A 115,343-nucleotide genomic window follows, 5' to 3' on the forward strand; every position below is an offset into this window, starting at 1 on the left:
TTTATTCATAGTGATGCTAGAAAGTAACCAACATAGACCTACCTTTAGATGATTTTTGAGGCCCGAACATTACTAATATTTTCAAAAGATTGTTACTGCTTGACCCTTGACAACAGTTGATGATATATTTTGTAGCGTGGCGGATTCCAACCAAATTTAGGGTGTTTCGATAAATAATCTTAGGAATAAAAATAAATGATAAAAAGATTTGATCGGGCGGATGTTGAAAAGCTTTCACTAGAGTTTGCTAAAGAAATGATCGATTTTAGCGATGGTGGTAGTAATGCAACGATTGAAGGTCATTTAATCAAGCGTGCTACAAACATGGCTATTGCTTGGCTTGAAGGAGAGGATTTACGTTCGAAAATGTTTGAGCAGCAATGCGCTAACTGGATCGATTTGGCTGAGGTAGATATTTCAAGCCTTAATTTAGAGTCATATAAAAAATATTGGTTTATAGCGCGCGAGCACGGTTCTACTAATCCTCTTGAGTTGATTCATGGTAAATTTATAAAGCCAGTTGAAAGTAAGCTTGTAGATGCCGGAAAATACAATAAATACTATGCCTCGTTTGCTGATATTCAAGATGACAGAGGCACCAATTACATAGCTCAGTATATTATCCCTGCAGAAGATGGGGCGATATTTAATCAAGACTTTGAGCCATTAGCACCCAAAGGTGTAGTGGTTAAAAATAAAAGCTTTTCGTCTACTATACATATACAGCCGAAACACTAATTGAGTTCGAAAAACGGTATTATGATAATTTATCCCTGTTAGGCATCGCTGCCTGACTCAAGTAAATCAGCCTCCGATATACTCGGAGCGGTTCAGTATTTGCAGATACCTGCTAGAATACCTTTAAAATGCTGTATGAAAATACATCGTAAGTTATATAAAGTCAGGATGTAATATATTAAACAATCAAAAGACCCCACAGCGTATAGGCTATGGGGTCTTTTGATTGCTTCTGATAATATTCATTGGTGCGCCCACCACGCAACGACTAACTTAGCATAACCCTTTATAATTAAGGGTTAAGGTTGTTAAGGATTTATTTTTAACAACAAATTTAACAACTTCTTAAGGTCTATTGATTTGCCATCCGATTGAGATTGGCTTTTATATCATGAATGACCTGATTTGATAATTCTTTCTCAATGTTATGATCTTTAATAACAGTCAAAAAGTCCTCAGCAACTGATGCTACCTGATCAATAATAGCTTGTGCCTTGTTTTGCTTAATATCAGCAAGTTTAGCCAACTTTAATAAGTGAGATCGGGTAGGGTATTGAGCTTCACCAGTCACATCCATTTGATGATAACCGTTCATACCTGAGTTATAAACGAGATCATAGACAGGCGACAATGACCACCTGCCAGCCTTGTCCATCATAAAAGAGAAGTTCTTGCTATGATCGTCTTTATTGTTAAAGATGACATTAAATACAGCATGTCTAAAACCCTCTTCTACAGCAACTTGTGATTGGGTCAACATACGCACGCAGCGTAAATACTGCAGATAATCTAATGATGGGATGCGAAAATCAATGTCTAATAAACCTGCCAGCGTATGAGTATGAACGCGTTGATTGCCCATACGGTCAAAACGCTCAACCCCAAAAGCAGCATGTTTTTCACCGATATCAAAATAATGATGCGCAGGCATGTTTAGGCCTGCTTGCTTAGCCATATCAGCATAAATTGACTCTAATAGGCAAACGCTTTTATGCTCAGATTGGGCAGGAAACTTAATCAGCCACGGCGCTGCGGATGGCTGTTCGCTTTTTAAGTCCGTAGTAATAAACTCGGTTGCCTCATCATATAGGACAAGTGCTTTTGGTCTTGCACCTTGTGGTGAGCCGCCGATAACGATGAGCTCAGCCAGTATGTTGCTATCTTGTCCGGATAAAATCGATTGATTGGCAGCGGCCAGTTTGGCTAAAGTAAAATCATTAATATCGATATCAGCGCCTGATAAATCTTGTTGTGGCTCAAAACTAAGTGCTCCCATTGCTGAATTACCAATATAAGCGAGGCGATCTAAAACATTGATTGACGTAGCATGAGACATTGTTTTTCGAAAGAACCTATCCATGAGCAGCATTCCCCAACCATCAGGTAAGCTGTCTGATAATAATCCGCATAGGTAATGGCTCGACGCATGAGTACCATAATAAGGTGCTGATCGTAAGGGCATCTCAATTGGTGATAACTCCAGTCCATCAGTCAGCCACGCCGCATCATAGCCAAAGGTAGGGCGTCGTCCATCCATCGTTAATTTACCGATAAGACGTTTGTCTCCGAATCCTTGGTAGTAAATATTGATAATTGATATCGGTTGATACATTGAGGTGGCTACCTTATATCAGCTTTTATTTGAGGCGCGCAAGCGTGGATTTTGTTTAGCGATAACATCTTCTATATTGGTAGGCACTACATCAAATAATTCAGAAAAGTGATTTACCATGCCAAGAGCCATAGCGAGCCTGATTATATTGTCTAGTGTACCGCCCTGACCAGACTCAATACGAGCAACAGTACTGATGCCAGTACCAGCCTTATCTGCTAAAGCGGCTTGTGTTAAGTTTAATGCCAGTCTCTGCGTTTTTAAGCGTTCACCTAAAATCTGAGAAATTTCACTTGGCGTATAAAAATCAAATCTTATTTTCATAATATAATCATTCATATAAGAGTGTTAAAATACTATTTTAGCACTTAGTCATTCAAATATGAATTCTTGTTTTTATAAAGCTAATAATTAGAAAAAATACTTGCAATAAGTACCTGTTCTTTACATAATCCTTTCACTATAAAAAAAGTGGACTTATATATACAAGTATTTCGAGAACCAATATAGCTGGCCATACTTTAAGCTTTTTAACGGTTAGTATTATCAGCGTTTGTATCAATGCCAATGCGCTTACGCCTGAGTGACCCCTGCCGTCAAACCCCAATATTAACAACATCACCTAAGAAAAGTGGATTTTATACATCAGTCTTCTGCACTATGTAAACAATAGCATTTAGGTGATTTTCGAATCATTAGAGTAAAAGAATTCCATGGTAAGGGATAGGTTAATTATATTTTGGACACCATAATATTGAGGTGTTTATCACCCAACAAGTTATAGTTTAGATTAATATTTGGTCTACTCTAGCATTGAGTAATTCTTTGCTATCGATATTAATTTTAAAGCTATCCCCTAATAAAAATAAACAGTAAATAGAAAATTCGTTAAAATTATAACCCCTAAATTTAATGTCTACGGATTCGACAGCAGAGGTCGGTAACAAGAGGTTGAGCCATCTAGCTTAGTATATTTATAATTACTGTATTGTATTTAACTATGACATCACTACGATTTTGATATTTGAGAATAATTACTCTACAGCTATTTACTTTCCAGTAACCTCTTTCATAAATACTACTTAATACATCTCTGGCCAAAAAATTAATAGTGACAAGCTATGAAACATAATTTTGGGCAATTTTCATATCTATTAATACTCATCTTAAAGCGAACCTCTCTCTTAACAAATATCCTAATATTTTGTGGCATTACTTTTAGTCATGGTTGACAGACTTTATATCATTTTCCAATGGTCTGTGATTTGGAGTAATCTTGACCGTAATCAGAACCATAACAAGGAAGTTTGTATGGCAAAATTACGACCAGTGACTTTTTGGCCCGCATTTGTTTGCTTGGTATTAACCGTCGCTTACACACTCATTGATAAACAAAATTTTATCACGGGCACATCAAGCCTAAACACGATAATCATGACTAACCTTTCTTGGTTATTCAAACCCCAATATTAACAATATCACCTAAGTAAAATGCCAAATTAAAAAAGGTTACCGAGGCTATATTTGGTATAGCATTGGCAACCTTTTTTTATGTTTTTAATATTTAAAAGTAAGTTTATACGTTCATTATAATCAGATTTTCAGTCCCTCGATAGCGAAGTCATCATCACCTAAGCAGTTATGTTCTGGCTAGTACATTGCAGTCGCTGAGAAACAGATCAAAAATACAAATATTTAGTGTAGGAGTAGGTTTTTAATCAACTGTCTGAGTAATCCGATGATGAATAGACCTTAGGTGCAGCCATAGTTTTCCAAGCCTAAATAGTACGTTTTACCGTACCTTGCCTTATATCAAATAAATATGCCTCAACATCACGAATAACAGAAATGCCTGAACCAGCTCATTCAGAACTAGTTATTGGCATACCTATTCCAAGTTTAATTCAAGTGGTAACCCACCCAAACCTAAGACACTAATCTAATAGAATTAAGCTGCGTGAAATAGTTTCTGCATTGGCGTAAAGCCGCCATTGCCCATGTTCGGGCGCTCGTTATTGTAGTGGTACAACCAGTGTTCTGCTTGTTCTCTGACTTGAGCTAAAGTAGTAAACAGCTCTTGGTTTAACCAATCATACCGCATCGTTCTATTATAGCGCTCTACATAAGCATTTTGCTGTGGATGACCAGGCTCAATATATCTGATAGCAATATCTTGCTCTAGTGCCCAGTCTTTGAGTGCATTACTAATGTACTCAGGACCGTTGTCACATCTCACTTGATCAGGCTTGCCTCGATATTCAATCAGCTGATTCAGACCGCGTATCACTCTTTGAGCAGGTAGTGAAAAGTCAATCTCAACGGTTAGCGCATCAGGCATAAAGTCCATGCTTCAGCTTTGATTGATACTATCAGGTACTGCTAGAGGTATGGGTTTGTCACGTTTAATACGGCGCTTGGGCTTGATTCTAAGGTTCAATTCAAGATCGCAGTAGATGCGATACACGACGCGTTTGTGGTTGTAGGGCAACCCCAGAAAGTTATACAGACTTAAAAAGCATAATCCAAAGCCCCAATTCTTATTCTTCTGCGTCAGATCTATTAATAAATCCGCTATTAGCTTGTTTTCATCAGAGGCAACTGACTTATGATAGTAGCAAGTGACGCTGATGTTAAAGATATGGCAAGCCCTGCGTATGCTAATAAAACGCTCTTCAAGGTAGTGACAAGCCATCTCACGGCGCCTTGATGGCGCTACCATTTTTTTGACATGACATTCTGTAATATGTCAGATTTAAGACATTCATCGGCATACATCTTCTTTAGTCGAGCGTTCTCAATTTCAAGCTCTTTAAGACGTGAGATTAAAGAGGCATCCATACCGCCGTATTTAGAACGCCAGTTATAAAAGGTGCTTTGTCCAATATTGTGGTCACGGCATAGCTCAGTGATAGGGACACCTTGCTCTGCTTGCTTTAAGATGTTGACGATTTGGTTGTCGCTAAAGCGGATCTTTTTCATAGGGTTCTTCTGCTGATAGTTTAGCAGTTAATCTCTATTTCTAAGCGTTCTTATTTATCGGGAGGATTGCCGGAGTATGCGCAGTACTGAAGGGATGGCCGAACGGATCGATCAAGGTTTGCAGCGACGCAAACGCTGGATATTGCCTGAACCTGTTTCGCACCTTGGCAGCTTACTGTAGCGAGTCGCACCGGCTCTGTACTTGCATCAGGTGCGTAAACGCTTTAAAGGCGAACTACGATAAATTAATTATTGGATTCGTCTCAGCTTTTATTCTAATATTGTGCCGTTTAAAAAATAATGTTGCTAGCAACGGTATTTTAAACGGTATTTTTTATCACCACCTAGAAATGTCATGACATATTACTCACTATATGAGTGTTTGGTTTTTAGCTTCCTAAGCTAGCCTTAAGGTTTGTTTGTTGTAATAGCAGTAGAGCAGATGATGTAACGTCTAGCCTACTAGCGGTATCTCGCCTAGGTTTGATGTTTAGCAATTATATCGTCAAAAAACAAACGAACTATTAGGGGAGTGATGACCATGAACCAAAACAGTACAACGAATCCGACCCACGAGTCTGATATATTGTTATCAAACATTCCTAAAACTCAGAAAGTACGAGTTTGGGATATTTTGGTCAGAGTGACTCACTGGGCCGTCGCGGCTGGTATCACTGCTAATTTGCTTTTTACCGAAGAAGGCAGTGAGCTGCATCAATATGTCGGTTATACCGTGGTAGGGCTAGTGGTTATCCGTCTACTTTGGGGATTTGTGGGTACACGTTATGCACGCTTTAGTAACTTTTTCCCCACGCCGTCTCGTATTAAACACCACCTATCTGATTTAAGTATCCGCCGTACAGATGAGCAGCATTTGGGTCATAATCCACTGGCTGCTATTATGATGCTGTCGTTATGGGCCGTGATTATAGGATTGGGCATCAGTGGTTATCTGATGGAAGCCAAAATTTTCGGTAGTAAAGATATCCTTGAAGAAATCCATGGAATACTAGCCAATAGTTTATACTTGCTGGTGCCGTTGCATATTATCTCTGCAATTGCCATGAGCTATTGGGAACGGCAAAATCTGATCAAGTCGATGATAACGGGTAATAAAACGGTGACGACGCGTCGCCCACAATAAAAACAAGATAGCAGGATACATAACGTAATAGGACAGTCATGGCACGCATACTATTAATAGAAGACGATAGCAATATTGCTGAAGGCCTCGTTGTTGGGCTAAAGAGCCATGGCATGATGGTTGATTGGTTTAGTGATGCTAGGCAAGGTGAGATGGCACTGCAAGAGGATATGTTTGACGCGGTGCTACTTGATTTGACGTTGCCAAGAGGGGATGGTATGACGGTGCTACAAAATTGGCGATACAAACAGTTAGACACACCAGTGCTGATCATTACCGCTCGTGATGCCATTGCCAATCGCGTGGCGGGACTCAATGCGGGCGCCGATGATTACTTGGTCAAGCCATTTGCACTAGATGAGGTGGTTGCCCGCCTGCAAGCATTGATACGGCGCAGTCAGGGACGTAGCCAGCCTGAGATTCGTTATGGTGACGTCGCTTATTGGCCTCATAATCATCAGGTTTCTTATCAAGGGCAAGTCGTTGAGCTGACCATCAAAGAAGTGGCGATACTAGAGCAAATGCTGACCCATCCCAAACAGATACATAGCCGAGCGAGCTTAGAGGACAAACTCTATGGCTGGCAACAGGATATTGAGAGTAATGCGATTGAAGTACATATTCATCATTTACGCAAAAAGTTGGGCAATGACTTTATTTTAACCAAACGCGGTATCGGCTACTACCTCAATCCAGCACATAACCATTAATATATTTATAGTCAATTTGGCTTTCAACATACGAACAATATATGAGCAACATGTGAGCTTATGAAAAGTATCCAGCAGCGACTGTTCATCTCCTTACTCATTGGTCTGCCCTTGCTATGGCTTGTCACGTCGAGCTTTATTGCTTGGCGGTTGTGGCACGAAATCAATGAAATGAATGACACGCAAATCACCCAAGTGGTTCGTTACTTGATGGGTATCTCGGCTGATGACAGTGACTTAAAAGAGGTAGATTCCAAAGACGGGATTCCAAAAACTGGAGATTCAGAAAATAGTGATCAAGAAGACGATGACGACGATCATCATAAACAGAAGAGCGAACATGCTGCCAAAATATATAATTTAAAAAGTAAAGAGCTGTCAGGGGATCTTGGTGATGCGGAAGATGACTATATGGGCTTTGCTATTTGGGATAAAGAGGGACGACTATTAATGGCTGATGAAAACGGACAGTCGTTTTCTTTCCTGCCAGATCAGCGTGGTTTTATAGAAGAATACAACTCTGCTTATCAGCGTCTGAATCCCTTTAGCAAACGTTGGCGGTTGTTTTATGCGCACGATGACTATCATAGCGATGATATGCACGAAGGGCGTGTGATTGCGATTGGCCAAAATCTTGATTCTCGCCGAGAAATGATTGTTGAAGCGATGTCTGTACAAGTGCTGCCGATGTTAATTGGGCTGCTTTCCTTGATGATCTTGACTATCGGATTGATACGACACGGACTGATGCCATTAAGTCAAATCAGCGCCGAAGTGGAACAGCGCAAGCTGCAAGACGATCATCCGATCACAGCAGACGTCCCACAAGAGATTCAGCCTTTAGTGACCGCTTTAAACGTGTTGTTTGTGAAAGTGGCAGATACTTTGGCACGTGAACAACGCTTTACTGCTGATGCTTCTCATGAGCTGCGTAGTCCACTGGCTGCGCTAAAACTACAAGCAGACTTGTTACAGCAGCAGCTGTTACAGCTGTCGGGTATAGAAAACGACAGTCAACTGTTTTATCACACGCTAAAAATTAGCGATGGTATCGAGCGTGCCACCCATTTGGTCGATCAATTATTGGTTTTAGCCAAAATAGAGCCGCAACAGCAGTTGCCCCCTGAGCAATTAGAACGTCCAGACTGGCTGATGCTCACCGATACTGTGCTGAGTGACGTCAACCGCTTGGCGCGTGAAAAACACATTCAATTAAAACGCACCGTACACTGTGACAATCCTGCCGATATTTTGCCCATTCTTATCAATCCAGTATTATTTAAACTATTAATCCGTAACTTACTAGACAATGCCATTCGCTATTGCCCAGAGGGCTGCCAGATCGAACTGCAGTTGGATACTGATAGTATCAAAGTGGTGGATAATGGCTTGGGCGTAGAACCAGAACAGCTAGCACGCCTGAGCGAACGCTTCTATCGCCCAGCCGGTCAAACTCAAATAGGCAGTGGGCTAGGACTGTCAATCGCCAATCGAATCGCAGATCTGCACAACCTCACCTTAGCATTTGCCAACCACCCTCAACCAGAAACAGGCTTTGTGGTAACGGTAAGAAGTAAAAACGTACTCTCAAAACCATTGTAAAAAAATAAATCATACTGTCTTAAGCTTGAGTTAATATTCGGTGCGTATGCTACTCGTATTCCCTAATAACATTATATGGAGTACAACCTGTGAGCCTACCGCTCTTAAAACCACTATTATTAACTGTCGGTGCGACTTCCTTAGTATTCTTTGGTGGGGTTATTGCCTTAGCCGTGCAGTCTCCCGAACCTGCTAGTACTTTATCAGTAGCTGATCCCATCACTCAAAATGCTGACATCACACCTAACGCATCATCCTCATCGGTGCAGCAGTTACCTCTTGCTGCGCTTAGTCCTGCGCAAGCGACAGCACTGGCAAAACAAGACGCACCCAATGCGATATTGCAGGCCAATCCAGAGCTCATCAACTATAACGGTAAGGTCGCTTATGAAGTGCTATTAGATAATAGCGCCACTTATATTGACGCCAATTTAGGCACGGTTCTAAATCCGGTAGCGACCAATAATTATCGTGTTGAGAATTTTTATGAAGACTACGATGAAGATGATCGAGATGAGCATCATGATGACGACAGGGACGAAAATGAAAAAGTCGGCAAATACCGTGACGAGGATTACAAAAAGAGTGATCATCTAATCGCAACGAGCTACAAACACCATGAGGAGGAAGATGATTATGATGACTAATACACAATCAACGGCCCAAGCAACTCCAAAGAAACCTGCTAATAAGACGAGTAAAAAAGCTGATCCGTTCGCCTTTCTTAAAAGCAGTATCATGATTGCATCGATTGCAGGCACGATGGGTGGATGGTTATTTTTGCTCAATCAAGAGACAGACAGCCCATCTGTGAGCGCCGTCACTGTAAATACTACAGATTCTGGGAGTGGTGAGCTAGCTGCTGCATCAATACCCATTGTTGACATCACACAGCTGAGGCAGGTCAATGAAGCTGCTCCTGTAGAGGCAATAACAGTCGTCGCCCGTACGCGTTCTTCTCAATAACCAGCAAATCAATAAATAAGCAAAGATGAGTAATGATTGAGCTTATACCCTATCGCAAAAAATGGAGTCTTCTGATGAGTAAGAACACGACAAAATTGGCGACTCTGAAACTGGCGGCGATGGGTTGCCACATTCAAATAACGTTAAACATTACCAAGATTGGCACACAGCACTCGCAGGAAATAATAGATCACCAAATTTCTTTGTTAAAAAGTGAAACTCAGCAGCGTTTAGCACGCTGGGAGCATATATTTAGTCGTTTCGATGAAACCAGTGAGCTCATGAGACTTAATAATCATACCGACCAATGGAGGGAGGTAAGTGCAGAGTTGTTTGAGGTCTTAGGTCGCGCCATATATTTTGTTGTAGAAACTCAAGGTCTCATAACCCCAACCTTACTCAAACCGCTCTGGGCTGCTGGTTATAGGCAGTCATTTGAAACCTTGCCAAAAATGTCTACGCCATCTATACCCGTAATTACCTCAAACTCTGGCTCAAATGCCGCCACATACTTACAAGCTCAACCCAATGCTAACAATCCTAATCAGCAAATAGACAGTATTCAGTGTCGCCGATTGGTTGATGGTCAGCATCAGATCTACCTGCCCGCTGGAATAGCACTTGATTTGAATGGTTATGTCAAAGGCTGGTGTGCCATGCAATTAGCTGAGCAGATTAGTCGAAGTCATGACTGGCAACTCCCTTGTTTGGTAGATATGGGCGGTGATATAGCAATCGGTGTCCCAAGAAGCCAAGCCCTAGATAATGCAATAGACAGTCCAATTGTTTGGGGCGTGGCAATTGCTAAACCTTACTGTGCTAATGGCGAGCATATGCAAAACGACCAAGATGTCGCAATTCTTACTTTGAGATCTGGTGCTGTCGCCACTTCTGGGCAAGATTATCGGCGCTGGTGGCATAAAGGTCGCCCGCAGCATCATTTAATTCACCCTCATTATTCCCGTCCGGCTATCAGTGATGTCCTGACAGCAACGGTCATGGCTGCGGATACTGTAACAGCAGAGGTATACGCAAAATATTGTGTGCTCCTCGGCGTTACAGAAGCAATAACATGGCTGAACCAGCATCATATTGCGGCGCTCTTAATTGATACGAATAACAACGTGATATCGTCCATTGCTATTGAGCCAAATTTGAGTGAGCCCAACTTGGTTGCCGTCTAACGACTCACGCTCTATACGCCAGATACCAATATATTAAGTAGATGCATTCATAGGAGTATCGTCATGCATACAGACAATCTTACTCACAGCCAGGCTACTTCTAATACGTCGCTTCTTGTTCAGGTTATGTGGATTGTATTGATTTTGAGTATTGCCATCGGAGTCGGCAGCTACATGCTATTGATGTGGGGAGAGACGGTCTCACAACTACTGACCGCCACAGATAAGCATTTTTGGTATTTATCACGGGCAAGTGGTGTGATTGCTTATGCTTTATTTTGGCTGGCAGTGGTTTTTGGTTTATTACTGAGTACACGCTTAGGAAAGCATTTTAATGCGGCTAGGGTATTTGCCTTGCATCAGTATTTAAGTCTGATGGCGGTAGGCTTTGCCGCTTTTCATGCTGGTATTTTATTGGCGGATAACTATCTAAATCTGCATATATGGCAGATTTTAGTACCTTTTGGTTTCCAGACTGATCGGGTGGGCGTGGCATTGGGACAGATGGGGTTTTGGCTGTTATTTATCTGTGCATTCAGTTTCTATATTAAGAAGTATATTGGTCAATCAGTGTGGCGATGGCTACACTTTTTGACCTTTACAGCTTATATGCTTATTAGCATCCATGTGTTTATGGTGGGATCTGACAGTCGAGCATTACCGTTGCTGTTATTTTATGCAAGTAGTCAGACATTGGTTTTTGTATTGACTAGCTATAGATTATTGATGATGAAACAAGTCAAGTGACTATTTAATTGGCAATTCGATTGACCGTTCAAATGACTATGTATGGAGCGTTATAGTATCAAGCGGTATAAACTGCAGTGATATTATAAGCTACACTAGGATATACCAATCCGTGTCTATACCTTTTAAGGATTTTATGCATCATTATTCTATTCATGACGAAGCACATTTGAGCAATCGCAATCATTGGTTGAGGGCAGCAGTGCTGGGTGCGAATGATGGTTTGATTTCGACAGCCAGTTTATTGGTTGGGGTAGCGGCTGCCAGCCCAAGCAGTCAGACATTGCTGTTGACTGGCATGGCCGCGTTGACCGCAGGTGCGTTGTCGATGGCGGCTGGCGAGTATATTTCTGTCTCATCACAAGCGGATACCGAAAAGGCGGATCTCGATAAAGAGAGACATGAGCTGACGCATAATGCTGAGCGTGAGCTAATAGAGCTCACAAAAATTTATGAAGCGCGGGGACTTGAGCATGATTTGGCACATCAAGTGGCCGTAAGCTTGACTGAGCACAATGCCCTGGAGGCTCATGCTCGTGATGAGATAGGCTTAACGGATCTTAGTGAAGCGAAGCCTATTCATGCATCAGTTGCCTCTGGACTATCATTTATAGCGGGGGCGATACTACCGATCATTGGGATACTACTATTACCAGCGGAAACACTGGTTTGGTCACTGGCCTCTTTGACGATAGTAGGCTTAATGCTACTTGGGATCATCTCTGCTCGTTTGGGCGGTGCGCCTGTTGTTCCTGCTACTACTAGAGTAGTAGTTTGGGGGGTACTAGCTATGGTAGCAACCTCATTGATTGGCCGCTTATTTGGCGTGGCCATTTAACAACATACTCACTCCATGACAACCTAACTGGTTACTGTCCTTTTTTAGCGTATTGTTTGATGGTGGGTAGGTCTTTGACAATGGCATTGCCAACAATGTTGGGAAACAGTCGATTGAGCCATGCAAAAAAACGCTCGGGAAACCCCAAATGCTGATGCGCCTGCTTGGTTGATATAAAGTGAATCAACGCTTTTGCGACGGTCTTAGGCGAGTCCATTTTCACTTTCAATGCCTCATTCATGGCGACGACTGCGTCTTTATTCATGGTGGTCTTGGTGGCTCTAGGCGCAAAATATCGAAACTTCACTGAGGTGTCGGCATACTCGCGGCCTAACGCTTCACTTGCGCCGCGTAAGGCAAACTTGCTAGCGCTATAAGCACTAAAACCTGGGTAGCCAATACTGCCAAAGGTTGAGCCAACACTGATTATTTGGCTCGGACTATGCTGTGCTATCAAGATAGGCAGTAGTCTTTTTATGAGCTGTAGTGGATACGCCACATTGACCAACATCATCTGTTCGATCGTATCATCACTTTGATCCGTGAGTAATGCAAAGTCATTGATACCTGCATTGAGTATGACAGTATCAATGACGTTTCCATGGCCTTGTGTCATTTCACCCAGCCCCTCTAACAGTAGCGATTGCGACGCCTGCGAGCTTAAGTCACATGTATGAGACAGAAGCGGGACATCAGGATAGTCTTTGGTCAACTCATCCACTAAATGCGTCAAGGTTTGATTGTTACGCCCGATCAAGATTACCGGTCGATTATTGGCACATAATTGCCGTGCGATCTCTTGTCCGATACCACCCGTGGCACCAATTAGTATGGTGTATTGCAGGGTAGACTGTATTAGGGCTGATTGACCATTAGGTAGTGTCATGATATCGCATCCTTGTTGAACAATTATTATTAAAGCATGGATTATTGAAGCACGGATTGTAGTGATATGCGCTGTTGCTAATCGTCTGAGTGATTAATGCCATGCTTAATTCCAAGACCCATCGCAATATACAGCTTACGCTCTGCTAAGGGCACGTCAATTTGTCGACGACCATGCATGATGCGTTTGTTGTCTAGTATCACCACATCACCATTTTGCCACGCAATTTCTTGAGTATGCACTTCACAGATTCGAGTCAGCTTGGCTATTAGCTCATCATCAACGCTTTGACTATTCGCTAGGGTGAACTTAGGTTTTTCATAGTTAAATGATGGCCCAAGTAATGTGTTTGCAAAGGCGAACTGCCCGCTTAAGTTGTCCTCTCGGATAGCAGGTACCTGTAACACGTACCGAACGCCGCCATCTGTCTGAGGCTCTACATGATGCGTTAACGTCTTGCTCGTCGTCGCAGCGATAAATTTATCTAAATCATCCAAGCTTATTTGATCAGCGGCATCTGTTCTGCCGGTCGCAGTAGCCACGTAATTTTGCCAAATTGCTTGAGGTAAATAGCGACTGATACGCATCGGCTGACTAAAAGTGGCTTTTAGCTCAGGTGATAGTGCTTGATACACAGCATATCCATCACATATCGTTGTTTGTGAGCCTTTTTTGGCGCTTAACTCACTAAAAAAGGCAATGACATCAGGTGGCATCGGCGTATTGCCATTTTCGATATGTAGTCCAATAGCATGCGCACCTGCGTCCACTTTTTGGGCTTCAGAAGTGATGTTTTGACGGGCAGGATCATAGGTTAAGGTCTGACACAGTTGACTCATCAACTGACTAAACGTGTCCACATCGTAGTGATGACCTCGAAGTAACATCCAACCATGGGTTTTTAAGGCCGTTAAAATATCAGAGGTCTTAGGTAATGATACGCTGGCAGACACTTGAGAGGTTAGTACCTCAGGAGTGTCAATTTCGATAACGTCACTTTTTATCAAATCATTTAGCATAAGAGTGGTTTGCATAATGCTGTCCTATAACGATAAGTGGTAAAAATATATGTAGGCTAACGGCTAGCTTTGATCTATTTAGGTTTGGTCTATTTATGTACTATCTAAACGGTCAACGGCATTTTTCCTACTATGTTTTATTAAAAGCTTAGTAATAGAGTCTGTTGTGCTGCTGGTGAGAGTGTCCGTTATAAGCCGAGTGCTGATTTATAAGTCTCAAGAATTTGTAGTCGTCGCAATTTACCGTTATCGGTTAATAATCCATTGTCAGTGCTGAAAGGTAGCTCGGCTAGATGCCACTGTTTGATACGAGCATAGTCAGGCAAGGTTTGGTTTACGATATTTAGTGCTTGTTTGATAGCAGATTGTAAATCACTGTTATCTGCTGATGTCGCGTTAGGGTTGGCGACTATCACCGCAGATAGATGAGGCTCACCATCTCCGAGTACCGCTACCTGATAAATAATGGGCTGCGTTGAGAGCTGCGCTTCTACCCATTCAGGCGAGATATTGCGGCCAAAACTACTGATGAGCACGTTTTTGCGTCGACCCGTGATGTATAAATAGCCGTCGTCATCTAGATGACCGATATCCCCTGTGGCAATGATGCCATTGTCTTCGTTGCTATTATCATGGTTTAGGTAGCCTTGCATCGCATTGCCTTTGACCATCACCTCGCCACTATCTGCGATGCTGACCGATGCATGAGGCATAGGTTTACCCACACTGCCTGCGCGCTTTGCTTTAGGCGTATTTAGACTGACCACAGAGCCACATTCAGACAAGCCATAGCCCTCATAGACAGGCAAGTTTAAGGTGTTAGCATCTTGTAATAATTTGGGTGAAACTTTGCCGCCGCCTACTGCCATAAATCTTAAGGATGGCAAAGCAATACTAGGCGTACACTCGCCACTAGTGCTTGTGCAAATTTGGGATTTTTCATTAGCTGCCATTTGCTCGCAAATGGCTTTTAGCATTTGTGGTAATAAAATAACACTGGCGATATCATGGGTTCGTACGGTTTTTATCAGCCGCTCGGCATCAAAGGCTTGATTGGATAGCAAACCAAATTGATCAATTTGCCCTGTCACCAAAGTACGGCCCATGTATAGGCTCACGTAGACGCCTGCCACGTTTTCTAACAAAGTGGCAAAAGGCAACACGCTCAAATGACTAAATTTGCTTGTGGTCTCGGTAACTTCTGAAGTGTTAGCAGCGTCATTTTTCAAGGTGTCAGCTAGCGCACCCGATAACGACTCAACAATACGCATCAAAGTATCTTGACCCAAACATACGCCTTTTGGCATACCAGTACTGCCTGAGGTGTAAGTCACTTTGCAAAAATCGTTGGCAGTAGAGGAATTTTGAGAGGTAAGGCTAGGGTCAATGATAGTGTCAGTAAGTTGATAAAAGCTACCTTTGATATGAGTCGCCTGCTCAGACTTAATGGCTTTTGTCTCTGGTGTATCAGCGATCACCCAATGATCCATATTGTCTATGATTGGCATTGTTAAACTAGCTCCAACATATACCGTCTCTATCTGCGCATCTTGTAGTAAGTGCGCAATTTGTGATGCACTAAAGAATAAGGGGATTGGCACAACGACCGCGCCTACGGTACTCAATGCCAAATCGAGTATGATCCAATCTATATCATTATGGGTATATAAAGCGACACGCTTGCCTTGCCATATGTCTAATGTCTCATGGAGCACCGACAACGTGCGTTGAAGCTGGCCATAAGTCAGACTGATCGTTTTGTCATTGTCTATCGTCTGTATCGCCACTTGCATAGGTGACTGACGGGCATGCTCACATATCGCGGTATAAATGGGTTTCATGTTATTCTCACTGTCTTGTAGTGGTGCAGTGTTATTGGTTGATGGTAAGCTAATGAATGAGTATTAAACGGTTATCTTATTTAGCGTCAAACGAGTGGCATAATTCATCTCTAACGTTTCGTTATAGCGATAATGAGGGGCGCATACCCGCTTAGCATCTGCCACATTGATGGCGACCACCAAAGGGTTGTGCTGATAGTAATGGCCCCATGATGATACTTGCTCAGGGTCTTCTAGCGCTTCTGCAGTGGCCTTGGCAATAACATGGCTGCGAATGCCCATATGCGCCAATATATGTCGCACAGCATCGGTGCCAGTACACACTACCCAGTCTGCTTTGGTTTGGTATTCATGAGTCGTAGGATTCAGGGTAGGGGTAGATAAATAAAACACCAAAAATGCTATCATAAGCCGCGCGCTACCAGCACAACCTGATGCTAAATTGCCAATCTCAAAAATGCGCTGACGATTGACTGGCTCGCCTGCTACTCTACTGATCTCATTTTGTATTGGCGTGTTTAAATACTGCTCTAAAAATATCTTATCTTCACAGATAGGTTTTAGACCGATAGCAACGCTCGTGCCTTTAAACGCGGGCAAAGTATCATCGTCAGCGGATAACCAATCGCCATAGGATGGCATATCGGCAAAACCTGAAAACAAAATAGGCATAAAGTAGCTTAATCTAGCGTGATGGATGTACTCATATATTTGTTTGATGAATGCTTGGGCATCTTGATTTTGAGTATATGAAGTAGGCGATGTCGCTATTGGAATTTGAGTGCTGGCGCGTATATATAGGGATGAAGGTATTCCTTGCACCTCCAATATTGACATTGGCTTAACGGCTTCAATATAGAAGGTCGTATTTAGAACATTCTGCAAGGTATGAGTGCTATCAATAGATAATGACATCAGCTGTCTCCAAATGGCTAAAAGCTTTTAGCACGATTAACATCATGGAAGCATGATAAAGGAGCAACCTTAACTGAACCTTAAGGTTGTATCGTTTTTAACAATCAAACCCCGGTATTGACAACCTCACCTAAGAATAATAAAAGCTTGAGAAAGCTATACGTCATATACAGTATGGCTTGAAGAGTTTTTATGGCTTTAGTCTCTCATATAGGTTATGTAATATTGATATATTGGCCACCATAAAAATGATGCCATCGTTACCTAAGATAATTTGTTTTAGCAGCAGATAGCGGCTCTGTTCTCGAACTGATTTTGCGGTATTACTTCGCAGGTGAGCCTGATATAACAATGATATTTTTACCAAAATTCACAGGTCACCATTTTATTTTTAGGATTGTAGATAGCGCCTCGATTTCCCATTTCACCCCAGTACTCCACCTGACGAGTTTGAAAGTTCGACATAATAGTAGATATATTGGCATTGGATGAGAACTTTAAAGTGTTTTGACCACCTGATGATTCAGGTATAAAACTAAATATATATTCTTCTAGAGGTTGACCACGGTAAGTGACGCCTTTATTAAAAATAACTCGATACTCAGTGTATATATCACCGATGTTCATTTTTACCTCTTTTATCGTATTACGATATTCTGACGACCACTGCGCTTTTGGCTTGACGAAATCCTCATAAGGTCTTTGACCCCTAATACTATTTATAAATACTGCATGTTTATCATAAACCTTTTTGTAAGGTGGCTGTTCACCATCACAAGCATCCTCCATCCAGCCAAATACATGAACCATATCACTGCTTGTAGTGCTGCTGAGGCTCTTAGAGAGTTCAGGTGCAGCTATTGTATTAGCAGACAATAAAGACGCAGTTACTAACAATGCCAAAGAGGGTAGGTGAATTAATTTCATAATGACTCCAATAGATAAATGTAGCTGGTTAATGTGTAGCGTAATCAATAAACGATGGCCAAATAACGATTAAGATATTCTATTGATAAACTCATAAGACACGCAGAAAGCAGCGTCTTGCTTAACGTATTTGAAACACTGTAGAACATCAGAAAAGTCAGGATTTATGTTTTCATAGCGACTTTCTATGTCTTTATCAGAGATTTTTTTAAATGTTTTATGATTGAGTCTTACAACCTCGGCTGTCTTCCCATTGAGTAAGACGGTTTCTTTTAAATTTTGGACTTGTCCGCCTTTACCAAAGTCAAACGTCGCATTATCCACGGTACGGTAAATATTGCCGTTAGAGAGTTTGAAACTCAGCTGACTAATGGCATAACTCATACTTCCTCCTACGGCACCCTCGTAAGTACAAGCTTTTACGATGGCTTTATTTTTGATAATAGAATCAACGATGGTACATTTGGTACTACCATTGATATCGGCCATACCTGCAATAGCACTAACAGAGAGTAATGACAACGGAAGCGCCATGAGTATTTTTGAGAATTTCATTGCTATGTCCTTTTATGAGTTTTTAATTTGAGCCGGAATGACTAGTTTTTTTGCTGCTGAGTTCATTATAGCGACTAAAAAAACAGCTATTCTCTAGACCTGATGAACGATCGTTTGTCTAACGAAAGTCTTTTAGCATTACCCTGTTTTTAGTAGGTAGAGCTTTTAGTGGCATTCGGAACCAGATGAGTTCAGAGTCAACGCACAGCAGGATAGTATTGGAAAATCATCAATAAGGGAGGGCGTTATATTTTCAGATCAAACCCCAATATTAATCACATCACCTAAGTAAAGTACTAACTAGAGAAAGGTTGCTAACACTATGCCTAGTATAGTGTTGGCAATCTTTTTTACTTCTATCAAAATCAGTCATACCGTATATGAATCTATGATCTTGATATTCTTATACCCACACTAACGAAGTAGTTGGCATCTGACAAATATCAAGCCAGCCTATAAAGTGATTTTTCTATAGCGTTAAACTTAGTTAAAGATAGAGTGGATTTTGAGTATCAGTCAAGCTAGATAAGTCATTTTATTATACGAATGAAATGACTTATCTAGCTTGATAGTGGCGAATCCATATATCTGATCAGATAATAAAGAGCTACTTCCAATGCTCTTAACTTAAAGGCATCCGGTCAAGTAAGTCACGTCTGGATCTCCAGTCAGGCATGTACGTATCTAGTAACGCTTTAGACCTGTCGTTATTGAAAGTGTAATAACTCATACACGATAATATACTCTAAACAGGGAAGGGGCTTTTTAACTAACTGAAGATTAAGTAATATCCCCCTTTCCTCGATATTGTATCTGCCGAATTTAACTGCGGAGCCTTATCCTTCACAGTCATTGTTCAGTTATCCTCGATTGATGCAGAATTAATTGATAAGTAAATAATAATTGTATATCGTTACGATTCTTCAGGCACTGTGACATTTTTAACCCATTTAGATGATTATCGATTGAATTGAGGACACGGCCTAGTAATCCTTTTCATGTAGCTGTAATCCGTATTCGTACCAACCAATGATATAAAAGTAAAGATATTAAATAGTTCTGACCGAATTACTAACTTATTAACACAAGAAGCTTTATGATCTGACTATGCAAGTATAAAAGCTAGTTGCTCATTAGCAATGGAGTATTGTTTGAACGCCCCACAAATAGCAGTGATTATTGCGACCAAAAACAGACCTAATCTACTAAAACAGCGAGCTATAAACTCAGTATTAAATCAAACCATATCACCGAGCTATATTATTGTTGTAGACGACTCTCCAGAACAAATTCAGTGTCAAAACAGACTGATAGTCGAATCTATTCCATCAACTAATTCCCATATTCAATATTTACTAAACCAGAGAACTGTCGGTGCTAGTGGGGCATGGAATACGGCAATAGAGTATCTGAGCAACAAAGAAAAGCAGGACTTCGGTTCACTATTTCTAGCATTTCTTGACGATGATGATGAATGGCATCCTAACTACTTAGAAAACTGCAAATCGTTAGCAATCAAAAAGCATTGTAATATGGTGGCAGCGGGATTTTACCGTTGTGAAGGTAATGAACAGCAGCCTATTAAATGTATACCTCCCGACTCAATAAATGAAGAACTGTTCTTGTGCGGAAATCCAGGTATTCAAGGCTCTAACCTATTCTTATCACTAGATATTATGTTGATGGCAGGCGGTTTTGATGAGCAACTATCAAGTTGCACTGATCGAGATTTGTGCATACGCCTCTGTGAATTAGACGCAACACGCTACTGCAATATAAAAAAACCACTACTAAATCACTATGCCGATAGTGACCGTCAACGCCTTAGTACACCAAACTCACCAGCCAAGAATAATGGATTGGCAGTTTTCTGGCAGAAATACCATGGACGTATGAGCGCTGATCAAAGTAACGCGTTCCTTGAGCGCGCACAGCGCCTATTTTTCTGGCAACCAGAAACATTACCAAAATCAATACTAAAACAGGAATCTCAAATAGCACTAACTCTTGGCGTTGAATTTGGAAGTCTTTTATTTAACCAATTAAACCAAATTATTGAAAAAATTCATCATTTAGGCCCAAAAAGTCTGGTTAGCTTCAATATCGTTTTGACCACAACTAAAAAATTAGATCAGATTGATTTGCGTGCGTTTATTGAGCGGATGAATCAACTGGGAGTTACTTGCTATAATTTATGCCATCAGCAAACGTGTATTGAAACAGCCACAGCATTTGTTGCCAAAGAAAATATCGGTAATAGCGCATGGGTATTAAAAGATGGTGACTTTCAAAAGCAACGCTCTATTGAAAGCGAGAACGATTTATCAACAATACTGACGTATTTAGGCGCTCATCATTTATGTACTAACCGCTGTAATGGGTTCCTCTTAAAGCCGCATGCGACACTCGCTAATAGAATAAAACAATGTCGCATTGATGCAGCTAATGATCGTATCAGAAGGCTATTTGGTATTCATGAGCTTCTACTACTTGGTATGGGCTCTGAAGCTGTTGTCATGACAGATGGTAAACGTGTTTTTAAATGCATTGACTATTGGAAAATCCACATACCTACTGAGCAAATCAATTTCTTAAAATGGTTTAGTTCACAACGGTACAATCTACCTGGTTTATATACCCTTGACGAAGTTATATTAGATGGAAAAACTTTGGTACTCACTTATCCCTTTGAAAATAGTATCCCTTATCAAGGTGGCAACTGCGAACAAGTGATTGACTTGCTACACAGTTGCAGCAAAGCAGGGATTGTATGTAATAACATGCACCCGAAAAACTTCATAAAAACCCAGAGTGAAGTGAAACTGATTGATTATGGCGCGGATATTCGCCCATGGAATGAATTAGGGTTCGAACACATGGCTCGGAGGGCTTATCTGACTATTCATCATGTGGATCATCCAAATCTCAAGCACTTAATGCGCCAATCTCTGCATACAATAAATTTCCCAGAAATGCAGGGCTATCAAGCATTTCGCCAAAGATTAACTGGTATTGATTGTAACCTTAAACAAGCACAGGAGGCATGGCTGCCACTTGCTTCACTAGAAAAACCATCCAAGCCATTTGCCCTAACTATTGGTGTGATTACCGGTGATGCACATAAATTATTGCCATTATTAAATAGTATTGCTGAACTTGCACAATGTGATTTTTTATCCAGTATAAACTCCATAGTACTATGCAACGGTTGCTCAGATGCTTCTGTGAAAGAAACGCTTTCATTCAGCAAAAGGCCATTGGGTGATATAAAGATAATAAGCGAAACACAACAGATAGAAGATGCTGCAAGCGGCCTATTTGGTTCTGACTTGGCAAAACGACCAAAAGGCCAAGTGGGGATTGCACATGCACGGAGCATGCTGCAAAAATATGTTGGTTTAAAATGCACAATGACTCCAAATAACTATGCTTGGATCCTTGATGACGATATGCGTTTAGATGCCCGAGCCAAACAGTTTCTAGCTTGGCTACCAATGTTTAAGCAAGCAGATGTCGATATAGTGATCGGACAATACGAAGGCTCATCGCCTAATCCTCCATTAAATGGCCTACGTGGCCAATTGGTAGATCTGCTTCATAACTTACGCTGGCTTGATAAACTATCAAACAATATCGAACTGCCTGATCGCACCCATGAAAATACAATGCTTCGAGATAAGTATCCTGATTATTACTATGACTTATCTCGTAAACATACGGCTCATATCGAAGCACCATTTTGGCTTGAACCCGCCTACAAAGGTGAAAGCGTCACTGAAGCTCGCTCTCGATTGATTGCACATGCGCCTTTATTGGTCACGGGCTTCCCGCTCACTCGTGGTATTGTTCCAGCATGTTCAACATCTCCATTAGCTGCAGCAAAAGATACGGTAAACCGTGGAGGCAACACCTTTGTACTAAACGCTAAAGCCTTAATACAAACGCCTAACCTAATTTTTAAGATTAATGGCCGTGAAGCTCGCCGTTCAGACATGGTCTGGGCAATAGTAAATAAACATTACCATGGACTAACTATTAAAAGTGCGCCATTTCCTGTTCAACATACTGGGCGTATACAGCACGAACCAATTTTGAATTTAAGTAAAGTACAGGATGAAATCATGGGATCGGCATTATATGCTGGTCTGCAAGAATTTCTACGAAACAACGAACGACATAACTTAGTCTTTACTGATATTGAGATTAGCCAGGTATGGAAAGCAACCAAATCAGAATGCAACACTCGTCTTTCACGTTTAAGGCTCAGTTTTTACCGAATCAATGGTTTAACGCAAGCTTTATCTAAATATCCAGAACTAAGCGAGTTGTATAAATATTTGACTAGCTCTTTTAACCCAGATATTTTTACTAAATTAGAAACCCAAGTTCAACAAATGAACGAGTGCCATATTTACGAATTTTTAAATCAAATAGTGCCGCAGAGTAACCGCTTTGCAAAAGCACATCAGAAAACCCTTGAGAGAATAGAATAAAATGCCTTTTAAAGATTACTGTGAACTCCCAACACTACACGGCACATTTAGAATGTACGATACTGGCAACGAAATGTTACGAGTAGTCACCTTTGGTGATATCAATAAACTAGAGAGTAACCCAATACTGCGATTACATTCTTCTTGCCTAGCTTCTGAAGTATTTGAAGCAAGGGACTGTGACTGTGCCGACCAATTGCGCGAATCCATGAAAATAATGGCACACAATGGAAGTGGGATCATTTTCCACTTACATCAAGAAGGCCGTGGTCAGGGCCTTTCTAATAAGATTCAAGCAGTATACAAAATGCAGAGTGAAGCTTTAGATGCAGCAGAGTCATTTGAGGCACTGGGTTTAGAACAAGATGTTCGCGACTATGCACCAGCCATAGATGTGCTAAAAGGAATGGAAATAAAACAAGTGCGCTTGGTATCAAACAACCCACGTAAACGACGCGCACTAGAACAAGCAGGAATCGAAGTAGAACTACTTAATACACACCCACAAATACGGCCTGAAAATATAGATTACTTGAAAAGTAAAAACGAAAAATTAGGGCACTGCCTGCCTTTAGGTGTCGAATATGACAATATTAACTCTATTTTATTTTACCATTCAGACCAAACCTGGGGAGAGCTTTCTAACTTTTCAAAACATGCCATATATCTGCATAATAAAATTTGGCCGACAACAGAGCACTTTTACCAAGCACAAAAATTTAGAGACCATACATTGCAAGAGCGCATACGCTGTGCAGCAAGTCCTATGTTGGCTAAACAAATGGCTAAGCAGTTAGAATCACAACACCTACAAACTAACTGGCATAACATTAAGGAAGATATAATGCTGCAAGCACTTACAGCCAAATTTACTCAGAACCCCGAACTTGAAGCGCTATTATTATCAACCCAGCAATATCACATAGCCGAACATACACTCAATGACAGCTATTGGGGCGATGCAGAAGATGGTAGTGGCTTGAATCGGTTAGGTGAACTGTTAATGCAATTGCGTAATCAGCTACAGTTCAAGAAAGAAGCGCAACTATGTGCGGAATAGTCGTACTTCACGGTGATACCGCCGAACAGAATATATCAGCTACTTTAACTCGCCTTTCTCATCGAGGTCCTGATGATCAACACTGTTGGATCAAAGGGAAATTAGCTATTGGGTTTGCACGTTTGGCAATTAATGATGAAAGCATTACAGGACGCCAACCTTACAAATCCAGCTGTATGATAGGAGCTTTTAATGGCGAGATTTACAATGCAGATTTACTTGCAAAACAATATAACCTCCTCCGCAATAGCGACTGCGATACACATGTAATCGCACCACTATTCGCTCAACTGGGTGAGCAGGTACTAAGTGAGTTAGACGGATTTTATTCAGGGGTTATTTATCAGCTGGAGACAAATTCGATTCTATTGTTTCGCGACCATATGGGTAAAAAGCCACTGTTTTATGGTCAAGCCAATAACAACCTATTTGTTGTCAGTGAACTTAAAGCCCTACAAAATATTGACTGGTTCGAGCAAGTGCCCCTTGGTATTAGTCAGTTTGACTTAGCCACGGGTACGCTTACCCAAATAGCACGCCACCAACAGTTAACCAGTACAACATCTAATCTGCTTTCAGCAATGGAACAAGCAGTCATTAAACGCTTACCCAAACAGCCCTTCGGTGTTTTCCTGAGCGGAGGTCTAGATAGTTCGATTATTGCGGCTATAACTTGTCAGCATCGCCAAGACGTAACTTATTTTACTCTGGGAGATTACGATAGTATTGATGTTGCTATGGTTGAAAGGCTTGTTAAACACCTAGGATTAAAACAAGTTATATACATCCCATTACCAAGTGAGCAAAAGTTACCCGCATTGATTGATAAGGTACTTTACGCAACTGAAAGTTACAATCCATCGATCATTAGCAATGGTCTTGCGACCTATTTATTAGCTCAAGCCGCACGCACAAAAGACTTGAATGTAGTACTAACCGGAGAGGGGGCAGATGAGCTATTTGCTGGTTACCATGAGCAACTATCCGAAAAAGAGTGGCAAGTTATTCGTACTAGGCTGATAACCGATATGCACTTTACAGAACTTCGCAGGCTTGATACGTGCAGCATGGCACATAGTATTGAAGCTCGTTGCCCATTTTTAGATCGTACAGTAAAGAGGGTTGCCGATAACCTTGAGCATAAGCAGTTCTATATTCCCGGTTACAACAAAATAGCACTTAGGGACGCCTTTAGGCACTTATTACCTGCCGATATCGCAAACCGGAAAAAGACCTCGTTTGATGTTGGCAGTGGCATCCGAAAGTTGGTAGTGGACCATCTAACCCGTAACGGTAATACAGAAATAGCAGAACTTAAGGAAATATGGAAAGATACATTCACATATGATGTAGACGATCCTTACTTTTTTAGCTATCCAACATTTGATTGTGCTATTGCTAAACGAGGAGGGGCTCATAGATGACAGTGCATTTAGCTCAACAAATACTACTCGATAAATTTATTCAAGAGCCATTCCATAATTTATACCTACTCAACAACGTACACCCTGCAACGATGGCATATGGCGGTACCTGTTCAGACAAAGCTCTAAGCTACTTAGCTGCAACCAAAGCAGTTGGGTTAGATGCATACTTGCACTCTGCTCGCATTGGTGGAAAAGATATCCACCGACTAGTAAGACTGGAAATAAACAACCAGCGCTACTTTGCAGATATTGGCAATGGGTGGCCATCCATTCAACTTATCCCAGCCGCAACCCCCATTTTATATGAGTGTTACGGCATGCGCTTTAGGACTACGATAGAAAACGACGTGATCACAGTCTACCACCGAAAACGTAATGTAGAAAAAAAACAAATGGAAATTGATATTGCCGCAAAGTCTGAAACCGAAATCTATCACAGTATTGAAAACCGCTTTTCTGCCGATATTATCTATCCATTTAGTAGCCAGTTACGTTTCTCGATGGTTGTTGGTAAACGCTTTTTATTTATTCGCGATACCCAATTAGAAATGTACAGCAATAGTGGCTACGAGGAGGTGCTAAACATCAGTATGAGTAATCTGCAAGACGTTATAAAAAAATATTTTGGCTATGATATTAAGCCACTCGAGTCTCAATTTAGCGATACAAACTAATACCAAAATTTGATCTGATATTTTTCATTCCACACGCAATACTATAATCTCCCAAGTTTATGTGTACGGGGTTGACGGCAGGGGTCAAACCCCAATTTTGACAAACTCACCTGAGTAAATTTCCGAACCCAAAAAGGGTGCTACCTATATCTAATCATTATCGATATTTATTCGGCATATCCGAGGCGGTTCAACTATCATTTTAGACATCTATTAAAGCGAACCATTAGAAGGAATGCGTTGTTTTTCTAAAAAAAATTGAGCTTCACTTCACAGTGTTTGATTAGGCTTTATTAACCAACTATGCCTGATTTCAGCATGTTTCTTACAATACGACCGATTTTTTAATTTAAGTATATCTTAGTGTAAGTACTGAAAATCCACTTATCCGTCACCAATCTCATCTACTAAAATAATTAAACCTAGTATCTTGCTATTTACATGTTGCATGCAACGTGCAATAATCAAATCCAATCGAATAAACCATCTTTACAATTATTTGACCAGTTATCACGACGAGATGACTCCTGTTCAATTAACAGGGTTGCGGTATTAATAATATGGTTTTTCATGAAAATAGCGGCGCCTTTAGAGTCGCCATCTATAACTGATTGATGTAACTCGAGGTGATCTTCAAAGGTTTCTATACAACTTCTTGAATGAGGGATTGTAGCAGAGCCAGCAATAAGAACTTGATTACGACAATTGCTAATAACATCAATTGCTTTTCGATTGCCTGCGATTTGTAAAAGAGCTAAATGATAGTCCCGGTCTGATTTTAGTGTTCCAGTAACATCTTCAGACATAGCTTTATTTTTGAAGACCTCGAAAATTTGGTTGAGTTGATTTAAGTCTTCTTTTGTTCTTACTTCGGCAACTCTACTAATTAATGGAACCTCAAGCATCAAACGAATCTGAAATGACTCGATCATTGTTGCAAATGATGTTGGTAAAATCCGAATACCTCTATTTCTTTCTATTCGGACAATACCAATTTTTTCAAGCATTTGAGCCGCTTCTCTAACAGGTGTCCGAGATATACCACCAAGCATTTGACCCAACTCAGTGGCAGAATAAAGTACGTTAAATTGTAACTTATGGTTAATAATAGCATCCTGCAAAATTTCAAATGCTTCCTCAGCTAATGTTTTTGACTTTTTAATTTGTTCCATACTATTTATCTTATCAAGGAGGTTTATATGATTAATAACCATTATGGCATTATTGGAGGTGGAATCAATGGACTCTCTGTTGCTCGGCAATTACTTTTAGACTTCCCAGATTCTAGAGTAACTGTATTCGAAAAAGAAGTAGATGTAGCCCAACATCAATCAAGCCATAACTCCGGTGTTGTACATGCAGGTCTCTATTATGAGCCTAATAGTCTTAAAGCACGCTTATGTCGTAGAGGTGCTGAACTAATCAAACAATATTGTTTAGAGCATAATCTTGCATACGACGAGTGTGGAAAAGTGGTCGTTGCTTTAAACGAAATTGAAGAAAATAGGTTAGAAAGCCTTTATCGGAAATCTATAGCAAATAAAGTACCAAATGTTCAAATGTTGAACACCCAAGAAATTAAAGAAGTAGAACCTAATTGTATTGGTATTAAAGCACTTTATTCTCCTCATACCGCTATTGTAAGTTATGGAGATATTGCTAAAGAAATTGCTAAAGAAATCAAAAAAAAAGGCGGCGAAATTATTTTTGGAAAAAGAGTTGTAAATTTGAGCGAAAAAAATAAAAAGATAACTGTACATTTTTCTGATAATGACCATTATCATGCTGAATTTGATCATGTGATTGCTTGTGCTGGTTTGCAATCTGATCGACTGGCAGCTCAGTCAGGTGATATAGCAACCCCAAAAATAGTTCCATTTTTTGGTCAATATTATGTGATTGATGAAAACTATAAAGAGCATGTTAAAGGTTTGATTTATCCCGTCCCTGATCCTAAATATCCTTTCTTAGGCGTGCATTTTACGAAGAGAATTGATGGGCAAATGACTATTGGGCCAAATGCATTTATCTCTTTAGGTAGGGAGAATTATAGCGGTAAAGATTATAACGTTTCAGATATTTATGATTTCCTAACTTATAGAGGTTTTTGGAAATTCTCATCTAAAAATATGCCTGCAGCAATGCGTGAGTTACGTACGGTATTAAGTCAAGTAAGCTTTATTGAAGAAGCAGCTAAATATGTTCCGTCTTTATCTAGTGTCTCGGTAACCCCTGCTACAAGAGGTATCCGCGCACAAGCAATGGAAACCGATGGTTCTTTAGTAGACGATTTTGTTATTAGAAAACAAGGCCGTATTACACATATTCGTAACGCCCCATCTCCAGGCGCAACATCATCTTTGGCTATTGCTGAATATATTGTAAGAGAAATAATGACAAATTCGTAGATAGAAAAGTTAGTAAGAGATATTTTGATTATTAGAAATTGTAGAAACTATTTAAGGGAGATGTTATCAAGATTTATCATAAGATTACACTAGATAGGGATATAGAAAATGATTAGTAATATTGAAACAATCACAATATTTGAAGGTTTTCCCGCTCGAGCTACTAGGGGGTATCTCGGTTGGAGTAGTGTTCATTTAATAAAAGTAAATAAAAAAGGGACTACTTATAACTATCTTTTTGATACAGGAGGCTACAACGAACGTATCTTTCTTCTAAAGAAGCTAAGTGAATTATCTATTGAACAGGGAGATATTCATGGAATCATCTTGAGTCATCTTCATTTTGATCACGCAGTTAATTGGACATTATTTCCTGAAGCTCAAATCTATGTAAATGAGAAAGAATTTCAAGAAAATACACAGGATCTTGCCATTCCTGATTTCCATCAAAAAGAGCTAAGGAGTTCATCTAAATTAAACTTGGTCTCAGACGGTGCAGATATTGAAGGCATGACTATTATAGGTGCACCTGGACATACTCCTGGGATGATTGCGCTTGATGTAGGTGGCAAAGTTTTTGCGAGTGACGCTATTAAAAATCGATCTGAATTAACTCATGGTCCGCTTGGAGTAGTATGGGACAAGGAAGAAGCCATTAAATCTATACGAAAACTAAGTGGTCTTGCGCATACTCTTTATCCTGGCCATGATGTTCCTCTAGTCAAAAAAAATAATATCTGGGTAGCATCTTATGATGCTAATGAAACCCTTTTATTAGCACCAGATTTACTTGATGTAAGAAGTAACAACACAATTCATTTATCAATTCCTCATTGTTAGTTTTTATAGTAGAAGGGGTATAGAAGTGGGCAAATTCATGGAAGAAAACAAGCTCAAGACAACGGATAAAGAAATAATACAAGATGAAAAAAAAGACAGTATATTTTCTCTGTTCAGGCAACTAGGGCCAGGGATGATGGTTGCAGGAGCTTTTATCGGAACGGGAACTATTACGACAAGCATCGTAGCAGGAACCAACAATGGCTATAACTTATTATGGGCATCAGTCACATTAGCAGTTATTTTAACGATTGTACTCCAAGAGATGGCTGCACGTTTAGCTCTAGCTACTGGCCTCCCATTAGCAACACTTATTAGAGAAAAATTGGGACTATGGGCAAGTTTAATCGCTGTTGTTGCAATAGCTGGTGGGAATTCTATCTATTCGGTAGGAAACTTATCAGGAGTAGGAATTGCCCTTGGTGGTCTAGTTGAAGGGTTCCCAGTTTGGGGATGGATGTTTATCGTTACCTTGTTCTATTGGGCATTGTTAATGATAGGTAAATATTCAGTAATGGAAAAGGCTATCACTATTCTTGTTGCGATTATGAGTGTGACATTTCTAATAAATATGGTGATCGTTCAACCGGATTACTCACAAGTTCTGACCGGACTAATTATTCCTAAATTCGAAATTTCGGACACGATGTTAATTCTTGGCTTAATAGGAACGACGGTGGTTCCGTATAACCTTTACTTGCATTCCTCGGGTGTTGTAGAAAGAGGATGGCATAAAAATCCAGATAAAAACATGAGGCTTATGCGATTTGACACACTTATTCCGATATTCTTAGGTGGGCTAGTGACTATGGCCGTAGGAGTAGTAGCTGCAAAAGTATTAAACCCACTACGAATTTCTGAAGGTCTTGAAATTGTCGGAGCTCAGCAAATGGCTATGGCATTGGAACCTTTACTAGGTAATGCTGCATTCTTTTTGTTTAGTATAGGACTTTTTGCAGCAGCAGTTTCTTCAATGCCGATGGCTGCTCTTTCCGCTGCATATGTTGTAACACAAAGCTTCAAGTTATCTTCTGATATGAAGAGTCCACCCTTTCGCATTGTTTTTACACTAGTTGCATGGGTTCCTTTCATCTTTGCTGCTGGTGTCAAAAATCCTGTTTGGACTATTATTATGGCGCAGTCCGTTAATGGCATGTTATTACCAATCACAGCCATTTTCATATTTTATTTAATTAACAAAAAATCAATTGCTGGAAAATTTAGAAATAAACCAACAACAAATATTCTTGGGATTTTCGCTGTAGGATTCGCTATTTATCTGGGTGTTATGAATATCCTACGTGCTCTTGGCATAGCATAGTTTAAAGTTTTTTTAATAAAAAGGTAATGAATATGGCCACTTACAACCCTCTACTCGAAGGCGCGATTGAAATGCATTGTCATTCCAGTCCCAGCCTATTTCCAAGAAAGCAAAACGATTGGGAACTGCTTGAAGATGCTAAACAAGCAAAAATGCATAGCATTGTCATCAAGTCACATGAATCACAGACTTACGACAGAGCTACTTTATTAAATTTAAAGCAAGAAGACGTTAAGGTTATAGGTGGTTTAGTACTAAACCATTTCAGCGGGGGACTTAACCCATTTACTGTAGATGCTGCTATCCAATCTGGTGCACAAGTTATCTGGATGCCCACGTTTTCATCAAAACAACATCAAAATTATTTTGAAGAAAGGAAAACAAATCTTTTTAAGAATAGTAATATGCTTTCCCAGCAAGGTTATGGCATCGAAATTCTTGATGAGAATGACAAATTAAAGATACATGTGCATGAAATATTAGAATTAATAGCATCTTCGAATGCTATTTTATCAACAGGTCACTTATCTGTTAAAGAAGTATGCATTCTTGTTAGAGAAGCAAAATTACATGGGATAGATAAGATTTTAATTCAGCATGCCGATCTGGGTATTGCTCGTATTCCTTTTGAAGTTCAAAAAGATCTAGTATATCAGGGAGCAATTATTGAAAAATGTTATTTAGCTTGTTCGTCAGATTTTAATAATTTAACAGTAGCAGAAATGGCTGAAAATATTAAGATTCTCGGGGTTGATTCTTGCGTTATGGTCACTGATTATGGGCAAGCACATCATATTCCCATTGTAGAAGCTTTTAGTAATTTTATAGATGAAATATTAGTAAATGGTATAACACACAGTGAAGTTCGAACAATGATTCATACAAACCCATTGCATTTGCTCAGCTAGATAGTGATGTTGTAAAAAATATGCTTAAACTTACGAGTGGTTATTTACTCTAAAGGGAAATGTAATATTACTGTGTTGATTGGATCAAAAAAAATTATTCTTAAAATACTAAAAAAGGAATTTACAAATAAAAGGAATTTATCAATGTGACCCCTGCCGTCAAATCCGTACAGTTAAACTTGGGAGATTTTAGTTACGCCGCTTGACGATAATAGTCAAACCACACCTGTCTTGGCGATTTATAGCCTAAACCCTTTTGAATTCTCGTTTGGTTGTAATATAGCTCGATGTATCTAATGATATCGGTAATAGCGGCAAATCTGGTCTTATAGTCCTGATGATATACCAGCTCATTCTTTAATACACCCCAGAAGCTCTCTATGGGTGCGTTGTCATAACAATTACCTTTGCCACTCATTGAGCCTATAAACTGATGCTGTTTAATAATCTTATGATACGCATGGCTACAAACCCCAATTTTGGCAAACTCACCTGAGTAAATTTTCGAACCCAAAAAGAGTGCTAACAATATGCCGTATATAGCGTTAGCATATTTTTTGCTACTACCTATATCTAATCATTATCGATATTTATTCAGCACACTAATAATGTTAAACCCTCGTTAACAAGGCTATAAGCATCTAAGAAATTACTACTTAATCCATAAAGTAATTTTATTAAAAGCATAATCGTCAGTGAGCTTAGCACTAGCCAGCTGTTTAAAGACTAATAAGCACACAATGTGATAAATACTAAAAGGGCAGCTAATGCGCCGAAGCGACTTAGTGCAAGATCACCATGATTAAACCCGTCAGTATGAATTTATGTCGCAGATTATCGATTACGATAATAAGGATATAGAGAAGCTAAGTCTTTATGCTCGCCATTTGCAACCTATGCTACGTGACAGGCTCGATGATGATGAGGTTTATTTCAGTAATATTATCATGAGTCACTACCGCTTTTCTAAGCTACGTTAACAGGATTTAAAGCTGCAATAAGGTAGTTTCTATCCGCTGAATAATGGTAGCGGTGGAGCGGGCAATGCTAAGGTTAAATGATCTATTCGATACTGAAAATCTGACCGATAGAGACTTAATCAATTACTCGCAAACTATCTGGGATAAAGTCAACGAAAACTAAATCGTCATGAATACAAATAGAGTTAGCGCTTTGAGTGAGAGGGATTGATTATGTCAGATAAAATATCAGTTTTTCAGCCAAAAGTAGATTTGATTATTTATTTGCTAATAAAGTTACTTCTCCACATAGCATGCTCACATACTGCACAAAACCAACTCTCTTTTGCCCGCATATAGGCGATATCAGCAGGTACCTCAATAGGACAGGCGCTCCCACAATATTCACAGCAAACATCATCTAAGCAAGCATAGCATTGGCTTATAGTTTCAAACAATGTTTGCGAGCTAATATTGTATTTCTGACAGAGCATACGCACATAATCTACATAGCTAATTTCATGATTATAGGCCCAATAATCCTCACAGAGCCGTTTGTCCCAAGCATTTTGTGTCATGCTCCATTCAATCCTGATGCCCACAACCTACTCCTTTTTAATGGCAGAATGACTATGATTAGTGTCACATTTCTATAGTGACTATATATATTGAATAAGTCGCCCCCATCATAGTTAGCCAGCTATTGAGCAGCAAGATGAGTCTATGACATAATAAAGCGTTAGTCAGCACAAAATAGTTTTTGACAGGAACTTAGTTATTGCCAACGAGTATTATTTTAACAGAAAAGTAGTCACTGGCAAGTATTTTTTACTTACCAATAAGGATTTTATTGTGATTTCATGTAATCTACCAGTGCTTTTAGCAGAAAGAAGATTGCGAGTTGCAGATTTAGTAAGAATGACAGACATCAGCAAGTCAACGCTTCATAGAATTTATAACGATGAGACAACTCGCATAGAATTCGATACCCTGAGTAAGTTGTGCCAAGTATTAAAAGTCACCCCAGGGGATGTTTTAAAGTATGTTCCCGATGTTAATGAAGAGAACTAAGCTTGATAGGAAGGTCTACTGATATAAGACGTTAACCTCCTCACCCAACTAAAATTGAAATTTTAAAATACTCTTTAGCCTTTATTTGTCATGGGTTAGGGAGTATTTTTTTTGTCTAAAAAATGGTTGTGAATCAGTATTTTAGTTGGATAGGGATAAAAATATAACAGCAATATTAAAGGCTTTACAATTGATAAGTTATAACATATCATAATTAATATAATTCACTATTATAAATAGTAAAATGAATAAAATTCATCTAAAGCCGACTCAGAAGTTTATAACTTTCAGTAAATATAATCTGGTTGTTCATCAAGATGCGCAAAAGGCATTGCTGATATGGCATCAATTTAGGCCAAGAATAGCTAGTATAAATATAGGTGGCTTGGATGATTATTACCGCCCACCGCTACGATTGGTGATTGGTAAAGATTCGACTTATTATTTTTTTAATGAGTTTAGAAGGTTTGATGAAATTCTAATAGACGAGATGAGTTTACGTCAGCCTTGTCTAGTTGCCGCTGAAAGCTTCAGAGATATTAAGCGTTTGGCTTGGAGTGAGGTTGTCGAGCTGGCCTTCTCACGGGGAATTAATCACCCTGATTTTTTAAAAGCATTAAGCTCCAGTGCTCCAAAAAGTATTATTTGCGAACTCATGAATATTGAGCGCCTAACGGTAGATAATTATTGTAGGTTCGCTGGTATCAGCCAAAGTGCTTATGAGTATCAGCAGTGTAAATTAGCCAATGATGAGGTGATGCTGGGGCTACCCAAAAACCTGAGTTGGATGGAAACTTCTTATGGTTCACACTAAATTATTTAATGAAGTAATCGATAGGCGAGTGTTTGATAAGCTTATCCCAATAGATTCACCACATCACATACAAATGTCTCAGCTTGTGATTGATGTGATTAATTTAGTGCCAGATGATGATATTGATTTACTGTCCTCAACATCGGAGTCTAATTTTGCAGACTTTACTGGCATAGACTGCACTGAGGTAATGACACAAACCATTCGGGAAGGTAAAACTGGAGAGTGGGCGGTTACCTATATGCTGATAGTCTTCTATCAGGCCTATGGTGCGATAGACGTTAATAGTAATGCTTGGCGGTTTATGAGCGGCTACTTAAAAGTGATATTTATGATCACAGCACGTCATGACAAGCACTTTGCTAAAATAGATAGGCTTGGTGTGCGTGTTCGTATGGCACTAAGACCTACTGATCCACAACGTAGCATTCTCGACCAGTTAATCAGCATTCACGCCCAGCGCGACAGCTTGTCCTCATGCTTATCTTATATCAGACAATATGAGGCAAGCGTTAAACAGAAAGAGGCAACAGGTAAAACAGCGAACCAATATCTTGGTAGTAAAATAGGTCAAATCAGGCTGGCTTATGAGGTGGTAATTAATAATAAAACCTTTGTTGGCAAAACTTATACTGAGAGTACTAAACGCGTAAAGTCGGCTCAAACCGTCATCAAGACATTAGTGGATACTGACAATGAGCCACTACAAAGTATAGTGTTTGGTACGAAACAATCAAAAAAGCACAGTAACGTGGCAATCGCTGAAAATATTGCTGATGACAACGAAGTACCTTTGCTAGACAATGACTTTAAGCCAGCCACACAAATTGCTAAATCCTCTGAGCTACAGCAATGGCGATTGAAAAATAACCATCAACATGCCCGCCGTAATCAATTTCATTTCCCAACCAATCATCGTCAGCTAAGCATTACCGGATACCAAATGTTATTTGCCACGCTTTGGCAGCGCTTTATGAGTGTTGATAAAGAAAGTGGCATTGGGTATGTCGTCTTACTACTGTCACTATTAAGTGGACTTAGTATCGATAGCATCATTGCTGATTGGCAATGTAGTCACAGTCAACGGCAGTATTTGGTCTATGACCGTGTCCGTAAAGTTAGTAGCATTGCCATCATGATTGATGTGACGACCAATACTCGAAGTCATCTGCTTGCCCACAGACAAAGCTATGGCAGTACCTTTTATCGTGCAATTCCTGAAGCTTTACAGATTATGCTTGAGGATAAAATTACCGTTTCATCCGATACTGTTAAAGATGCTATCTCTTATGCTAAAGATCTGCTTAACCTGCCAACACTGAGTCCGCAATATATTGAAGCAGGCCTGTTTATATTGATCAAAAACGAGCTTAATAAGCCATTATATGCTGACCTGATCACAGGTGTTGATGTACGGCATAGCTCTGCGCTGTATTACCTTAGCACTAAAACGGTAGAGTTAGAGCAAACTTATATAAAAGCGGTAGAGCTGATAACTGAATATTGCAATGATGAGCAAAAAGCACTTTTAATAGATGAGTGTAGCGTACCGATGAACGGGCATAGAAGCCACATTGGTAGTGATATGGCACTAAAGACCACAATGTGCCAGCAGTTCTTTAATCAACTGGCTGTCAGTGCCGAGAGCTTTAATGGCAAGCTAAAGTCCCACATGGATCGCTATATTGCGCAGTTTAATAGCTATAGTATTTGGTTGTGGCATATTGTCATGATCCAAACTGGTATTCGTCCAGTCAAGCACGCACCAGGATTGCTACACCAGTTTGACTTTCAGCGGCGCATGTTATGGGTATCTGACAAAGAAGAGCGTCATGCGCAGTCTGATGGCAGGCTCATTCCTCTTAGCAAGTTTTTGATAACGGCTATTCAAAACTACATTATTTATATTAAGCAATTTGCCGCTATCTATAATTCATTGTGTCCAACAGCACCTTATCCCATCAATGACATCTTGCAATCAGAACAACCCCTTATTCAAATTTACCAAAAAAACCCAAAAGGCTTTGCCAGTATTACGCCAAGCCGCGTCCGATACCAGTTGCAAGACTTTTTTAGTCATCAGGACAATTGGCTGCGTCATCAGCTGAGATCCATGCTTACAGGGCGCGTGCCTGATTATCTGATTTGCGCGCTTTACGGTCACGAGCATGCTGATCAAGAATTTATGCACCCGATGTCATCAAGCTCTATCAATCAGCTGCATACGCTCAGTCCCCATTTAGATGCGATTGCTACAGACCTTCACTTAAAACAAATTGAGGTTCATCTATATGGATAATATGAGTGCTCATAAACTGCGACAGCTTAATAGAGAAGAGGCTAAAAAGAGTATCAAGCGTGATGCTAAAAAATTAATCGAAGAATATATCAATCAAAGTTCTATGCAATTGCCTTGTGAGTTGCAGCATCATTACGAAGCAATTAACCAGTTACTAGAAGAGAAGTTCGATACCGCTCAAAACTTCCAATTGGCGCGGCGCGGGTTATTAGAGTTTGTTCGTGATTATAATAAAGCTCACCAGATATACCTTAAGGAGCCTGTGGTACCGATACTGGCAACTCGTGAGCGCTTGACCATTAACTATGATTGGTTTGTGAATGGACGTGCTGTGGCAGACAGTAGTGCGACAATGATAAAGGTTTGGCAACGAAAACGGCGTTTCTCAGTAAACGACTTGGTTGAAGGGGTGCTGTATTGCAGTATCATGTATGGCGGTATGAACGATATTGAGGTGTTGAAAGCATTGTATGACTGGCTATTTGGTGAACGTCAGATTTATCAAATTAGCATGCCAGCAACTGATGAAAAAAGTAGGGCAGAGTATTTGGCTGTGATATCGCTCAAAGTATGTGATGATAATTATGGCTGCGTGGCTGATGAGAGTAAAAGCTTGCACCGTTTTGTTGATTATGTTCCCGATGATATGAGTCTGTGTTTTTTATATGCTCTAAAGGATAAAGAGTTAAACACTACCAAGATAAAGTCATTTAATACCATAATCAACGATATCTCAAAAACGCTTAAACTTACCAATAAAGATATCGATCGCCCGCAGCACTCACTGCTCATCAAATATGCCAACTACCACTGGCGGCAAATAGAAGGTAGCCTGATTGATGGTGCGCTCACCGTGGTAAAACAAGGTGATCTCAAAACCACGGGGCTGCCGACTGAGAAGCTTATTCATTATAACCGAGAGCCCATTAAGCCAAGTCCTGAGCCACTCGAGTGGTCTGAGCTGTTTAATACCAGTTATCAGACGGCAGGAAAATCACAAGACAAGAGAGATGCTACAGCTTATCCGAGCTTTAGTAAAAATGTGATCAAAGAAGTCCAGGAGGCACTTAAATTAACCAGAAATGACGCTATTTCCACTATCACAATATTAGAAACAGACGCTAGCCAGCCCAATGTACAGCGTCTGCTTGGCTGGACGCTATCGCTGCTAAGTGATAAAAGTATTAGGCTCAATACAGTCAGTAAATATATTGGCTGTATCGGTCGTGATTGGCTGATGCTGACAATAGACGAGGATGTTGATCAGTGGGAAGGCAGTGACTTTGAGGAAGTTTATGAGCAGATTATTCAGAGTAAGGTGAAAGATGGTCGTAAGCTGTCTTTACTGTGCAAGTCTTCAGAGTTTGATGATACGTCTAGTGATATAGATAGTGATAAAAATGTTACTGGTCAACCGCTATCTCATCTTAACCGTTTAAAAGACAGCCAGAAATTCACTTATGGCCGCTTGAAAGCATTTCATGATTATCAATGTATAAACTTTGATGCGCCTTACGTTTATTTTCCATGGGGCAATAATCGACAGGTAGTAAAAGCTGAGATGGTGTCACCACGTGTGTATCATGCGATGAAAGATTATATTCAGTCATCAAATTTAGATTTTGAGCAAAAGCAACTTTGTTTGATTGTTTTAGCACTTGCTTATCGGACTAGTATGCGAATCAACGAAATTATTGGTATTAAGGTTAACGACATTACAGATATAGGTTTTATTAATGGCCAAGTGATTGAAGCGCCAAAAATAATTCTCAAACCCAATCGCTATCGCCGGCTAAAAAGCAGCAGTGCTAAACGGGTAATACCGATAGACAAGATTTTCAAGACTGACGAATTACAACTGTTCGTCGCACTCTATTATCAACAAAAAAGGTTAAAGCGCCGCTATTTATTCTCACAAGGATCAGGCGATCAACCACTACCATCTGTATTTTTCAGTAATATGATGAAAATAATATGGGATAGATTGCTGATTACCCATAATTTCACCTTCCATAGCTTTCGGCATACATCGATTAGCCAACTGGCACTGGTATTAAATGACTCGCCACTTACTCAGGTGATGACAGATTATGATAGAGATCATAGCGAGGCTATCGCTAGCGCCGTGCTTGCTAATAATAAAGAAAAGGAAATGTGGTTTGGGCTGGCTAGCCTTGCTGGACATCTAACGCCAGATACTACGTTTGAGTATTATATCCATACCGCTCATTTGCTGGCTGGGTGGCAGATGAGTAAGGCCAAACTTGTTATGCCTATAACTATATTTGAGATGGTGACAGGTATTGGTTACCAGACGGTGAATAGACAAGATGGCAGAGCATATGATGCCAGTACTAAACAGGTGCATCTTGATAAGTTGCGTGGCTATTTAACCAACAAGATTGCGAGCAAAGATTCTCTATTTTCTTATAACAGCACACCAGCTAACATGGCTTGCCAGCAAAACACACAAAATGATGCAGTAGATACCCAGCTATCTATATTTATTCATCCTAAAGTTTACGATGTCATTGCGCTGTTAGAAGAGCTTCAAAAAATAAGCGTTGATAAAAGAGCAGATCAGTTGGCAGAGGTCGCACTTCGGCATGGTATTTCTGTCAATAAAGCTAGAAAGATTTACGATAAAGCTTGTCAGATTTTTACTGATGATAGGTTATTGCTGAGTGCGCCGAGTGGACATAAAAATCAAGAGGTTCTAGTTAAAGCACTTGATTGTGCGTATCAGATGTCAATTGATACACCTGATGAACTTCAAGATTTTGTGAAAATATTTACTGTTAAACAAAACTTAAACGTATCATCGATTCATTTTGGGATCAAAGAAACGCAGCTTGAGATGCTACAGCAGTTCGTGACAATAGGTTGTCAGTTGATCGATGCCAGTCATTGGCAGATTAGGGCGCATAGTGAGCAGGCAGTGCGTGATGTTAAGAAGAAGCTAGGTTTAGCTGGTGCGATACGCATTGGTGCGCGTGAGAATTTCCATGGTTATGATGTTAGGGTAATACAGAAAAAATGTAGACGGTCTGATAAAAATTTGGCTATGACGGATGATTATTATGCTTCGTCGGGTATGCTGAAATATTTGGGTTATTTGCTGATAATACTCATCTTAGTGAGGTGACAGAGCGACAAGTCATATATTGAAAGGTCTATAAGCTAATTTTTGACCTGTATGATCAAAATACTGTCACGGATAATTATTGCTCTGAATACTATAGGACGTAAGGGTTGTCACGTTGTCACGGTAAAAAAGGTGTAGGGGTATAAGATGACTGAAATGCCTTATTTAATTAGTTATTACAGTTGGTGAACACAACGCGTGCCTTACGCACCTGCTGGCATGTTATGAAAAGCTTGTTTAAATATAAATTAAACAGAAAAGTGAGAGCACAGTAAACATCATGAAAACGAAATTTCGTTTTAGTAGACAAGTAGTTAAAATATCGGCAAATATTTGCTATTATCTACCGATAATTATTCGAGAGCTAGTATTATGACATCTTCATGGTTAGAGGGTTGAAAGTTGAGCTTTGTTTATAATACCAGTACTCTTTTGCATTTCCTTGAAATGTTAAGTCTTCGGTAATGATAGTAGAGTAGGTGGTTTTAGTGTGACACCGTGACAAGCTATATATAGTATAGCGTACAGTAGTTTTATATCCGTGACCTCTTGATGCCTTTTATTGCTTTTAATATGCTGAAAGGCATGTATTTAATAGTATGTCGCAATGTCACGTAGGCAAACCCCAATATCAACCAACCCAGCTGAGAAAATCTGAAAATAGTAAAATCCCACCAAGCCCAGACGGTAAGGCTTGGTGGCTTTCATATACGATAAAGCCTATTGCTCTATTTTTTACAGTGCTTAGCTTTGATAATGTTGCACCTTGAAAAATAATGGTTTTGCCGTCTGACAAGTGAAGGCAACACTATCGAAATATTACTCACTCATAAAAAAACCTGTTTAAAAACTTATTTTCAGTTGAAGCTATTGATCTAACTAACCAGCTTTAATAGCTCATCAAAGCTATCAATGACACCGTATTTTACGGCTTGATCTGCAAGGCCGTTATCCTTGCCAGCCTTTAGGTTTAATGCATCAAAGAACCGTTTGGCACTTTCTATCCGATACTTTTCTTTTTCACGTAAGTCTGCATCGACCATTGAGCCTTTGGTTTCAGCGACAAAATAAATATGCCGCACTTTGCCTTCGTTAAATGCGATTGCCCAGTCAGGATTGTAGTCGCCTACAGGAGTCGGAATTTTAAATCTATCAGGCAACTTAGCATATACGGCTACATCGTCAATTGCGCCTTCTAGCTCTTGAGCAAAGCGTCGTTCGATGCTCGAGTCAGTCGCTACATAGTCAAAGACATGTCGGCTAACTTTTAGCGAGTCACTAGGAACTTTTTGATTCGACACAAAAATCTCACTAAGCGGGTAAGTCTGGTCGATCGTATAGTAGGTCAGCCCTTGGATAACCATTTTGATACGTGCTTCATTAATAAGGCGAGCCACTTCACGTATAAAGGCTTCAGGGTTATTTTTGAACTGCGCAAAAATTGCGTTGTTGATGCCTTTCAAAATAGCCACGATACTACGACGGGTAAGATCCGTCTGTTCACTCAGTGAGCCTATCAAGTCGTATTTCACTTGTGAACGTACAGAGACATTCGTTGATTCAGTTGAGGTAGTAGGGTTGCTAAACGATTGCTTAGCGATCAATTCTTCATGAGAAATGGTATCGCGCTGAGTAGATTGAGCAAGCTTATAGCTGAGCGATTCTACAAAGTTATTATTCCTTTGCTTTGCTGCTGCTTCAACGGATTGAATGCTCTGCGCTATAAGTTTTTCACTATCGATCTTAATCTCAAATACTGCCTTGTGATTAATACGATTCCATAACTCTAAGAATTCTTTTCTCTTAAAATTATTCTCATTGATAGGATTGGGTGTTGTCTTGTTATCATTCTCGGTCATACCTTCAAGGTCTTTGGGATTAAAGATACCGCCGATTAGTTTTACTATTTGATTTGTTAAAGGTACAAGTGCCTCTGGTAGCGGTGCTAAGCTGTCATTATTGACGGCTTCATGATAGCTATCGGTAATATGGTTATCAAAATCTATGTAATCATTTTTGATAAGATAGTGAATGATCATATCAGCTTCACGCTCGCTAACCTCATGCTTGCTGCCGTCATCTAACGTCAGTATCTTATTATTGAAATAGTCCTTGGTTGCTTTGGTAGGTCTGCTAGACAAGGCTGCTGCCAACTCTTTTTGCAAGTTGGTCACAAAGTCGGTATAGCTCTCATTAGTGACTACCGTAAGATTGTTTATTAGGTGAATGTCACTTTTAGACAAGTGATTCGCATCCATGCGCAAACCATCGCTGCGTACTGCCAAGCGCAAGCCTCGTCCTACTTCTTGTCGGCGAGAGATGGTATTCTCAGAATGTTTTAAGGTACAAATGACAAATACGTTAGGATTATCCCAACCTTCTCTTAGGGCAGAATGTGAGAATATGAAGCGAACATTTTTCTTGTGGCGGGTCTCTTCTGAGTCATGTGGCTCAGGAAAGGACAGTAAGCTTTCTTTATCTTTTAAAATAAGATCGTAAGCATCAATATCATCGGTGAGACTAACTTTACCACCCAGTTCTTCGTCATCAAACTTTTTAGTTTTAGGGTCTATCATCTGTTGGCTTTTTTTATCTACTGAAAAGTAGCCATTATGAGTTTGCTTAGTATCAATTCCTTTGAGATAGTCTATATAAGGGTCGTTGTCTAGATTTAGATCTATCAGCTCATTGACAAGCTGATCATACTGTTCAACAAATATTTGCGCATACTCTCCATCAACACGATTGCCTTGTTCATCGTATTGACGGTATTTTGCTACCTCGTCTATAAAGAATAAACTCAGTACCTTTATATCTTGATTAAACAGCACTCGTTCTTTCTCTAAATGAGCGCGAATAGTCTCTCTTATCTGAATAGTCCGCATCAGCTGTTCATCGATTTGACCCAGTGCCTCACCGACATGAATTTTTATACCATTAGTAAAAGTCAAAGACTGATCGCGAGCGTCTATTTCAGCGACGACGTAACGGTCTTTGTACTGTTCAGCTTGCTTAGATAGTGTGTAGAGGTCATCGCCTTTTCTGACACGACGAACACGACGCTTGACGCCTGATTTGGTTTTTTCTTCGATATCAAGCCTAGCCGTAGGGTCGGATGAAGACACTTCTATATCTTGTAGATACAAGTAGCTATGAGCGCCAGACAATCCTTTGACTTCAACACCTTTGACGGTAATCTTTTTGACCAGCTTTTGATTGTAGGCGTCTAGAGCATCTAAACGATAAACAAGATTGTAGTCACGCTTATGGGTGGCTGAATAACGCATGATGAATAAAGGATTAAAATAACTCAGGCTCTCTAACGTGTTCTTAGACTGCATTTTCTGAGGTTCATCCAGAATAAGAATAGGGCGGTTGCGACGTATCACATCGATAGGGCGACGAGAGCCGAAGTCATCCATTTCAGCATAAATTTTACGGGCGGCTTTATTGTTAGCGCCTTGCTTTATAGTGTTAAAGGCTTGAACGTTAATTATCATTGCCCAAACATCTGAACTTGAGCTAAAAGTTTCAAGCTCATGTAATTGGTCAGAGTTATAAATAAACGATCTGGGCTTTTTGCCAAACTTTTCTTGAAAGTGGTTAGCCGTCATCTCAAAAGTTTTTGCTACGCCTTCACGGATAGCAATGCTTGGTACGACGATAATAAACTTTGACCACCCATAACGCTTGTTCAGCTCCATCATAGAGCGAATATAGCAATAGGTTTTACCCGTACCCGTTTCCATCTCAATGTTTAGATTGATAGCACTAGTGGTTAGGTTCTGTCCTTTACCGCCTTTGCTAGAGGTGTCATCCGTGATTAGCTCAGATGACTGTGGCAAGCCTTGGCTTGCCTGCACACCCTTGATGTTTTCTAATACTCTTGAGTGATCGTCAATAGGCGCATTGGCATAACCGATATGTAGCTCATCGAACAATGAGGATTGCCCAGTGCTAGCCAGCTCGTCATTGGTGAATAAGGATAAGTTTTCGCCTTTTGGCTCAGACAGTAGGTTTTTCTTACCTTGGTCTATAGTATATCGCTGCGCAACCTCTTTGGGTTGTCCGATAAAGCAATCTGCAACCGCATTAACCGAGTCAAGCTGGTATTGAAGCTCTTTAAATTTAATTTCCATGTTTTCGCCCCTTAGATGAACTTCACTTGCGTATCAGGTGATAACTGTGCAAAGCGTGCTTTGATATTGGTCTTGTCTTGGTCATGGGCGATCGCTAGCTCGCTTGAGACGAATTTGAGCGGCTCGTCCTTTGATACTTCATCCACCAGGTCAGTCGTTAGCGTATCAAAACACGCGACTAGGCTGTTGATACCGACATAATAGACGGTACTGCCCTGAATCTGTTTGGACTCAATGGGTAAGGATAACGGCACGCCCCAATCGAGCATGACTTGAAATAGCAAGTCTTCACCCGTGCGGTCTTCCTTGATATGCGACTCTAGGTTGTCCAGCTCTGCTTGCGAGTATTCGTCAGGCGTGTAATAGACCTTCTTCATATTGGTCTCATCGATTTTTAGCACGCGAAAGCCAATATCTAAGTCGTTGATACCGTCTTTATCTTGATTATCTGCTAAGATTTTTTGACCGGCTCGGCGTATGCGTTCTTTGGATAATTCGGCGATGGTACTGTAGCCAGCTTTATGAGCTTCCGATTTTTCATCGGTGATTTCAGGTAGCTGTATCATAATAAATTTTCTATTACCACTATCTTGAGCATTCAAATCCATTACTGCATGAGCTGTTGTTGATGAGCCTGCGAAGAAATCTATAATTATATCGTCTTCATTAGTAACCATACTCACTAACTCACTAATTACCTCTTCATCTTTGGGGTAAGGAAATACATTATTACCCATTAGTTGAGTTAGTCTTTTTGAAGCGGCTCTGCCATCTTGGTAAAATACACTGTAAGGAGTTTGTACCTCCTTATCTTTTAAGTACGTTTTTAAGCATGGAACATAATTTTCATCAATACCGAAATGTACGAGTCCATTATCAATCCATTCTTTCATTTTTGCCTGAGAGCTAGTAACCCATCCTCTAGAGGGGATTTTAACTGGTTGCTGAGTTGTTGGATGTAAAACCTCATACTTTGGTCCGCCACCACCAGGCCATGATATATCTGATGCAAAATAGATTCCGTTTTCATCCATATGACTATAGTGTTTGTGATCTTTAGAAGGGTCACCATCCGCTAGATTTTTATACCAATGTTTTAATTCTTCATGTATTCTTTGATAATCATTTCTAAACTCTTTTTTTAATTTGTTTGCTTTTTTATAGATATTATCTAACCCTTTCTTTTTTTGCCTCCAAATTATTTTTTTGTTTTTGAGGTAGCTTAAGCTCTTCACATAGCAAATTATATATTCGTGTGAAACAGAGATATGCTGAGAGTCATTTTTTCGACCGCCTGCCCATACTAAATCAGCAATGAAGTTATTCTGACCAAATGTTTCATCAAGAATCAGCTTTAATTTAGCATGTTCATTCTCATCACAGCTTACAAAAATCACACCGTCTTCTTTTAGTAAGCTTTTAGTAAGTCTTATACGACTATACATCATTGTTAGCCAATCAGAATGAAAACGGCCATTGGTTTCGGAGTTAAGCTCATAGTTATCTATTAGCCGATTACCTTCTTTATCCAATCGCTCTGAGCGCTCTAAAAAGTCTGCGGTATCCTCGCTAAAATCATCCTTATAGATAAAGTCATTGCCCGTGTTATAGGGCGGATCGATATAGATCATTTTGACTTCACCTAAATAGCTCTCTTGCAATAACTTGAGCGCCTCTAAGTTATCACCTTCTATAAATAGATTCTCAGTCGTATCGAAGTTGACACTTTCATGACGTGCTGGGCGTAGCGTTTTAGCGATAGGAGCGTTGGCTTCTAGTATGGCTTGACGCTTACCAGGCCAGTCGAGGCGATAGCGCTCTTGCCCGCCCTCGACCAATGACTGTGACAGCTCTTGCCGTAGTAAATCAAAATCTACCGCCTTTTTTAGCTTGCCGTTTTCATCTTTTGCTTCTGTAATACAATTGGGGAACAGCTCGCTAATTTTTTGTACATTGTCATCGACTAAGTTAGGGCTGTGCATACTGAGCATATCGTCATCATTTTTGTTTGCTGGGGCAGAGTTGGTCATCTAGATATTCCTAAAGCTATTGAGTATGAGTAAAGTATGATGATTATTTATAGGAGTTATTCAGCGATAAGCTGATTGAGCTCATCTCTAAGTTTATGCAAGCGCATATTTAGCTCAACTTTACGGTTAAATTGAGCTTCTTTTTTAACCTTTTTTTGTAGCTTTTCAACCTGCTTTGTTAGGCTCGCTATTTGTTGAACATGCTTAAGCTTCGCTTCTATATCTACCGCTGTATTTATAGAAGCGGAGGCCGTAGGATTTAGCTCTGCTTTTGCAACGATACTCAATTCAGTAGAAGGCGCGTCACCTTCAATGGCTTTTGGCTTAATGTGCTGACTAGGTGGCTTTGGCGTATCAGTAAGCTTATCCGTCACGGCATCATTAATAATACTAGGAAGCAGCTGCTCGATCAGATGGTTATATAAATCAGTCAGATTAAGTATCAACGGTAACGGCTCACGTTGATCGCTGGCGAGCCATTCTGAGCTATAGTATTTATTTAGCACGATTTTTGACTTATCTGCTTGGCTCGCACGCTTATAAGCAGCAATAACTTTGACCCGATCATTATGGACAATCTCAAAGATAACGGGAGTCGGTATAAGCTTATCAATGTATTTGAGGATACTTAAGTCAATGTCAGCAGTGCGAGCGATAATTCTAAATATTTGCACTTCTTGAAACAGAGTATCGGTTTGAATATTTAGCGAGCCAGCAGATAGCTTATATGCCCAAGTGATTTTTGCCACTTCATCGATAAACTTTTGCTTAAGCTTACTATTAGCAGACCCTTGCTCGTAGAGCTTGTTTTTGGGTATGGGTCTATCAACGGCAGCTGATTGAGGGTATTGGTATAAAATCATAATTCGCTAGTAGTGCTTGTATGTTGAATGTTGTTTGAAGTTAGCTCTTCTACCACAATGAAACCAATCAGCTCAAAGTCATTGAGCTCTTTTATGTCGTTTTTTAAAGCGGTGGTCGTCATCCCACTAAACAGACTGTCAATATCTTTATCCGCTTTAACGTTCTTTATCGCTTCAATGGCTAAGTCTAGTAATAAGCTATAGTGGCTCATATCTTGACCGTCAGCGGTGCGTTTATTAAACGTCTTACACACTTCTAATATAGGCTCAGACTGACCACGGCAAGCTTGCCGTGCCAAGCTAAGCAAGTGCTTTGCTTGGGTATAATCTGCTATTATTTTACCATCGTTATCGACATACATCAGATAATAAGGGTAGAGCTGGTTGGTTTTTTCACCATCGGTTTTATTATTTGTGCGTCCATTAACTTGAGCAAGCTCACGTGCTTTTAGGGCAAAAATCACACCTGCCGGCAATCCTGCTCTTTCATTCGCAGGAACGACGGCATGTAGCCCATTAGGCAATCGCTTTAAATTAGGGCTCGCTTCTAAGTAGCTGAGCAAATCCATACGAAAGTCATTAAGGCCTAAGTCAGTAATAGACACGCCAGTATTGGCATCTTCTAAGTCTAATACTTCAGTTTGCATACGTTTTAGCTGCTCATGACGATACGCAATGTCATTTGCCTTAGAACTTAGTACGTTATCATCCCCTGTGCTAGCCATGTCTACGATAATCATGCGGTTTTCGACGCGCTCTCGCAAATTAATATACTCATCTAGACTGATATCAGGCCAGTAGTTCACCAGTTGAATTTGATCATTGGTAGAGCCTATACGATCTATTCGACCAAAACGCTGAATGATACGTACAGGGTTCCAGTGAATATCATAGTTGATAAGATAATCGCAGTCTTGTAAGTTCTGCCCTTCAGAAATACAGTCGGTGGCTATTAAGATATCTATCTCTCTAGTCTCATTAGGAAAGATATCATCTTTCTGTTTAGACTTAGGCGAGAAGAGTGTCAATAAGCCCTGCATATCGTAGCCTTTGCGGCTGCCGACCATGCTCTTAATGGTAGTGTGATTTTCACTGCCCGTAATCTTAGCAGTATGTAAGCTAAAGTCGTGCAATAGCTCTGGTGCTATATGTTCGTATAGATAGTTAGCAGTATCCGCAAAAGCAGTGAATATAAGTACTTTTTGGTTGCCAGGATTTATAGGATTGTTAATCTTATCGATAAGGTGTTTTTTAAGATGCTGGAGCTTATGATCACGCTCTGGTGTAACCGTACTAATAGTACTTATTAATCGTCTAACGACAGCGTAGTCTGCCTCTAAATCTATGTGCCACTTTAATATATCCATGTCATCAAGATGAACTTTGAGCTTACCGCCTACCCAATCATTAGGATTAACCGACTCATCAAGCCCTTCATCATAGGCATCATCATCGTAACCTGTGCCAATATCGATAGATAGCAGGTCATTACTTTTTCGAGCCTGATACTCAGCTATGCTAGATAAGGCCTGCTCTAAACGATTCTTTAAGTTATGCAATGTTGAACGGAACGAATGAACAGAACTTTCTAAACGTTTGAGTAAGTTGACCGTCATCAAGGCTTGTAAACTTTTTTCTCGATCTTGTTGCTTAAAGCGTCCTTTACCTTCAACTTCGGTATCATACAAGTCTTCGTATTTTTCTAAAGCGCTAGGAAATATATACGTGAGCGGTGCATACACAACCATTCTAATTGAGGCCAGCTCCTTGTAAATCTGATTGAATGCAATGCTGTTGTCTTCAGTAATGGCACAGCGATATGAAAGGGGCGTTAGGCGTGTTGGGAATCGTCCAACTTCTTTGGTATCATAAAATTGCTGAATATGCTTACGTGAACGTGCAATAGTGACACTATCTAGAAGTTTGAAAAAGTCAAAATCGAGCATATCCAATATGGCTTTAGTGGTGCGATGCTCCACTGGCAGTTTTGACCAGTTGTTGAAACTTGCCTGAGCATTTCGGAATATATTGTCAATATCTCGCTTAGTATCGAGCTTATCATCTAGGTTCTTACTATCTCCTTCGTATGCTAGCGCCAGCTGATTTTTTAAATCATTAAAGCGGTTATTCACAGGCGTTGCTGAAAGCATCAGCACTTTGGTTTTTACACCTTGTTGTATGACTTGCTCCATCAAACGGTCATAGCGGGTTTTCTTATCTTTGAAGTTATCGCGGTTACGAAAGTTATGCGACTCATCGATAACCACTAAGTCGTAATTGCCCCAATTGATTTTCGCTAAGTCTATCCCTAAAGTCTCACCACTGTTTCTAGATAAGTCAGTGTGAAACAGCACATCGTAATTGAAACGATCTTTAGCAAAAATATTAGTCGTTAAATTAGCATTATAGTTAGTCCAGTTAGCTCCAAGCTTTTTGGGACAAAGCACCAAGACGCTTTTATTGCGCAGCTCGTAGTATTTAACTACGGCAAGTGCAGTGAATGTTTTACCTAAACCTACACTATCCGCTAAGATACAACCGTTATAAGTCTCAAGCTTGTTGATAATGCCGACCGCCGCATCTGTTTGAAAGTTATAGAGCTTTTGCCAGATAAGCGTGTCATGATAGCCTGTCAAATCGTTAGGCATGACATCTTCGTTCAGATCTTCAAGAAACTCTTTAAAAATATTGTACAGTATTAGAAAGTAAATACGCTCAGGATCGTTCTCTTGATAAACCGACTCGATATGACGAACAATCTCGTCGGTAATATCAGTAACTTTTTGCTGATCTTGCCATATTTGATTAAATAAATTCAGGTAGGGTAGCGCATAGTCTGAATCAAACCGATTAACCATGTTTGAGACAGCGTCGCCTTTTTCATAGCCAAGTCCAACAGGGGTAAAGCCTTGGATAGGCATGTAAGTAAATAATGATGCATTGTCTTTAACGCATACAAACTCTTGCATGGGTGAATTGGTAGTATTTGACTTAAAAACAGCTTTTTTACGTATCCATTCGGCACATTCTTTAGCAATAGCTTTCTGAGTCAGTTTGTTCCTGAGGTGAATCTCAAACTCAGTGCCATATAGGCTGTCCTCTCTATTAAACTTAGGAATAATAAACTCACGCTTTTCTTTCTTGAACTTATCAGTGATATCATTAGGCACAAAGGTAGGAGATGTGAATAAAAACTGCATCCCATCGATATTCTTAAGCTCTTGCTTTAACGCCGCATAAGCATAGATAGAGAAAAAAGAGGCGGCTATCTGTAGCTTAGATCCAGCATGCAGGTTTTCCTTTATGTCATCGCCAAATCTGTGGTTCAAATTGTCTATAAGTTTCATGGGTCAGCTTTTAGTTTTTATAAAGTGAATGCCGTATAGCACAGGCACAATTTGTAGCCATTTTAGATGACATCGGTAGGAATCTAAAGAGCTTTAATGAAATAAAGACATGAACCTCAAGTTACTCATACTCAGCTAAGTAAAATACGAATACTAGAACACGCCCTAACTTTAATATAGGGGCTGTAGTAGATAAGGATTAAATATCACACCATTTTCTCAAGGTTTTCAGCTGATTAGATGGTGAGCCATAGTTGAATCTAAACTCGCACTCTTTTAAAAACAAATGGAAGTTCTTCTTATTAATCCCATTATACTTTCTGAGTGTTCGTTTGGACTGATTCCAGAAGTTCTCAATGCCATTGATGTGATTGTTCTTACCGCAAATGAACTCTATAGAGTGATTGACTCTGAAATGTTTAAACTCACTCACATCTAATGCATTGTAACTTCGATAGCTATCCGTATAAACAAAGCTGTCAGGCTTGATTTTACGCTTAATAACAGGCATTAGGGTAGTCTGTTTGGTGTCTGCTACGACAATGGTATAAACCTTACCGTTTCGTTTTAGAATACCAAATACAGCGGTTTTACCAGCTGCCCCGCGACCTCTTTTGCCTTTGCGTACACCGCCAAAGTAACTTTCATCTAATTCGACCTCACCATCAAAAAGCTCATCAGCTTCTAATGAGAGATGGTAATCTATCACAAGTCTTATTTTATGATAAAAAAGTGCAGCAGTATTAGGCTGAATATCAAGCAAATCTGCGGCTGTTCTAGCAGTCACTTCAGCCGTAAAAAACTCTAACAGCCTTCGCTGTGCTTTTTTACTTAGTTTACAACGGGTTATCTTCATAAAAGTAGTCTAGCATAGTGCTTATCTACTACAGCCCCATAATATAAGCTAACTTCGACAAGAACAGACAAAAAAAGGATTAAAACCTGTTTCAAACAGATTTCAATCCTTTGGATGCGCTCTAAAATTAAGAGTAAATATTACGATAGATAACGCGAAAAAGCATCTTGGAAGTCGTTGATATCGTAACCTCTACCTCTGACCTCTTTACCATATGAGTCTAACGCCCTCATACATTTAGATGAAATGCTAAATTCACTTAACCGTTTAGCAATTTGATGTAAAGTAATAGGCTTGCCATGATTTAATGTTGACCAAATCATTTCTGGATCTTTGCATAATCCTGCCAGTAAATGCTTACTCAAAAGTCTGTCGGTCTCATGTAGATTAAAAACGGTTTGAATATCAGCTAATAACTGTTCACTTAAGCTTGGTTCATCACTTTCAATACCAGAAATTTCGATACAAGCATTATGAGCCTTTTCCAGCCAATCATCACCTAATATCATAGCTATTTTTAGTAAAATTTCCCAATTGTCTTGTGCCCGATCGTTGATATAAAGAGGTAAAACAGGCTTAGCTGCTTTGATAACCATCAAATTATCATCTGACCATCTGGCCAGTTTCGATTGGATGGTGTTAGTGATGTCTACAGGTAAGTCACGTACTCGTTTTTTTGTCTCGCTTTTCATTTTACGACGCAGAGTCATAGGTATTGATCGATCTATCAAAGTGCCAGGAATTTTACCAATACCGGAAATCGCTTTAGCTCCAAATACATTGAATGCTAAAGGTTCATTATCATCACCAACACAGCGTATGATGTATGGATTATCACGACTATGCCCCGCATTTAGTATACCTTGCAAGCCCTCACTTTCATTGATAAACGTGTCAACCTCATCGATAAATAGAGTCGGTTTGTAACTCTCAATCGAGCGAAATAATGCTGGTCCTGTAATGTTAGATGTTGGTAACGACCGTTTACTCAAACGGCTCATCAATGTTAATAAAGTACTTTTGCCGCATCTTTTTTCAGGCGCATTGATCCAGGCAATGGGCAAAATATGGCTTGCTGGAATAAGCCATGTCATTAATATCCATAACGTAGCAGCAAATTTAACTGCATCTTTACAGGCGATGTGATCGTCTAGTATCTGACAAATTTGATCAGCTACTGAAGTAATATCTAATACTGGCTCTGAGTATGGCTCAGTATCAATGATCAAGCTTTCTGATGTCTCAGACTCTATTTTATTTCTGACTTTCTTGACTAGCTTATCAAGTGATCGAACTGACATATTGTTGAGAGATTTCGCGGTTTCAGTGCGTTCTAGTTCATATTCCAGTTCTGATAATGTGGCAAGTCTATCAATAGTAGCTTGTGCTAAATCCGAGCTAATTTTTAGATCTGCATGTGGTAAAATAACTGATGATGGCTTGTCAATGTCATCTGAGGTATTTTCTGAGAGCTGGTCATCCTGCAAGATGACCGGCTTTTTTATTGAGTCAGCTGATTGCTTATCGGCTAACTCAGGAAGAGAAATATGATCATTCTTACTCATGACTATGCTTCCTCATTGTTGGATGAAGAAATATGACTATCTAACCAGTCATTAATATCGGACACACGCCAAAGGCTGGCACGTCCGATTTTTATGGGTGCGGGGAATTGTTCATTTTTGATTAAATGGTAGATGTGTTTCGCGGAAAAACCAGTGATACCACGCGAGGCAGGTCTAGCTGTAACGATACGTAGCTGACCTGATTCAGCGATGTGGTTTCGAGCTGGACGCTCGGGCTGATTTGCGAGATCTGACATTCGCAAATATCTATTTTTTAGTTTCATGTTATTACTCCATAGCATTGTGAGTTATAGCTAGTGTTAGCTGGTGCCGTGAAGTAATAGTAGAGCAGTTCACAAGACTGAAAAAGGTCATATGACCGTCATATGACCCTGTTTTTTAATAACTTAGATATTTATTTATGAAAATTAGTTTTTTCTTGTGATACGTCTAATCTCATTTGTATAACTCTATTAAACCAATTATGTACGAAATTTTTATTAACTGGAGACCCTAAGCTCTCCGAACATTTTACAATTTCTGTACATACATTATCTAACGATTCATCGATGTCATAACCAATTTTTTTTATTAAAATATTTAAAAATCTAAGCAACGCAGATCTAGTTCGAGAGTTTATTTCCTCGATGCCTATGAACGCATTATCAGCTATTGACTCTAAGTTAACTTGACTTAGTCTTACCTCGTCATCTAGTTTTTTCACAGCCTTAAGCCACTTGGAAACAAATGTTCTTGTCAAAGTAGTCTTTGAATATTTAACAATATTGGCATTAGTAGTACCTAAAGAAGAAGTAATATTATATTTACCTTTATATAATAAAACATAAAGTAATCTCGTAATTCCCTCCAATGCCTCTTGCTCAAAACTATTATTTAATTCATTATTAACTGGCATTAACTCTTGTTGAGTTGTATATAATACATAACTCCTTAAATTGTCTACATATTTTAAATAGTTATCAATTTCCGATTTTAAAAATCTAAAGTTGAGATAATGAATTGAAGTTATTAACGCATCTTCAGCACTTTCAAAGTCTACTGGTTTGAAGTTGTAAAGATTTACAGCATCTCCTGGTTTAAACTCATTGGCACTTTGAAATAATAAACTACGTACATATATAACATCCAAAATGGGATTATCTCCAATAAAAGCTCTTGTATCATTTCTAGCTAAAAAACCGCCAATATTTTTGAAGTAGAAGTAACCTTTAATTTTTTCACAGTATAAATTACCGATACGCTTAGCAATGTAGCTATCATCGTAGAAATAAGGAGTTATTTGCCCCCGTTCTGAAATGCTTCCTAATAGCTTGTTATGATAAGTTATACCAGTGACAGATTTAATATATTCGACGGTTTGATCAATGGTAAGAAACTCATCTTCAACAGGATCATTGGTCCATGTTTTATTATCAAAATAATCATTATCAACAGCATTAAAAATATTATACTTAGCTATTGGTGCCAAACTAGCCAAATCAGCTTTCCTAAAATTAACCATATGATCTTCATGATTTTCGAGAGGAGTTTCATCTAAGTTAATTTGGTAAAAATTCATCCGCTCGTCTATTTTGAATACGTCTAACGCTTCATTATTATGTGCGTTCAAAAAATAAGTTTTTGCATCGCTAATCGGCGTATCAGTCAAGTCACTGATTAAAATTACTATATTAGCTAATGTTATATAGTTATTACATTCTGCTTCAAACTGCTTAATTAGAATACTCACAGACTTGCACCTTTCATGATACATTACACCTTTTAAAAAAAGTGCAAGGCAGTGGTAGTTTAAAGGTGTATAAAACACTACCGTTCGGGTAATTAATCCTAGCCTTGCAATCGGTTGTGACAGCGATTGACGCTATCAAGTTCGGTTTGCCAGCCCAATGCTGGCGATAATTAATAAAGCAGTGCTGTTAAATGTTGTTAAAGCTGCTCGGCAAGTTTGGCCAAGACCTCAGCCGATACGCCTTGTGCCCGTAAGCTCTTTATCAATATATCTTTATCATGCACTGCTATATCAGTTGCTTGCTTATTCCTGCTATTCATTTCTTTAGTGATTTGATCAGGGGTCAATAAGTCAAAGCTGACCGCCTTGCCAGCTCGTAGATCATCTAAATGATTTGCCCATTGGTTCATCATCATTTGACGTTCTGCTAGATGTGCAGACAAGTCATAGCGCTTTTTGACACTAGACTGCCTAAGATGAGCTAACTGTATTTCTATTACATCTTCACTGAACTGCATTTCATACAATCCCGTGCTGGCAAGCTGTCTAAATCCATGCCCAGTCATCTTAGGGTAGAGGTCGCCTGTATAGCCCATACACCTTAAAGCTTGATTAAACCAAGCCTCACTATAAGGCTTGTTCTTGCTGAAGTTATAAAATACGTAACTCGTTTTTTCTGTTAAAGGTCGCATTCGCTCGATAATTGCCATCGCTTGTGATGATAGCGGAATTATGTGGTCTTGACGCTTTTTCATTTTATGTGCTGGGATACGCCATACATTTTTATAGTAGTCAATTTCTGACCATTCAAAAAATCGTAGTTCTTTCGTTCTAACAAAACATAACGTCATCAGCTGCATACCAGCCATGGTTTGTTCATGAGCATTCGGATGGTCTTTAATATATTTATCGATATTATGTAATAGTTCAGAAAGCTGATGCTGCTCGACCGCTTCCATACGCTTAGGCTTATGAGGTCTTAATGCTTTACTACGACCATAAGCGATATTAATGATGTCGTAGCTTAACGTATTAATAGCATATTCAAAAACTGAGCCAATTAGCTCGACACACTTACTTGAAGTATCGGCTGTCCATTTGCCTTGTTTTTCAAAGTAATTTTGAATTGCTAACCCGGTTTTGATGACGTCCTGTGCAGTGATAGAGGCAATAGGATAGTCACCGATATGCGGTGCAATATGCCTATTTAGATAGTTGTGAAGTTTTTGAATATTCTTAGGTGTAGTGGTAGATTTTTCGTCAATATACCTTTTAGCAATAACTCTAAATAAATCCTTCTGCTCATAGTCATTTTTATCATGATTTTTATGTTCTGTAGGATCAATGCCATCACTGAGCAACGCCTGAGCTTTATCACGTGCTAGCCTCGCTTCTTTTAGCGACACCTCTGGTTTAAAGGTAGAATCAATAGCTTGTTTAGCTGGCTTATAGATACCAATTTGATAAGTTTTTTGCTTAGGTCTAAGGTCTTTATCAGATTTATAGCGATAGGTCATTTGCCAAAATAGTGAGCCATTCGGATGTTGCATAAGGTATAAATTGTTACCATCACCATGGCGTGTGACTTTGGTGGGTGTGGACTGTTTGGCTATTGCTTTCACGCCAGCGTCAGTTAATCGATAGTCTTGTCTTCTTGTCATGGCTTATACCTCAAGGCGTTGAGAGGTTTAACAACAATCTCATCGCATAATTAACAACAAAAAATGATGTTGTTTATCATTTAACAACTCATTTAACAACATTGTAGAGGTGCTAGCAGGTAATGACAAGTAATCAATAAAGACAACTATGTATATGTATAAAGGGTTTAGAGGGATTGAGGTAATGCGAGGTTATGTCTAAATACAATGATTGGTGCGCCCACCAAGACTCGAACTCGGATCGATCGCTTAGGAGGCAACTGCTCTATCCTGTTGAGCTATAGGCGCATTATGGAGTGCTATTGTAAAAAAAAGCCTGTACAAAAGCAATGAAGAAAAGACAAATAGAGACAATTTAAATTTATTCGCTGTTGCTCAGCGCATCAGAGACATCTACTGGGTTGTTGCCTGTTGCTTTTTTTGCCCGTGATGTTGGTTTAAATAAGTCATTTACGCTGTTTTTGTAGCCACTGATGTTTTCATAATCATATTTCTTCAATATGTCTTGCCCTACACTTGAAAGTAAAAAGTTACGAAAGCCGATCGCTGTAGGGTTGTGTGTCAAAATAACACCATCAAGCGCATGCTCGTCTTTTAACGCATAGCTGAAAGAATTTAGGCGACGTGCTTCAGTATTATCCGTTACCGCAATTTTATTTGCTTTCACGCTATCAGAGTTATCTTGAGCGGTACTACCAGTCTTAGCTTTGCGCTGGTTGTGCTTGCCTTGCTCGACGTCGATTTGGGTTTGTAAGGGTGACAGTCGCTCGGCTGACAAGCCATCATCAGCAATAATTATATCGGTATTGTTGATAACAGACGTGCCATTAGTATCGCCCTCTGGCAAAGTCAAAAGCGCTGTCGAAGGTACATAGCTTGCCAATACCTGCACATGCGGATAGCGGGTTTTAAAGCGAGCGATAACCTGGTCTAGTGGGGTTTGCAAACTGTCCTCTACTTGCAAATACAAGGTGCTATCGGTGGTAGTTTTAGCATCGTTTTCAGTTGCCCCAGCCATTGGCTCATTTTCGCTTGCCATAATGGGCAGCGGGTCTATGTTTTTACGATTGCTACTCCACAGCCAAGTAAAGACAGCGATAAGTATAATCAGCAGCAGCAAAAGCAGGCCAGCCAATAGCAGCTTGTAGTCTTTCATATATTATCGTTCTTGTTTTAGTGGATTTAATTAAATCTTCAAATGGCATATAGTGAGTGATTTTCTGCTAAATATAAAGCTATTTATATAACACTTCCTCTACCAAGTCTGCCAGCATATCAGCAAACACATCCTTTGCTTGCAAGTTATCATCTTGTTTGCATACTTTTTTAGTATCGCTATTTTGTACACGGCTCTGCTGTCCAGCGCTCTTGTTATTGACTGAGGGTGACTTGCTGTTTAGCGTTGCAGTAGAGTCAGTTTCGCCATCGTTGATAGCGCCTGTCTCAGTATGCGCTGCTAATGGTGATTCACCTGTTAATAGTCTGTCTTTTAACCATTTAAACCCATGTGCCTCCCACCATGCTTCAAAACGTGGCAACGTGCTACCACGTACCGCCACAGGCAGATCTAGCGTTCTCAATTTCTGCGCAAGTAGAGGATCGCTGATAGCTTGATGAATACTCAGATAAAGTGAGCTACTATCATCCTTATAGGGTCGTCTGTTCTGCCATGATCTGTCATCGATTTTCATACGTGGCAATTGCCACAACTCACCGCGATAATACACGACGTATAAGCGTTGTTTTGGATGGACAAAAATGGCATCAATGGGACGCAATGGCATAATATTAAGTAATCTCGTCAATAGAAAGTGTTATTTATATACAGGTTGTAAAGGTCAATTTAAAAACCGCAATGAAATTATTTCATAATAAATATAAATGATAGTATAAAACGACACTAAATGTCGCAAGCTTATTATAATGTCGGCATCTACACTAGTAAACGATAACCATCAATGGCACACTGATAGCAAATTCGGCATGTCAACGTCATCAATGGATATGTAGAATTTGCTACTATGGTTGTTTTTGTTTATGGCCCTCATGCTAGCAGAAATGCATAACAGTAACGACCATCAAACATGGATTGATGAGTATTGATTTTTGTTTTGTCTGGACGTTTTATAGCGTTTGTGAAATTGGATACAGACATCCCATCTATAAGTTAAACCTTTTTTATCAATCTTAGTATCTCACCCTTATTCCAATCAGATTATTGTCTATGTTCACTATTATTCAGTCGCACCGCACCGAAAACCTTGTTGATCAATTGCTTATACAATATCAGTCCAAGGATCAGCCTGTTTTTGAGCCTTTTATTGTCATTGTGCCCTCAATGGTATTGGGCGATTGGTTGGATAAAACCATTGCCAGTCGCGCTGGTATTAGTACCTTGGTGCGTACTAAGTTCTGGGGTCAGTATCAATGGACGCTCATGCAAGATGTGTTAACCCGCCATAACGCTTTTTTACTAGCGCAAAATCCTGAAGCGCAAACTCTGAATGTGCCAGAAGTGGCGGTGTTGTCACCAACGGTAATGCAATGGCGATTGTTTGGGTATTTGACTTACTACCAAGAGGCGATTGTTAAAGATGAGAAGCATCCGGTTCATCCGTTGCTAGCATCTTTGATTGATGAGCCACAGGCAAGTGCTCAACAAGACAGCTTACAACAGGATAAGGCGCAACAAGATGCCCGTATTTGGCAGCTGGCAAGCGATTTGGCAAGGGTGTTTAACCGCTATTTGACCCATCGTGAAGATTGGCTAGCATTATGGTCGCACAACGAGCCGCTGAATGTGGATGAATTGATAGCAGATAAAGATGCATTGTCACTGCGCTTTGATAAATATGCGCGTGGCACGCCTGAGTGGTTGGTCGAGCATTATGTTGAGTTGGAAGTTGCCCAACGATTCTTGTGGGCGCATTTGTTTGCTGATGTTCATCTACACCGTGTAGCACTGGAGCGTGCGTTCTGGTCGGCCTTAAAAAATAACAAGGCGAATGAGCGTGACCAGTTGCCAACTATACTGCGTATTTTTACCATCCAGCAACTGCCACAGACCGAGCTAGACTTCCTACAGCGCCTGTCGCAATACATGAATATCACGCTATTGCATTACAATCCATCAAAGCTGTTTTGGGCAGATATCGTCGATAAGTCTTGGTTACAGCGTCAGCAGATTATTAATCCTGAGAGTGTGTTTTTGCGTGATTACGGCCACAGCTTGCTGTCGCGTCTGGGGAAGCAGTCGCGTGATGCTTTTGCCATGCTTGCCAACTTGTCGGGTAATGAGCAGTACGACGATGCACTGGTTGAATGGCAAGATAATTTTGATGATACGCTGAGTATTGGTTCTAATCATGGGGTTGCTGCTGAGTATATCGATGATGCTAGTAGCGCTCAAAATAGTCCAAGTTTGTTAAAGCGTTTGCAGAATGATGTGTTAATGCTTGATGAGCAATCGACCCAGCAAGCAACGGCCGCTACAGTCTCGCAAGCGGTAAGTAAGCAACTAGAGCCGAGCTTTGATGAAGCTAAGCCAGCAACGGCTTGGTATGAAGATGAAGCGTTAGAGAATAAGCGCTTTGAGATAGACCGTTTTTGGGCAATCTCTTCGCAAGATAATAGCCTAAGCATTCATTCGTGTCATAGTTTGCAACGCCAGCTTGAAGTGTTGCGTATTATGATTGGTCGTTGGTTGAACGAACCTATCAGACTTGGTGAGAAAAAACGCCATATCTCTGACATTGTTGTGCTGCTACCCGATGTTGAACGTCATCATGCACTAATTGGTTCTATCTTTGTCAATGGTAAAGGTCAGGATGGTTTGACCTTGCCTGCTAAAGTGACTGGTGTTGTTGATGCTGATATTCGCCAGTTATGGGAAGCCATTATCGGTTTTTACAAGCTATTGGGCAGTCATAGCGCCCGTTTTGAAGCAGCTGAAGTCTTGGACTGGCTCATGTTACCGCCTTTATTTGAAAGTTTTGGGCTGACTCATGAACAAATGAGCCGTGGTTGTGACTTATTGGTAGAGGCGGGCTTTATTCGCGGTTTTGACGAGTTGCATCTTAAACAAACTTTGGATAGTAATGACTATGACTATCGCTTTAGCTTTGCACAAGCACTAGATAGATTGACCTTAGGTCTGGTGATGCCAGAGGCCGAGTTAAGTGACTGCTTGTATCCTTTAGATGAGGATGAATGGCCAAGCACTGCGTTGCCAGAAATGACCTTACCGTTACCACAAGTGAGCCTAAATGATGCGTTGATTGTTGAAGCGCTTTGCCGCATTTATACCGGCTTGGTCGCACGTCGTGATGACCATACACAAAAAATGAAAGCAGAAGATTGGCTCGACCAGATTGAGACACAAGTTATCCATCGCTACTTTGGCGATGTGGACCAAACGCGTACCATGCGCGCCATTTACAACGCAATGAATGGCTTTAAGTCAAGTCTGCGAGCCAATCGTCACTATAGGCAGTACGCTAGTGGTGATATCGACAACAGAGAAGTAGAGCAAAGGCTGGCAGGTGTGGAGCAGTTGCCGCTCAAGCTGAGCTTTATGCTAGACAGTATCGAAAACGAGCTTGAGAGTCAGCAGGTCAGTGCGGAGCCAACGGGGGTGATTACCTTTGGTCGATTCGGTGCACTAAGAAACGTGCCTTTTGAGTTGGTAGTTATGCTCAATATGGATCTCTCTGAGTTTCCAGGGCGTGACCGTGATAACCGCTATGATTTGATGAAAGCGACCAATGCTCGCCGCGGTGACAGAGTCAGTGAAGATGATGACAACGGAGCGTTTTTAGATGCGTTGTTATGCGCGCGCAGTGCTTGCTGGATGTTTTACAATGGTCAAAGCTTGACGGACACGCATGAGCATCTGCCCGCCAATCCAGTGAGTGAGCTATTGCAATTCTTGCAAGGTGAGGTGCAATGGCAGGTGAACTCGCTTGAGACATTACCTAAGGATATTGACCCCAACACCGAGAGTCTCAAACGCTATTTGCCTAAATTGATTAAGCAGTGGCTAGTAACTGAGCATCCTGCACTGCCTTTTCATGAGAGTCTGTTTGAGACAGAAATTGAAGGCGCTGATATTTTTGAGCAAGTGTCTCCTGATATTGATGACAATGCTAATGCCAATGCCAACGTTAATATCAATGCCCAGGATTCAAGTCCTGTTGATATGATTGATGAATTGGATGCTCTATTAAATACAGCCATGCGCAAAACCAAACTGGCTCAGAAAAAACAGTTTCCGCCTGCGCCGCTTTGGCAAGCGGTGTTTGATACATTGAAAGGGCGAGTGGCGAGTGAGCAGATGCAACTGGTTGGCTTACCCACAAAAGCACAATATGAGTCAATTGCTCAGGTGCTAGGTCAAGGCTTGGGTCAGCTAGGTCAAGTAGACAATCAAACCTTGTCTACATTGGCTGATATGCTAGCGCTAGATACAGTTGTTGATACTAGCAATGTTAGTAGCATGACAGAGGCGCTCATCCAAGCTTTATCTGATAGCGTATTTAATATTGGAGAGATAGACATTGAAGGGGTATTGGCTTACCAAGTACGCCATCCTGCCAAAGCTTTTTTGCGTACCCAAAAGGTGCATGTGGTACAAGGTGAAGAAGCTCTGTCGCATCAAGAGCCATTATTTTTAGACAGTTTGACTACCTATAAAATCAAAGACCATTTGATCAAGCAGTTGGTCGCTGATAAGACTGAGGCAGATAGCGGTCATATAAAGGCTGAAAGTACCACTCCAATTCTGATGTATCAAAAAATTATGCCTGCTGGTGTCGCTCGCCAGACCACGCTACCCAATCAACAAAAGAAACTGCAACAACAATGCTTGGAGTTCAAAGAACAATTAATTGCTAATGGCTTTGATGAGAGCAGTATTCTCAACGAGAGTGGAGCAGATAGCGCTACAGTATTACAGCTACTGACACCAACCGCCGAGCACCCTGTTCAGATAGAGCTAAAAAATATACTGAGTAGCATGGATAATGAGTCAAGCAATCAGACGAATATAGAGGATATAGAGACACTGCTTAAGCTGCTGCCGAAAGTTATTAAGATAAAGGGCTCAGTACCAATATTAGCACCAATATCAGTGCCGACAGATGCGCATAACAGTCACTCTCATATTCAGGCAGGCGTGCCTTATGCTCAGCAATCGCCTAAGCAATGGTTAAACATATTGCCCAATTCTGCCAGCCCTAGGCATTTACTTAAGTTTTGGTTGTCACATTTGTATTGGCAAGTGGCCAGACGTACCACTGCCGAGCAAGTGGTATTAAATGATGGCGTGAGTATTTGGCGCTTCAATAAGTCCAGCTCACAAGTCAAAAAATATGACAAAGTAATGGCATTTAAACTAAGCCCGATCGTGTATGAAGATGCAGTAATTGAGCTGATAAAATGGGCTATTTTTGGCAAATTAACGGGTCAAGTACCTATTACGTTACTGCCAGAATATGCACTTAATTACCTTGATAAGTATCTAAAGCCTGAAGAAGGTGACGGTAATAGCTATTGGCCAAAACGTGCCGACTTCTCCGACTGGTTAAGACCTAATTATAACTCAGACACAGTATATGATACTTGCTCGCAGCATGCCATTTGGCAATACGTACTGCGTGACCAAGATGCGTTTAAGGCTTTGTCAGCAGCGTTGACTACATTAGCTCAGCCACTGTATGAGCCGATGTTTAATGCGTTAACTAACTTAGATGGTTAGCTCATTATTTAAAGCAGCCCCTAATTAATTTTTGCTATCTTGTTCTAGGGCGTGTCTTCATTTCAAAAATGGTGATAAAAATGAGATAAATTGCCGTCAAACGAGGAAAATAGTGCAGATAATATCGGGATATTAACCAGCTGTTTGACGATGTTTGGCAAAATTTAGCTGTTTTTAGCCCATTTAGATAACTATCGAGTGAATTGAAGATACGCCCTAATAAATAATAATTAAAAGTATGCGCCCATATGACAGACTTTACCGACCCAGCTAATACCATTGACTTATCTACACAACCGAATTTATTCGATGAATACTCAGATGAGCTGCCTTGTTTGTCTGCTATACCTGAACGTAAAAATGATGTCATACCGGCAGTTGATGTCGATCTAACGGGCAAGCACCTAATTGAAGCCTCAGCGGGCACGGGCAAAACTTGGACGTTGACCGGTATTGTACTACGCCTACTGATCGAAGCGCGACGTGCGCCAGAGCAGATCATTGCCACGACTTTTACTCGAGCTGCCGCAGCCGAAATGCGTCAGCGTATCCATGATCGTTTGGTAGATTTCTATCAGCTATTACAATGGGTCAATAGCCTAAGTGCTGATGCTAGCAATAAAGAAAGTCTCTATTCCAACATACTACAAGTCATGCCTGAGAGTAATAAAGACGCACAAGCAAATAATGACTCAAGTATTGATGCAAACGTTGAAGCAGATATTAACGAGTTAAATCAAGACCTTGCTGCTGATAAGCAAGCGGCGGCAGAGAAACGTAAACAAGCAAAAAAAGACCGCGAAGATTGGTTGGTTAATCAGGCCAAATATGTGCGCTTAGATGGCATCATGCAAGATCCTATTAACTTGCATCTTGTCGGTTATTTGCTAGATCACGTGTACAGTTACCCAATGGCGGAAGCTATCAGGCGTACGGCACTGGTACTCACCACGTTGGATAAGCTATTTGTAGGCACGCTTGATAGCTTGGCGCAAAAATGGCTGACGGAGTACAGCAGCGAAACTGGTCACCAGCAGGGCATGGGGATTATTGAAGACAGCAGTATTGAACAGGTGACTGACAGTATTATCCATGATGAGCTGCGTCAGTTTCAAAGCCGTTTGTATTATGAGCAGCCTAAACTTTACGCGCTAATGGATCAGCAAGGTAAGCTGACTGCAGTTGGCGATCATAAGAAATATGTGACTCGATCGCTTAATTTTATCTCTGCGCCGATTGACGAGATAAGGCATGAGAAAAGCTTTGACTTTGATGCATACGAAAAGCTAATCAATGAGTTTTCTCAGTTAGATTTAGCAGATATCCAGCCTTATTTAAATCCTGATTATAGAAAGTCTCAAGGATTTCGTGGTGGTTCTAATTTAACCAAACAGTTTGATGCCATTATTGATGTGCATCAAAAAATATCAGAGTATCAGCTGACATTTAATAGCTATTTAAATGAGAGCGAGAATAAGATTTTGACATCATTGCAAGATGCCAGATATCCAGATGAAGATGGCAAAATCAAGAACTTTAATAAGAATAAAGAAAAAGAGCATCAGACGCTTTTTGAGCTAGAAACCATTAGTAAGTTAATGGCCCTCTTAGATATGCTAGACAGTTTAAATCAGCATATATTGTTGGTATTAGCCAATCTTAACCGCCATATTGTGCTTGCTGTTCGCAATAGGCTACCAGTCATTTTGGAAGAGCGTGGCGAGACGACTTTTAGTTTACAAATGGTACGTTTAAACCAAGCATTAACTGGTCGTCAAGGAGATAAGCTGTCGCGTTATATTCGTCATCATTATCCAGTGGCGCTGATTGATGAGTCGCAAGATATCAATGGCGAGCAAGCCATTATGATTGAAAGCATTTATTTGCCAAAGAACAAGCGTAAACAGTCGGACAGTGACAAGCAAGCAACCACTAAGAAAGCCAATCATGAGTTTCTGCTATTAGTTGGTGATCCCAAACAGGCTATTTATGGGTTTCGTGGTGGCGATGTGGCCAACTACAACTATATGAAAGCCCAGTTTGATAAAAGCGCCCTTTGGACACTTGATATCAATCGCCGTTCAAATGCCGGTGTGATTAACGCATTGAACTGCTGGTTTGGTATGGCTAATGCAACAACTGCTGAGAATAAGCTGTCGCAGTTGGGTACTGGTATTCACTACCAACATATCAAAGCAGCAAAACCGGAATATGAGCTGTCTTGGTTTAATGAGTCAAATAGTCTGGATGATGTACTGGTGACAGAGGTGCTTTCTGCTCAGCCAGTGAGCTTATTGCACCTGCCTTATGACAAGGACAAAGAGTTTGATTACGATGAACATGAAATAACAGCTCGCCATATAGCCACTTTGCTTAATAGTGGTCAGACACTTAAAGGTAAACCGATTCAGCCCAGTGATATTGGGGTGCTAGCACGTGCCAAAAAAGATCTGAAAAGGGTCGAAGACGAGCTGGTAAAACTCAATGTGCCGACCTTGACCACCAGTGATGTCAGCATATTTGAGACTATCATGGTAGAAGATGTGGCGGCGCTACTGAGTGCCATGCTGTACCCATATCGTCATGACATGATTAATCGGGTGTTGACCAGTCACCTATATGGACTGAGTATTAAAAACATCAAAGCCATGATGACGGACCATGAGTCAGGCGTTACTGAGGGCAGCAGTACAACAAGCTTCTATTCACAAAACTCTAATTCGAAAGACCCATCAGTTAATGAAGCTACTGATAATAAAAAGAGCTATCAAGACTTTATTACTTATTTAAAAGAAGGTGCACAGCGTTGGCAGCACTTTGGCATATTATCAGCGCTACATTATTTATTAGATAAAAGCCCTGTACAGCCGCAAGGCGTTTGGCAGGCCTTAGCTGCGCATCCAGAAGGTGACCGTCATATTATGGACTTGCGTCATGTGATGGACATCTTGGCGCAGTATGGTCTAGGCATGGGTGAACATGAGCTACTAGCTTGGTTCAGGCAGCATATAGATGCAGCGCCTAATAGTGATTGGGCTAAGCAATATCCGCTACCGACAGAGTCTGGCGTGCAACTGATGACCATTCATAAGTCAAAAGGGCTTGAGTTCCCTATTGTCTATGTATTGGGGATGGATGATGCCAGTAGGAAGTCTGGCAATAAGGAAGACTATGGGCTGTATCTATATAACGCGCAACAAGCGCCTTCAGCGCTAGTGCGGCAGTCAATAGAAGTACAGCAGTCGACAGATAATCAATCAACAGGAAATCAGCGTCGTTTCTCACCACTGCAAGGATCTGCTACTGTCGAGGGCTACTACACCGATATCGAAACACAAGAAGGTTTTGATGAGCTGCGCCGCCTTGGCTATGTAGCATTTACTCGGGCCAGTGAGCAGCTCTATGTAGTGTTAAAAGAGGCCTATAGAAATACCGATTGTGACTTAAGACCAGTGTGCCATTGGTTTGACTCTAAGGAGGCCAAGTTTGAACTACCGGATAGGCTCAAAGGTACCATAGGCATGCTCAGAGGGCATAAGGTTAATGAGTTTTATGACAATAATTACGCAAGCAATGGTGCTAACTCAGCAGGTATAAATGGCAATGTTCAGCTAGCCGCAACCAAGTCAAATGCTTATAAGCCTACAACAGAAGCTATTGAGTACGCGCCATTTGCTGAGGTGATGAAAACCAATTATTTTTATGGTTGGGCTAAGACCAGCTTTACCGCTTTGGCACGTCAGCTAGATGAATCTACACAAGCAATGGCGATAGTGGATGAGCGTATTGATGATGCGATAGACATTGATATGACAGAGTCTGCAGTTTCGGATATCTCTTTACTTAATAACGATGAATTTAGAGAACAAAACAGTGAACTCAGTCTCAAGTCAGAAGATGACATCCGCTTTACCTTTGTAAAAGGTGCCAATGCTGGTACGTTTTTGCATGAGATATTTGAACAAATAGATTTCACTAATAAAGCCCAGTGGTCTCAGGTTATTGATAGAGCCATTAGTAGTTATCAATTGCCGATCATCTATAGCAGTGCGGAACAACAGAGCCGCAGATCACAAGGCAAGAAACAAAGAAATAGTGATGGGTTTGATCTTGAGTCAATAGATACAACGAAGCATGAGGCGTTAATCAATTGGATCGAAGAAGTGCTACATGCGCCATTATTATCTTCCAACCAACCTTTGATATCTCTTAATAAAGGTAAGCGATTTGCTGAGTTAGAGTTCAACATGGGGCTGTCAGAGAATTTTAAAGCACAGGATATCAGTAAGCTTTTCCAACAGTATTTACCTGATGAGACAGATAAACATGTCACTCTAGTGCCACAAAACAAAGCTCATCTGTATCGTTATTTGCGTGGTGAGATTGACTTGGTGTATGAGCATGCTGGCAAGTATTATGTGGTCGACTATAAAAGTAACTTTTTAGGAAATAGCCTAAGCGATTATAATAAAAATACGCTAAAGCAAGCAATGTCCAAAGCAGGGTATTGGTTACAAGCAGCGATTTATCAAGTGGCATTGCATCGGTTCCTTGCCATGAGAATCAGTGATTATGCGGGTAACGAAGATAAATATTTAGGCGCTGTAGAGTATGTGTTCTTACGCGGTGTGTATGATCCGAATGCTAAAATCGCTGACACTACATCTCAAGATAATAATAAATATAGCAGTAGTAATTTAAAAAATCATGGCTGCTATGGATTGGTCACTTGGGATATTCCCATCGACTTTATTAAAGGTTTAGACGCACTATTTGGCACGCCAGATTAATAAACTTAATATGACAATTAAATGGGCAAATATTGTTATAACATTTAATCAGATCAAAAAGAGACAAGCACACGATGAGTAATAATAATAACAAGAGCAAGTCAGCCATTAGCTTACAAGAGAGCTGGGCAAGTAATCTCAGTGATTATATTTTGCTGCGTCGTCAGCAAACCCATGTAGCATATAACGTGACAGATATAAAGGTAGAGGCTGAGAGTAAGCATATCGGTAAGACAGAGGATAACGGCTTATTTACGGCTCTATTCGTTATGTTGGCCACTCATTTGGAAGAGGGCCATACCGTATTGACCATTGAGGCAGCTGAGCATGACACACCGCTACAAGGGCAAATTAATGGTGAGTTGGTCGCACTATATGCGTGGCAGCAGAACTTACTAGAGATGATGGCAACGCCAATATTCGCATTAATGGATGCTCAAATAGACACGCCATCAGAAGACGACTCTTCAATTGAGCTGCCCTTTGAGCTGCCCTTATTTGGCTCATTAGATACTTTGTTTAGTAAACGAGCTCAGCTATGGGCGCAGCTAGCACTTAGCAACCATGAAAAAGAGATGATGGTCAAACGGTTTGATACGATTGCTATGCTATATCAGCGCCTAAAAAACACGGACTTAACGACTTTCCTTCAGTCAATTCACGAGCATACGTTATTTTCTAACGTTAATCTAAATACTAGTAATATTAAAAATAGCCTAAGTAAAAACAAACCTATCATATACCAAATACAAGAACGTCAGGCTAATAATGAAACAGAGCTAACACTCACCTTTTGGTTACACCGTGCTTGGCAAGCAGAGTTTAATTTAGCAAAAAATATCAACAATATCTTGAATCAGAAAGTAAGCCCTTTACAGATAGCAATGCCTAAAAATCTTCATGAGCACCAAGTGAAGGCAATCAATGTCGCTAATAATAATGCGTTTAGTATTATTACCGGTGGCCCAGGTACAGGTAAAACATATACCGTGGCTCAATTGGTCATTGCGCTGCAGCAAGCGACAGAGAGTGGGGGGGATGGGGCTGAGCATATTCGGTTAAGTACGGACAGTGCCAGTTTGGCATTGGCCGCACCAACTGGTAAAGCTGCCCAGCGAATGCAGGAGTCTCTGCAGGCGGCTTTAGATGCAGCAGATGTTAAGCTACAGTTGCAAGAAGCTAAAACCATTCATCGTCTGCTAGGTATCGGCCGAACAGGTAGACCTCGTTACAATGCTGATAACCCACTGGGTGAAGATATTATCATCGTTGATGAAGCATCGATGCTCGGGGTCGAGTTGGCCAATTATCTTGTGAGTGCGGTAAAACCAGGTGCAAGGCTGATATTATTGGGCGATGCGAACCAGTTAGCAGCAGTAGATGCAGGGGCTGTTCTGGCTGATCTCTGTCGTATTCCACGACTACAAGCCATTCATGCAGAACTAACCGAAAGCCGCCGATTTAGCGCAGAGTCAGGGATAGGGAAGCTGGCCTCGCAAATTAATAAAGCAGAGGTAGATACTCAGGTCATCTGGAAGTTGTTAAAACAAGATAAAGCATTGAGCTTTCAATATGTGAATACGCTGCAAACGGAGTCCATATTAAATGATAAAAAAGAAAATAGCCTAAGCAATAAAAAATTGTTGTTAGAAATCACCCATAATTACAATCCATACGTAGATAGAATTCAAAATTTACTGGAAAATCCGGTAGAAAAATCCATGCCAGAGTCAGTAAAAAGTACTGTAGCTCAATTAATGGAAATATTTAACCAGTTTAGAGTCTTAAGCGCTGGTCATAATGGCGAGTGGGGCGATCATTATATTAATAATTATCTCACCCAGTGGCATCTTGCTGAGCTAAAGCTACCATTAGGTCAAAACACATGGTTCCATGGTCGACCTGTTATGGTTCTACAAAACAACTATGAACTGGGCTTGTTTAATGGTGACATTGGTTTTTGCTTGCAGACCAGCGATGAAAGAAGCCGACTAGAAGTGTTTTTTGAGAATAAAACACAGGGAATTGCGGTCAATTTACTGAATGAAGAAGTCATCGCCACCGCATATGCCATGACTATTCATAAGTCGCAGGGGTCTGAGTTTGATCATGTAGCGATTACTTTTGATAATAGTCATGAAAGATTACTGAGTAAAGAGCTTATCTATACAGCAGTGACTCGTGCTAAGAAACAGGTGACCATTTATAGTACCAAGCAAGCTTTCGAACGTGCTGTCAAAACACCAACTGAGCGCCATACGGGCTTGGCATCACAGTTTTCTAAGCTTTAATAGATAAATATTACAGGACATGAAAGTACAAGATGTATAAAAGGAGGGTTAAAGTTGCATACCTTTGATAGTGTGCTAGATCATATCAATGAAATCATTTATGAGCCTCACCAATTCATTGTATCCTCAATTAAACAGGAAGTACAAAACTCTGAATACGCAGCAGGATTATTTACCTTATCCTCTCGGTCGGCTATTAAAACAGCTAGAGGTAGAGTGGCTAAGCAAACAACTACCAAAATAGGGCAGTTCGTTACCTTTTGGGAAAAGGAAACCACAGGCATTAATCAACCTTTCCAATATGATCAATCACCAGACTTGTTAGTAATCACGACATTTAAAGACAATCATACATTTGGTCAGTTTGTTTTTCCGAAGCATATCTTACTGAGATATAATATCCTTCAGTCTCATTCTACAAAAGGTAAGATGGGCATAAGGGTCTATCCTAGCTGGGATAAGCCAACCAGTAATACTGCTGTAAAGACTCAGACTTGGCAACTTGATTATTTCTTCACGGTTACTGATACAGGCATACTACCTACAGAAAAAATACGAGCATTGTATGAGTTATAAAATCTAAGCAATAAAAAAGCATCCAAATTGGATGCTTTTTTAGAACTCAAATATTTTTAAGCACTTAAAGTGTAAGACTTAAATTTTGCCTTCTTTGATTGCATAGATACCAGGCAGATGGCGCAAGTAGCCATGAAAATCCATACCACAACCATAAACATAACGGTCTGCAACATCAATACCCACAAAATCAACGTCAAACCCTTCAACTTTACGATCGTGTTGTTTATTGAGTAGGACGCAAGACTCGATAGACAATGGCTTTTCTTTACCCAGTTCTTCAACGATGGCTTTTAGAGTGATGCCTTCGTCAAAAATATCATCAATCAATAAAACGTGTTCGCCCTCGATGTTAACATCAGGCTTAAATTTCCAATCAAGCTCACTGGTACCTTCGTTATCACGATAGCGTGAGGCATGGATATAATGCATGCGATGATAGAAAGTAAGGTGAGTAAGCAGTTGACCGGCTGGGATAAGACCACCGTTCATAACGACCATAACGATTGGGTTTAAACCCACATAATGTAGGTTGAGCTGCGCTGCAAGGCGCTCATAAGCAGCGGCTACTTCGATACTGCTGATAAGGCACTCTGAGTTGCGTAGGGTTTTTTCAATTTCTTGATTACTAATTTGGGTCATGAGTTGCGCCTTGGATAAAAGTGCCGCCTATTTTAGCAAATTTTAGCAAATTTGCCCAACACTACCTTTTTAATAAGAATATAAATTTTATTATGATGGCTTTTTGACAATGAACGGACGGTAATAATTGGCCAAACGATTCAGTGATGTATCAGGTAGGTCCGGCAATAACTTGTTCAGCGCCATGCTCATTCCTTTATCAATGGCGGCTTTGGCAACTGGCACAGACTTACGTTTAATCATGCCGAGCTTCAGCGTTTCAGCAAAGCGACTGACAAAGTGGGTAAGCGTCTCTTCATTGACAGTTTCGAGTGCTGTTTTGAACTTCGCTCTATCCACATGCTCAGGTGTAATAGCGGCAAAACCTTCATCGATGGTTTTTGCATCTGAGTCTGACAATTTGAAACCTATACGCTTGACACCTTCATTGTCGATAAATGTGGCACGATCCCTTAAGAAATGAAAGCTAGGAAGCACTTCTTCATTGTTCTCTTTACCCAATAAAATATTGAGTAGGGTATCGGTCGCACGCTCAATCGTTACAACAATTTTTCGCATAGAGGCTTGACGCTCGGGATTAGGAATAATATCTACCAAGCCAACCAATAAGTTATCTGTAAGGTCGCGAGCCGTCTGATGCGTCAGCGCATCGCGATAAGGGTAATAATCCACTTGCTCATTTGAAGCAATGACTTGCTCGGCCTCAATGATTAATGCTTTTAATTTATCTGAAGGTACGAATCCAAAATAATGTTCCATGATACTTCCTTTATTTGTTGTTTTTCATGTCTTACTAGCATTACATTTATCGTCAAATCGGTTATTATTTAAACAAAGTCTTTAATCTTAGGCTCATCACACGAGATGCGAATTAGTGACATGACCTAGTTATAAAATACATGACTTTTGCATGACTTTGTTGATTGGCAATAGTTTTACAAATTGCTAGGATTTACCTAAACGATAGGTGAGCTGAGTCAATCATCGCATACTAATTTAGCATATTTTTCATATGCTGATTTAAAAATATTGAACTCATAAGAATATCTAATTACTTGTCTAATGAACATTGAGGCTATTGCAATCCTGCTATTACATGGATTTGTACGACAGAGGCCAAAGAACTATTCAACGACTGCTAGCGCTTATGTGACTGTAATTTCCCTGAAAGCGACCATGCCATGTCGAGCCGCAAACTTTGGGCAAGCTCTGCTTTACCGCTACTGAGCGATGACCATTGCGGCTTGCCCCGTGCTTTTTTTAGCTCGCTTGGTAGCTTATTTGTTGGCCATGGTGTCACGTTATTGTCTTCTCCAGACAGATCGTTACTGTCTTTATCACCTTTGTATAATAGCTGCGTGGCATCAGTCGCAGCGTGACCACGATGGCGTAGGGCAGTGAGTAAATCTATCGCACGAGTGGCGAGCAAGGTTAGGGTAGCAGGGTCAATGTATAAGCGTTTTACCCCAGTAATCCGATCGGCGATGCTACTGGTATTTGATAATAGCCCGCCTGCGATACCGCCTATTGCCGCACCCAATCCCAACGTCGTGCCAAGTGCTGCCGCATCAATGCCCAATCCGAGCAGTGCACCAGCTGCTGCGCCCGATGTCGTACGAATTCCATAGCTTTTGAGCAATTCAGGGTCAAAAGGATCTTGCTGATACGCTTGTAACTCAAGCGGAGTCGCAGCTACCGCATTGTCATAAAATTTATATAAATTAAGCAGATTGTGCTGCATCGCGCGCTCACTTTGCCTAACGGCTTCTTGCATTTGCTGCAATACTGGCATCGGGTCGTCATCATCGCTAATCTCACGCACGAAAGCGGCAACGTTCAATAAAAAATCCGCGATGATGATATTAGCCTCATCGTATAGCTGTGCCCAGTCTTCTGTGCGTCTCTGCATGAGCTGTTCAAGCATCTCTGAATGGGTAAGCATGGTCGCAAGATTTTGCCACAAATGCATTTCATCTTCGAATTCAAAAGCGACTGAATCGAAGCGGGTAGAAATGTGCAGATTGCGTCTTGCCAGCATGGTCTGCCACTCATCAATATTGGCATTTTGGCTATCAGTGAAGTTGAACACCGGCATAACAGGTATCGCTGCCCACGATAAAATGGTGAGTTCATCCTTGTATTTACCCAACACTGGTTCACGAGCATCGACGACATAAACCGCCATATCACTTGCCAGCAATTGGCGGATAACTTTGGCTTCTTGGCTATAGTCCTCATTGCTACTTAACGCATCACCACCTTGAGCGATATCTGCTGCCAAAAATTGCTGTAGACGTTCAATACCATCGCGACGACTGGCGGTATTGTCCTCTAACCAATCCATCAATCCCGATGCGTCTTCTAGACCTGGGGTGTCATATAACGCCACCAATACTTCGCCGGTCTGACTATCGGTCAGTTGGGCGCGTTCGACATGGCGTGTCGTAGCAGCTTCGTTTTTGACTTCCCCAAAATACACGTCACGTAATAAGGTACGCAAAATAGAGGTCTTACCCGTATTGGTATGACCAACCACCGCCAGTTTTAATGCCTCACCGCTGGCTATCGTGGTTTTCTTACTCTCGCGAGTTGTCGAATCTCCTGCTTCATCAATAGCATTAGAATTGGTATCGATGGAAGTGGCGACGTCGGCTGTATGGCTAGCACTGGTTTTATTAATATTAATAGGCTGAGTAGGTACTGTCGTTGAGCTGTCTGAGTTGATAGGCTCATTTTTTAATGCCTTGTCGGCGAAGAGACCAACAGGCTCATTCTTCGTTTTATTATTATCCATCATCTGATCCCGTATTATATTTATTAGAGTCTGGCGAAAATTTTAAAAGTTATTATCATTTTTTATTAAGCAGTATAAGTACTTACCAAGCCAATCTTTCGTGCTGATAAAGCCGTTTGCCATTGTTGATATCGCACATTTTGTTGCTGCGAAAATTTTTGTTGCAAGGCGTCAGTAGTGTCAGACTCATCATTAAGTAGCTGCACAATCAGCCCGTCTTTAGCATGAGCCGCAATTTGATCGAGCTTGCGTAGCGTGCCACGGTCAGGCAGGGCTTTGCTATGAATACCAAGCAAGACTTGTACTGGATGGGTCTTTAGATACACGGTTAATCGATCCATATCATCACGGTCATCAACAATGCCGAAATTCTCTATCTCACTATTATCATCAGTATTGGCATCCAGACCTTTTTGCCACCAGTTATCTTGTTCTGAAGGATATTCCAGTAGCGCAACCAGCTTCTTGCCAGCGCTGACAGTTGCCTTTGGAGCGATAGGCGCCGCTACCTCCGTAAAATCGTCGGCATCAACCACATGACGCTGCCAAAAATTTAGGATTTTTTGATAATAAGGCAGCTTGATGTCCAAACGCATTTTTTTACGACGGAACATGAAGGCACAAAACGCCCACGCTATCGCCCGTGGCACGATACCATACATCAGCAAACTACCAATTAACAGGCTTGCCCATTGCCGCGCGACAGACAATGGCATGGCATCAGTCACAAGTCGACTCTGCACGATAGCGGCATTGTCAGGTACACCAAATCCGACCATACTAGGCAGCCAGCCAAGCACTTGGGTGAGGGTAATCAGTGCCTGATCGGATAGCAGCGTCGACTCCCAACTAAAGCTATATTGGCGCACGATCAATAAGAATATAATCGCAAAGAGCATACCGGTTAAGGTAGCAAGCCATAACTGATGACTAAAACGACCCAAATACCAGCGCATACCACTGTGCTGTAATTGACGCTCGTACAAGTCAACCGCCGCTTGGGTGACATCATCCTTACCACGGATAAGATAACTAGGGCTAACAAAACTGGCAAACCAGCTGGGCGACTGACGACCTTGGTTAAGCAAGGTCATGACCAGCCAACCAGCCAGCATAAGGGTATGAAACCCAAGCAAACAGACCAAGACATAAAAGAAATTGACGACATTGGCTTGTAGTAAGGTAAATAACCCTAAAAACCCCGAGATACACCACACCACACTCATGACCACCATGATGCCTTTTATGCGTCCATCAATCTTGCCGAGTACACGTGCTAGCGCACCGTTACTATCGATACGTGAGGCACGGCGGTGCAGTTTTTGGACGGGTTTTCCATCCTCATTTTGCAGTTTTTCCGTGATTAATAGTGGGTCAGTGGCAAAGACATGCTGCTGCGTCTCAAGCGTGCGTACCAGCTCAGTCAATTGATCTTGGGGTGAGAGCATAAGGTGATAATATCCGTATAAAAGCGTTCATTTAGAAGACAATTTTTGATTATTGTAGCGTATATATAATGGCAATTACTGCTGTTATTTTGCAGCGTCACAAACCAATGCTAACTAAATGAGCCATTATTAAGCATTTTTGTCATGGTAAAGGTGATAAAAATCAGCCAGAATGAATGATAGACAGGATAGTCATAACCATAAAGATAAGCCATACACTGGGCATGTCCTCATTTTAGAAACACAAAAAAGGAATCGTTATGAGTACCAAAACTTATCTAATCATCGGCGGTACGGGTGGCATTGGCAAAGCCATGGTAGAGCAATTGGTAGAGAGTACGGCCAACAATAATGATGGAGACAACCTGCGTGTCTTTGCTACTTATCATAAGAGCGTTCCTGATTTTGCAGCGGACAATCTCTATTGGGTGCCCATGGACATCTGTGACGAACAGAGTATCAAACAAGCGGCGGATGTCATTAGCCAGCATACCAGCCATATTGATTGGCTCATTAACTGTGCAGGACTCCTACATACTGCGACGCAGCAACCCGAAAAATCACTACGTCAGATTGAGACGGATTTTTTCTTAATAAATATGCAGGTCAATGCCTTGGCCGGTCTGCTTATTGCTAAGCACTTTAAACCTCTATTGGCCAAATCTGAGCGTAGTAATGACAATCCTGCCGTTTTTGCCACCATTTCTGCACGAGTGGGTAGCATCAGTGACAATCAGTTGGGCGGTTGGTATAGCTATAGGATGAGCAAGGCGGCGCTCAATATGGGCATGAAAAATCTGAGTATCGAATGGTCACGGTCGCTCAAAGATGTGTGCGTGGTGGTCATGCAACCCGGAACCGTCAACACGCAGCTGTCAGCGCCTTTTCAAGGCAATGTGGCTGATGGGCAATTATTCTCACCGGCTTATAGTGCAGAATGCTTATTAGAAGTGCTAAGTCGCATGACGGCTGTGCAATCGGGCAGCTTTGTTGATTGGGCAGGGGAATCTATACCTTGGTAGCGCCAAACGATTGAACATTGAAATTGATTCAATTTAATAGAACAAAATAGGGCGTGTCGTTATCATGATATTAACGACACGCCCTATTTTACTGATAAGACAATGATAAATTAAGCGTAAATCTCTAGGTGAGCAAATGCTTAGTTCGCCATAAACAAGTCCATAAACTCATGCACGGGTGTCTGCTCCAAGCGTTTTTGATCGCTGCATAACGCAAAAATAGCCTCGCAGCGACTGTCGATAAAACGTGTCGCCAGACTGGCTCGAAACTTGGCTTCTAATACAGGCAAGCCTTCTTCACGGCGGCGTTTGTGACCGATAGGGTATTCTACAGCGACCTTATCGGTACTGGTGCCATCTTTAAAGAACACTTGAATGGCATTGGCAATCGAACGTTTGCTTGGGTCATGATAGTCTTTTGAATACCGCGGATCTTCCTCTACCACCATCTTGCGGCGCAACTCATCGATTAATATATGATGCTGCTCATGGTAATCATCTTCATAGTTCTCTGCCATCAGATCTCCCGTGAGCAACGGCACAGCCACCATATATTGTAAACAATGATCCCTGTCAGCAGGATTGGCAAGCTCACCTTGTTTGGAGATGATCCGAATCGCTGAATCATGGGTCGTCAAAACGATTTTTTCGATGTCATCAATTCTGTCTTCGATACGTGGGTACAAAATAACCGCCGCCTCGCATGCCGTCTGCGCGTGAAACTCAGCGGGAAAACTTATTTTAAATAAGATGTTTTCCATCACATAACTGCCAAAGTCACGCTGGAAGGTAAAGCGACGCTCGCTTTCGGGCTTGGTGGCTAAGTCCTTATTGGTGTGGCTAAACAACACATCATAGAATCCCCACTGCGGTGCGGTTAATGCCCCGGGAATACCCATCTCACCGCGTTTGGTGATATCTACCAAGCGTACAGCACGGCTGGTCGCGTCACCTGCGGCCCAAGACTTGCGGCTCCCTGCATTGGGCGCATGACGATAGGTGCGTAGAGCTTGTCCATCGACGAGGGCTTGTGAGATAGCCGCCATAATACGCTCACGGGGTAGATTATAGAGCTTGGCGACGACCGCAGTTGAGGCCAATTTGACTAAGAATACATGGTCAAGCCCAACGCGGTTAAAGGAATTGTCTAGTGCCAATACACCTTGGATTTCGTGCGCCATAATCATCGATTCGAGCACGTCTCTCATGGTGAGCGGTGCGCGACCTTGGCTGACGTTTTGCTGACTAATATAATCTGCGACTGCCAAAATACCACCGAGATTGTCTGACGGATGTCCCCACTCAGCAGCCAGCCACGTATCGTTATAGTCTAGCCAGCGTACGATGCAGCCTATGTCAAAAGCGGCTTTGATAGGGTCGAGACGATAATTCGTGCCGGGCACACGCGCGCCATTTGGGGTAATTTGATCGGGGCAATCGGGACCCAAGTGCTTGGTACATTCAGGGAAACGTAGCGCCAGTAAACCGCAGCCCAGTGTATCCATCAAACAGTAACGGGCAGTACTCCAAGCGTCATCACTGTTTTTGGAGTCTTTATCGATAGAGTAAGTTAAAACATAGTCGGCGATTTTTTGGATTTCATCGTCATATTCTGGACGGACGTTGCTTTCTACTGTCGCACTACTTATATCCGAATTGGTTATATCTGAGTTGCTATTTGACATGGTCGTCTCCTTTTCCTTGAGTGTGCTACTTCTTTAACCAATTATCTTGGTTATCCTTTTAAAGCAGTCATCATTTAAAAGTAGCATACTCAATATGGAACAACCAAATTGAATTATGTTAAGAATTAAGACGTTAGCAGCCGTTTAAATCATTAAATACAGCAGACCTAAAATAAACAAAGCAGCCATAATAAACAGCAAAAATCCCAAAATTTTGGTCGTCGTTGTCGCGGTATCCGTGCTCTCTTTTTTGACTTTGTTTTTCTTAGCAACGTATAGCACCATTTTCACGTGCTCGATATTGTCCTCAAGATAATGCTCGCCTTCAGGCACAAAACCCAAAGACTCATAAAAGCTGAGTAAGTAAGCCTGTGCAGAGAGTATAATCGGGCGCTTCTTACCATACTTTTTGCGGCAATGCGCAATGGCTTGATTCATCATCTGCCGTGCTAGACCGTCTCCTCTATGCTCTGATAATACCAGCACTCTACCGATGGCAGGCATAGACGTATGATTGGTCTTAACCGCAGGGTCGGCGACTGATAGATTTGACTTCAGCTTATTGAATTCAGGTGGAATGATGCGGCAATAGCCAATTAGCGTTTCATTTTTATGCGCAACTAGGTGCAGACAATCAAAGTCCACCTCATCCATATCTTGATACGCACAGTTTTGTTCGACAACGAAGACCTGCGAGCGCGCTTTTAAAATATGATAAAGATCAACTGCGGTCAGCTCGTCAAAGGTTTTTATAGAAAATTCACAAGTCATAGTGGGCTAGCTTCTGGCAATAGGCGGTAAAATAATGGGCATTATAACGATTTAGGCAGGTATTAACCATTCCTAACCGTTTAGGGTCTGGCTGATCTTATCTAAGTTTAGGCTATCAGACATGGCGCTAAAGATTTCAAAGTATTTGCCACGCTGGGCATAAAGTGCCTCGTGCGTACCTGTCTCAACCACGCGACCATCTTCTATCACGACCAAGTCATCAGCATCGATGATTTGGGCAATATTGTGTGAGACCATAATCACGGTGCGATCTTTTTTGATGAGATCTAGGCTTTTCTTCACTTGTTGGCTAGCGATGGCATCGAGGCTGGCAGTTGGCTCATCCAAAAACACAATAGGTGGGTCTTTTAAAAACATCCTTGCCAAAGCGATACGTTGTTGCTGACCGCCTGATAGGGATTTTGCGGTGCTCTCATAACCTTTAGATAAATTAATGATTTGCTCATGGATGGAGGCTTTTTTTGCTGCAATGATAATATCTTCATCAGTCGCATTCATATCACCATAGCGGATATTTTCGCTAATCGTACCGGAAAAAATATGATTGCTTTGTAGTACCAGACCGATATTTTGGCGCAATTCATGCGTATCGCAGTCGGCCAAATTATGCCCGTCTAAGCATATCATGCCAGCATCCGGCGCGTAAAATTTTACCAATAAGCTAATAATCGTACTCTTGCCAGCACCGGAGAGGCCCACCAGTGCAGTGATACGATTTGGCTTAATAGTAAAGCTGACATCTTTTAGTGCTTGTGTACCATTAGGATAGGTAAAATCGACGTTTTTTAGCTCAATGTGACCTTTTAAATCTTGACTACTTCTGCCACTGATATTTTCAACTTGCTCGTCATCTTCTAATATCTCAAAAAACCCTTCGGCATAGGTCAGGGCATTATTGATTTGATCATAAATACGATGTAATTGACGGATAGGGGCCGCGACGTTTTGGAACAGCATGACATGAAACAAAATCATGCCAATCGTCATCTCGCCTTGCAACACAAAATAAGCGGTGAGAAGAATGATAACCACCACACCAATCTGCTCGATAAAGGTCTTTATCGCATCATAAATAAAACCGATACTGCGAATACGCAGCTGATTATCTGTCATCTCTTTTTGAATGGTTAAATGCTTCTCCGCCTCAATAGATTCGCGGACAAAGGATTTCACTACGCTGATAGAGTTAATCAGCGAGATAACCAAACCACTCTTAGCTTCTCTATAGCCACGCATCTGCCGACGGAAGCCTTGCAGACGCCGCGCTTGTTTTTGGCTGATGAAGAAATATATCGGAATGATAATAAGACCGACCAGACCAATCCAAAAATTGGTCGAAAACATGATAATGAGTGAGACGATCGCACTGGCAAACAGCGGCAGCATATCGATAAAGAAGTTTTGCACTAAACTGGTTAAGCTACTGACCCCATAATCAATACGCGTTTGCAATTTGCCGCTGTCGTTTTCACTACTGGTATAAAACGCCATGCGATAAGTAAGAATGCGCTCAATGATTTTTTGGGACAAATCGCGAGACAAGTTAATACGAATCTTTTCGCCAAAGAAGCGCTGACCAAAAGAGATAAATATCGACAGTATTTCTTTGGTCAAGAGCACCGCACTAATAATCCCTAGCATGCGTAGACCAGCCTGCCATGGATCAGCAAGCGTGGCAATTTCGGTCAAGGTATCGACGGTATAACGCAATACAAAGGCGTTGACCTGAGCGGTAAAGGAACCCAGTACGGTCAATATTAAAGTGGCGATAATTAAGGTTTTGTAAGGCGCGGCAAATACTGCCAGTTTTTTTAAAATATCCCACAGCAACGCCCGCCGTTCAGTTTTCTTGATCGGAGGTTTCTTGTCTAGTGGCTTATCTAGTGACGCGCGGCTCGGTTGGGGAGAATTTGGCATAAACGCTTAACTCATAGGTATTAATATTTCACTAAATCGTATTTATATTAAATTTTTGAAATAAAGTTTAGTATTATATAGAGAGATTTTTTATTTCATTTTGGTGGATACCGTTTGAAAATCCTTCCTTACGTCTTAATCAGCCTTTTAGGTGGTGCTATTGTTCCGCTGCAACTGGCCATCGTCAATACTTTTCGAGAAAGTACACAAGCCTCTCAAATACAATCTACCTTTTATTTATACTTAGGAGGTGCATTAGCTTCTTTAGTACTGTCGTATATAATGAGTGGAGGTATCAAGCCGCCAATGATCGAAAACGCGACGTGGTGGATGTGGTTGCCAGGATTTTTGGGCAGTTTTTATATCTTATTCATGTTTATTGCCGCGCCAAAGATAGGCGCAGGTAATACACTGCTTTGGGTGTTTCTTGGGCAAATGTATTTTGCCCTGATACTAAGCCAAACTGGATTGTTTGGCTTAGAGGTTAAAGCGATAGATATCTATAAAATCGCTGGCTTAGCATTAGTTACTATAGGTGGGATGTTAATGATATATGGTGAGACGAGAGTTAACGTTTAAAAAGCATCCGCTGGCACAAAAACTTCACCAACCATGATACGCCTTGCTGAGCGACTCATCGATACCTTTTTGGCTTGCCAGCGTCCATCAACCAGTTCAGTTTTTCCACCGACAAGCAATGTACCTGATGGATGACCAAAACGCACTTGATTAAGCTGCTTTTCAGATTGACCTTCACCAGCTGCCGCTTGATTGACGAGAGTGCCTTGTGTGGTTGCGGCGGCGGCGATAGCAACTGCTGCTGTACCCATCATGGCATGATGCAATTGCCCCATACTCATGGCACGTACGACTAAATCAATATCGCTTGCATCGACCGATTTACCACTAGAGGCCGTATAACTTTGTGCTGCGCCCACCCAAGCGATTTTAGGAATGTGTTGGCTGGTCTGCGCCTCGCTCACATCTTTAAACAATCCCATTGCCACGCCGCCTGTGGCACGGATTTTCTCCAGCTTGGCAAGTAGCTCACTGTCACTGTTGATATCACCTTGCAATTCAGTACCGATAAAGCCCAAATCTTCCGCTTTCATAAAGATGGTTGGGATACCAGCGCTAATAAAGGTAGCTTTGACACTATCAGCATCTAGACCGCAGCCAGCAACATCGAAGTCATCGACCAAGTTGCCAGTAGGGAACATATCGCTGGTGGCATCCACAGGGTCGATAAACTCAATTTTGACTTCAGCAGCTGGGAAGGTCACGCCATCTAACTCAAAGTCGCCCGTCTCTTGAACTTGTACCTTGCCTTGCTCATCTTGATACACAGGCACGTGGGCGATAATGGTTTTACCGATATTCTCTTGCCAAATGCGTACTTCACAAATACCGCTTTCAGCACCTTCATCGATGCTGCTAGCAATTTTTTCGGCATCGACCAGACCCATATTGATGGCACAAGCACCAACGGCGGCGGTTAAGTTCCCACAGTTTCCCGCCCAATCAATCATTGGCTTGGCGATATTGACTTGTCCAAACAGATAGTTTACGTCGTGATCTGATTTGTCAGAGGCCGATAAAATGACCGTTTTTGACGTGCTGGAGCTGCCATTGCCTAAGCCATCGATTTGCTTGCCATAAGGATCTGGGCTGCCGATAACCCGCAATAGGAAACTATCACGCGACTCGCCAGCGACTTGGCAACGCTCAGGTAAATCGGATAATTTAAAGAATGTCCCTTTTGAAGTGCCACCGCGCATGTAGGTAGCCGGAACTGAGATTTGTGGGGCGAAGGTTGGTTTTGATTTAGAATTGGTTTGGGTCACTGTATTAAGTCCTTTTTATATGGTTATAAGATTGGGTGTAGTTTAATCAACAAACAAACCTTGACGACTAAGAACGCTCGTCAATAATGATAGCGACAAGAAATAATCGTGAGGTAATTATCATCGACGGCATAGACCAAACGATTGGCGTCATCAATGCGTCGGGACCAAAACCCTGATAGATTCTCTTTTAGGGGCTCAGGTTTACCAATGCCTTCAAACGGATTACGCTTGCATTCGGTGATGAGCTTATTGATGCGTTTGAGTGTTTTTTTGTCTTGTGTTTGCCAATACAGATAGTCTTTCCACGCAGCATCTGTCCATGCTAGTTGCTCACTCATTATCAGACCTTTTACGTTTATTAAAGCCTTTGAGCTCAAGCATTCTCAATGTTGCTATCCGTATGCTCATTGTCATCTCTGCTACCATCACTTTTACCACTATCTTCTGCTGTATTAATTAGCTCACGCGTAACAGTCTTGCCAGCTTTATATTGAGCAATAGACTCTGCTAAGTGCGCCGCATTGGCAGGAGATTTTAGTAGATAGACGGTTTCCATCAGGCTATTGTAATAATCAAGCGACATCACAACTGCATCATCAGCGTCACGGCGTGTCACGATAGTGGCGTTGGCATCATCATTTACCGTGTCTAGGACGGACTTTAAGTGCTTTCTGGCTTCTGAAAAACTAACGACTCTCATGGCTTACTCCTTTCATGACATACTCTATAACTTGTACAATATATAGTACATATTACGCTATTAAGTACAACCATTCAATATCATTATGACTTACGACTCTTTTGCCGCTGTACTATCTTTGATTAGGGTGAACTTGTCTTCGTGAGGCTGAATGCCCATCCGAAACGACTGATTGCCAGTCAAAAAAGCTGTCATCCAATTCCAAGTTGTTGCCAAACGATTTTTGGCAGTGCTGAGCGACAAGATATGAATAACCACCCATGCAAGCCACGCTATGATTCCTTTTAAGTGCATGCCTTTTATATCGGCGACTGCTGTTAAGCGTCCAATCATCGCCATATCACCACTATGTTTATATTGAAATGGTTCAACTGTTTTGTCACTTAAGTATTTGCCAAGGTACGTACCCTGACTACTCGCAACCTGTCCCAATTGAGGATGACCATTCGGATAGTTGTCATCATGAGTCGCCAGTGCAATATCACCAAGCGCATAGATATCTTTGTGGTGTTGTAAGGCCAGATGACTATTGACAACTAGTCGATTTCCTCGACCATAATCGTCTGGATTGAGACCGTTTATAGGCTCGCAAGTGACACCCGCCGTCCAAATCAGATTGTGTGTGTGAAGGGTTTTACCACTTTTTAGTGTGACTATATGACCATCGTAACGCGCTACAGGATCACTAAAAACAAGGTCAACTTTGAATTTTTCCATCTGTAATTGAGTATAACGTTGTGCCTCAGCACTCATCGGTGCGAGCAAAACGGGATCAGCCGTGACCAGCGTGATACCACCGACATTTTCTAGTAGCTCAGGATATTCTTTATGTAGCGTATATAAGCGAATCTCGGACATCACACCTGCCAGCTCAACACCACTAGGGCCACCACCTGCAATCACAATAGAGAGATAAGGCTCACGCTCTGCTACTGGCAAAGAGGCAGCGTAATTAAATTGCGCCAGCATATGATTGCGAATACTCAAGGCATCCTTGATCGTCTTCATAGGCAGTGCATGAGCTTCAATATCCTTATTACCAAAATAATTGGTCTCAGCACCAGTGGCGATAATCAGGCGATCGTAAGACACATTGCCTGTATCAAGGGTCACGACTTTATCTTTGGTGTTGATACGAAGGAGATTGCCTTGACGGTAGCGCACATTGTCATAATTTTCGATGAATCGTCGTAGCGGATAACTAATGTCTGATGACGCTAAAAATCCAGCAGAGACTTGATATATCAGCGGTGGGAAAAAGTGATAGTCATTACGGTCAACTAAGGTGATACGATCAGCGCTATATTTGGCCAATTGCTCAAGACAGCGAATACCGGCAAAGCCTGCACCAATCAGGACAATATGGCGACGGTTATCTGTTTTTGCAGTTAATTTTAGAGGTAGCTTTGGAGGTAATGATGCTTGATGACTGCTCAATGGCGGGTTGCTTTTATTCAGCTTGATTTCATTGTCTACGATAGGAGTGCTCATTATATTTCCTTTTTGTCTTTACAGTAATTTGTGAAATAACAAAAACTGATAAGAGGTCAATAAAACAATGCAATTATCAGGATAATACTTTGTGAACCAAACCAGTATATTATAAATCAATGGGGTTTGAAACCTATAGCAAGAGAACAAAGGCTGAATTTTGTTCATTAATTTAGCGAAAATTAAAAAAAGAGCCACTCTTAAAGTAGCTCTTTTTGTCTCTACGTTTTAAAAAACTTGAAGCAAAGGCAAGGATTTACACAATATCTAACGTACCCTCGATGAACTCTTTAGCAAAGCGTTGTAGCATACCGCCAGCATTGTACATTTTGACTTCATCAGCCGTATCTAAACGGCAGATAATAGGTGTCTCAGTAGTGCTGCCATCAGTACGATGAATAACTAGTGTCATCAACCCGCCAGCAGAGACTTCGCCCGTTACATCAAAGGTCTCCGTGCCATCGATATTTAATGTATGGCGAGTCGTGCCTTCTTCGAACTGTAGAGGTAGCGCGCCCATGCCAACTAAGTTTTGACGATGAATACGTTCAAAGTCTTCAGCGACGACGGCTTCCACGCCAGCGAGACGCACACCTTTGGCAGCCCAGTCACGACTTGAACCTTGACCATAGCCATCACCTGCGATGATGATAAGTGGCTGCTCACGGTTCATATAGGTCTCAATTGCTTCCCACATGCGCATGACTTGACCTTCTGGCTCTACGCGCGCCAGTGAGCCTTGAACGACTTCACCGCTGTCGTCGAGTACCATCTCGTTCAATAGCTTAGGATTGGCAAAGGTGGCGCGCTGTGCGGTTAAGTGATCGCCGCGATGGGTGGCATACGAGTTATAGTCTTCGGCAGGCAAGCCCATGGTATCAAGATATTCACCAGCCGCTGAATCACCCAAAATAGCATTCGATGGTGACATATGGTCGGTCGTGATATTGTCACCAAGCACTGCTAATGGACGCATACCTTTTAATTTATTCATCGCTGCCATTTTGCCTTCCCAATACGGCGGACGGCGGATATAAGTAGTCTGATCACGCCAGTTGTATAATGGGCTTAAAGCTTTGCCAGTGTCTTTTTTGGCCTCATCAAACATCGGGATATAGACGGCATTGAACTGTTCAGGCTTCACAGCTTCTGCCACGATAGCATCCACTTCGTCATCGTCGAACCAGATGTCTTTTAGGTAAACCTCATTGCCGTTTTGGTCTTGGCCTAATGAGTCTTTTTCGATATCAAAGCGAATATTGCCCGCGATAGCATAAGCGATAACAAGCGGCGGTGATGCTAAGAAAGCTTGCTTGGCATAAGGATGGATACGACCATCAAAGTTACGGTTGCCCGATAATACCGCAGTGGTAAACAGATCGTTATCGATGATTTCTTTTTCGATATCAGGATCAAGCGCGCCACTCATACCATTACAGGTGGTACAAGCAAAGCCAACCACATCAAAGCCTATTTGCTGCATCTCAGACATGAGACCAGCTTCTTCTAAGTACATCTTGACGGTTTTAGAGCCGGGCGCTAACGATGATTTTACCCAAGGTTTACGTAATAAGCCTTTGGCATTGGCATTACGGGCGACGAGACCAGCAGCAACCATATTGCGAGGGTTAGAAGTGTTGGTACAGCTGGTAATGGCAGCAATAATAACCGCGCCATCTGGCATCAGACCGTCTTTTGGTTCAGGTAGTTTTTCGTCAGCGCCATGAGCAATGCCTTTGGCAACCAAATCCGTGGTCGATACCCGTGCATGTGGACGCGAAGGGCCAGCCAGATTACGTACGACGGCTGACAAGTCAAACTCAAGCACGCGCGCGTATTCGGCGTTTTCCATACCATCAGCCCATAGGCCGGTTTGCTTAGCATACTGCTCGACTAGTTTGATTTGCGCTTCACTACGACCCGTTAGACGCAGATAATCGATGGTTTGCTCATCGATATAGAACATCGCTGCCGTTGCGCCATATTCAGGGGTCATGTTAGAGATAGACGCACGATCACCAACGGTTAGCTGGCGTGCGCCATCACCGAAAAATTCAATATAGGTAGAGACCACGCCTTCGTTGCGTAGGAACTCAGCCATGGCGAGGACTAAATCAGTACCAGTAACGCCTTTTTGCAATTTACCGGTTAATTTTACGCCAACAAAATCAGGCAGGCGCATATATGATGGATTACCCAGCATGACGCTCTCGGCTTCTAAGCCGCCAACACCGATTGAGATCACACCTAAAGCATCGACCATGGGCGTATGGCTATCCGTACCAACAAGCGTGTCAGCAAAGGCCACTTCACGACCGTCTTTGCCTTTCACGACTTGTACCACTGGCGACATTTTCTCTAAGTTAATTTGATGCATGATGCCGTTACCGGGTGGTACGACGTTGACGTTATCAAAGGCATATTCACACCAGTTGATAAAGTGAAAACGGTCATCGTTACGGCGTTCTTCGATAGCACGGTTTTTCTCAAAGGCGTCTTCTTCAAAGCCTGCATGCTCAACAGCTAGTGAATGATCAACGATGAGCTGAGTAGGTACGATAGGATTAACTTTCGATGGGTCACCGCCTTGCTCAGCGATGGCATCACGCAAGCCTGCCAAATCAACAAAAGCGGTCTGACCCAAGATATCATGACAGACGACGCGAGCCGGATACCAAGGAAAATCAAGGTCTTGCTTACCCTGAATATGCTGGGTCAATGCGGCAGTTAAGTCTTCAGGTGGGCAACGACGAACCAAGTTTTCACACAGTACTTTGGATGAGTACGGTAGTTTGTCATATGCGCCCACTTCGATATTCTCAACGGCTTCACGGGTATCAAAGTAATAAAGATCAGTATCGGGTAGTGGCTTTTTGAATTGCTCATTCATGGGTTGTACTAGGGCGTTGTCCATAAGTCACCTTTGGCGGTTGGCTGGTTAATTTAGGTTGAAATTTTTTTAGCAAAATCATTGCTATGCCGTTGTTATCGCTAATGTTGTCATTAGTAGTGCTGGCAGGCTTTGCTAAAAAAACGGTATAAATTTGCAAGGAAAATAAAGGTAAGAATAAGAAAAGGTAGGGTGCGACCTGTGTACCTGAAAGTCGTTATTAATACGATGAAACACACCCTACCAAGCTAAAACTTACTGAACATTAAGTGCTAAATTAACGCGTACTCATATCTGGTACAGAACGCAACTCTTCACCAGTATATTCGGCACTTGGGCGGATGATACGGTTATTCGCACGCTGCTCAAATACATGAGATGCCCAGCCCGTCAAGCGTGAACAAACAAAGATAGGTGTGAATAGTTTGGTTGGAATACCCATGAAATGATAGGCAGACGCATGGAAAAAGTCAGCATTACAGAACAGCTTCTTCTCGCGCCACATGACTTCCTCACAGCGTACTGATACGGGGTACAGCACTTCATCACCAACGTCAGCAGCCAGTTTTTCCGCCCAACCTTTAATCACGACATTGCGTGGATCTGACTCACTATAGATGGCATGACCAAAGCCCATGATTTTATCTTTACGAGCCAGCATTCCCATCATTTCTTCTTCAGCTTCATCAGGTGAGCTAAAGCCTTCAATCATATCCATCGCGGCTTCGTTGGCACCGCCATGTAAAGGACCACGTAAAGTGCCAATTGCACCAGTAATACAAGAATGGATATCAGATAGGGTAGAGGCACAGACGCGCGCAGTAAAGGTTGAAGCGTTGAACTCATGCTCAGCGTATAAAATAAGCGAAACGTTCATCACCTTGGTATGTAGCTCGTTTGGTTTCTCACCTTTAAGGAGATGTAAGAAATGTCCACCGATGGTTTCATCATCCGTCTCGGTTTCGATACGTACATTGTCATGCGTGAAGCGATACCAATAGTTGATAATCGATGGGAAAACAGCAAGCATACGATCGGCTTGGTCGTTTTCTTCGTCGAAACTCATTTCAGTCTCAAGGTTACCGAGCATAGAGCAGCCAGTACGCAAGACATCCATCGGATGGGCGTCGGCTGGGATACGCTCAAGCACGTCTTTTAGCGGCTGAGATAGACCACGTAGACCTTTTAACTTGGTTTGATACGCATCAAGCTCACTCTGCGTAGGTAGGTTGCCATAAAGCAATAGATAGGCGACTTCTTCAAAGATGCATTTGTCTGCCAACTCTGACACATCGTAACCGCGATACGTCAAACCTGAGCCTGATTTGCCAACGGTAGATAAAGCGGTCTTGCCAGCGACTTGACCGCGTAGTCCTGCGCCTGACAATACTTTTGTTGATGGGTTCTGTGCTGCCATGATTAAATTCCTTTTGTGGGTAGCTTTTTTGAATTGAAAAGGGAGTATTTCTTACCGTTAATTTATGACTTACTATATCGCTGACTGACAGCTACGTAGGCTGTTCAGGCTGTGTGTCATCTAAATCGACATTGCAACGCTCAAACTCAGCTTCAATAGGCACATTCAATACTTCCATCGCGCTGCCTGCGCCTTCTGCATTGTTAATTTTCATGTACTTGACGCCAAGCGGTGATTCCATAAAGGTTTGGATTTCAGTCATTTCTTCAGGAGTAGGGTCAGCCATTGGCGTTGCAACTTCTTCACCGTTCATGACGCGCAATTGCTCGTTGCCAAACGCAATCAACTTTTCCCCTACCTCTGAGGTATAAAAATTATCCAGCTCTTTTAACTCAGCATCAGTGAACTGACTTTTATAGAAACTATCGACTTCGGCTTTGCCCAAGTCTTTGTCACGCGATTCAAGGCAGCTTACTTGCTCTGCACTGAGCGCACCGCTAGTGATAATCGGGGCGAACAACAGACTGTTGACGGTATCTAACGTAATTGTCGTCATCACAAGATCATCTTGACTGGCTGGCTGTGCAGCAGACGTATCGGCAACAGCAACGTCACTTGCATTACTGGTCGTGTCATCAGCGGTTTCTGGTGTTTTATCACAGCCTGTTGTGAATAACAAAGCGGCAAGCGTACTGCTAAGTAATGAAGCTTTTACAACAGAATTAGAATTAAAAAATGACATAAATAACCTAAAATTAAATAAAGACGAATTTCATAGAGATAAAAACACTCAAAGGTGATTTATCTCTACGGCGTTGCCATGTGCTAATTACTAACTACTAACTACTAACTACTAACTACTAACTACTAACTACTAACTACTAACTACTTATTATCAGCGAACAAGTTATCTAGCGTTTGCTCAAATTCATGATAATTCAAGAAATCATACAGCTCCATGCGGGTTTGCATGGTATCCACAATTTTGTCTTGGGTGCCATCATTCAATAGATGCTGATAAACGTTTAATGCCGCTTTATTCATCGCGCGAAAAGCTGATAGCGGATACAGCACCATATCAACACCAACGGCATATAATTGCTCCGTGGTGTATAAATCTGTCTGACCAAACTCCGTCATGTTCGCTAGTACTGGGATATCAAGTACATCAGTAAACTTACGATACATCTCGATATCGGTTAAGGCTTCTGCAAAGATCATGTCAGCGCCCGCTTCTTGAAAGGCAACGGCGCGCTCAACGGCGGCATCAAGTCCTTCAACAGATAAGGCATCAGTACGAGCCATTATGACAAAGTCATTATCCGTTCTGGCATCAAGAGCGGCTTTTAAGCGGTCAACCATTTCTGAGATGCTCACGATTTCTTTATTTGGGCGATGACCGCAGCGCTTTTGAGCGACTTGATCTTCGATATGTACTGCTGCCACGCCTGCTTTTTCCATTTTTCTAATCGTTTGAGCAATGTTAAACGCGCCACCAAAGCCAGTATCAATATCGACAAGCAGCGGCGTATCAACCGCATCCGTAATACGGCGGGCATCTTCTAGGACATTATCAAGGCTAGTCATACCCAAATCAGGTAAGCCGAATGAGGCATTGGCCACGCCAGCCCCAGAGAGATATAAAGCCTGATGACCGACCTGCGTCGCCATCATCGCTGTATAGGCGTTAATCGCGCCAGCGATCTGTAATGGTTGATTGTTATCATTTTTTTGTTTCATTGCACTGCGAAAGCGCGCGCCAGCGGATGGTGAGGTCATGTCGTAGTCCTTACGTGGAGGGATAGTGTTATCGTTGTTGTTGATTATACCCAATTAATCACCCCTGCAAAGGCTAGCTATTGAATTATTGTTTATTTACTTTAATAAGTTAATGTAGTATTTTTAATAATATTCATAAATCGAATAGCATTATGCATTTTATAACCGATCTGCTTGGCTAACTATTCATTTTTATCAAACAATCAAAATTCTTATGACTAATTTTTTACATTTAGTTACAATTATTGGAAGCATTATCGCTTTGTCCACTTATCAGTATCCATTAAAAAAGCCCTAATAACTCAGCTATTAGGGCTTTTATGACATACGACTAGACACGTTAGATTGTCAGTGTTTGTTTAACCAAACAGACCCGCCAAATTAGCTAGGAATAGTAGCGCAAAGCCGCCTAAGAAGATTAAGCCTGCAACTGATAGCGCATTCATGCCTGCCGATAGTTTTTGATGACTACGAACCAACGAGTAGTTTAACCAACCAAAGATAGGCGCGGAGACAAAAGCGGAGATCATGGCAAATTTGAGCATAGAGCCTAATTGTCCAGTAAAGAAAGTGATAATAACCAAGCCACCACCGATGGCATAGGTCGTCCAAAAAGCAATTTGTTTTTTGGTGATTTCACTTTCGCCTTTAATCAAACGCCAGCACTCTGCATTGGCGCGACCATAGCCATCCGCACAGGTAATCGTGGTGCCAAACATACACATAAAAGCGACGAAGGCGACCAGTAATCTCGACCATTCACCAATGGTGGCGGTATACATGTTGATCAGCTGATTGATATATGCACCGCCGACCAGCTCAATCTCTTGACCCGAGCCATATTGCACAAAAACACCAAGCGATAAAAAGAACAACGCCAAAATAGCAGAAATTGAATAACCAACATTAAAGTCCAGTAACCCTTGACGCTTGGTTGTATGGTCGGCTTTGACTTTAGCAGACGTCCACATAGAGGTAATGGCGGCAAATTCGAGCGGCGCTGGCATCCAGCCCATTAGCGCGACGATGAAACCCAAGGTCGCCAAATTCCAAGGAGAGGCAGCAACAAAGTCAACGGTCATCACTGTCGGCTTGCCAGCAGCAATGATCACGGCAGCGACGGTCGCCGTCGTCAGCGCAATCATAATCCACTTGGTCAGGCCATCGAGCAACTTATAATGTCCTGCTATCAAAAAGAACCAAGAAACGGCAACGATGATTAACGACAACGCCATCGTTGATAACCCGAGGGAGGCGGGGAGCATAAATCCCAATATCACTGCGGCGATCAAAGAGACTGCGCCAGTACTGATGACGGCTGATAAAATGGATAAGATAAAGTAAATCCACAGATAGGCTTTTGAGCGTTTGGCATAGCCAGCGATTAAACTCTCGCCCGTGTCATAGACATAATCTGTCGCGAAACGAAAGAACGGATATTTGAAGACATTGGCCAAAATAATCATGATTGCCAGCTGCCAGCCATAGATAGCACCCGCCTGCGTTGATGAAATTAAATGCGAGCCACCAATGGCAGCCGTTGCCATTAGAATGCCAGGACCAAAGATGCGCCAACTAAAGCCTTCCTGGGCAGTAGCGCTATCAGGGTTGTTCATACGTTGTGTGGTCATAAATACCTCGAAATGGTTAAAACGGCAAATTATCACTTTCCTGTGTCAGCTTGCCAATGATCATTAGAGAATCGGTCTATCACTTGCTTAAATATAAAACGATTCATCTTGTATCGACTTTAGCACACCAATGCTACTCAGGAGAACGATTATTCTAGGGCATGCCCTCAATTCAATCGATAGGGCTCTAAATGGGCTAAAAATGGTTAAATCTTGCCAAACATCGTCAAATAGCTAGGTAATATCTCGATATTATCTGCACTATTTTCCTTGTTTGACTACAATTTACCTCATTTTTATCACCATTTTTAAAATGAGGACACACCCTAGTCATTATTACTATTTGTTTGCATTGCCATTCTTTTTAGTTAGCATAATCAACCCATAATATCAAGCATTAGGATTGATTATTTTTTGGCGGTTCTTTATAACACAATATTCATTCGATAGCTGATAATTTAAGGCTCTGACACAAATTTTTGCTGCCGGTAAGTGATGCCGCGCTGCTCATAGACATGATAAATGGCGACGAGCAAATCAGGTATTTTTGGATGCACAAAATCTTTGAGGGTGTGCAGAAAAATAGGCGAGGTGACGTTTTCATGAACCAAACGTTGATAGCTGATTTGTTCCGTGCGTACCGTTTGTAGGCTGGCAGGCACTAGGGTAATACCTTCGCCCGCAGCCACCAAACCAAGTGCGACTTGCAAGTCGCTCACTGTGGTGGTCATAAATGGCGAGATGCCATATTGTGCAAACAGATGTAGCAAAGGTTCGGTGATGGGCTCATTCAGCGGTGGCTGCTCACTATTGGCGTTTACCGTGCTACTTCCCGTATCAGCTGTTAATGTGCTGGCTGTCGTCGTCAAGACTGGCAGATGCGTTTGATGATATAGAATCAAGCGGTTGTTTGCCAAATCAATCAAACGCTGCTCACGCACATGAGCCAACGGATGGGCTTTAGGAAGCGCCACCACATAACGCTCATGACGCAATAGTATCTGTTGAATCCATGCATCCTGATGAGCAAAACGACCAAAACCAATGTCAATTTCACCACTCTTTAGGGCATCCATTTGCTGATAAGAGCTAATATCCTTTAAATTAACATCGATATCAGGATTGGATTGTTTGAGCGTTGCAATTATTTCAGGCAGTAGTCCATACAGCACTGACGGTACAAAACCGATGTTTAAGACGCTGCTTGGCGCTGATAAGCGTTGCGTCATGCTGGTAACGGTATCAATCTCTGTCAGTATGGTACTGATTTTATCGTAAAAAAACGCACCCGCTTCAGTCAAATGGAGCGGTCGATGGTAGCGATCAATGAGTACCACGCCCATATCGGTCTCAAGCTGTTTGAGCAGGCGACTCAGACTTGGCTGTGACAATCCAGTTTTAGTCGCTGCTGCGCTAAAGCTGCGCAAATCTGCAACAGCAATAAACGCATTGAGCTGTTTTAAATCCATATTATTGCGCCTGTTATGGTATAGGGTGTCTCTATAGAGATCGGTTTTTCATACGTATTCACCTTACTGTTTGAGAGGCGACGTATAAATATTAGTGATATCGAATAAATTATGCTTGAAGATAGTGAGGTGAGCAACTATATTGAGGGTTGGTAACATTGTTACACTTGCGCAAGAAAAATTACAATTTCATTTTAGCAGTCATTTAACGCCAGTAGAATAAACTGGCTTGGTGTTATTCTATGAACGATGAAAAAAAAGACATCGGTACTGATTTTGACGAGGAGTTGACCAAACTTGTTAATAAAAAATCGCGTAAGCTTGTCAAAAATAATATCTATGAACGCTTTATCAGTCGTGTTGACGGTACAGAAGATGACAATCAAAATGAAGGCAAGTCTGACCAATTAACGCCATGGGAGAATATACGACAATCTCCTAATTATGAGTCTTTAAGCTCAGAAGAATTGCAGTTTTTTGCCACCTCAGAGGATAATGAGGGGATAGACATTGATGTATCAGATACGACAACTACAGATGTCAGCTTTGACTTTATTAATGAAGAGGAAATCTTTGGCAATGATGAGTCACTAGCAGATACGCCTCAATCATCCACTACTCAATTATCAAATAAAGACTATCCAGATAGCTATAATTTGGATGAAAATTCAAACCTTGAACTAGATAGCAGTCATGTTGAGCATACCAGTGACGATACTGATACTGATACTTTTCATCCAGCTCATAATGATGAGCAAGTGGTTGAAAGTAAAGTTGCTGAAAATACAGTCGTTGAAAACACGGCAGAACCTGTTAACAACGCAGCAATAAAACCGCAGAGTAAGCTCGCCAGTAATAAAAAGCCTCTCATCATTGGCATTGCTATCGGGACATTATTGGCCGCTATTATTGTGTTAACCATTAATGCCAGTGGCATCTTATCTCCTTCGACAGAAGGTACAGTGTCTGACGCCTCTAAAGAGGTGGCGAGCGATATTGACACCAATGTCAGTAGCGATACTCAACCTAAGACTCAGGCTAAGGCGACAACCCTCTCGAATAATCCACCAGTGACTGACGCTGAACCATCAGCAGTGATCAATCCCAATCAAAATGATGCGCCATCAAGTGTCGCAGCGGATAAAGAGACAGAGCAGATAGTAGAAACACCTACCGATGGCTTGGACAACGAAGCCGCGATTTCTTATGAAGATTTTAGGCAAGAGTCACAAAGTACGTTATATCGCGAAACTAATGATTAGTTAGGCTGGCAAGTCTCAGTCTTAACAAGGGTAATACGCGCTTTTGGCCGTTATAGCGGGCGATTTTTTAATCTGTTGCATGTAAAATCTCTCTATTATCTACAAGGTTATTTTTTATTTAAATAATAAAAGGATAATCTATCACAAAGTGTCCTGAAATTTACATTGTGAGGTAATTTTGAAATTTAAAGAATTAATGAGTTTTCCTGCTAACGAAGCAGGAAAGATAGATATTGATGAACTCATTCTAAATCTACCTAGTACACCAATAGATGTCTTAGAGCAATTTTATCAGGATCACGGACGTAACGAACAGTTTCATGAGCAATATGCTGAACTGGATATTCACAACTTAAAATGGGAGTTGGTTAATCTGACCTTTAATGAAATTTCATGCGCTACAATTTTTTCTAGTTTTCAAAGGTGGGTGGACGCTTGTTATATAAAGTCTCGTCAAGTTTCGACAGACCTAAACTGGAAGTTAATTGGAAATACAGATCAAACTGTAGAGAACTGGAAGTATAATCATACTTGGAACAGATCACCTATATTTCTTGAGTTAGATTGCAAATTGCATTTAGTCGAAGGTCATTCAAGGTTAGGCTGTTTAAAAGGGCTTGTTAGTGAAGGTTTGATTCCTAGTAATAGAACTCATAAGATATGGTTGGCAAAAATTGTATAACAATTGCATAAAAAGGCAGATACCAATGATGGTATCTGCCTTTCTACATTTCAGAATCATTCCTTAAGCAATTATTAGCCTTGAGGCGTGATTAAGTACTTCTCACCGGTCGCTTGTTTACCGTAAGCGGCGATTGATTGTAGTTTTAATGCCTCTGCCAATGACACCTCATGCGTATAGCTGCTGGCAAATGTCGTGGTGATTTCTTCTGCAACACGTTTGCGCATCGACATGACTGTCTTGGTGCCAAGTTTGCCTAGCGCATTGAACAATAAGAATCCATTAACACCCCAAGCAAAACCAAAGTTACGGTTCAATGTAATAGGGCCGCGGTTTAGTGCGCCATAAATATAAGCTTGTTTAAAAGTGTCAGACCCATAAACGCTGTATTCTTCTACATCACGAGTGATAGCCGTTTCCATACAGTTAAGAATATCGCTGCTTAACTGACCGCCACCGATAGGGTCAAATGAGATAGTGGCACCTGTTTCGATAATCGCTGCCGTTAAATCAGCAATGAAATTATCACTGCTTGAGTTGACCACATATTTTGCGCCCATATCACGCAATAGCGTTTCTTGCTCATCTCTACGTACAATATTGATCAAATCAATGCCATCAGCCATACAAATACGGTTTAACATTTGACCAAGGCTAGAGGCTGCCGCTGCATGAATGATGGCTTTATGCCCTTCAGCACGCATGGTTTCAACCATCGCCAACGCAGTAAGCGGGTTCACAAAAGAAGACGCGCCTTCTTTAGCCGTGGTGCCTTCTTTTAGTTCTAGGCAGCTCTGTACATTGACACAGTGGTATTGACGATAAGTCCCACCGCCAATCACAGCTACCGTCTTACCCATCAATGCTTGTGCGGCATCTGATGAGCCCGCTGCGACCACAGTCCCTGCGCCTTCATTGCCCACAGGCGTGGCTTTACCCACACGTGTTTTTAGCGATGGCATAAACTGGGCGGGGACATCAGCCGTGATGACTGGGTTTTCGTCGGTGCCTGATTGTACAGCTGTTGCCATATTGGCGGCGCTGAACATAACCCCCAAATCAGATGGGTTCAATGGTGCCGCTTCAATGCGCACAACGACTTCATCGGCACCAGGTTGCGGCATATCAATCTCTTGTAATGCCAATGTCAATTTGTTGTCTTCGCTAATGGTTGAAGTCAGTTGGATGTTTTTATCAGTCATAGGGTTTGCTCCTGCAAATCGTTATAGTTATTGAACCAATGACGGTATTGTATTGGCCCTATTTTTTGGTTATTGAATACAAAGGTTGTTCTGTAGTTAAGTACTTTTTAATATCAAACTAGCCAGCGTTTGCGGCTTTAATTTGAGCTGTCACATGCTGCATAAACTCTGGCATGTTTGCTAGACGACCTTCTTCTACTTGTTTGGCAGTATCAGATTCTTTCACAGCAGCATTCCACTCTTTCATACCTGGGATTTCTGCCAGCACATCCCAGTTAAGTTGGGTAGAGGCAAATGCGCTGACAATAGTATTCACATAATAAACATAGATATCAGCCATCGTGAACTCTTCACCTGCAATCCAAGGCGAGAATTGACACAAGCGATTCAAGGCAATAATACCGCGGCTCAATACTTGGCGTACTTCATCCTTGACAGATTCAGGGGCATCAGTGCCTGAAAAAACATAAGGGATTAGCCTGCGGCTTGGCAGCTCAAAATAAAGCTCTGATATCTTCATAATTTGACGCACAGTTGCGCGTTCTGCCGCATTTTTAGGATATAACGGCTTTTCTGGGTAAGTTTCTTCTAAAAAATCACAAATAACGCTAGATTCTGACAAGTTAAAGCCATCAGGGGTTGTGATGGCAGGTACTTTGCCAACTGGGCTGACTTTCATCAACTCGTCACTACTACCGTAGACAAGGTTTTCTTGGAATGATAGTTCTTTGTATAACAGGGTGTGTTTCACGATATTGTAATAGTTGCTCGCAGCAAAACCATGCAAAGTAATCATAAGTCCATTTTCCATTATTGATATAAAAGTTGTAATTTTTAAGTTAAACACATTATTACTGGTTTTAATATGGTTATATATAAGGGAAAACGTGAATCACTATTGTTATTAAGACAATAATAGAGCGAAAATACTCAAATATTTATAGAATGGAGAAATAGTTTGGATCAACTACGTGCAATACGGTATTTTAGTAAAGTCGTCGAAATGGGTAGTTTTACCAAAGCGGCAAGTGCCTTTAATGTGCCGCCATCCTCATTGTCGAGACGTGTTTCTGATTTAGAAAAAAGTTTGGGCGCGACATTATTAAAGCGTTCGACCCGCATCGTTAAGCTGACCGAAGTGGGGCAAGTCTATTACAACGACGTGCAGCAGATATTGAACCAATTAGAACAAAGCAAAGAGACGGTTCGCAGCTACCAAACAACGCCAATGGGGCGTTTGCGCATCAGCTCGATGGTGGGTTTTGGTGAAAAAATACTGCTACCTTTATTAGATGAATTTAGTCTGTTATACCCAGAGATTGTATTGGATGTCAGTTTAAGTGATGAGCTGTCAACGCTTGGGCGTGATGATGTCGATATTGCGATTCGCGGTGGTTACGCGCCAAATGAGCGAGTGCTCGCAATAAGACTCATGGACAATGGCTTTATTCCGGTTGCGTCCCCTAGTTATCTGAAAAAATACGGTATACCTAGCCATGTAATGGAATTAAAGGATCATAAAGGCCTTTATTTTAAAGCACCAACAGGGCCAACGCCTTGGCTATGTCATGTGGATGATCAGTGGCATGATGTCTCAGGGCCTGCGGTAGCGATTTCAAATAACGGGCCGTGGCTGGCAAAAAAGGCTTGTGACGGTGACGGTGTTTTGATGTCAACTCGATGGGCATTAGCGTCATATCTTGAGTCAGGACAACTGATAGAACTAAACTTTGAGCATACATTAACGATTACCCAACATGCTGATATGGCGGTGTATTTGTTGTACCAAAAGCAGCGCTACTTAGTACCAAAAGTAAAAGCTGCTGTGGACTTTTTAGTTGAGAAAATAAAAATTGATAATGAATCTATGATAAACGTATAAGGAAATAGAGATGAATAGAGCACCCGTTGCAGTTGTCATTGGCGCAGGCGATGCCACTGGCAGCGCTGTTGCAAGACGTTTCGCGAAAGAGGGTTTTACCTTATGCGTGACCAGAAGGAGTGTCGAAAAACTGAGCGCTTTAGTCAGTGATATTGAAGCGGCTGGGGGAGTCGTCAAGCCATTTGGTTGTGATGCGCGTGTCGAGCAAGAGATGGTTGAGCTGTTTGCTCATATTGAAAAAGACATTGGACCGATTGAAGTGGTGGTATTTAACATAGGTGGAAACGTGCATTTCTCCCTCTTAGATACCACAGAAAGAGTTTATAGAAAAGTGTGGGAAATGGGAGCGTTATCTGGGTTTTTGACAGGTAGAGAGGCGGCGAAAGTCATGATTCCGCGTGAAAAAGGAACCATTATATTCACTGGCGCGACGGCTTCTGTGCGAGGTGCTAAAGGTTTTTCTGCTTTTGCTAGCGCTAAATTTGCGTTACGGGCTTTGGCGCAAAGCATGGCTCGAGAGTTGGGACCAGCAGGCATACACGTGGCACATACTATTATTGATGGTGTGATTGATACGGCCTTTATCCGTGACAATTTTCCTGAGCGCTATGCGCTAAAAGATCAAGACGGTATATTAAATCCAGAGCATATCGCTGAGCAATATTGGCAATTGCATTGTCAGCCAAAAGATTGCTGGACGCACGAGCTTGATCTACGCCCATGGTTAGAAACTTTCTAAATGTATGACGTGCCGTTTCGCTTTAATCCTTTTTTTCCATTGAATACGATGCAACTGATGCGCGGCGTTACCGCTTATCTGGAACAACCTGAGTTTCAGGCGTATCTAACAGCGGTATTCAATGGTATATGGGCGGAAAAACTGAATATGGAATCACCAGAGGTCATCGCCGACGTTCTGTCCAAAGCGGGTACTGAATACGTCTATTTGTTAAAAGTATATAAAGTAGAAAAATGAGTGTTGTATCAGCAGAAATATGTGGGATTCGCGCACTATTAAATCGTTAGGCACACAAGGAAAATTATGCAGTATCAATTATCAATCCGAAAAATCACAGAATCTGATTTAAGCGTATATCGTCCATTTATGCCTGAAAATGAGAATTATGAGATGTATTTATCAGCATTCGTTGAAGATATAAACAATCTAGAATTTGTTTCCAAGTTACAGCAAAATGGCAGTGACGTTATTGTTACCATCGAAAATGACTCTGACTTTGAGCAATTAGATAAAGCAGCTAAAAAACTATTAAGTGGTTCGTATTACGATAAACTGGTACTAAATAAACGGTTTACTAAAGTTGTGTAAGTATGCATAACAAGCTGTTAAACACGGACAAATAACAGTTGGTTTTTGGCGAAATCATCAGACTCTATAATATACGCTGTTTTGAGGTGCTATTATGCCCCAAAATAATGTTCAATACGCTGTTACACATGATCAATATTCGAGAGGGGTTTAAGTTTGGAATCTTTTTATACTAAGGAAGATGGTGAGATTTATTATTACAAGCTTCGCGAAAAAAGCGGACCTGACACAATTTACGTATCAAAGCTTGATGAATCTAAAAACAGTGTAACGGGAGAGCAAAACAGTCGACGGGTAATCCGTAAAGTATTTGGTGAGTCTGAGTCAAGCGAGATTGTTCGTGTGAAAGGTGAATTTATTCTCAGAAGTTCACCAACTGGGAGAGATCAGATTAAAGTTATTGTTCATGAAAATGACAATAATCGTCTCGGTTTCGTTCTTCAGAAGTTTAGAGGAGATACAGGGAACCCAACGAAAGAAACAAGCTTCAGCTTTTATGACAACGAATTCCATGAGCTATTAGAGTTTCTTAATCTTGTAAGATTTATCGACTTATCTAATACAAATAACTTCAAGCAAAGCCTATCTAACCTCAGAGATAAAGTTCTAGTTAATAAAGAAGATAAAGAGCTATTAGATTCATTTTTGCACCTTGATGGTGAACATCGCATTAACTTTCTCGAAAAAATGCGTGACAGTTCACTTACTAAACAGGATTTGGATATCCTAACCGGAAGAAAGGATGGACTAAGGCTTTTTCATCAGAAGCTATATGTCGACAAAGATTGGAATGAGGCTCAATGGCAAGGATTCTTCACAGAAAACACTTGGATATTCGGTTATGGTCTCGATTATAGGTTTCTTTCTATTTTACAGAAAGAGGCTGCTGTCTCTGGTGTTGATGTAGATGGAAAAAACACAGTAAATAGTGACTTTCTTATGGGAAGTACTGATTTTACAGTGCTTGTTGAGCTTAAAAGACCTGACACCTTGCTATTTGAACTAGGAAAGAACAGGTCGCATAGCTGGAGACTATCTCAATATCTAGTTCATGCAGTGTCACAAATATTGGCTCAGAAAGCAGCTTGGGAAATAAAGTCTCCGGTTACAAATTATAATGATCAGGGTTTCCCTATTCATCAAAAAACAAGTGATCCTAAAGCGATTCTAATTATAGGCCGGAAGGATGAGGTTTCTGGAAATCCTAGAGATTATGAAATGAAAATGAAAACATTTGAGTTGTACCGGAGAGATTCAAGAAATGTTGAAATACTCACTTATGATGAGTTATATGAGAGAGCATATTATATAGTTCATCAAGAGTTACCAAAAAATGCATAACAAGGGCGTACAATTTGACAGCTTACTACGCAGTTGATGCCAGTGCTAGCATCCGCTTCATTTAGCTTGCCCAAGATCCTCTAAAATAGCGCAATCTGCATTATCATCGCCTGCACAATGATCAAAAGAATTCTGTAGCGAGTCGACCATCTCCTGCAATTGAGTGATTTTTTGGTTTAACGTTTCGATATGCTCTTGTGTCAGTTGTTTAACATCCGCGCTCTGACGGTTGGCATTTTTGCGCAAATACAATAACTCTTTCATTTGCTTGGATGAAAACCCCAAGTCACGAGAATGTCTCAAAAAGCATAAGTCGTCGATATCGTCTTTAGAATACAAGCGATAACCTGAGTTCGAGCGATTTACGGTTTCTAGCAAGCCAATCTGCTCATAGTAGCGAATCATTTTGGTAGAGATGCCGGATTTTTTGGATGCTTGACCAATATTCATATTTATCCTCCTAGCCTAAAAAGGGTTTAGACATTAATGTTTAAACCCTATATGGATACCCTTTACGATTCTACATTCACTCTGTAGCGGTTTAGTAGTTCGCTGACTATACTTTAAAGTACTTGAGGCGTAATGCATTGCCTAAGACAAAAACAGAAGATAGCGCCATGGCGCCTGCCGCAAAAATGGGTGAGAGCAGGATACCAAAGGCGGGATACAAGACACCTGCGGCAATCGGAATCAAAGCAACATTATAAATAAATGCCCAAGCCAGATTTTGTCTGATATTGCTGATGGTGGCTTTACTCAAGGCAATTGCAGTAGGCACACCTTGCAGACTACCTGACATTAGCACCACTTCAGCCGCCTCAATCGCCACGTCTGTGCCTGTCCCAATGGCCAATCCAACATCGGATTGAGCCAATGCAGGGGCATCATTGATACCGTCACCAACAAATGCCACTCGGCCGTATTGTTCTTGCAACTGGCGTATTGCATCTACTTTGCCTTCGGGTAATACTTCTGCTACTACCTGATCAATATTTAATTTTGTGGCAATCGCTTGGGCGGTATGACGATTATCACCTGTAATCATGGCCACTTTTAAGCCTAACTGATGTAGTGCGGCGATGGCGGCATGAGTCGTCTCTTTAATAGGGTCGGCAACGGCGATGATAGCGGCCAATTGCTGATCAATAGATACATAGAGTGGGGTTTTACCTTCTTGCCCCAAACGTAGCGCATCTTGTTCAAAAGGCGCAACATCAAGCCCCAATTGTTGCATATAACGATCTGCGCCAATGTGAACCACTTGGCCTGCCACGTTTGCTTGAATGCCCAAACCTGTCATCGCTTCAAAGTCAGTGATAGGTAGCAGTTGAATATTCTGTTGTTCTGCAGCTTGAACAATGGCTAAGGCAATGGGATGCTCAGACTTTGCTTCAACTGATGCCACCACACGTAGGACTTGTGCTTTCTCAAACCCTTGTTGGACTTGGAAATCTGTCAACGTAGGTTTGCCTTCAGTCAATGTGCCTGTTTTATCAACGGCAACCACGCTCACATTCTGAAGCATTTGTAGCGCTTCACCTTTACGAAATAGCACACCCAATTCTGCACCACGACCTGTACCGACCATAATAGAGGTCGGGGTAGCCAATCCCATTGCACAAGGGCAGGCTACAATGAGCACGGCAACCGCATTGATTAAGCCAAAGGTTAAGGCAGGGTCAGGGCCAAAAATCAACCAAACTGTGAATGTTAATGCTGATAAAAACATCACCGCTGGTACAAACCACATGGTGACTTTATCCACCAATGCTTGAATCGGTAATTTAGAGCCTTGGGCTTGTTCCACCATACGAATGATTTGTGCTAATACAGAATCTTCACCGATGGCCGTTGCCCGAATATTCACGGTGCCGTTTTGATTGATAGTACCGCCGACCACTTGATCACCTGCTTGTTTTTTCACAGGAACAGGTTCACCAGTAATCATAGATTCATCAATATAACTGTGACCGTCAACGACTTCGCCATCGATAGGCACACGCTCGCCTGGACGAATCTCAACTATCATTTTTGCGGTGACATCTTCTACAGGGACCTCAATGACCTTGCCATCTTGGTGTACACGGGCGGTCTTTGCCTGCATGCCCACTAAATGCTGAATGGCTTGAGAAGTACGTCCTTTAGCCTTTGCTTCAAAATAGCGTCCTAATAGTATCAAGCTCACAATCATGGCAGCGGCTTCGTAATAGACGTGCACCGTGCCTTCAGGTAACGCTTGCGGGATAAATGTCGCTATGAGGGAAAAGCCATACGCTGCGATAGTACCAATCGCCACTAGCGAATTCATATCTGGCGCAAAACGCAATAAGGCTGGCACGCCTTTTTGATAAAAGCGTCGGCCTGGAAAGATTAATACCAATGTGGTCAAAACAAACTGTATCAGCCAACTTTGTTGAGTGCCGAGGTTATTCACTACCCACATATGAAAGGCTGGAATCATATGCGAGCCCATTGCTAGAATGAATACGGGCAGTGACAACAGCGCAGAAAGCCCTAAATCTCGTTTAAGCTGCTTTTGCTCTGATGCTTTCTTATCTTGTCGATCACTTTGATCTTGTTCTACCAGTTTGGCCTCGTAGCCCGCTTTTTTAACGGCCTCAATTAAGTCGCTCGTTTGTATTTGAGCATCGCCTTTAATCCAAGCGCGCTCAGTAGCAAGGTTGACCGTGGCTTGTTGCACGCCAGCGACTTTGGCCAAGGATTTTTCTACTCGCCCAACACATGAGGCACAGCTCATGCCTTCTATGGATAGCTCGATAGGCTTAGTTTCAGTCACCTTATAGCCTGCGCGCTCTACTGCTTTATTTAACTGGGCAACATCTAAAGGCTGCGATGAGTAAACAGTCGCCTGTTCAGTGGCAAGATTTACCTCGGCGTTTTCAACGTGTTCAATATTTTTTAATTGTTTTTCGATACGCCCGACGCAAGATGCGCAACTCATGCCTTCAATGCTCAGTACTTCATGATAAATAGGGGCTTTAGTATTTTTTGTTTTCATAACAACCTCTGTCGTTTTTAATTCTGTTTTTAATCTATAGTGACAGCATATAGGTTGACATCATGGTAAGGTCAAGCGTATTTCTACAATACTTTCAAAAAAGCATACTTGAGCCTTATTGCGGTGACGAGGTAAGGGTACGGAAGGTTAAAATGAGAGGAGTGGTAGATAACAAAGGAGGGTATTGCCGATAAATTATCTCATGGAAACAAGGGCGGCACCCTACCTAGTGAGGACTTAAACATTTGGCTGTCGGATAATAGTATCAAGGTTTACACTTTCTGAAACGATCACTGTGTACTTCATAGTGTACTTACCATATATACTCTACTCGTGATTAGTGCGCTATATAGGCATCGAACCGTAGCCTTTGTCACTAGTTCTAATACTATTCTATGTGTTTTCTAGTTCATCTGAATAAAAGCTTCTTATCGTAAACGGCCATTTAAAGTGAGGTATTAAGAAATGCTCACAGTACAACATATATCGTTTGAAGATCATCAAGATTTTGATGATTTTGAACTACAAGGTGACGATTATTTCAACTTAACAGTTAATCTACTATTAGGTAATGAAATTGGAAGTGACATATACTATTTCAATTTAGTAAATGATTATAGAGAAAACTCTGATAGAGCAGTTATCGAGCAAAATGATATTTTTTTTAGAGAAAAGGGTGTATTCGTAACGAAGGTATTTGATAAGTATAGTTTACTTAATTTCGTTAAAACTTTAGTGGAAGAGAACACTTCTAATAAAAATTCAGATGAACAGTCGACTAACTTATCAAAATATTTTCATTGGGAGTTTGATAACTATATTCCATACCTAGAGTAATTTCCTGTTTAGATACGATTGGACGCCGTAAGAGGTTGGTCATACTAATGTATACCTATGGCGAACTAATCAGGCGCTTTCACTGGTTTGGTGCGCTATACAGGAGTCAAACTATATGATGAAAATTTTCCAAGTTAATTTCTACGAGATTAACGGCATGGGTCAGATGTAAGGATAGTTATAATGAAATACATCAAACACTTTGTAAATTCTTATGGAGAGCATACTTGGGATTTTACGTACTACTATCATGAAGTAGTTCCTAAGATACTTAAACATAGGGAGGAGTTAAGCCCGATTTTATCAAGTGATTTAAACGGAATAGATAATAGAGAGAAGACGCTTAATAAAGGCACAATCCAGACGATTTATTATGATTTAGAAAATGATAGGATTTCGTTGAAGATCGAGCAAAGACAAGGCAAAGATTTAATAGAAATCATCTATTCCGATATTGTGAATGTTAATATCAATTGTTGTATATTACCAATCACCATAATGGTACATGAAGTAGACGTAACGCCTGATAGTAATATCATACATTCACTATTTTTATTAGGTGATACAGAAATAGTTTTTGAATGCAAAAAAATAGAATTAAAGACTATACGTCTTGAAAAAGTCACAAGTTAAGCTCGAAATTAACTGCACTGTCTAATTGATTATGTCAATATCAAAGCATATATTTTGGGTTCAACTCATCAAAATATATAGCAAGAAATTTGACTATACCCCAAGGGGACCAGCTATTTCAGCCTTCAAACCTATTAATAGACCATTTAAAATAGACCGCCATAATGGAACCACTGATAATAGACCGCGAGCCTTGATACCCTAGATCATCCTTAACTAGACGTTTCTCAAATTGTGAAGCATCCTTAGAAAATTGTTTATTAAAATCCTGAATTCACAACATGACTTCATAACTCGTACTACGCCCTGAGGCATCAGATTTTTTTAACATGCCTTTTTCTACCAAGTCATTGATATCTCTTAATGCAGTATCAGCTGAACACTTGGTTATCGTTGCCCATTTTTTGGTGGTCAGTTTGCCATAAAAATTCGTTAGTAAGGTATTGAGGAGGATGCGGTGATTATCGAGATTATTCAATGCTTTTTAAGTGTGCATATAGGTCGTACAGATACGTTCTGTCATGTTTTGCTAAAGTTTATACTTGATTTATGATTCCGCAGCCCATCTATATAATTGGCCCAATCCTGCATCATTTGCACTCTGGTATCGATCTCATCAAGCCGGTTATAAGCACCGCCATGCGTGTCTTTGATTCTATGGCCCAGCTGCAACTCTGTCACGATGTCCGAATAGCGCAGTTCGGGTTGCTCCATCAGCAAGGTTTTGGCCGATGCCCGAAACCCATGAGCGCATTGCACATCTTTATATCCAAGCCGATGAAATATCTGTACTAGGGTTGCTTTGCTAATATATGAATTGCTTGAGGCGCGCATCGATGCAAATACGTACTCTTTATGACCTGTGATTGACTGTATGTTTTTTAGACGTGCAATTACTTGTGTCGCTAATGGTACAACTAAGTGCGACACCATGTCCTCACGACCTTCGCCCTTGGTAGGGGAGAACGCCCATAGCTTATTGTCCCAGTCTATATCCTGCCAGCGCATAGATCGCAAATCGATACTACGCACAAACACATAAGGCAACAGATTCATTGCCTCTATCGTAATGGCACTTGCGCCTTTAAATGAGTCCATGTCTCGTAACAATATTGCAAACTTATCAGGCTTAGTGATGGCTGGCAAATGATTGCCTGAATTGGCTGGGGCAAGCTCACCGCGCGTGTCCATCGCCACATTTTTGTCACATAATCCTCGCGCCACTGCGAACGAAAATACTTTTTCAGTATAAAGTCGGGTACTTGCGCCAACAAAGGTGGCTTGGTTTTCATTGTTTTGAATGGCCTCGCATACACCCAAAATAATCTCGCTGGTGATGTCATTCATTTTTAAGTCGCCAATCTCACGACACATATATCCTAGACACAAATCCCAAAACTTGAGGGTCGACTCACTAAACGAGGGCTTTTTAGTCTTATTATGATGACGACTCCCTATCTTGTGGTCTCTCCAAGCCTGTGCAACCTCAGCAAACGTGGCGTTTTTTAGATGAGCATACTTATTAACTTGTTCTTGTTGCTGTATGGCCTTGGGGTCAGAGCCTTTTGAGACTAGATTGAGTATGGACTCGGCTTTATGCTTCACCTCATACAAGCTAATATCATCAACCTTACCAAGCATCATTCTAGGTCGTTTGCCGTCGATATGTGGATGCGAATAACGAAGGTAGTATTCTTTTTTGCCATTTGGGTAAATACGAACACTTAGACCAGAAGTGCCTGAAATACTGATTGAATAATCTTTATCTCGGCATTCAAGTTTATTAATATCGTTTATAGTATTGACAGCCATTATGTATATCCGTAAATGTTGCAGGTGGAATGTGTCCAAAATATTTATAGATAGCCTGAGAGTATACTTTCTACAATAGTGATGACTACTGAAAGTCCTGCTATGTATAAATTACAAAGATCATTGGACACTGGTGTGGACACTAATTATCGCCAGATATCTGAATAAAACTATTTATTATAGTAACTTAAGTCTTAATTATCCCCAAGGTTCACTTGGGGATAATTCTAGTATAGTGAAGACAGAAGGAATAAGCTATATTTCAATTGGCGTGCAGGCGATTAATGATTGGTGAGCACCATAAATATGGAGAAGCCTATCAAGGCTTGCATTGGATAGAAGAGGATTTGAGCACCTTTAGGTAAAAACGCATGCTCCTGTACTTGCACAGAATCACTTAATCAGGGTCATAGTACTGTTCTGTGCAAATTTGGACGGCATCAAATTCAATGCTTTAGATTAAAATAGCTCAGTGGAAACAAGAGCCATTTAAAAGACCACTAAGTGCTTCTCTAATAAGTGCTTCTCTAATAAGTGCTTCTCTAATAAGTGACTCTCTAATAAATGATTCTCTAATCTGAAACACTTTTTGATGGTGCAAAGCGCAGAGTAATAGCGCAAAGTTATTATGACTCCTTCTATCAAAATAAAGCGCTCTGGTATTGTCAGAGACATAACGTCATTTATGCAAACTAATCGTGACGCCAATATACTTTTACCACAACATCGGTACGACTGAGTTCTAGTCGCTCTCTCAACAATGGGCGCAGTGCTTTGGTAGTATTCGCTTCTAGTGCGCCCCAAACTTTATCAATCTGTAGAGGATTGTCAGTTAAATAATCACCTAGTGTACTGTCAATCAGCGTTGCTAAATCTGATCCTGAGTTTGCTTGATTGGTTACTATAGGCAATATGGTAAAGTGGTCATTGCCGTGGGTTTCAGTGTCGCAATCAATTTTATTATCAATGCTAATGTTACTGTTGTCATAACTAATGCTATCAAGGCTACTGCGCATTTTTACTGTATCAAAATAACTTTGATCGTCTGCATCTTGCGTCACACAAATAACTAATGGTGGCGTAGGGTTGCTCCATAACTCCAGCAGTCGTGCTGCCGTTGGCATCGATGTTTCATCAACAATCAATACCGCTTGACCATCTCGCAAGTGCTCCACCTTTTCTGGAAACTCTCGCTTTGTAACGACGGTCTCGCCTGTTTTTAGTGCTGCTGCCCAGTTACCGCCCGGCGTATCCCCATGTAAAAAAACATCGACCCATGCTCGTATACCATCATCGGTATGCCATGCTTTTCTTAAGGTGTAATAACAGTGAGGACGAGCAGGGCGTACGTTATTTTTTTCACTGTCATTAACCGCATTGTCATCAGCTTTATTGGCATCAATGCTGTCAGTCATCAATGCATTCGTCATTGCATTGTGCTCTAAATCAAACAAGTACGCGTAACCTGCTTCGTTAGTAGGTACTGAGGTCGAGATTGTTGCGCCCTTAGTATTACTTAATTTGGCGGTATTATTTAATGGCGTATCACTATTTAATGACGGCATGCTCAATTCAAGGCGTAGCATGTTTTTGCTGACGTTATAACTGTTTTGCACATCAAATACTTGCTTGGTCAGTTTGATCGTTTTTTTGCCCAGTTTTTTATCTGCTCTTTGTTTAAGCAAGATATATTGGGCTTGTAAATCATCAAACTGCGAGATAGGTGTGGCAAAATTAATAAAAAAACTCTGGTCATGGAGGGAGTTATCTTGAGCGTTCGCCGGTTGATACTTTGAATTTTTTTGGCGAGTTTGTATTGTAATGCCTTCAGCATAAATATCAGTTATCTGTGCATCTACGTGATCCAATTCAGCTGTAGATAGTGAGGTAAATACACTCAAAAATCCGAGTAATTCATCGAGATGCTCTTCATTGATGTGAGCGACGACATTGGCTATTTCAGGGTCATTTAATGAGGTGTATTGGCTGTTTTGGTTGTTGGCGTTTTCTGTAGTAGCTAAAAGCTGGTTAGTCATATAAATACTCGCAATCAACAGAGCGTTGAAATTAAAGTGAATGATTTTTTAGTTAATGATAATTGTTTTTGTTATCATTTACGAGTAAAATCAATTCTTATTATGGTTTGATCTTCAAAAATTGGTCTATAACCAATGATCGATACACCATCATTCTTATGACATATTACTTTTATCAACAATGAGTGCTTATATGCTACGTGCAAACCAGCTGACTATCAGCCGTCAAGGAAATACTCTATTAGACAACGTGACTTGTGAGATTGATACCAATCAACTGGTGGCTCTGGTTGGGCATAATGGCTCTGGCAAATCAACTTTGATTAAAGCATTGGCAGGCGAGATGGCGAGTAGTAGTGGTGATGTCACATTAGACGAGCGCAGCATCAATGACTATGGCAGCAAGGAGTTGGCACGGCAGATGGCATATCTACCGCAGCAATTGCCAGAAGCGGCTGGCTTCACGGTGCGTGAGCTGGTCATGCTAGGACGCTACCCACATCAGAAATGGCTGCAAAAGCCCACCCAATCAGATAAAGAAAAAGTCGCGCAAGCATTAAAATTGACTCAAACCGAAGCGTTTGCTGATCGAATCACGGCCACACTATCAGGCGGTGAGCGCGCTCGTGCTTGGCTCGCCATGTGTCTGGCACAAGATACGCGGTATTTGTTGCTCGATGAACCACTTGCTGCGCTTGATATGCATTATCAAATCGAGGTCATTCAACTTATTCGTCGTTTGGTAGACGAGCAAGGCTTGAGCGTGGTGATTATTATCCATGATATTAATTTGGCCGCGCAGTATGCCGACCGAATCATCGCACTGAAAAATGGTCAAGTATGTCACAACGGCGATATCGCCAGTACCATGCAACCTACCGTGCTACGCGATATCTTTAATGTCGATATGCAGCTGCTCAGTCATCCTATCACTGGACAGCCTGTTGCAATTGCTTAACCTCCTGGTCTCTGCTCCCTTTTTTTAATTCGCCTACAAAGATATGCTTCTATGCCTCCCATTCTTTATAAAGAACAATCATCGAAACGCCCAATAGCTAAGCTTAAGCCAGTATCAGTGACGCCAGTGCCAACAGTGACAGCACTGAAGTGGTTCGCGCTCTCATTGTGCTTGGTATTGACGGCCTGTAATAATCAGACGTCCACACAAAAAACCACCGATCAGCTCGATGAATTGCCATCAAGCATTACCTCAGCAGCAGAAAACAGTCATAGCGATAGGATGAATATCGCCTCTCCTGACTGGGGCAATGCGGCGACGTTGACAGCGATGGGTCATGCACCAATTGCGACAGGTGATATAAGGGTTTGGGACAGATGGGTGGGAAGCCCTAAATTACCCTCATCAACCGTAGATTTGGGCATCCGCTATCAGCCCAATGCTGAGCTAATCGCCCAACTGCCTGTTGATATGGTTATAGACAATTACTTTTATGAGCATGCGCGGAACTTATACGGCGATGTCCCTGCTGAGTCTGTGATGTCTGCCGCCAAAGGAGAGACGGCAACGTGGGCTGACTATACCGAACCGACGCGGGAGCTTGGCGTACTGATTGATAATCCAAAGATGGCTGAGGACTATATTGTACAAAGTCAAAAAGACATACAGCTAGCCAGTCAGCAATTGCAGCAGCGTTATCCAAGAGTCAAAAAGTTTGCGGTGGTGCAGTTTGCGGATGCTAACAATATGCGTATGTATGTGGCAAACAGCTTATTTCAACCTGCGTTAAAGCAGATGGGTAAAGAGCTTGTGGTATTGGGCAAAGGCAATAATTGGGGATTTGTGCCGATACGAATGGGAGATTTGGCGCAATTAGATGATGAGACTTGTTTATTAATTATCGATCCACTCAGTCCAATCACTAGAGCTGAAATTGATGATAGCTTGATTTGGCAGCGTTTAGGTTATGGCAATACCCGCTGTGTGGGGGAGCTACCTCCAGTATGGATTTATGGCGGTATGTCGTCATTGGTCAGCCTAGCAAATAACTTGTCAGAAGTATCATTAAAAGGCGGGGATGTACTATGAGCGCCAATGCAGACACTCACAACAAAAACAATAATATCAATAACCACATCGACAGTGCTCATACGATGACATTAGCTTCTCAAGCAGCAACAGTTCCAAAACCCTCATCAACGTCATTGAAACAGTCATCACCACTGAATCAGCCACCGAATCAACCCAACCCCCAGACTTCTTTGTTTGCCAGTATGTCTTGGCGACTGTGGGCCATGCTCATCGGATTAGCGGTTTTGTCATTATGGAGCAGTTGGATACTGCTAGATCAGCAGTGGACACGCCCAATTAGTGATTTGCTCATACCAAGCTCGCAATTGGATATTGCCAGTATGGCGGTACAGCTACATATAGTGGCAACCAGCGTAGTGGCGTTGTTGGCTGGCGGGCTATTAGGCGTGGTCAGTATTCTACTACAGCAATTGGTAAAAAATCCTTTAGCATCCGATACGACGCTAGGTGTGGGCGTGGGTGCACAGTTGGCCATGCTCATCGTCACGTTATTTTTGCCAAGCTTGGCTATTTATGGCGGACTTTATGTGGCCTTTGTAGGGGCTATCATCAGTATGGGGCTGGTATTTGCCTTATCAGCACCCAGCCGGTTTAATCCATTGATTTTGATATTGGCTGGTTTGGTGGTCAATATTTTGCTGGCCGCAGTAGCCAATGTACTGGTGCTATTTTTTGCTGAGCGTAGCAATGGCATGCTGTCATGGGCGGCTGGTTTTTTGGCACAAAACAGCTGGCATACCAGTATCGCGCTAGTCATCACTGCTATTTTGATGGCGGTTGTATGTCTGCCATTACTAAAGCCATTAACGCTGATGAGTCTAGATGACACGCAGGCAAAACGTCTGGGTGTCCCTATCAATGGCATTCGCGCACTTGTTGTATTGGTGGTCGCCGTGGTGACGGCCTTAGTGATTAGTGAAGTTGGCTTGATTGGTTTTATTGGTCTTGGTGCAGCAAGTTTGGTTAATGCGTTGGGCATCTCTGCTATTGGTAAGCGTTTGGCCACAGCCTTTGGGTTGGGGGCGCTGCTGTTATTGTTGACCAGTAATGTCGCGTTACTGCTTGAGCCGATACTCGATATGCAGATTCCAGCTGGTGCCATGACAGGTATCCTGGGTGCACCGCTGATTATTTGGCTAATTTTACGTCAGCGCCGCGAGCGGATAGAGACAGTGACGCCGATGCTTGCAGGTAAGCATACATCCATTGCCTTTTGGCGATGGGGCGTTGGTGTGCTCGCTATCATCATGTTTACCTGTTTATTTGTACAAGATATCAATGGTTGGGGGCTTAGTACAGACTGGGCGCTCACGCAGCAGTACCGCTTGCCTCGCAGTTTGAGTGCTGCTGCCACAGGTTTGATGTTGGCAGTTGCAGGCGTGCTACTGCAAACTTTAACACGTAACCCTATGGCCAGTCCTGAGGTATTGGGGGTCAGTTCAGGTGCCGCACTTGGGGTTATTTTAGGGTTTTTATTATTACCAAGTTTAGGGCTATCTGCTGGAGCAGGGACGTTGCTGATTTCAGGACTCTCAGGTGCAATGGCTGTGCTGCTATTGATTATTTGGCTAGCACGCAGGGTGAGCTCAGGTTATTTATTATTAGTAGGTATAGGTATTGCCGCCATGATGGATGGGGTGATGCATATGGTCAAGCTCTCAGGAGATCCGCGTCTGGAAGCAATGCTCAGCTGGCTGTCAGGGACAACTTATAGCGCCCAGCCCAGTACAGTATGGTATCTCATTGGCATTGCCGCTATTCTATTTGTGCTCAGTTTATTGCTTATAAAACCCTTGCGTGTCCTTGGATTAGGTACAGGTGTGGCACGTAATCTAGGTGTGGCAGTCACGCCAGTTACCTTGTCATTACTGGTATTAGTAGCAGCGCTTAGTACGGCCAGTACGCTTGCCGTTGGCCCATTGAGCTTTATTGGTTTAATGGTGCCACATTTGGCTACTTCACTAGGCGCTGTAAAGCTTGAACGCCAATTGCCATTAGCTGCACTTTTAGGGGCAGGCGTGATGGTGATAGCGGATTGGATTGGCCGTTATGTTATTTTCCCTTATGAACTGCCTGCGGGCACAATTGCGGCGATTATCGGTGGTGGATATTTCTTATGGCTCATTCGTAAGGTACCAGCCTCGGCCAGTAGATAGCGGCTGTCTTTAGATAGCTATTAACCAACGATATAAGTGAGCACAGATAGTTTAGAACTATCTGTACTGGGTAGCTGTGTGTCATTAATTAGTCGACAGTTTGTAGTAGTCTGCATTGTTCCTAATTAATCGCTCTTGATTCATCGTTCTTAGATTCACGCTAGCTGCTATCTTTGTCATTTTTATCAACAGAAAATTCGCAAACTGGGTTGACAGTCAGTTATTGGTAGTAGATACTACGCCTCATTAATAATAATGATTATCATTTACATTATTGTTCAATATAAATGAGTAATATTTTAAGAAGTAAGCGTCAACACTTACTTTTGAATGTTTATCCAATACGACTGACAATAACAAGGCTAGAGCTATGGACACGATCCTTTTAGACAAACCACTTGATAACGAATGCTACTTACATCGTCAAGAAAAATTTGAATCGAAGGTTCGCAGTTATCCACGTAAGCTACCTTTTGCGATTCAATCAGCCAAAGGGGCGTGGATTACCGATGTGGAAGGTAATGAGTATATCGACTGCCTATCAGGTGCTGGCACGCTGGCACTTGGACACAATCATCCCGTAGTCATAGAAAGCATCAAAACGCTATTGGATAGCAATCTACCGATGCATACATTGGATATCACCACACCGTTAAAAGATAAATTCAGCGAGTTCATGTACAAACTACTCGCCACCAATAGCGATGAGTATTGCTTGCAGTTTTGTGGCCCGACGGGCGCTGATGCGGTAGAAGCGGCGATTAAACTGGCCAAACAAGTCACGGGTCGTTCAGGTGTGTTTAGTTTCAGCGGTGGCTATCATGGCATGACACATGGCGCGCTGGCGGTGACAGGAAACTTGGCACCTAAACAAGG

Annotated in this window: 83 protein-coding genes, 1 tRNA gene and 3 pseudogenes (1 of these 87 running past the window's edge); 40 read left to right on the plus strand and 47 right to left on the minus strand. The window is 41.4% G+C overall.

The genetic code is table 11. From position 1 onward, the window contains the following. Window positions 1–195 precede the first annotated feature (195 nt). A complete protein-coding gene (locus JMY08_RS03050; RefSeq protein ID WP_201590270.1) occupies window positions 196–738 on the plus strand; it encodes a hypothetical protein in 543 nt (180 codons plus the stop codon). Window positions 739–1,090: 352 nt separating this feature from the next. On the opposite strand, the gene JMY08_RS03055 is transcribed toward JMY08_RS03050, so the two are convergent. The 3 genes and pseudogenes from JMY08_RS03055 to JMY08_RS03065 form a co-directional block, all read right to left on the minus strand. After that, the gene (locus tag JMY08_RS03055) at window positions 1,091–2,350 is read right to left on the minus strand and encodes a type II toxin-antitoxin system HipA family toxin (protein WP_201590273.1); all 1,260 of its coding nucleotides are present in this window, start codon (window positions 2,348–2,350) and stop codon (window positions 1,091–1,093) included. 18 nt (window positions 2,351–2,368) lie between these two features. Then, complete coding sequence (locus JMY08_RS03060) at window positions 2,369–2,689, minus strand: helix-turn-helix domain-containing protein (protein WP_201590276.1); 321 nt, start codon at window positions 2,687–2,689, stop codon at window positions 2,369–2,371. Window positions 2,690–4,298: 1,609 nt separating this feature from the next. Next, a pseudogene (locus JMY08_RS03065) lies at window positions 4,299–5,329 on the minus strand (integrase core domain-containing protein). A 541-nt stretch (window positions 5,330–5,870) separates the two neighbouring features. On the opposite strand from JMY08_RS03065, the gene JMY08_RS03070 reads away from it, so the two are divergent. The 8 genes from JMY08_RS03070 (at window position 5,871) to JMY08_RS03105 (ending at window position 12,520) form a co-directional block, all read left to right on the plus strand. Next, the gene (locus JMY08_RS03070; protein WP_101211069.1) at window positions 5,871–6,473 is read left to right on the plus strand and encodes a cytochrome b/b6 domain-containing protein; all 603 of its coding nucleotides are present in this window, start codon (window positions 5,871–5,873) and stop codon (window positions 6,471–6,473) included. Between the two features lie 38 nt (window positions 6,474–6,511). After that, window positions 6,512–7,183: a response regulator gene (locus JMY08_RS03075; protein WP_101211070.1), complete on the plus strand. Its 672-nt coding sequence runs from the start codon at window positions 6,512–6,514 to the stop codon at window positions 7,181–7,183. A 60-nt stretch (window positions 7,184–7,243) separates the two neighbouring features. After that, the gene (locus JMY08_RS03080) at window positions 7,244–8,785 is read left to right on the plus strand and encodes an ATP-binding protein (RefSeq protein WP_101211071.1); all 1,542 of its coding nucleotides are present in this window, start codon (window positions 7,244–7,246) and stop codon (window positions 8,783–8,785) included. An 89-nt stretch (window positions 8,786–8,874) separates the two neighbouring features. Further along, entirely contained in the window at window positions 8,875–9,432 is a 558-nt protein-coding gene (locus tag JMY08_RS03085; protein ID WP_025653060.1) for a PepSY domain-containing protein, read from the plus strand. After that, on the plus strand, window positions 9,422–9,751 hold the full coding sequence (locus JMY08_RS03090; protein ID WP_227502415.1) for a hypothetical protein: 330 nt from the start codon (window positions 9,422–9,424) through the stop codon (window positions 9,749–9,751). The genes JMY08_RS03085 and JMY08_RS03090 overlap by 11 nt, the downstream gene beginning before the upstream one ends. 74 nt (window positions 9,752–9,825) lie before the next feature. Next, the gene (locus JMY08_RS03095; protein WP_084212341.1) at window positions 9,826–10,935 is read left to right on the plus strand and encodes an FAD:protein FMN transferase; all 1,110 of its coding nucleotides are present in this window, start codon (window positions 9,826–9,828) and stop codon (window positions 10,933–10,935) included. A 63-nt stretch (window positions 10,936–10,998) separates the two neighbouring features. Beyond that, the gene (locus JMY08_RS03100) at window positions 10,999–11,682 is read left to right on the plus strand and encodes a ferric reductase-like protein (protein ID WP_101211072.1); all 684 of its coding nucleotides are present in this window, start codon (window positions 10,999–11,001) and stop codon (window positions 11,680–11,682) included. A gap of 136 nt (window positions 11,683–11,818) precedes the next feature. Continuing rightward, complete coding sequence (locus JMY08_RS03105) at window positions 11,819–12,520, plus strand: VIT family protein (protein ID WP_025653056.1); 702 nt, start codon at window positions 11,819–11,821, stop codon at window positions 12,518–12,520. A gap of 31 nt (window positions 12,521–12,551) precedes the next feature. On the opposite strand, the gene JMY08_RS03110 is transcribed toward JMY08_RS03105, so the two are convergent. The 7 genes from JMY08_RS03110 to JMY08_RS14185 all read right to left on the minus strand — a co-directional run bounded on the left by JMY08_RS03110 (window position 12,552) and on the right by JMY08_RS14185 (window position 19,469). Then, the gene (locus JMY08_RS03110) at window positions 12,552–13,406 is read right to left on the minus strand and encodes an SDR family oxidoreductase (protein WP_025653055.1); all 855 of its coding nucleotides are present in this window, start codon (window positions 13,404–13,406) and stop codon (window positions 12,552–12,554) included. Window positions 13,407–13,483: 77 nt separating this feature from the next. Further along, the gene (locus JMY08_RS03115; protein ID WP_025653054.1) at window positions 13,484–14,440 is read right to left on the minus strand and encodes a TauD/TfdA family dioxygenase; all 957 of its coding nucleotides are present in this window, start codon (window positions 14,438–14,440) and stop codon (window positions 13,484–13,486) included. 173 nt (window positions 14,441–14,613) lie between these two features. Further along, window positions 14,614–16,266, minus strand: coding sequence for an AMP-binding protein (locus JMY08_RS03120; RefSeq protein WP_160022939.1), 1,653 nt, complete (start codon window positions 16,264–16,266; stop codon window positions 14,614–14,616). 63 nt (window positions 16,267–16,329) lie between these two features. After that, entirely contained in the window at window positions 16,330–17,181 is an 852-nt protein-coding gene (locus JMY08_RS03125) for a thermostable hemolysin (RefSeq protein ID WP_201590279.1), read from the minus strand. Between the two features lie 360 nt (window positions 17,182–17,541). Continuing rightward, the gene (locus JMY08_RS03130) at window positions 17,542–18,108 is read right to left on the minus strand and encodes a hypothetical protein (RefSeq protein WP_101211077.1); all 567 of its coding nucleotides are present in this window, start codon (window positions 18,106–18,108) and stop codon (window positions 17,542–17,544) included. 69 nt (window positions 18,109–18,177) lie between these two features. Further along, the gene (locus tag JMY08_RS03135) at window positions 18,178–18,663 is read right to left on the minus strand and encodes a hypothetical protein (RefSeq protein ID WP_101211078.1); all 486 of its coding nucleotides are present in this window, start codon (window positions 18,661–18,663) and stop codon (window positions 18,178–18,180) included. A gap of 707 nt (window positions 18,664–19,370) precedes the next feature. Beyond that, entirely contained in the window at window positions 19,371–19,469 is a 99-nt protein-coding gene (locus tag JMY08_RS14185) for a YgjP-like metallopeptidase domain-containing protein (RefSeq protein WP_198551957.1), read from the minus strand. 345 nt (window positions 19,470–19,814) lie between these two features. Here JMY08_RS14185 and JMY08_RS03145 point away from each other — a divergent pair, with 345 nt between their 5' ends. From JMY08_RS03145 to JMY08_RS03160, 4 genes are read left to right on the plus strand one after another with little or no spacing between them, the layout of a single operon-like run. Further along, window positions 19,815–23,156: a glycosyltransferase family 2 protein gene (locus tag JMY08_RS03145; protein WP_201590281.1), complete on the plus strand. Its 3,342-nt coding sequence runs from the start codon at window positions 19,815–19,817 to the stop codon at window positions 23,154–23,156. 1 nt (window position 23,157) lies between these two features. Next, window positions 23,158–24,216, plus strand: a complete 1,059-nt coding sequence (gene ribA, locus JMY08_RS03150; RefSeq protein WP_201590285.1) for a GTP cyclohydrolase II RibA — start codon at window positions 23,158–23,160, stop codon at window positions 24,214–24,216. Continuing rightward, complete coding sequence (locus JMY08_RS03155) at window positions 24,204–25,640, plus strand: asparagine synthetase B family protein (protein WP_201590288.1); 1,437 nt, start codon at window positions 24,204–24,206, stop codon at window positions 25,638–25,640. Before ribA ends, JMY08_RS03155 begins: the two co-directional genes overlap by 13 nt. After that, the gene (locus JMY08_RS03160) at window positions 25,637–26,317 is read left to right on the plus strand and encodes an arylamine N-acetyltransferase (RefSeq protein WP_201590291.1); all 681 of its coding nucleotides are present in this window, start codon (window positions 25,637–25,639) and stop codon (window positions 26,315–26,317) included. The genes JMY08_RS03155 and JMY08_RS03160 overlap by 4 nt, the downstream gene beginning before the upstream one ends. Window positions 26,318–26,781: 464 nt before the next feature. Here the strand turns inward: JMY08_RS03160 and JMY08_RS03165 are convergent, their stop codons facing one another. Continuing rightward, window positions 26,782–27,489, minus strand: a complete 708-nt coding sequence (locus tag JMY08_RS03165) for a GntR family transcriptional regulator (RefSeq protein ID WP_201590293.1) — start codon at window positions 27,487–27,489, stop codon at window positions 26,782–26,784. A 27-nt stretch (window positions 27,490–27,516) separates the two neighbouring features. Here JMY08_RS03165 and lhgO point away from each other — a divergent pair, with 27 nt between their 5' ends. The 4 genes from lhgO (at window position 27,517) to JMY08_RS03185 (ending at window position 31,794) form a co-directional block, all read left to right on the plus strand. Continuing rightward, the gene (gene lhgO, locus JMY08_RS03170) at window positions 27,517–28,725 is read left to right on the plus strand and encodes an L-2-hydroxyglutarate oxidase (protein ID WP_201590295.1); all 1,209 of its coding nucleotides are present in this window, start codon (window positions 27,517–27,519) and stop codon (window positions 28,723–28,725) included. 108 nt (window positions 28,726–28,833) lie between these two features. Then, window positions 28,834–29,565, plus strand: a complete 732-nt coding sequence (locus JMY08_RS03175) for an MBL fold metallo-hydrolase (RefSeq protein WP_201590313.1) — start codon at window positions 28,834–28,836, stop codon at window positions 29,563–29,565. 37 nt (window positions 29,566–29,602) lie between these two features. Continuing rightward, window positions 29,603–30,886 (plus strand): Nramp family divalent metal transporter, encoded by a 1,284-nt coding sequence (locus JMY08_RS03180; protein WP_201590328.1) that lies wholly within the window; start codon window positions 29,603–29,605, stop codon window positions 30,884–30,886. 32 nt (window positions 30,887–30,918) lie between these two features. Beyond that, window positions 30,919–31,794 carry a DUF6282 family protein gene (locus JMY08_RS03185; protein WP_201590331.1) on the plus strand — a complete coding sequence of 292 codons (876 nt, stop codon included), beginning with the start codon at window positions 30,919–30,921 and terminating at the stop codon, window positions 31,792–31,794. A 193-nt stretch (window positions 31,795–31,987) separates the two neighbouring features. Here the strand turns inward: JMY08_RS03185 and JMY08_RS03190 are convergent. Next, a pseudogene (locus JMY08_RS03190) lies at window positions 31,988–32,263 on the minus strand (IS3 family transposase); the annotation flags it as partial. A 1,342-nt stretch (window positions 32,264–33,605) separates the two neighbouring features. Here JMY08_RS03190 and JMY08_RS03200 point away from each other — a divergent pair. The 4 genes from JMY08_RS03200 (at window position 33,606) to JMY08_RS03215 (ending at window position 40,082) form a co-directional block, all read left to right on the plus strand. Further along, complete coding sequence (locus JMY08_RS03200; protein ID WP_173239356.1) at window positions 33,606–33,824, plus strand: helix-turn-helix domain-containing protein; 219 nt, start codon at window positions 33,606–33,608, stop codon at window positions 33,822–33,824. Between the two features lie 244 nt (window positions 33,825–34,068). Then, a complete protein-coding gene (locus JMY08_RS03205) occupies window positions 34,069–34,638 on the plus strand; it encodes a hypothetical protein (RefSeq protein ID WP_201590337.1) in 570 nt (189 codons plus the stop codon). Continuing rightward, window positions 34,625–36,937, plus strand: coding sequence for a hypothetical protein (locus JMY08_RS03210; RefSeq protein WP_201590340.1), 2,313 nt, complete (start codon window positions 34,625–34,627; stop codon window positions 36,935–36,937). Before JMY08_RS03205 ends, JMY08_RS03210 begins: the two co-directional genes overlap by 14 nt. Continuing rightward, window positions 36,930–40,082 carry a tyrosine-type recombinase/integrase gene (locus tag JMY08_RS03215; protein WP_201590357.1) on the plus strand — a complete coding sequence of 1,051 codons (3,153 nt, stop codon included), beginning with the start codon at window positions 36,930–36,932 and terminating at the stop codon, window positions 40,080–40,082. The genes JMY08_RS03210 and JMY08_RS03215 overlap by 8 nt, the downstream gene beginning before the upstream one ends. An 875-nt stretch (window positions 40,083–40,957) precedes the next feature. Here JMY08_RS03215 and JMY08_RS03220 read toward each other — a convergent pair. From JMY08_RS03220 to JMY08_RS03275, 12 genes are all read right to left on the minus strand, one after another. Then, window positions 40,958–44,221, minus strand: a complete 3,264-nt coding sequence (locus JMY08_RS03220; RefSeq protein ID WP_201590360.1) for a DEAD/DEAH box helicase family protein — start codon at window positions 44,219–44,221, stop codon at window positions 40,958–40,960. Between the two features lie 11 nt (window positions 44,222–44,232). After that, window positions 44,233–46,251 carry a site-specific DNA-methyltransferase gene (locus JMY08_RS03225; protein WP_227679574.1) on the minus strand — a complete coding sequence of 673 codons (2,019 nt, stop codon included), beginning with the start codon at window positions 46,249–46,251 and terminating at the stop codon, window positions 44,233–44,235. A gap of 56 nt (window positions 46,252–46,307) precedes the next feature. After that, complete coding sequence (locus tag JMY08_RS03230) at window positions 46,308–47,114, minus strand: DUF4391 domain-containing protein (protein WP_201590363.1); 807 nt, start codon at window positions 47,112–47,114, stop codon at window positions 46,308–46,310. Further along, a complete protein-coding gene (locus JMY08_RS03235) occupies window positions 47,111–50,461 on the minus strand; it encodes a helicase-related protein (RefSeq protein ID WP_201590366.1) in 3,351 nt (1,116 codons plus the stop codon). The genes JMY08_RS03230 and JMY08_RS03235 overlap by 4 nt, the downstream gene beginning before the upstream one ends. Window positions 50,462–50,660: 199 nt before the next feature. After that, window positions 50,661–51,317: an IS1595 family transposase gene (locus JMY08_RS03240; protein WP_045455674.1), complete on the minus strand. Its 657-nt coding sequence runs from the start codon at window positions 51,315–51,317 to the stop codon at window positions 50,661–50,663. Window positions 51,318–51,457: 140 nt separating this feature from the next. Then, complete coding sequence (locus JMY08_RS03245) at window positions 51,458–52,882, minus strand: DUF3631 domain-containing protein (RefSeq protein WP_201590369.1); 1,425 nt, start codon at window positions 52,880–52,882, stop codon at window positions 51,458–51,460. Window positions 52,883–52,884: 2 nt separating this feature from the next. Then, window positions 52,885–53,139, minus strand: a complete 255-nt coding sequence (locus JMY08_RS03250; protein ID WP_201590372.1) for a helix-turn-helix transcriptional regulator — start codon at window positions 53,137–53,139, stop codon at window positions 52,885–52,887. Window positions 53,140–53,297: 158 nt separating this feature from the next. After that, on the minus strand, window positions 53,298–54,632 hold the full coding sequence (locus JMY08_RS03255; RefSeq protein ID WP_201590375.1) for a hypothetical protein: 1,335 nt from the start codon (window positions 54,630–54,632) through the stop codon (window positions 53,298–53,300). A 197-nt stretch (window positions 54,633–54,829) separates the two neighbouring features. Then, a complete protein-coding gene (locus JMY08_RS03260) occupies window positions 54,830–56,293 on the minus strand; it encodes a tyrosine-type recombinase/integrase (protein ID WP_201590389.1) in 1,464 nt (487 codons plus the stop codon). Window positions 56,294–56,505: 212 nt separating this feature from the next. Then, window positions 56,506–56,581: transfer RNA gene (locus JMY08_RS03265), tRNA-Arg, on the minus strand. A 73-nt stretch (window positions 56,582–56,654) separates the two neighbouring features. After that, entirely contained in the window at window positions 56,655–57,449 is a 795-nt protein-coding gene (locus tag JMY08_RS03270) for a hypothetical protein (RefSeq protein WP_201590393.1), read from the minus strand. Window positions 57,450–57,528: 79 nt separating this feature from the next. Next, on the minus strand, window positions 57,529–58,077 hold the full coding sequence (locus tag JMY08_RS03275) for a hypothetical protein (protein WP_201590395.1): 549 nt from the start codon (window positions 58,075–58,077) through the stop codon (window positions 57,529–57,531). Window positions 58,078–58,517: 440 nt separating this feature from the next. On the opposite strand from JMY08_RS03275, the gene JMY08_RS03280 reads away from it, so the two are divergent. The 4 genes from JMY08_RS03280 (at window position 58,518) to JMY08_RS03295 (ending at window position 70,704) form a co-directional block, all read left to right on the plus strand. Continuing rightward, window positions 58,518–63,047, plus strand: coding sequence for an exodeoxyribonuclease V subunit gamma (locus JMY08_RS03280; protein WP_201590420.1), 4,530 nt, complete (start codon window positions 58,518–58,520; stop codon window positions 63,045–63,047). Between the two features lie 248 nt (window positions 63,048–63,295). Beyond that, window positions 63,296–67,837: a UvrD-helicase domain-containing protein gene (locus tag JMY08_RS03285; protein WP_201590433.1), complete on the plus strand. Its 4,542-nt coding sequence runs from the start codon at window positions 63,296–63,298 to the stop codon at window positions 67,835–67,837. Window positions 67,838–67,911: 74 nt separating this feature from the next. After that, window positions 67,912–70,128 carry an exodeoxyribonuclease V subunit alpha gene (gene recD, locus JMY08_RS03290; protein WP_201590436.1) on the plus strand — a complete coding sequence of 739 codons (2,217 nt, stop codon included), beginning with the start codon at window positions 67,912–67,914 and terminating at the stop codon, window positions 70,126–70,128. Window positions 70,129–70,182: 54 nt separating this feature from the next. Continuing rightward, entirely contained in the window at window positions 70,183–70,704 is a 522-nt protein-coding gene (locus JMY08_RS03295) for a MepB family protein (protein WP_201590439.1), read from the plus strand. Window positions 70,705–70,782: 78 nt separating this feature from the next. Here the strand turns inward: JMY08_RS03295 and JMY08_RS03300 are convergent, their stop codons facing one another. The 4 genes from JMY08_RS03300 to JMY08_RS03315 all read right to left on the minus strand — a co-directional run bounded on the left by JMY08_RS03300 (window position 70,783) and on the right by JMY08_RS03315 (window position 75,588). Further along, complete coding sequence (locus JMY08_RS03300; protein ID WP_189582132.1) at window positions 70,783–71,346, minus strand: hypoxanthine-guanine phosphoribosyltransferase; 564 nt, start codon at window positions 71,344–71,346, stop codon at window positions 70,783–70,785. Window positions 71,347–71,436: 90 nt separating this feature from the next. Beyond that, complete coding sequence (locus JMY08_RS03305) at window positions 71,437–72,105, minus strand: hypothetical protein (protein ID WP_189582129.1); 669 nt, start codon at window positions 72,103–72,105, stop codon at window positions 71,437–71,439. A gap of 379 nt (window positions 72,106–72,484) precedes the next feature. Continuing rightward, the gene (locus JMY08_RS03310; protein WP_201590442.1) at window positions 72,485–74,140 is read right to left on the minus strand and encodes a DUF3482 domain-containing protein; all 1,656 of its coding nucleotides are present in this window, start codon (window positions 74,138–74,140) and stop codon (window positions 72,485–72,487) included. A 65-nt stretch (window positions 74,141–74,205) separates the two neighbouring features. Beyond that, window positions 74,206–75,588 (minus strand): DUF2868 domain-containing protein, encoded by a 1,383-nt coding sequence (locus JMY08_RS03315; protein WP_201590445.1) that lies wholly within the window; start codon window positions 75,586–75,588, stop codon window positions 74,206–74,208. 260 nt (window positions 75,589–75,848) lie between these two features. Between JMY08_RS03315 and JMY08_RS03320 the strand changes: the two genes are divergently transcribed. After that, on the plus strand, window positions 75,849–76,610 hold the full coding sequence (locus tag JMY08_RS03320; RefSeq protein ID WP_201590448.1) for an SDR family oxidoreductase: 762 nt from the start codon (window positions 75,849–75,851) through the stop codon (window positions 76,608–76,610). 140 nt (window positions 76,611–76,750) lie between these two features. On the opposite strand, the gene JMY08_RS03325 is transcribed toward JMY08_RS03320, so the two are convergent. The 3 genes from JMY08_RS03325 to JMY08_RS03335 all read right to left on the minus strand — a co-directional run bounded on the left by JMY08_RS03325 (window position 76,751) and on the right by JMY08_RS03335 (window position 81,004). Next, window positions 76,751–78,295 (minus strand): bifunctional 2-methylcitrate dehydratase/aconitate hydratase, encoded by a 1,545-nt coding sequence (locus JMY08_RS03325; protein WP_201590466.1) that lies wholly within the window; start codon window positions 78,293–78,295, stop codon window positions 76,751–76,753. Between the two features lie 144 nt (window positions 78,296–78,439). Then, window positions 78,440–79,066 carry a GNAT family N-acetyltransferase gene (locus tag JMY08_RS03330; RefSeq protein ID WP_010200440.1) on the minus strand — a complete coding sequence of 209 codons (627 nt, stop codon included), beginning with the start codon at window positions 79,064–79,066 and terminating at the stop codon, window positions 78,440–78,442. 72 nt (window positions 79,067–79,138) lie between these two features. Beyond that, entirely contained in the window at window positions 79,139–81,004 is a 1,866-nt protein-coding gene (locus JMY08_RS03335) for an ABC transporter ATP-binding protein (RefSeq protein WP_227679575.1), read from the minus strand. 114 nt (window positions 81,005–81,118) lie between these two features. Here JMY08_RS03335 and JMY08_RS03340 point away from each other — a divergent pair, with 114 nt between their 5' ends. Continuing rightward, window positions 81,119–81,583 carry a DMT family transporter gene (locus tag JMY08_RS03340; RefSeq protein ID WP_201590469.1) on the plus strand — a complete coding sequence of 155 codons (465 nt, stop codon included), beginning with the start codon at window positions 81,119–81,121 and terminating at the stop codon, window positions 81,581–81,583. On the opposite strand, the gene prpF is transcribed toward JMY08_RS03340, so the two are convergent. The 10 genes and pseudogenes from prpF to JMY08_RS03390 all read right to left on the minus strand — a co-directional run bounded on the left by prpF (window position 81,580) and on the right by JMY08_RS03390 (window position 94,228). Beyond that, complete coding sequence (gene prpF, locus JMY08_RS03345) at window positions 81,580–82,848, minus strand: 2-methylaconitate cis-trans isomerase PrpF (protein WP_201590472.1); 1,269 nt, start codon at window positions 82,846–82,848, stop codon at window positions 81,580–81,582. The genes JMY08_RS03340 and prpF overlap by 4 nt on opposite strands. Before the next feature lie 80 nt (window positions 82,849–82,928). Continuing rightward, complete coding sequence (locus JMY08_RS03350; protein WP_037025847.1) at window positions 82,929–83,189, minus strand: Txe/YoeB family addiction module toxin; 261 nt, start codon at window positions 83,187–83,189, stop codon at window positions 82,929–82,931. Window positions 83,190–83,302: 113 nt separating this feature from the next. Beyond that, window positions 83,303–83,551 (minus strand): annotated as a pseudogene (locus JMY08_RS03355) (type II toxin-antitoxin system Phd/YefM family antitoxin); the annotation flags it as partial. A gap of 90 nt (window positions 83,552–83,641) precedes the next feature. Then, window positions 83,642–85,042 (minus strand): NAD(P)/FAD-dependent oxidoreductase, encoded by a 1,401-nt coding sequence (locus JMY08_RS03360; protein WP_227679576.1) that lies wholly within the window; start codon window positions 85,040–85,042, stop codon window positions 83,642–83,644. A 256-nt stretch (window positions 85,043–85,298) separates the two neighbouring features. After that, window positions 85,299–87,932 (minus strand): Fe/S-dependent 2-methylisocitrate dehydratase AcnD, encoded by a 2,634-nt coding sequence (gene acnD / locus JMY08_RS03365; RefSeq protein WP_201590750.1) that lies wholly within the window; start codon window positions 87,930–87,932, stop codon window positions 85,299–85,301. 277 nt (window positions 87,933–88,209) lie between these two features. After that, window positions 88,210–89,349 carry a 2-methylcitrate synthase gene (prpC, locus tag JMY08_RS03370; RefSeq protein WP_201590478.1) on the minus strand — a complete coding sequence of 380 codons (1,140 nt, stop codon included), beginning with the start codon at window positions 89,347–89,349 and terminating at the stop codon, window positions 88,210–88,212. Between the two features lie 91 nt (window positions 89,350–89,440). Further along, on the minus strand, window positions 89,441–90,091 hold the full coding sequence (locus JMY08_RS03375) for a DUF2059 domain-containing protein (RefSeq protein ID WP_201590481.1): 651 nt from the start codon (window positions 90,089–90,091) through the stop codon (window positions 89,441–89,443). A 143-nt stretch (window positions 90,092–90,234) separates the two neighbouring features. After that, window positions 90,235–91,128: a methylisocitrate lyase gene (gene prpB / locus JMY08_RS03380; protein WP_201590484.1), complete on the minus strand. Its 894-nt coding sequence runs from the start codon at window positions 91,126–91,128 to the stop codon at window positions 90,235–90,237. Between the two features lie 359 nt (window positions 91,129–91,487). Continuing rightward, window positions 91,488–92,759 carry an NRAMP family divalent metal transporter gene (locus JMY08_RS03385; protein WP_010200402.1) on the minus strand — a complete coding sequence of 424 codons (1,272 nt, stop codon included), beginning with the start codon at window positions 92,757–92,759 and terminating at the stop codon, window positions 91,488–91,490. A 458-nt stretch (window positions 92,760–93,217) separates the two neighbouring features. After that, window positions 93,218–94,228, minus strand: a complete 1,011-nt coding sequence (locus tag JMY08_RS03390) for a LysR family transcriptional regulator (protein WP_201590487.1) — start codon at window positions 94,226–94,228, stop codon at window positions 93,218–93,220. 242 nt (window positions 94,229–94,470) lie between these two features. On the opposite strand from JMY08_RS03390, the gene JMY08_RS03395 reads away from it, so the two are divergent. Together JMY08_RS03395 and JMY08_RS03400 are read left to right on the plus strand one after the other, a co-directional pair. Continuing rightward, on the plus strand, window positions 94,471–95,490 hold the full coding sequence (locus tag JMY08_RS03395; RefSeq protein ID WP_201590490.1) for a hypothetical protein: 1,020 nt from the start codon (window positions 94,471–94,473) through the stop codon (window positions 95,488–95,490). 178 nt (window positions 95,491–95,668) lie between these two features. Beyond that, window positions 95,669–96,172: a hypothetical protein gene (locus tag JMY08_RS03400; protein ID WP_201590494.1), complete on the plus strand. Its 504-nt coding sequence runs from the start codon at window positions 95,669–95,671 to the stop codon at window positions 96,170–96,172. A gap of 74 nt (window positions 96,173–96,246) precedes the next feature. Here the strand turns inward: JMY08_RS03400 and JMY08_RS03405 are convergent, their stop codons facing one another. Further along, window positions 96,247–97,374: a zinc-binding dehydrogenase gene (locus tag JMY08_RS03405; protein WP_201590497.1), complete on the minus strand. Its 1,128-nt coding sequence runs from the start codon at window positions 97,372–97,374 to the stop codon at window positions 96,247–96,249. 118 nt (window positions 97,375–97,492) lie between these two features. Further along, the gene (locus JMY08_RS03410) at window positions 97,493–98,170 is read right to left on the minus strand and encodes a glutathione S-transferase family protein (protein ID WP_201590500.1); all 678 of its coding nucleotides are present in this window, start codon (window positions 98,168–98,170) and stop codon (window positions 97,493–97,495) included. A gap of 162 nt (window positions 98,171–98,332) precedes the next feature. Between JMY08_RS03410 and JMY08_RS03415 the strand changes: the two genes are divergently transcribed. The 5 genes from JMY08_RS03415 (at window position 98,333) to JMY08_RS03435 (ending at window position 101,924) form a co-directional block, all read left to right on the plus strand. Continuing rightward, window positions 98,333–99,256, plus strand: coding sequence for a LysR family transcriptional regulator (locus JMY08_RS03415; RefSeq protein WP_201590503.1), 924 nt, complete (start codon window positions 98,333–98,335; stop codon window positions 99,254–99,256). 10 nt (window positions 99,257–99,266) lie between these two features. Continuing rightward, complete coding sequence (locus JMY08_RS03420) at window positions 99,267–99,995, plus strand: SDR family oxidoreductase (RefSeq protein WP_201590506.1); 729 nt, start codon at window positions 99,267–99,269, stop codon at window positions 99,993–99,995. Beyond that, window positions 99,996–100,232, plus strand: a complete 237-nt coding sequence (locus JMY08_RS03425; protein ID WP_201590522.1) for a DsbA family protein — start codon at window positions 99,996–99,998, stop codon at window positions 100,230–100,232. Between the two features lie 66 nt (window positions 100,233–100,298). Next, window positions 100,299–100,583: a hypothetical protein gene (locus JMY08_RS03430; protein ID WP_201590524.1), complete on the plus strand. Its 285-nt coding sequence runs from the start codon at window positions 100,299–100,301 to the stop codon at window positions 100,581–100,583. A gap of 156 nt (window positions 100,584–100,739) precedes the next feature. Then, a complete protein-coding gene (locus tag JMY08_RS03435) occupies window positions 100,740–101,924 on the plus strand; it encodes a Shedu immune nuclease family protein (RefSeq protein ID WP_201590527.1) in 1,185 nt (394 codons plus the stop codon). Between the two features lie 57 nt (window positions 101,925–101,981). Here JMY08_RS03435 and cueR read toward each other — a convergent pair whose 3' ends face one another. Further along, window positions 101,982–102,374, minus strand: coding sequence for a Cu(I)-responsive transcriptional regulator (gene cueR, locus JMY08_RS03440; protein ID WP_201590531.1), 393 nt, complete (start codon window positions 102,372–102,374; stop codon window positions 101,982–101,984). 106 nt (window positions 102,375–102,480) lie between these two features. Beyond that, window positions 102,481–104,943, minus strand: coding sequence for a heavy metal translocating P-type ATPase (locus JMY08_RS03445; RefSeq protein ID WP_201590534.1), 2,463 nt, complete (start codon window positions 104,941–104,943; stop codon window positions 102,481–102,483). A gap of 465 nt (window positions 104,944–105,408) precedes the next feature. Between JMY08_RS03445 and JMY08_RS03450 the strand changes: the two genes are divergently transcribed. After that, window positions 105,409–105,780, plus strand: a complete 372-nt coding sequence (locus JMY08_RS03450) for an Imm8 family immunity protein (protein ID WP_201590537.1) — start codon at window positions 105,409–105,411, stop codon at window positions 105,778–105,780. Window positions 105,781–105,963: 183 nt separating this feature from the next. Next, window positions 105,964–106,413, plus strand: coding sequence for a hypothetical protein (locus JMY08_RS03455; RefSeq protein ID WP_201590540.1), 450 nt, complete (start codon window positions 105,964–105,966; stop codon window positions 106,411–106,413). Window positions 106,414–106,932: 519 nt separating this feature from the next. Here the strand turns inward: JMY08_RS03455 and JMY08_RS03460 are convergent. Further along, window positions 106,933–108,225, minus strand: coding sequence for a tyrosine-type recombinase/integrase (locus tag JMY08_RS03460; protein WP_201590543.1), 1,293 nt, complete (start codon window positions 108,223–108,225; stop codon window positions 106,933–106,935). Between the two features lie 692 nt (window positions 108,226–108,917). After that, window positions 108,918–110,261, minus strand: a complete 1,344-nt coding sequence (locus tag JMY08_RS03465) for a DUF2470 domain-containing protein (protein ID WP_201590545.1) — start codon at window positions 110,259–110,261, stop codon at window positions 108,918–108,920. A gap of 193 nt (window positions 110,262–110,454) precedes the next feature. On the opposite strand from JMY08_RS03465, the gene JMY08_RS03470 reads away from it, so the two are divergent. The 4 genes from JMY08_RS03470 to JMY08_RS03485 all read left to right on the plus strand — a co-directional run. Further along, window positions 110,455–111,219, plus strand: coding sequence for an ABC transporter ATP-binding protein (locus JMY08_RS03470; RefSeq protein ID WP_201590548.1), 765 nt, complete (start codon window positions 110,455–110,457; stop codon window positions 111,217–111,219). 51 nt (window positions 111,220–111,270) lie between these two features. After that, entirely contained in the window at window positions 111,271–112,308 is a 1,038-nt protein-coding gene (locus tag JMY08_RS03475; protein ID WP_201590550.1) for an ABC transporter substrate-binding protein, read from the plus strand. Then, window positions 112,305–114,467: a Fe(3+)-hydroxamate ABC transporter permease FhuB gene (fhuB, locus tag JMY08_RS03480; RefSeq protein WP_201590554.1), complete on the plus strand. Its 2,163-nt coding sequence runs from the start codon at window positions 112,305–112,307 to the stop codon at window positions 114,465–114,467. Before JMY08_RS03475 ends, fhuB begins: the two co-directional genes overlap by 4 nt. A 370-nt stretch (window positions 114,468–114,837) precedes the next feature. Then, a protein-coding gene (locus JMY08_RS03485) for a diaminobutyrate--2-oxoglutarate transaminase family protein (protein ID WP_201590557.1) crosses the window boundary here: on the plus strand, window positions 114,838–115,343 show its 5' portion. 844 nt of this gene lie beyond the right edge of the window; the window shows 506 of its 1,350 coding nt (coding positions 1–506); its start codon is at window positions 114,838–114,840; its stop codon lies beyond the right edge, outside the window.

The organism is Psychrobacter sp. Pi2-51 (assembly GCF_904846665.1).
GTDB classification, from domain to species: Bacteria; Pseudomonadota; Gammaproteobacteria; order Pseudomonadales; family Moraxellaceae; genus Psychrobacter; species Psychrobacter glaciei.

Bases quoted from the DNA above. Each gene is read 5' to 3' on its own strand.
- JMY08_RS03050 (WP_201590270.1), top strand. From the start codon at position 196: ATGATAAAAAGATTTGATCGGGCGGATGTTGAAAAGCTTTCACTAGAG.
- JMY08_RS03055 (WP_201590273.1), bottom strand. From the start codon at position 2,350: ATGTATCAACCGATATCAATTATCAATATTTACTACCAAGGATTCGGA.
- JMY08_RS03060 (WP_201590276.1), bottom strand. From the start codon at position 2,689: ATGAATGATTATATTATGAAAATAAGATTTGATTTTTATACGCCAAGT.
- JMY08_RS03070 (WP_101211069.1), top strand. From the start codon at position 5,871: ATGAACCAAAACAGTACAACGAATCCGACCCACGAGTCTGATATATTG.
- JMY08_RS03075 (WP_101211070.1), top strand. From the start codon at position 6,512: ATGGCACGCATACTATTAATAGAAGACGATAGCAATATTGCTGAAGGC.
- JMY08_RS03080 (WP_101211071.1), top strand. From the start codon at position 7,244: ATGAAAAGTATCCAGCAGCGACTGTTCATCTCCTTACTCATTGGTCTG.
- JMY08_RS03090 (WP_227502415.1), top strand. From the start codon at position 9,422: ATGATGACTAATACACAATCAACGGCCCAAGCAACTCCAAAGAAACCT.
- JMY08_RS03095 (WP_084212341.1), top strand. From the start codon at position 9,826: ATGAGTAAGAACACGACAAAATTGGCGACTCTGAAACTGGCGGCGATG.
- JMY08_RS03100 (WP_101211072.1), top strand. From the start codon at position 10,999: ATGCATACAGACAATCTTACTCACAGCCAGGCTACTTCTAATACGTCG.
- JMY08_RS03105 (WP_025653056.1), top strand. From the start codon at position 11,819: ATGCATCATTATTCTATTCATGACGAAGCACATTTGAGCAATCGCAAT.
- JMY08_RS03110 (WP_025653055.1), bottom strand. From the start codon at position 13,406: ATGACACTACCTAATGGTCAATCAGCCCTAATACAGTCTACCCTGCAA.
- JMY08_RS03115 (WP_025653054.1), bottom strand. From the start codon at position 14,440: ATGCAAACCACTCTTATGCTAAATGATTTGATAAAAAGTGACGTTATC.
- JMY08_RS03120 (WP_160022939.1), bottom strand. From the start codon at position 16,266: ATGAAACCCATTTATACCGCGATATGTGAGCATGCCCGTCAGTCACCT.
- JMY08_RS03125 (WP_201590279.1), bottom strand. From the start codon at position 17,181: ATGTCATTATCTATTGATAGCACTCATACCTTGCAGAATGTTCTAAAT.
- JMY08_RS03130 (WP_101211077.1), bottom strand. From the start codon at position 18,108: ATGAAATTAATTCACCTACCCTCTTTGGCATTGTTAGTAACTGCGTCT.
- JMY08_RS03135 (WP_101211078.1), bottom strand. From the start codon at position 18,663: ATGAAATTCTCAAAAATACTCATGGCGCTTCCGTTGTCATTACTCTCT.
- ribA (WP_201590285.1), top strand. From the start codon at position 23,158: ATGCCTTTTAAAGATTACTGTGAACTCCCAACACTACACGGCACATTT.
- JMY08_RS03155 (WP_201590288.1), top strand. From the start codon at position 24,204: ATGTGCGGAATAGTCGTACTTCACGGTGATACCGCCGAACAGAATATA.
- JMY08_RS03160 (WP_201590291.1), top strand. From the start codon at position 25,637: ATGACAGTGCATTTAGCTCAACAAATACTACTCGATAAATTTATTCAA.
- JMY08_RS03165 (WP_201590293.1), bottom strand. From the start codon at position 27,489: ATGGAACAAATTAAAAAGTCAAAAACATTAGCTGAGGAAGCATTTGAA.
- lhgO (WP_201590295.1), top strand. From the start codon at position 27,517: ATGATTAATAACCATTATGGCATTATTGGAGGTGGAATCAATGGACTC.
- JMY08_RS03175 (WP_201590313.1), top strand. From the start codon at position 28,834: ATGATTAGTAATATTGAAACAATCACAATATTTGAAGGTTTTCCCGCT.
- JMY08_RS03180 (WP_201590328.1), top strand. From the start codon at position 29,603: ATGGAAGAAAACAAGCTCAAGACAACGGATAAAGAAATAATACAAGAT.
- JMY08_RS03185 (WP_201590331.1), top strand. From the start codon at position 30,919: ATGGCCACTTACAACCCTCTACTCGAAGGCGCGATTGAAATGCATTGT.
- JMY08_RS03205 (WP_201590337.1), top strand. From the start codon at position 34,069: ATGAATAAAATTCATCTAAAGCCGACTCAGAAGTTTATAACTTTCAGT.
- JMY08_RS03210 (WP_201590340.1), top strand. From the start codon at position 34,625: ATGGTTCACACTAAATTATTTAATGAAGTAATCGATAGGCGAGTGTTT.
- JMY08_RS03215 (WP_201590357.1), top strand. From the start codon at position 36,930: ATGGATAATATGAGTGCTCATAAACTGCGACAGCTTAATAGAGAAGAG.
- JMY08_RS03220 (WP_201590360.1), bottom strand. From the start codon at position 44,221: ATGGAAATTAAATTTAAAGAGCTTCAATACCAGCTTGACTCGGTTAAT.
- JMY08_RS03225 (WP_227679574.1), bottom strand. From the start codon at position 46,251: ATGACCAACTCTGCCCCAGCAAACAAAAATGATGACGATATGCTCAGT.
- JMY08_RS03230 (WP_201590363.1), bottom strand. From the start codon at position 47,114: ATGATTTTATACCAATACCCTCAATCAGCTGCCGTTGATAGACCCATA.
- JMY08_RS03235 (WP_201590366.1), bottom strand. From the start codon at position 50,461: ATGAAACTTATAGACAATTTGAACCACAGATTTGGCGATGACATAAAG.
- JMY08_RS03240 (WP_045455674.1), bottom strand. From the start codon at position 51,317: ATGAAGATAACCCGTTGTAAACTAAGTAAAAAAGCACAGCGAAGGCTG.
- JMY08_RS03245 (WP_201590369.1), bottom strand. From the start codon at position 52,882: ATGAGTAAGAATGATCATATTTCTCTTCCTGAGTTAGCCGATAAGCAA.
- JMY08_RS03250 (WP_201590372.1), bottom strand. From the start codon at position 53,139: ATGTCAGATCTCGCAAATCAGCCCGAGCGTCCAGCTCGAAACCACATC.
- JMY08_RS03260 (WP_201590389.1), bottom strand. From the start codon at position 56,293: ATGACAAGAAGACAAGACTATCGATTAACTGACGCTGGCGTGAAAGCA.
- JMY08_RS03270 (WP_201590393.1), bottom strand. From the start codon at position 57,449: ATGAAAGACTACAAGCTGCTATTGGCTGGCCTGCTTTTGCTGCTGCTG.
- JMY08_RS03275 (WP_201590395.1), bottom strand. From the start codon at position 58,077: ATGCCATTGCGTCCCATTGATGCCATTTTTGTCCATCCAAAACAACGC.
- JMY08_RS03280 (WP_201590420.1), top strand. From the start codon at position 58,518: ATGTTCACTATTATTCAGTCGCACCGCACCGAAAACCTTGTTGATCAA.
- JMY08_RS03285 (WP_201590433.1), top strand. From the start codon at position 63,296: ATGACAGACTTTACCGACCCAGCTAATACCATTGACTTATCTACACAA.
- recD (WP_201590436.1), top strand. From the start codon at position 67,912: ATGAGTAATAATAATAACAAGAGCAAGTCAGCCATTAGCTTACAAGAG.
- JMY08_RS03300 (WP_189582132.1), bottom strand. From the start codon at position 71,346: ATGACCCAAATTAGTAATCAAGAAATTGAAAAAACCCTACGCAACTCA.
- JMY08_RS03305 (WP_189582129.1), bottom strand. From the start codon at position 72,105: ATGGAACATTATTTTGGATTCGTACCTTCAGATAAATTAAAAGCATTA.
- JMY08_RS03310 (WP_201590442.1), bottom strand. From the start codon at position 74,140: ATGGATAATAATAAAACGAAGAATGAGCCTGTTGGTCTCTTCGCCGAC.
- JMY08_RS03315 (WP_201590445.1), bottom strand. From the start codon at position 75,588: ATGCTCTCACCCCAAGATCAATTGACTGAGCTGGTACGCACGCTTGAG.
- JMY08_RS03320 (WP_201590448.1), top strand. From the start codon at position 75,849: ATGAGTACCAAAACTTATCTAATCATCGGCGGTACGGGTGGCATTGGC.
- JMY08_RS03325 (WP_201590466.1), bottom strand. From the start codon at position 78,295: ATGTCAAATAGCAACTCAGATATAACCAATTCGGATATAAGTAGTGCG.
- JMY08_RS03330 (WP_010200440.1), bottom strand. From the start codon at position 79,066: ATGACTTGTGAATTTTCTATAAAAACCTTTGACGAGCTGACCGCAGTT.
- JMY08_RS03335 (WP_227679575.1), bottom strand. From the start codon at position 81,004: ATGCCAAATTCTCCCCAACCGAGCCGCGCGTCACTAGATAAGCCACTA.
- JMY08_RS03350 (WP_037025847.1), bottom strand. From the start codon at position 83,189: ATGAGTGAGCAACTAGCATGGACAGATGCTGCGTGGAAAGACTATCTG.
- JMY08_RS03360 (WP_227679576.1), bottom strand. From the start codon at position 85,042: ATGAGCACTCCTATCGTAGACAATGAAATCAAGCTGAATAAAAGCAAC.
- acnD (WP_201590750.1), bottom strand. From the start codon at position 87,932: ATGAATGAGCAATTCAAAAAGCCACTACCCGATACTGATCTTTATTAC.
- prpC (WP_201590478.1), bottom strand. From the start codon at position 89,349: ATGGCAGCACAGAACCCATCAACAAAAGTATTGTCAGGCGCAGGACTA.
- JMY08_RS03375 (WP_201590481.1), bottom strand. From the start codon at position 90,091: ATGTCATTTTTTAATTCTAATTCTGTTGTAAAAGCTTCATTACTTAGC.
- prpB (WP_201590484.1), bottom strand. From the start codon at position 91,128: ATGACCTCACCATCCGCTGGCGCGCGCTTTCGCAGTGCAATGAAACAA.
- JMY08_RS03385 (WP_010200402.1), bottom strand. From the start codon at position 92,759: ATGACCACACAACGTATGAACAACCCTGATAGCGCTACTGCCCAGGAA.
- JMY08_RS03390 (WP_201590487.1), bottom strand. From the start codon at position 94,228: ATGGATTTAAAACAGCTCAATGCGTTTATTGCTGTTGCAGATTTGCGC.
- JMY08_RS03395 (WP_201590490.1), top strand. From the start codon at position 94,471: ATGAACGATGAAAAAAAAGACATCGGTACTGATTTTGACGAGGAGTTG.
- JMY08_RS03405 (WP_201590497.1), bottom strand. From the start codon at position 97,374: ATGACTGATAAAAACATCCAACTGACTTCAACCATTAGCGAAGACAAC.
- JMY08_RS03410 (WP_201590500.1), bottom strand. From the start codon at position 98,170: ATGATTACTTTGCATGGTTTTGCTGCGAGCAACTATTACAATATCGTG.
- JMY08_RS03420 (WP_201590506.1), top strand. From the start codon at position 99,267: ATGAATAGAGCACCCGTTGCAGTTGTCATTGGCGCAGGCGATGCCACT.
- JMY08_RS03425 (WP_201590522.1), top strand. From the start codon at position 99,996: ATGTATGACGTGCCGTTTCGCTTTAATCCTTTTTTTCCATTGAATACG.
- JMY08_RS03430 (WP_201590524.1), top strand. From the start codon at position 100,299: ATGCAGTATCAATTATCAATCCGAAAAATCACAGAATCTGATTTAAGC.
- cueR (WP_201590531.1), bottom strand. From the start codon at position 102,374: ATGAATATTGGTCAAGCATCCAAAAAATCCGGCATCTCTACCAAAATG.
- JMY08_RS03445 (WP_201590534.1), bottom strand. From the start codon at position 104,943: ATGAAAACAAAAAATACTAAAGCCCCTATTTATCATGAAGTACTGAGC.
- JMY08_RS03450 (WP_201590537.1), top strand. From the start codon at position 105,409: ATGCTCACAGTACAACATATATCGTTTGAAGATCATCAAGATTTTGAT.
- JMY08_RS03455 (WP_201590540.1), top strand. From the start codon at position 105,964: ATGAAATACATCAAACACTTTGTAAATTCTTATGGAGAGCATACTTGG.
- JMY08_RS03460 (WP_201590543.1), bottom strand. From the start codon at position 108,225: ATGGCTGTCAATACTATAAACGATATTAATAAACTTGAATGCCGAGAT.
- JMY08_RS03465 (WP_201590545.1), bottom strand. From the start codon at position 110,261: ATGACTAACCAGCTTTTAGCTACTACAGAAAACGCCAACAACCAAAAC.
- JMY08_RS03470 (WP_201590548.1), top strand. From the start codon at position 110,455: ATGCTACGTGCAAACCAGCTGACTATCAGCCGTCAAGGAAATACTCTA.
- JMY08_RS03475 (WP_201590550.1), top strand. From the start codon at position 111,271: ATGCCTCCCATTCTTTATAAAGAACAATCATCGAAACGCCCAATAGCT.
- fhuB (WP_201590554.1), top strand. From the start codon at position 112,305: ATGAGCGCCAATGCAGACACTCACAACAAAAACAATAATATCAATAAC.